The sequence below is a fragment of the Acinetobacter sp. ANC_7655 genome, assembly GCF_056784015.1.
On record NZ_JBWYJB010000001.1, the window covers coordinates 227,963 to 343,305 of the forward strand.

General features: G+C 39.0%; 101 protein-coding genes, 3 pseudogenes and 2 riboswitches (2 of these 106 running past the window's edge). Of the genes and pseudogenes, 30 read left to right on the forward strand and 74 right to left on the reverse strand.

Translation table 11 applies throughout. From position 1 onward, the window contains the following. Both AC1M9N_RS01250 and nfsB read left to right on the forward strand, forming a co-directional pair. A protein-coding gene (locus AC1M9N_RS01250) for a hypothetical protein (RefSeq protein ID WP_035263715.1) crosses the window boundary here: on the forward strand, positions 1-58 show its final stretch. Its footprint begins 362 nt before the window's first position; the window shows 58 of its 420 coding nt (coding positions 363-420); its start codon lies beyond the left edge, outside the window; it ends in the stop codon at positions 56-58. A gap of 113 nt (positions 59-171) precedes the next feature. Beyond that, positions 172-825: an oxygen-insensitive NAD(P)H nitroreductase gene (nfsB, locus tag AC1M9N_RS01255; RefSeq protein WP_035263717.1), complete on the forward strand. Its 654-nt coding sequence runs from the start codon at positions 172-174 to the stop codon at positions 823-825. Positions 826-867: 42 nt separating this feature from the next. Here nfsB and AC1M9N_RS01260 read toward each other — a convergent pair whose 3' ends face one another. The 7 genes from AC1M9N_RS01260 to AC1M9N_RS01290 form a co-directional block, all read right to left on the reverse strand. Further along, the gene (locus tag AC1M9N_RS01260; protein WP_481607419.1) at positions 868-2,112 is read right to left on the reverse strand and encodes a D-amino acid dehydrogenase; all 1,245 of its coding nucleotides are present in this window, start codon (positions 2,110-2,112) and stop codon (positions 868-870) included. A gap of 139 nt (positions 2,113-2,251) precedes the next feature. Beyond that, positions 2,252-2,340: riboswitch (glycine riboswitch) on the reverse strand. Between the two features lie 396 nt (positions 2,341-2,736). Next, positions 2,737-3,873, reverse strand: coding sequence for a rod shape-determining protein RodA (rodA, locus tag AC1M9N_RS01265; protein WP_092766373.1), 1,137 nt, complete (start codon positions 3,871-3,873; stop codon positions 2,737-2,739). Positions 3,874-3,955: 82 nt separating this feature from the next. Next, positions 3,956-4,681, reverse strand: coding sequence for a 2-C-methyl-D-erythritol 4-phosphate cytidylyltransferase (gene ispD / locus AC1M9N_RS01270; RefSeq protein WP_481607421.1), 726 nt, complete (start codon positions 4,679-4,681; stop codon positions 3,956-3,958). Further along, positions 4,647-5,036: a cell division protein FtsB gene (gene ftsB / locus AC1M9N_RS01275; protein ID WP_035263725.1), complete on the reverse strand. Its 390-nt coding sequence runs from the start codon at positions 5,034-5,036 to the stop codon at positions 4,647-4,649. The genes ispD and ftsB overlap by 35 nt, the downstream gene beginning before the upstream one ends. Before the next feature lie 266 nt (positions 5,037-5,302). Beyond that, positions 5,303-6,592: a phosphopyruvate hydratase gene (gene eno, locus AC1M9N_RS01280; protein WP_180027787.1), complete on the reverse strand. Its 1,290-nt coding sequence runs from the start codon at positions 6,590-6,592 to the stop codon at positions 5,303-5,305. Between the two features lie 46 nt (positions 6,593-6,638). After that, positions 6,639-7,496 carry a 3-deoxy-8-phosphooctulonate synthase gene (gene kdsA / locus AC1M9N_RS01285; protein WP_035263729.1) on the reverse strand — a complete coding sequence of 286 codons (858 nt, stop codon included), beginning with the start codon at positions 7,494-7,496 and terminating at the stop codon, positions 6,639-6,641. 32 nt (positions 7,497-7,528) lie between these two features. Further along, entirely contained in the window at positions 7,529-9,169 is a 1,641-nt protein-coding gene (locus AC1M9N_RS01290; RefSeq protein ID WP_035263731.1) for a CTP synthase, read from the reverse strand. A gap of 227 nt (positions 9,170-9,396) precedes the next feature. On the opposite strand from AC1M9N_RS01290, the gene AC1M9N_RS01295 reads away from it, so the two are divergent. Next, positions 9,397-9,795 carry an internalin gene (locus AC1M9N_RS01295; RefSeq protein ID WP_481608477.1) on the forward strand — a complete coding sequence of 133 codons (399 nt, stop codon included), beginning with the start codon at positions 9,397-9,399 and terminating at the stop codon, positions 9,793-9,795. A 97-nt stretch (positions 9,796-9,892) separates the two neighbouring features. Here AC1M9N_RS01295 and AC1M9N_RS01300 read toward each other — a convergent pair whose 3' ends face one another. The 3 genes from AC1M9N_RS01300 to AC1M9N_RS01310 form a co-directional block, all read right to left on the reverse strand. Continuing rightward, positions 9,893-10,993: a YheT family hydrolase gene (locus AC1M9N_RS01300; RefSeq protein ID WP_481612582.1), complete on the reverse strand. Its 1,101-nt coding sequence runs from the start codon at positions 10,991-10,993 to the stop codon at positions 9,893-9,895. Between the two features lie 51 nt (positions 10,994-11,044). After that, positions 11,045-11,452 carry a nuclear transport factor 2 family protein gene (locus AC1M9N_RS01305; RefSeq protein WP_481587526.1) on the reverse strand — a complete coding sequence of 136 codons (408 nt, stop codon included), beginning with the start codon at positions 11,450-11,452 and terminating at the stop codon, positions 11,045-11,047. Between the two features lie 146 nt (positions 11,453-11,598). After that, positions 11,599-13,623, reverse strand: coding sequence for a 2,4-dienoyl-CoA reductase FMN-binding domain-containing protein (locus tag AC1M9N_RS01310; protein WP_481608474.1), 2,025 nt, complete (start codon positions 13,621-13,623; stop codon positions 11,599-11,601). A gap of 138 nt (positions 13,624-13,761) precedes the next feature. Between AC1M9N_RS01310 and AC1M9N_RS01315 the strand changes: the two genes are divergently transcribed. The 3 genes from AC1M9N_RS01315 to AC1M9N_RS01325 all read left to right on the forward strand — a co-directional run bounded on the left by AC1M9N_RS01315 (position 13,762) and on the right by AC1M9N_RS01325 (position 16,022). Beyond that, positions 13,762-14,304 (forward strand): PadR family transcriptional regulator, encoded by a 543-nt coding sequence (locus AC1M9N_RS01315; protein WP_092766380.1) that lies wholly within the window; start codon positions 13,762-13,764, stop codon positions 14,302-14,304. 11 nt (positions 14,305-14,315) lie between these two features. Next, a complete protein-coding gene (locus tag AC1M9N_RS01320) occupies positions 14,316-15,224 on the forward strand; it encodes an alpha/beta fold hydrolase (RefSeq protein ID WP_481954129.1) in 909 nt (302 codons plus the stop codon). A gap of 75 nt (positions 15,225-15,299) precedes the next feature. Then, on the forward strand, positions 15,300-16,022 hold the full coding sequence (locus AC1M9N_RS01325) for an SIR2 family NAD-dependent protein deacylase (protein ID WP_481951824.1): 723 nt from the start codon (positions 15,300-15,302) through the stop codon (positions 16,020-16,022). Positions 16,023-16,031: 9 nt separating this feature from the next. Here AC1M9N_RS01325 and AC1M9N_RS01330 read toward each other — a convergent pair whose 3' ends face one another. Together AC1M9N_RS01330 and AC1M9N_RS01335 are read right to left on the reverse strand one after the other, a co-directional pair. Further along, positions 16,032-16,799, reverse strand: a complete 768-nt coding sequence (locus tag AC1M9N_RS01330; protein ID WP_481954130.1) for a DUF4349 domain-containing protein — start codon at positions 16,797-16,799, stop codon at positions 16,032-16,034. A gap of 288 nt (positions 16,800-17,087) precedes the next feature. Then, on the reverse strand, positions 17,088-18,545 hold the full coding sequence (locus AC1M9N_RS01335) for an aspartate ammonia-lyase (protein ID WP_481954131.1): 1,458 nt from the start codon (positions 18,543-18,545) through the stop codon (positions 17,088-17,090). 369 nt (positions 18,546-18,914) lie between these two features. On the opposite strand from AC1M9N_RS01335, the gene putP reads away from it, so the two are divergent. Further along, positions 18,915-20,429 (forward strand): sodium/proline symporter PutP, encoded by a 1,515-nt coding sequence (gene putP / locus AC1M9N_RS01340; RefSeq protein WP_180027777.1) that lies wholly within the window; start codon positions 18,915-18,917, stop codon positions 20,427-20,429. A gap of 45 nt (positions 20,430-20,474) precedes the next feature. On the opposite strand, the gene AC1M9N_RS01345 is transcribed toward putP, so the two are convergent. After that, positions 20,475-20,966: an Lrp/AsnC ligand binding domain-containing protein gene (locus AC1M9N_RS01345; RefSeq protein WP_035263751.1), complete on the reverse strand. Its 492-nt coding sequence runs from the start codon at positions 20,964-20,966 to the stop codon at positions 20,475-20,477. A gap of 125 nt (positions 20,967-21,091) precedes the next feature. On the opposite strand from AC1M9N_RS01345, the gene putA reads away from it, so the two are divergent. Beyond that, positions 21,092-24,841, forward strand: coding sequence for a trifunctional transcriptional regulator/proline dehydrogenase/L-glutamate gamma-semialdehyde dehydrogenase (gene putA / locus AC1M9N_RS01350; protein WP_481954132.1), 3,750 nt, complete (start codon positions 21,092-21,094; stop codon positions 24,839-24,841). Between the two features lie 51 nt (positions 24,842-24,892). Here the strand turns inward: putA and pepN are convergent, their stop codons facing one another. Further along, positions 24,893-27,502: an aminopeptidase N gene (gene pepN, locus AC1M9N_RS01355; RefSeq protein WP_481954133.1), complete on the reverse strand. Its 2,610-nt coding sequence runs from the start codon at positions 27,500-27,502 to the stop codon at positions 24,893-24,895. 304 nt (positions 27,503-27,806) lie between these two features. Here pepN and AC1M9N_RS01360 point away from each other — a divergent pair, with 304 nt between their 5' ends. From AC1M9N_RS01360 to thiM, 3 genes are all read left to right on the forward strand, one after another. Beyond that, the gene (locus tag AC1M9N_RS01360; protein WP_035263756.1) at positions 27,807-28,070 is read left to right on the forward strand and encodes a hypothetical protein; all 264 of its coding nucleotides are present in this window, start codon (positions 27,807-27,809) and stop codon (positions 28,068-28,070) included. A 199-nt stretch (positions 28,071-28,269) separates the two neighbouring features. Further along, positions 28,270-29,430: a hypothetical protein gene (locus AC1M9N_RS01365; RefSeq protein WP_481954134.1), complete on the forward strand. Its 1,161-nt coding sequence runs from the start codon at positions 28,270-28,272 to the stop codon at positions 29,428-29,430. Positions 29,431-29,439: 9 nt separating this feature from the next. Beyond that, positions 29,440-30,312 carry a hydroxyethylthiazole kinase gene (thiM, locus tag AC1M9N_RS01370; RefSeq protein ID WP_481954135.1) on the forward strand — a complete coding sequence of 291 codons (873 nt, stop codon included), beginning with the start codon at positions 29,440-29,442 and terminating at the stop codon, positions 30,310-30,312. Between the two features lie 34 nt (positions 30,313-30,346). Here the strand turns inward: thiM and AC1M9N_RS01375 are convergent, their stop codons facing one another. The 3 genes from AC1M9N_RS01375 to AC1M9N_RS01385 form a co-directional block, all read right to left on the reverse strand. Beyond that, the gene (locus AC1M9N_RS01375) at positions 30,347-30,715 is read right to left on the reverse strand and encodes a 5-carboxymethyl-2-hydroxymuconate Delta-isomerase (protein ID WP_035263762.1); all 369 of its coding nucleotides are present in this window, start codon (positions 30,713-30,715) and stop codon (positions 30,347-30,349) included. Between the two features lie 52 nt (positions 30,716-30,767). Continuing rightward, a complete protein-coding gene (locus tag AC1M9N_RS01380; protein WP_481954136.1) occupies positions 30,768-32,483 on the reverse strand; it encodes an AAA family ATPase in 1,716 nt (571 codons plus the stop codon). Positions 32,484-32,596: 113 nt separating this feature from the next. Beyond that, positions 32,597-34,621 (reverse strand): hypothetical protein, encoded by a 2,025-nt coding sequence (locus AC1M9N_RS01385; RefSeq protein WP_481954137.1) that lies wholly within the window; start codon positions 34,619-34,621, stop codon positions 32,597-32,599. A gap of 229 nt (positions 34,622-34,850) precedes the next feature. On the opposite strand from AC1M9N_RS01385, the gene AC1M9N_RS01390 reads away from it, so the two are divergent. The 3 genes from AC1M9N_RS01390 to mdh all read left to right on the forward strand — a co-directional run bounded on the left by AC1M9N_RS01390 (position 34,851) and on the right by mdh (position 38,177). Then, entirely contained in the window at positions 34,851-35,681 is an 831-nt protein-coding gene (locus AC1M9N_RS01390; RefSeq protein ID WP_092766390.1) for an SDR family oxidoreductase, read from the forward strand. A 51-nt stretch (positions 35,682-35,732) separates the two neighbouring features. Next, a complete protein-coding gene (locus tag AC1M9N_RS01395) occupies positions 35,733-36,698 on the forward strand; it encodes an alpha/beta hydrolase (RefSeq protein WP_481612698.1) in 966 nt (321 codons plus the stop codon). 306 nt (positions 36,699-37,004) lie between these two features. After that, entirely contained in the window at positions 37,005-38,177 is a 1,173-nt protein-coding gene (mdh, locus tag AC1M9N_RS01400; protein ID WP_481954138.1) for an iron-dependent methanol dehydrogenase, read from the forward strand. A 202-nt stretch (positions 38,178-38,379) separates the two neighbouring features. Here the strand turns inward: mdh and AC1M9N_RS01405 are convergent, their stop codons facing one another. Continuing rightward, a complete protein-coding gene (locus tag AC1M9N_RS01405; RefSeq protein ID WP_481595370.1) occupies positions 38,380-39,555 on the reverse strand; it encodes a sigma-54-dependent transcriptional regulator family protein in 1,176 nt (391 codons plus the stop codon). A gap of 204 nt (positions 39,556-39,759) precedes the next feature. Between AC1M9N_RS01405 and exaC the strand changes: the two genes are divergently transcribed. Beyond that, on the forward strand, positions 39,760-41,271 hold the full coding sequence (gene exaC / locus AC1M9N_RS01410) for an acetaldehyde dehydrogenase ExaC (protein ID WP_180027767.1): 1,512 nt from the start codon (positions 39,760-39,762) through the stop codon (positions 41,269-41,271). Between the two features lie 59 nt (positions 41,272-41,330). On the opposite strand, the gene AC1M9N_RS01415 is transcribed toward exaC, so the two are convergent. The 3 genes from AC1M9N_RS01415 to AC1M9N_RS01425 all read right to left on the reverse strand — a co-directional run bounded on the left by AC1M9N_RS01415 (position 41,331) and on the right by AC1M9N_RS01425 (position 43,880). Further along, positions 41,331-42,383 carry an NAD(P)-dependent alcohol dehydrogenase gene (locus AC1M9N_RS01415; protein ID WP_481954139.1) on the reverse strand — a complete coding sequence of 351 codons (1,053 nt, stop codon included), beginning with the start codon at positions 42,381-42,383 and terminating at the stop codon, positions 41,331-41,333. 101 nt (positions 42,384-42,484) lie between these two features. Further along, on the reverse strand, positions 42,485-43,087 hold the full coding sequence (locus tag AC1M9N_RS01420) for a 2-hydroxychromene-2-carboxylate isomerase (protein WP_481589915.1): 603 nt from the start codon (positions 43,085-43,087) through the stop codon (positions 42,485-42,487). A gap of 22 nt (positions 43,088-43,109) precedes the next feature. Next, positions 43,110-43,880 carry an SDR family oxidoreductase gene (locus AC1M9N_RS01425; protein ID WP_481954140.1) on the reverse strand — a complete coding sequence of 257 codons (771 nt, stop codon included), beginning with the start codon at positions 43,878-43,880 and terminating at the stop codon, positions 43,110-43,112. 86 nt (positions 43,881-43,966) lie between these two features. On the opposite strand from AC1M9N_RS01425, the gene AC1M9N_RS01430 reads away from it, so the two are divergent. From AC1M9N_RS01430 to AC1M9N_RS01440, 3 genes are all read left to right on the forward strand, one after another. Continuing rightward, on the forward strand, positions 43,967-44,539 hold the full coding sequence (locus AC1M9N_RS01430; protein ID WP_481954141.1) for a TetR/AcrR family transcriptional regulator: 573 nt from the start codon (positions 43,967-43,969) through the stop codon (positions 44,537-44,539). An 83-nt stretch (positions 44,540-44,622) separates the two neighbouring features. Next, positions 44,623-45,324 (forward strand): glutamine amidotransferase, encoded by a 702-nt coding sequence (locus tag AC1M9N_RS01435; protein ID WP_481954142.1) that lies wholly within the window; start codon positions 44,623-44,625, stop codon positions 45,322-45,324. Positions 45,325-45,418: 94 nt separating this feature from the next. Further along, on the forward strand, positions 45,419-46,045 hold the full coding sequence (locus AC1M9N_RS01440; RefSeq protein ID WP_481587113.1) for a LysE family transporter: 627 nt from the start codon (positions 45,419-45,421) through the stop codon (positions 46,043-46,045). A 47-nt stretch (positions 46,046-46,092) separates the two neighbouring features. Here the strand turns inward: AC1M9N_RS01440 and AC1M9N_RS01445 are convergent, their stop codons facing one another. Continuing rightward, the gene (locus AC1M9N_RS01445) at positions 46,093-46,680 is read right to left on the reverse strand and encodes a YceI family protein (protein ID WP_092766398.1); all 588 of its coding nucleotides are present in this window, start codon (positions 46,678-46,680) and stop codon (positions 46,093-46,095) included. Between the two features lie 330 nt (positions 46,681-47,010). Between AC1M9N_RS01445 and AC1M9N_RS01450 the strand changes: the two genes are divergently transcribed. Continuing rightward, positions 47,011-47,538: a nuclear transport factor 2 family protein gene (locus tag AC1M9N_RS01450; RefSeq protein WP_481596990.1), complete on the forward strand. Its 528-nt coding sequence runs from the start codon at positions 47,011-47,013 to the stop codon at positions 47,536-47,538. A gap of 59 nt (positions 47,539-47,597) precedes the next feature. On the opposite strand, the gene AC1M9N_RS01455 is transcribed toward AC1M9N_RS01450, so the two are convergent. Both AC1M9N_RS01455 and tkt read right to left on the reverse strand, forming a co-directional pair. After that, the gene (locus AC1M9N_RS01455) at positions 47,598-47,813 is read right to left on the reverse strand and encodes a hypothetical protein (protein ID WP_035263790.1); all 216 of its coding nucleotides are present in this window, start codon (positions 47,811-47,813) and stop codon (positions 47,598-47,600) included. Between the two features lie 114 nt (positions 47,814-47,927). After that, positions 47,928-49,916 (reverse strand): transketolase, encoded by a 1,989-nt coding sequence (gene tkt, locus AC1M9N_RS01460; protein WP_481589912.1) that lies wholly within the window; start codon positions 49,914-49,916, stop codon positions 47,928-47,930. A gap of 443 nt (positions 49,917-50,359) precedes the next feature. On the opposite strand from tkt, the gene metK reads away from it, so the two are divergent. Further along, on the forward strand, positions 50,360-51,526 hold the full coding sequence (gene metK, locus AC1M9N_RS01465; RefSeq protein ID WP_035263794.1) for a methionine adenosyltransferase: 1,167 nt from the start codon (positions 50,360-50,362) through the stop codon (positions 51,524-51,526). A 45-nt stretch (positions 51,527-51,571) separates the two neighbouring features. Here the strand turns inward: metK and AC1M9N_RS01470 are convergent, their stop codons facing one another. Further along, a complete protein-coding gene (locus AC1M9N_RS01470; protein ID WP_035263796.1) occupies positions 51,572-51,814 on the reverse strand; it encodes a hypothetical protein in 243 nt (80 codons plus the stop codon). Positions 51,815-52,121: 307 nt separating this feature from the next. On the opposite strand from AC1M9N_RS01470, the gene AC1M9N_RS01475 reads away from it, so the two are divergent. Further along, positions 52,122-52,331 carry a hypothetical protein gene (locus tag AC1M9N_RS01475; protein ID WP_035263798.1) on the forward strand — a complete coding sequence of 70 codons (210 nt, stop codon included), beginning with the start codon at positions 52,122-52,124 and terminating at the stop codon, positions 52,329-52,331. On the opposite strand, the gene AC1M9N_RS01480 is transcribed toward AC1M9N_RS01475, so the two are convergent. Both AC1M9N_RS01480 and AC1M9N_RS01485 read right to left on the reverse strand, forming a co-directional pair. Continuing rightward, positions 52,275-52,916 (reverse strand): LysE family transporter, encoded by a 642-nt coding sequence (locus AC1M9N_RS01480; RefSeq protein ID WP_481954143.1) that lies wholly within the window; start codon positions 52,914-52,916, stop codon positions 52,275-52,277. The genes AC1M9N_RS01475 and AC1M9N_RS01480 overlap by 57 nt on opposite strands. Positions 52,917-53,022: 106 nt before the next feature. Then, positions 53,023-53,607, reverse strand: a complete 585-nt coding sequence (locus AC1M9N_RS01485) for an FxsA family protein (RefSeq protein ID WP_035263802.1) — start codon at positions 53,605-53,607, stop codon at positions 53,023-53,025. A 122-nt stretch (positions 53,608-53,729) separates the two neighbouring features. On the opposite strand from AC1M9N_RS01485, the gene ruvC reads away from it, so the two are divergent. Then, positions 53,730-54,275, forward strand: coding sequence for a crossover junction endodeoxyribonuclease RuvC (ruvC, locus tag AC1M9N_RS01490; protein WP_481954144.1), 546 nt, complete (start codon positions 53,730-53,732; stop codon positions 54,273-54,275). 23 nt (positions 54,276-54,298) lie between these two features. Here ruvC and AC1M9N_RS01495 read toward each other — a convergent pair whose 3' ends face one another. Further along, a complete protein-coding gene (locus AC1M9N_RS01495; RefSeq protein WP_092766403.1) occupies positions 54,299-54,577 on the reverse strand; it encodes an acylphosphatase in 279 nt (92 codons plus the stop codon). A gap of 15 nt (positions 54,578-54,592) precedes the next feature. After that, positions 54,593-56,104: an NAD(P)H-hydrate dehydratase gene (locus AC1M9N_RS01500; protein WP_481954145.1), complete on the reverse strand. Its 1,512-nt coding sequence runs from the start codon at positions 56,102-56,104 to the stop codon at positions 54,593-54,595. Between the two features lie 20 nt (positions 56,105-56,124). Here AC1M9N_RS01500 and queG point away from each other — a divergent pair, with 20 nt between their 5' ends. Both queG and bioB read left to right on the forward strand, forming a co-directional pair. Beyond that, entirely contained in the window at positions 56,125-57,228 is a 1,104-nt protein-coding gene (gene queG / locus AC1M9N_RS01505; protein ID WP_481954146.1) for a tRNA epoxyqueuosine(34) reductase QueG, read from the forward strand. 290 nt (positions 57,229-57,518) lie between these two features. Then, entirely contained in the window at positions 57,519-58,508 is a 990-nt protein-coding gene (gene bioB, locus AC1M9N_RS01510) for a biotin synthase BioB (protein ID WP_180027754.1), read from the forward strand. A 46-nt stretch (positions 58,509-58,554) separates the two neighbouring features. Here bioB and AC1M9N_RS01515 read toward each other — a convergent pair whose 3' ends face one another. Beyond that, a complete protein-coding gene (locus tag AC1M9N_RS01515; protein ID WP_092766405.1) occupies positions 58,555-58,764 on the reverse strand; it encodes a hypothetical protein in 210 nt (69 codons plus the stop codon). 196 nt (positions 58,765-58,960) lie between these two features. On the opposite strand from AC1M9N_RS01515, the gene AC1M9N_RS01520 reads away from it, so the two are divergent. Beyond that, the gene (locus tag AC1M9N_RS01520; RefSeq protein WP_481954147.1) at positions 58,961-60,280 is read left to right on the forward strand and encodes an acyl-CoA dehydrogenase family protein; all 1,320 of its coding nucleotides are present in this window, start codon (positions 58,961-58,963) and stop codon (positions 60,278-60,280) included. A gap of 174 nt (positions 60,281-60,454) precedes the next feature. Here the strand turns inward: AC1M9N_RS01520 and AC1M9N_RS01525 are convergent, their stop codons facing one another. After that, positions 60,455-61,717, reverse strand: coding sequence for an acyl-CoA dehydrogenase family protein (locus AC1M9N_RS01525; protein ID WP_092766407.1), 1,263 nt, complete (start codon positions 61,715-61,717; stop codon positions 60,455-60,457). 13 nt (positions 61,718-61,730) lie between these two features. After that, entirely contained in the window at positions 61,731-62,981 is a 1,251-nt protein-coding gene (locus AC1M9N_RS01530; RefSeq protein WP_481951813.1) for an SfnB family sulfur acquisition oxidoreductase, read from the reverse strand. Positions 62,982-63,189: 208 nt separating this feature from the next. Here AC1M9N_RS01530 and AC1M9N_RS01535 point away from each other — a divergent pair, with 208 nt between their 5' ends. Next, on the forward strand, positions 63,190-64,605 hold the full coding sequence (locus AC1M9N_RS01535; protein WP_481954148.1) for an LLM class flavin-dependent oxidoreductase: 1,416 nt from the start codon (positions 63,190-63,192) through the stop codon (positions 64,603-64,605). A 49-nt stretch (positions 64,606-64,654) separates the two neighbouring features. Here the strand turns inward: AC1M9N_RS01535 and AC1M9N_RS01540 are convergent, their stop codons facing one another. The 5 genes from AC1M9N_RS01540 to AC1M9N_RS01560 form a co-directional block, all read right to left on the reverse strand. Beyond that, positions 64,655-65,560: a cation diffusion facilitator family transporter gene (locus AC1M9N_RS01540; RefSeq protein WP_481954149.1), complete on the reverse strand. Its 906-nt coding sequence runs from the start codon at positions 65,558-65,560 to the stop codon at positions 64,655-64,657. 75 nt (positions 65,561-65,635) lie between these two features. Next, entirely contained in the window at positions 65,636-68,779 is a 3,144-nt protein-coding gene (locus AC1M9N_RS01545; RefSeq protein ID WP_481954150.1) for an efflux RND transporter permease subunit, read from the reverse strand. Then, positions 68,769-69,986: an efflux RND transporter periplasmic adaptor subunit gene (locus AC1M9N_RS01550; RefSeq protein ID WP_481954151.1), complete on the reverse strand. Its 1,218-nt coding sequence runs from the start codon at positions 69,984-69,986 to the stop codon at positions 68,769-68,771. The genes AC1M9N_RS01545 and AC1M9N_RS01550 overlap by 11 nt, the downstream gene beginning before the upstream one ends. Position 69,987: 1 nt before the next feature. Then, entirely contained in the window at positions 69,988-71,307 is a 1,320-nt protein-coding gene (locus tag AC1M9N_RS01555; RefSeq protein ID WP_481954152.1) for a TolC family protein, read from the reverse strand. Positions 71,308-71,353: 46 nt separating this feature from the next. Continuing rightward, on the reverse strand, positions 71,354-71,791 hold the full coding sequence (locus tag AC1M9N_RS01560) for a cation efflux protein, CzcI-like (RefSeq protein ID WP_481954153.1): 438 nt from the start codon (positions 71,789-71,791) through the stop codon (positions 71,354-71,356). A gap of 240 nt (positions 71,792-72,031) precedes the next feature. On the opposite strand from AC1M9N_RS01560, the gene AC1M9N_RS01565 reads away from it, so the two are divergent. Next, on the forward strand, positions 72,032-72,976 hold the full coding sequence (locus AC1M9N_RS01565; RefSeq protein ID WP_481954154.1) for an ABC transporter permease: 945 nt from the start codon (positions 72,032-72,034) through the stop codon (positions 72,974-72,976). After that, on the forward strand, positions 72,976-73,869 hold the full coding sequence (locus AC1M9N_RS01570) for an ABC transporter ATP-binding protein (RefSeq protein ID WP_481954155.1): 894 nt from the start codon (positions 72,976-72,978) through the stop codon (positions 73,867-73,869). Before AC1M9N_RS01565 ends, AC1M9N_RS01570 begins: the two co-directional genes overlap by 1 nt. Positions 73,870-73,960: 91 nt before the next feature. Here the strand turns inward: AC1M9N_RS01570 and AC1M9N_RS01575 are convergent, their stop codons facing one another. The 10 genes from AC1M9N_RS01575 to AC1M9N_RS01620 all read right to left on the reverse strand — a co-directional run bounded on the left by AC1M9N_RS01575 (position 73,961) and on the right by AC1M9N_RS01620 (position 82,762). Continuing rightward, a complete protein-coding gene (locus AC1M9N_RS01575; RefSeq protein WP_481953087.1) occupies positions 73,961-74,665 on the reverse strand; it encodes an ABC transporter ATP-binding protein in 705 nt (234 codons plus the stop codon). Next, positions 74,658-75,869 (reverse strand): ABC transporter permease, encoded by a 1,212-nt coding sequence (locus AC1M9N_RS01580; protein ID WP_481954156.1) that lies wholly within the window; start codon positions 75,867-75,869, stop codon positions 74,658-74,660. The genes AC1M9N_RS01575 and AC1M9N_RS01580 overlap by 8 nt, the downstream gene beginning before the upstream one ends. A 2-nt stretch (positions 75,870-75,871) precedes the next feature. Continuing rightward, the gene (locus AC1M9N_RS01585; protein ID WP_481951806.1) at positions 75,872-77,041 is read right to left on the reverse strand and encodes an efflux RND transporter periplasmic adaptor subunit; all 1,170 of its coding nucleotides are present in this window, start codon (positions 77,039-77,041) and stop codon (positions 75,872-75,874) included. 20 nt (positions 77,042-77,061) lie between these two features. Continuing rightward, a complete protein-coding gene (locus tag AC1M9N_RS01590; RefSeq protein WP_481587095.1) occupies positions 77,062-77,310 on the reverse strand; it encodes a TIGR03643 family protein in 249 nt (82 codons plus the stop codon). 271 nt (positions 77,311-77,581) lie between these two features. Beyond that, entirely contained in the window at positions 77,582-78,598 is a 1,017-nt protein-coding gene (locus AC1M9N_RS01595) for an ABC transporter substrate-binding protein (protein ID WP_481954157.1), read from the reverse strand. After that, positions 78,595-80,403: an allophanate hydrolase gene (atzF, locus tag AC1M9N_RS01600; protein ID WP_481954158.1), complete on the reverse strand. Its 1,809-nt coding sequence runs from the start codon at positions 80,401-80,403 to the stop codon at positions 78,595-78,597. Before atzF ends, AC1M9N_RS01595 begins: the two co-directional genes overlap by 4 nt. Before the next feature lie 11 nt (positions 80,404-80,414). After that, a complete protein-coding gene (locus AC1M9N_RS01605; RefSeq protein WP_481954159.1) occupies positions 80,415-80,858 on the reverse strand; it encodes a CopG family ribbon-helix-helix protein in 444 nt (147 codons plus the stop codon). Beyond that, positions 80,851-80,976, reverse strand: a complete 126-nt coding sequence (locus AC1M9N_RS01610) for a hypothetical protein (protein WP_257219874.1) — start codon at positions 80,974-80,976, stop codon at positions 80,851-80,853. The genes AC1M9N_RS01605 and AC1M9N_RS01610 overlap by 8 nt, the downstream gene beginning before the upstream one ends. Positions 80,977-81,230: 254 nt before the next feature. Beyond that, complete coding sequence (locus AC1M9N_RS01615; RefSeq protein ID WP_035263843.1) at positions 81,231-81,863, reverse strand: NAD(P)H-dependent oxidoreductase; 633 nt, start codon at positions 81,861-81,863, stop codon at positions 81,231-81,233. Positions 81,864-81,904: 41 nt separating this feature from the next. Further along, positions 81,905-82,762: an SDR family oxidoreductase gene (locus tag AC1M9N_RS01620; protein ID WP_481954160.1), complete on the reverse strand. Its 858-nt coding sequence runs from the start codon at positions 82,760-82,762 to the stop codon at positions 81,905-81,907. Positions 82,763-82,890: 128 nt separating this feature from the next. Here AC1M9N_RS01620 and AC1M9N_RS01625 point away from each other — a divergent pair, with 128 nt between their 5' ends. Then, entirely contained in the window at positions 82,891-83,268 is a 378-nt protein-coding gene (locus tag AC1M9N_RS01625) for a winged helix-turn-helix transcriptional regulator (RefSeq protein ID WP_481592738.1), read from the forward strand. 5 nt (positions 83,269-83,273) lie between these two features. Here the strand turns inward: AC1M9N_RS01625 and AC1M9N_RS01630 are convergent. From AC1M9N_RS01630 to AC1M9N_RS01680, 11 genes and pseudogenes are all read right to left on the reverse strand, one after another. Then, positions 83,274-83,520 (reverse strand): annotated as a pseudogene (locus AC1M9N_RS01630) (type II toxin-antitoxin system RelE family toxin); the annotation flags it as partial. A gap of 232 nt (positions 83,521-83,752) precedes the next feature. Then, positions 83,753-84,847 carry an HNH endonuclease gene (locus AC1M9N_RS01635; RefSeq protein ID WP_481954161.1) on the reverse strand — a complete coding sequence of 365 codons (1,095 nt, stop codon included), beginning with the start codon at positions 84,845-84,847 and terminating at the stop codon, positions 83,753-83,755. 76 nt (positions 84,848-84,923) lie between these two features. After that, on the reverse strand, positions 84,924-88,544 hold the full coding sequence (uca, locus tag AC1M9N_RS01640; protein WP_481954162.1) for an urea carboxylase: 3,621 nt from the start codon (positions 88,542-88,544) through the stop codon (positions 84,924-84,926). A 2-nt stretch (positions 88,545-88,546) separates the two neighbouring features. Next, the gene (locus AC1M9N_RS01645; RefSeq protein ID WP_481954163.1) at positions 88,547-89,200 is read right to left on the reverse strand and encodes an urea amidolyase associated protein UAAP2; all 654 of its coding nucleotides are present in this window, start codon (positions 89,198-89,200) and stop codon (positions 88,547-88,549) included. 15 nt (positions 89,201-89,215) lie between these two features. After that, entirely contained in the window at positions 89,216-89,953 is a 738-nt protein-coding gene (locus AC1M9N_RS01650) for an urea amidolyase associated protein UAAP1 (RefSeq protein ID WP_481954164.1), read from the reverse strand. A gap of 28 nt (positions 89,954-89,981) precedes the next feature. Continuing rightward, a riboswitch (guanidine-I (ykkC/yxkD leader) is annotated at positions 89,982-90,093 on the reverse strand. Positions 90,094-90,313: 220 nt separating this feature from the next. Continuing rightward, positions 90,314-90,988 carry a hypothetical protein gene (locus tag AC1M9N_RS01655; RefSeq protein WP_481589887.1) on the reverse strand — a complete coding sequence of 225 codons (675 nt, stop codon included), beginning with the start codon at positions 90,986-90,988 and terminating at the stop codon, positions 90,314-90,316. Between the two features lie 299 nt (positions 90,989-91,287). Continuing rightward, the gene (locus tag AC1M9N_RS01660) at positions 91,288-92,205 is read right to left on the reverse strand and encodes a LysR family transcriptional regulator (protein ID WP_180027730.1); all 918 of its coding nucleotides are present in this window, start codon (positions 92,203-92,205) and stop codon (positions 91,288-91,290) included. Between the two features lie 103 nt (positions 92,206-92,308). Beyond that, positions 92,309-93,109: a sulfite exporter TauE/SafE family protein gene (locus AC1M9N_RS01665; RefSeq protein WP_481951799.1), complete on the reverse strand. Its 801-nt coding sequence runs from the start codon at positions 93,107-93,109 to the stop codon at positions 92,309-92,311. Between the two features lie 43 nt (positions 93,110-93,152). Further along, a complete protein-coding gene (locus AC1M9N_RS01670) occupies positions 93,153-93,647 on the reverse strand; it encodes a flavin reductase (RefSeq protein WP_481954302.1) in 495 nt (164 codons plus the stop codon). A 96-nt stretch (positions 93,648-93,743) separates the two neighbouring features. After that, the gene (locus tag AC1M9N_RS01675) at positions 93,744-94,787 is read right to left on the reverse strand and encodes a methionine synthase (RefSeq protein ID WP_481954165.1); all 1,044 of its coding nucleotides are present in this window, start codon (positions 94,785-94,787) and stop codon (positions 93,744-93,746) included. Positions 94,788-94,837: 50 nt separating this feature from the next. Then, a complete protein-coding gene (locus tag AC1M9N_RS01680) occupies positions 94,838-95,821 on the reverse strand; it encodes a putative oxygenase MesX (protein ID WP_481954166.1) in 984 nt (327 codons plus the stop codon). Positions 95,822-96,157: 336 nt separating this feature from the next. Here AC1M9N_RS01680 and AC1M9N_RS01685 point away from each other — a divergent pair, with 336 nt between their 5' ends. Further along, positions 96,158-96,826, forward strand: a complete 669-nt coding sequence (locus AC1M9N_RS01685) for an epoxyqueuosine reductase QueH (protein ID WP_092766431.1) — start codon at positions 96,158-96,160, stop codon at positions 96,824-96,826. A gap of 54 nt (positions 96,827-96,880) precedes the next feature. Here AC1M9N_RS01685 and AC1M9N_RS01690 read toward each other — a convergent pair whose 3' ends face one another. From AC1M9N_RS01690 to AC1M9N_RS01765, 16 genes and pseudogenes are all read right to left on the reverse strand, one after another. After that, on the reverse strand, positions 96,881-97,384 hold the full coding sequence (locus AC1M9N_RS01690; RefSeq protein WP_481587082.1) for a GNAT family N-acetyltransferase: 504 nt from the start codon (positions 97,382-97,384) through the stop codon (positions 96,881-96,883). 1 nt (position 97,385) lies between these two features. Further along, on the reverse strand, positions 97,386-98,150 hold the full coding sequence (locus AC1M9N_RS01695; RefSeq protein ID WP_481954167.1) for an ABC transporter ATP-binding protein: 765 nt from the start codon (positions 98,148-98,150) through the stop codon (positions 97,386-97,388). After that, a complete protein-coding gene (locus AC1M9N_RS01700; protein WP_481954168.1) occupies positions 98,147-99,163 on the reverse strand; it encodes a FecCD family ABC transporter permease in 1,017 nt (338 codons plus the stop codon). Before AC1M9N_RS01700 ends, AC1M9N_RS01695 begins: the two co-directional genes overlap by 4 nt. Further along, positions 99,160-100,176 (reverse strand): ABC transporter substrate-binding protein, encoded by a 1,017-nt coding sequence (locus AC1M9N_RS01705; RefSeq protein ID WP_481954169.1) that lies wholly within the window; start codon positions 100,174-100,176, stop codon positions 99,160-99,162. The genes AC1M9N_RS01700 and AC1M9N_RS01705 overlap by 4 nt, the downstream gene beginning before the upstream one ends. Then, positions 100,176-102,269, reverse strand: coding sequence for a TonB-dependent receptor (locus AC1M9N_RS01710; RefSeq protein WP_481954170.1), 2,094 nt, complete (start codon positions 102,267-102,269; stop codon positions 100,176-100,178). The genes AC1M9N_RS01705 and AC1M9N_RS01710 overlap by 1 nt, the downstream gene beginning before the upstream one ends. Positions 102,270-102,484: 215 nt before the next feature. Next, the gene (locus AC1M9N_RS01715) at positions 102,485-103,165 is read right to left on the reverse strand and encodes a GntR family transcriptional regulator (protein WP_481589877.1); all 681 of its coding nucleotides are present in this window, start codon (positions 103,163-103,165) and stop codon (positions 102,485-102,487) included. A 207-nt stretch (positions 103,166-103,372) separates the two neighbouring features. Continuing rightward, a pseudogene (locus AC1M9N_RS01720) lies at positions 103,373-104,756 on the reverse strand (methylenetetrahydrofolate reductase C-terminal domain-containing protein). A gap of 114 nt (positions 104,757-104,870) precedes the next feature. Then, positions 104,871-105,203: pseudogene (locus AC1M9N_RS01725) on the reverse strand (hypothetical protein); the annotation flags it as partial. Between the two features lie 116 nt (positions 105,204-105,319). Continuing rightward, on the reverse strand, positions 105,320-105,571 hold the full coding sequence (locus tag AC1M9N_RS01730) for a hypothetical protein (RefSeq protein ID WP_092766438.1): 252 nt from the start codon (positions 105,569-105,571) through the stop codon (positions 105,320-105,322). Position 105,572: 1 nt separating this feature from the next. Next, on the reverse strand, positions 105,573-106,061 hold the full coding sequence (locus AC1M9N_RS01735; protein ID WP_481954171.1) for a hypothetical protein: 489 nt from the start codon (positions 106,059-106,061) through the stop codon (positions 105,573-105,575). Between the two features lie 27 nt (positions 106,062-106,088). Continuing rightward, entirely contained in the window at positions 106,089-106,418 is a 330-nt protein-coding gene (locus AC1M9N_RS01740; protein ID WP_481954303.1) for a VENN motif pre-toxin domain-containing protein, read from the reverse strand. Positions 106,419-106,430: 12 nt separating this feature from the next. Beyond that, entirely contained in the window at positions 106,431-106,577 is a 147-nt protein-coding gene (locus AC1M9N_RS01745) for a hypothetical protein (protein ID WP_481609527.1), read from the reverse strand. Positions 106,578-106,872: 295 nt separating this feature from the next. Continuing rightward, positions 106,873-107,145, reverse strand: coding sequence for a DUF6966 domain-containing protein (locus AC1M9N_RS01750; protein WP_481609526.1), 273 nt, complete (start codon positions 107,143-107,145; stop codon positions 106,873-106,875). Between the two features lie 125 nt (positions 107,146-107,270). Beyond that, on the reverse strand, positions 107,271-108,467 hold the full coding sequence (locus tag AC1M9N_RS01755) for a VENN motif pre-toxin domain-containing protein (protein WP_481954172.1): 1,197 nt from the start codon (positions 108,465-108,467) through the stop codon (positions 107,271-107,273). A gap of 137 nt (positions 108,468-108,604) precedes the next feature. Beyond that, positions 108,605-108,991 carry a hypothetical protein gene (locus tag AC1M9N_RS01760; protein ID WP_481609524.1) on the reverse strand — a complete coding sequence of 129 codons (387 nt, stop codon included), beginning with the start codon at positions 108,989-108,991 and terminating at the stop codon, positions 108,605-108,607. After that, positions 108,988-115,343 carry the 3' portion of a two-partner secretion domain-containing protein gene (locus AC1M9N_RS01765; protein ID WP_481954173.1) on the reverse strand. Its footprint extends 1,516 nt past the window's final position, so the window shows 6,356 of its 7,872 coding nt (coding positions 1,517-7,872); the start codon falls outside the window, past its right edge — the gene reads right to left on this strand; it ends in the stop codon at positions 108,988-108,990. The genes AC1M9N_RS01760 and AC1M9N_RS01765 overlap by 4 nt, the downstream gene beginning before the upstream one ends.

A 115,343-nucleotide genomic window follows, 5' to 3' on the forward strand; every position in this document is an offset into this window, starting at 1 on the left:
CAACCAACAAATTGCAATGTCATTAGAAAAATATACTGATTTAAAATATGCCTATTGATTTAAAGACAAGTCAGATTTTTCATATCATTTAGCATCAACTATAGAAAATATTTAAGTTCAGAGTCATTTAAAATTATTAGATGAATATATTGTGAATAATCGGAGGATAATATGGATTTGTTAAACATCTCCCAATCTCGCTACACCACCAAAGCATACGATTCTTCAAAAAAGATCCCTCAAGAAAAGTTTGAAAAATTATTGGAATCTTTAAGGCTCGCACCTTCATCTATCAATATTCAACCGTGGCATTTCTTTGTCATCGAAACTGATGAAGCCAAACAGCGCATTGCTAAAGCACTGGTTGGTAAGTATGTTTATAATGCACCCAAAGTCCTTGAATCTTCACACACAATTCTGTTTTGTACGCATAAAGACATTACAGACTCTCATCTAGATCGATTATTAAATCAAGATGAAATCAGTGGTCGTTTTAAAGATGACCAAGCAAAACAAGCTCAAAAAGATACGCGCTTAGGCTATGTTGATTATTATCGCAACGAAAAAGGCGATATCCAGCGCTGGTCTGAAAATCAAACTTTTATTGCACTTGGGCAAACCTTATTTGCTGCAGGTTTAGAAGGTATCGATGCCACTCCAATTGGAGGATTCGATGAAAAAATTATCGCTGAAGAGTTAAATCTTGACGCAAAAGGCCTGATTCCATCAGTGCTATTGGCACTTGGTTATCGAAGTGAAAAAGATTTTAATGCCAAATTACCTAAATCTCGTTTGAATGCAGATCAAGTTTTCACTCGACTATAAATGTATTTGCCACAATAGTTTTCACGCTATTGTGGCTTTTCATTAAGCCGCTATTTTCTGTGAAATTTCTAAACTGATCATTGCAGCAGTTGCAGCTGACAGCGTCCAACCCAGATGCCCATGACCGGTATTATAAAAGACTCTCGGATGCTTCCCTTGTCTTACCACTGGCATCATATTCGGCATCATCGGTCTTAATCCAGCCCAAGGGACACAATGCTCAGTTGAAATATCAAAATTACGATTCACCCAATGAACCAAAGGTTGTATGCGATCCATACGGATGTCTCGGTTATAGCCATTAAATTCTGCAGTACCAGCAATTCTTAAACGATCTCGACCTAATCTCGACGTCACAATTTTTGCACTTTCATCCAATAAACTTACCCATGGTGCATGTTGTTGGCTATGTTCATCATTCAACTGAACTGTAATCGAGTACCCTTTCACTGGATAAACATTGACACGATCTCCAGCCTGTTGTGCTAAATGATAGCTTCCAACCCCACCACAAATGACCATTGCATCAGCTTGAATAAATCCATCGGGTATATCTCTACTTTTAGGATCACAAGCGCGATATTTAGCTGAAACTTGTTCTGTTGAATGATCCAGATTTAAATCTTCAACTTCTACACCGTATAAAAATTTCCCACCTTTATTCGCCACCACTTGGGCTAAATGCGTGGTGTATTTGTGTATATCTCCTGTGGCATCGTCAGGACAATAAAAACCACCGTAATATTCTCCCTTCAAACTTGGTTCAATACTGTGAATTTCTCCATTTGTAACAGCGTGACGCTCTAATCCACCTTTGCATAACAAATCATTCACTCTTATTGCGACATCATAATCCTGCTGATTATGATAAAAGTGCAAAATTCCACGCTTTTCCAAATCGAATTGAATATTTTCTTTCTGTGCAATTTCGAATAGCCGTTTTCTTGCCAATAATGCCAGCCTTACCGTTTCTTGTGTGTTGGCTTCGTAATGCTTGATATTACCCATAAATTCAATCAGCCAAGCGTATTTATGCAAATCAAAAGATGGGTTGAGTAATAATGGTGCATCTTTTTGGGTCATCCACTTGATACCCTTCAGTACCGTTGCTTTCTGATTCCACACCTCTGCATTACATGCAGAGAGTTGACCTCCATTCGCAAATGAAGTCTCCATTGCTGGGTATAAGTTTTTATCCAAAATCGTGACTTGATAACCAAGTTCTAACAATTCGTAGGCAGTGGTTATTCCTGTAATGCCAGCACCAATCACCATAATATGTGACATAAAAGCTCCTTGAAAATTTTATATTTTCAATGCCCCATCTGTCACGGTACCTGAGAGCTTCGGAAATCTTCATAACATATGATTATTTCCATCCCCTTCGGTGAGTCTAAACATCATTAGACTTCTCTCCAGATGATTGAGAATAATTACAGTCCTTTTGCCTGAGAGATTCCGGGGTCGTTGCTCCTTCGGCGGATCTACAGAAGACCTCTCTCCTGCAATATTCGTTTAATTCTTATTCAGCAATTAATATGCCATAGTTAATTTTTTTATACATCTACGAAAATCAATTTTAAAAAATATTTTTATACAAATGGATCACCAAGTTTAAGACAACAGCTAAGACAGGAATTTTTAGCTTGGGAAACGTTACAAAGATCATTGTTTAGCTCAAATTTTCTCTACCATCGATAAAAATTTAGTTATTACAAAAAAATGAGGAAATAAGTTAATTATTTTAGAGTTACTCTCTCAAATAGCATAGATCAACTTCCATCTACACTTTCATCTTCTTCAGCATAAAAGTGTAATGACTGATTAGAGCAATCATTGAAGCTCAAAGTTTCAATAGATGTGAGAGTAAGCAGAATGTGAGTTGAAAATTTGCTGTCAACCCTAGATGTTTTAGCGATGAGTATGTATAGACATTACAATGCCCATACCTGCAAGCGTTGCAATGACTGCCGTACCACCATAACTCATGAGTGGCAATGGATCACCCGTTACTGGAAGTATTCCACTCACCATTCCACTGTTCAAAAACACAAAGAAAAAGAAAGTTAAACCTGCCGCACCGGCATAAAGACGTCCAAAATTATGGAAGCTGTTCATGGAAATAATCAAACAACGAATAATGATCGCAGCAAAAATAACAAATAATACGAACACACCAAAAAAGCCAAATTCCTCTGCATAAGCAGACATAATAAAGTCTGTATGATGTTCGGGGAGATAACCTAAATGAGACTGTGTTCCTTCATTAAAACCTTTACCAAATAGTCCACCAGAACCAATCGCAATTTTAGACTGAATGATATTCCACCCTGCACCTAGCGGATCTGATTCAGGATCAAATAAAGTTAAAATTCGCTTTTTTTGGTATTCCTGTAGAAAGAAATTCCATAATAATGGTGCAACCACTGCAAACCCAGCGACCACAGCCCCAATCAAACGCCAAGAAATACCACTTAAAAAAATGACAAAAATTCCGGGAATAATTAATCCAATGTTTAAGTCAGGCTGTAATGCGACTAAAACAAAAGGAATCATCATCAGAAATAATGCAAAGAGAATATGCATAAATTTGGGTGGTAAAGTCCGCAGACTGAAAAACCAAGCCATCATGAGTGGCATCGTAAATTTCATAAATTCACTGGGCTGCACACTCCCTAATCCAGGAATAGAAATCCAGCGTTTTGCGCCTAAGCGGACATCACCAATTAGCAATACCAAAAGCAGAAGCACAATCGAAAATGCATACAGATAAGGACTGACAATTTGATAAACTTTTGGAGGAATTTGTGCACAAATAAACAGCAAAATAAAACCGATACCAAAACTGGTCGCCTGACGAATCACCATGCTTGAATCATGATTGGTTGCACTATAAACAACCATGAGTCCAAAAGCTGCGTTTAATATCAAAAAACCAAGTAACCATGGATCTAAATGTAATTTAGTCCAACGTGACGAATCATGTTTGATTGTTCGTCCATCTCTCAAGGCATGACGCAAAAAACGGTACTGTTGTGAAGGTATCATTGGCTGAATTGCATATTCTAAGTGGCGTTATTATAAGACAATGTTTTGGCTATTTAAGCAAAGTCCCAAACATAAAACTAAATTATTTCGAGTCAGACTGTGACTGAAGAATCAGACGAGCAAGTTCTAAATCTTCAGGATAAGTAATTTTAATATTATCAGATCGTCCAATCACCACATCTACTGGATGATGAGCATATTCAAGCGCACTCGCTTCATCCGTGATTGTGATCTTGTAAGTTAATGCATGTTCAATCGAGGTTTTTAGCAATTTAATGGTCGACAATTGTGGAGTTTGTGCTTGCCACAATGCACTTCGATCAACAGTTTTTTCAATGGCACTCGACTGATCTACTCTTTTTAAAGTATCACGTACAGGCGTTGCTAAAATTGCGCTATGCTTAGATTCGATAACATGGCGAATCAAAGATTCTAAATTACTCAAGCTCACACAAGGTCGAGCAGCATCATGCACAAACACCAGATCATTTTCATCTGCAATATTGGTTAAATAATTTAAACCATTAAGTACAGAATCAACCCTCTCCTGACCACCTAAGCAGAAATGAAGGATTTCTGATTTAGCAAATTGAAGTGTCTGAGCAAATTGGTCATGCTCTGAGATTGCCAACACATAGCCAGCAATAGGCAATTGAGCAATACGTTCTACAGTATGCTCAAGTACAGTTTTATTCTGGATAATTTGATATTGCTTTAACGCTGATTTGGAAAATCGACTACCAGAACCTGCTGCCGGAATAATAGCCCATAATTTACGGTTGTTCAGATTCAGGTTGTCTAGACTCATTGGTTCTTAAATCTACGTTAGCATTTGGGTCGATGTAAATCGGCTTGTAATTCGTACTGATTGTACTCATTTGAATAAACGTTTCATGAGGCTTAATTAAGCCAAGATCTAAACGTGCATGTTCTTCAATCGCCTCTACACCATTTTTTAGATCATATACTTCAGCAGCCAGAATACGATTACGCTCTTTTAACTCTTCATTTGTTTCAGCTTGTTGATTCATTTGCTGAAGTAGCGCCTGATGAGGGAAATATCCTCCTTCACCGAGCCAAAAGCGATATTGAAAGATGGCAATTAAAATTATTGCCACCAGCAAAATCACTTTACTTGAAGTAGTTTTAAAGACGTCTAACATTATATTTGAGGCTTAGTTAACATCATGAAATTAGAGCACTAATATACCCTAAAACAAAGAAAGGTAGTATGTGTAACTGTGTTAAATATGCAAATGTTAAACAAATTCACATTGATTGATTTCTTTTAAAAATATGTACTGTTAAATATCAAAAGTTATTGAATATTCTAGAGTCATTATATTTACACTTTTTATTTCATAGCTTAATAACAAAAAAAACCACTCTTTACAGAGTGGTTTTTTGAAATTCAAAATAATCTAAACGATTAATTTAAACCTTTAAACTCAGCTTTACCGCGGTAAATAGCATTCGTTAATTCTTCAATACGAAGTAATTGGTTGTATTTCGCTACACGGTCAGAACGGCAAAGTGAACCAGTTTTGATTTGACCAGCACCAGTACCTACTGCAAGATCCGCAATTGTAGAATCTTCAGTTTCGCCAGAACGGTGAGAAATCACTGTAGAGTAACCATTTGCTTTAGCAAGATAGATCGCATCTAAAGTTTCAGTCAACGTACCGATTTGGTTATACTTAATCAGGATAGAGTTACCAACTTTTTCGTTGATACCACGTTGAAGGATTTTAGGATTTGTAACAAACAAATCATCACCAACCAATTGAATCTTGTCACCAAGAATCGAAGTTAGGTAAGACCAACCTTCCCAATCAGATTCATCTAAACCATCTTCAATAGAGATAATTGGATATTGGTTTACAAGACCAGCAAGGTAGTCAGAGAATTGGTTGTTTGTGAATGCTTTATTGCCTTCACCAGCAAGGATGTACTGACCATCTTTGTAGAATTCTGAAGATGCACAGTCAAGCGCAAGCATAATGTCAGAACCCGCTTTGTAGCCAGTTTTTTCAATCGCTTCAAGGATAACTGTGATTGCTTCTTCGTTTGAACGTAAGTTCGGCGCGAAACCACCTTCATCTCCAACAGCAGTATTTAAACCTTGTTTCTTTAAAACTGATTTTAAAGAATGGAAAATTTCTGCGCCTGCGCGAAGTGCTTCAGAGAATGAAGTGAAGCCAACTGGTTCAATCATGAACTCTTGGATATCAACGTTGTTGTCCGCATGTGAACCACCGTTTAAGATGTTCATCATTGGAACAGGCATTGTTAAAATGCTGTTGTTACGAAGGTCTGCGATGTATTGGAAAAGAGGAATTTTCTTTTCGTCAGCAGCAGCACGCGCAGCAGCCAAAGACACTGCCAAAGTTGCGTTCGCACCTAATTTTTCTTTGTTTTCAGTTCCGTCTAAAGCGATCATCGTATTATCGATGTCTTTTTGTTCGAATACTGATTTACCCACTAACGCGTCACGGATTAACGTGTTTACGTTGTTCACAGCAGTTTTAACACCTTTACCTAAGTAACGTGCTTTATCGCCATCACGAAGTTCTAAAGCTTCACGAGAACCAGTTGAAGCACCAGATGGTGCACATGCACGGCCAACTACGCCAGATGCTAAGATAACGTCTGCTTCGATGGTTGGGTTACCACGAGAGTCCAAAATTTCACGTGCACGAATGTCAACGATTTGGCTCATGAACAATTCCTCAGTTGATTAATAAAACGATGCGTCTAACGCTGCATCAGTGTGTATCTAATTTTTTGAAACCTTTAACCAAGGTATCCAATTCTTTAAGCTGAGCTAAGAATGGCTCAAGTTGAGACATTCGAAGAGCGCAAGGTCCATCACATTTTGCTTTTTCTGGATCAGGATGTCCTTCCAGAAAAAGACCTGCTAGACCTGTAGCCATACCCGCACGCGCTAATGTCGTAATTTGTGCGCGACGACCACCTGCTGAATCTGCACGACCACCTGGGGTTTGAAGTGCATGTGTCACATCAAAGAAGACTGGCACATTCATTTCTTTCATGATGTCGAAACCAAGCATATCGACAACTAAGTTGTTGTAACCAAATGCTGAGCCACGCTCACATAAAATCAGCTTGTCATTCCCGGCTTCCAAACATTTATGCAGGATATGACGCATTTCATGCGGTGCTAAGAATTGCGCTTTTTTGATATTGATAATGGCTTGAGTTTTTGCCATTGCCTCAACAAGATCTGTTTGACGGCTGAGGAAAGCAGGTAATTGAATGATGTCAGCCACTTCAGCCACAGGTGCTGCTTGATATGGTTCATGAACATCTGTAATGATGGGTACATTAAAATGTTTTTTAATGTCAGCTAACCACTCAATTCCTTTTTCAAGACCAGGTCCGCGGAAAGAATTTAAGCTCGAACGATTTGCTTTATCAAAGCTTGCTTTGAAAACATATGGAATATCCAAACGTTTGCAAATATCAACATAAGTTTCTGCAATTTCAAAAGCTAAATCTTTTGATTCAAGTACATTCATTCCGCCGAATAATACAAATGGCAAATGATTTGCCATTTGTATATCGCCTAAACGTACAATTTCTTGTGCTTTTAATTGTGACATTTAAACTTCCTAGTTATGTCCTAAGACATTCATTATTTCGATTTTTGATACTGTTTTTTAGCAGCATCAATAAAACCAGCAAATAATGGATGACCATCACGTGGAGAACTTGTAAATTCCGGGTGGAATTGTACAGCAATAAACCAAGGATGTTGAGGAATTTCAACAGTTTCAACTAAACGTTGGATTGGTGAATAACCAGAAATTTTCATACCTTTTTCTTCTAAAGTAGGAATATAACGATTATTCATTTCGTAACGATGGCGATGACGTTCAATAATTTCTACTGAACCATACACTTCTGCAGTTTTAGTGCCTTCAACCAATTCTGATTTTTGAGCGCCAAGACGCATTGTTCCACCAAGATCAGAATCTACAGAACGTTGTTGTACTTCACCACGTTCGTCTAACCATTCCGTAATCAAACCAATTAAAGGCGATTTAGTTGAACGGTTAAATTCAGTTGAAGTTGCATCTACAATACCAGCAACATTACGTGCGTATTCAATGACCGCAAGTTGCATACCCAAGCAAATACCAAGGAATGGAATTCCATTCTCACGTGCGAATTTAATCGCTTGCATCTTACCTTCAGTACCGCGCTCGCCAAAACCACCAGGAACTAAGATTGCGTCAGCATCTTTCAACACTTCTGCTACATCTTGGCTTTCAAGTTCTTCGGCATTGACATAATCAATTTGAACTTTAACGCGGTTTTGGATACCCGCATGTAAAAGTGCTTCGTTCACAGATTTATAAGCATCTGGAAGTTCAACATATTTACCCACCATCGCAACACGAACAGTGTACTCAGGGTTTAATAATGCTTCTACGACATTATCCCAATCTGAAAGATCGGCTTCTGGTAAATCGTTATAACCAAAACGCTCGCAAATTAAATCATCAACGTCTTGTTCATAGAACGTACGTGGAATTTCGTAAATTGTGCGTGCATCTTTACACACCACAACTGCACGAGCTTCTACGTTCGTGAACAACGCAATTTTACGCTTTGTATCAGCATCAACATCGTGTTCAGTACGACAGATCAAAATATCTGGTTGAATACCGATTGAAAGTAATTCTTTCACCGAGTGCTGAGTTGGTTTTGTTTTCAACTCTGCAGCTGACTTGATATATGGCAACAACGTTAAATGCATCAGCATTGTGCGTTTGTGACCAAGTTCAACCATTAACTGACGAACAGATTCCATGAATGGGAGAGATTCAATGTCACCTACTGTACCGCCAATCTCAACAATAGCAACGTCATAGCCTTCGCCAGCGCGAAGAACACGTTCTTTAATATTGTCTGTAATGTGTGGAATAACTTGAACTGTTCCACCAAGGTAATCACCGCGACGCTCTTTATTTAAAACGTCTTGGTACACGCGACCAGATGTAAAGTTATTAAGCTTGGTCATTTTCGCACGACGCAAGAAACGTTCGTAATAACCCAAGTCTAAGTCAGTTTCCGCACCATCCTCTGTGACAAAAACTTCACCATGTTGGAACGGGCTCATCGTCCCTGGATCGACATTAATGTATGGATCCATTTTCACCATGGTCACTTTTAATCCACGGGCTTCTAAAAGTGCAGCAACTGAAGCAGCTGAAATACCTTTACCTAGTGATGAAACAACACCACCAGTAACGAAAATAAAATGGGTCATTGGGTTTCTCGTACAATCGAGCCTAAATCGGCCTGCAATGTTGCGCAATTTTACTTTACTCTGTACCTATAAAGCAAAGTCAATCCGCATCAATTCAAAGAACAATAAACAATTGGTTATTCTATCATCATTTCCAATAAAGATTCACGCACACTTTCAGTGATTTTCATCTGTTAATTTGCTGTTATACTACGTTAGTCGATCTAGCTAGTTTGTTTTGAGCAACTATGAATAAAAAACTTTTAATCGCTGGTGCAATCTTATCTGCACTCCTCGTTACTGCATGTGTAAAAAAAGAAGCGCCTAAGGAAGAAGAACAGGAACAAACTGTTGAAACAACTGAACAGGCAGAACAAATTGAGAACATTGAGATTTCTGAACCAGAAATCGAACCTGAGCCACCAACTCAAGTTGAAATTGAGCATCAGGAAACAAACAATACGTCAGCGACTATTCGTCGTGAATACCGCGATGCTCCTGCACAAACGAATCCTGCCCCAGCACCAGCTGTTGAAAATGTAGAACGCCCTACACCTTCTCCAAGTGCATCAACAGGTGGTTCTCAATCTGAAGATGATGCTGTTGCCGCTGCTATTGCTGCTGCTACCCCTGCTTTAGAAAACTAATTTTCGAATTTAAAAAAACCGAGTGACAAGACTCGGTTTTTTTATGTCAACATGAATGAAAGTCAAATTGTTATTCATTTATAAAAAACAAAAATTGTCAGGCTTTCTCTAATTCTAAAAAAAATTCTGCAATTAATTTGTGTGCCCAAGATTCTGGATTTTTATTACCTTCATAGAAACAGCAATGGCTTCCTTTTTTTGTGGTCACTACTGCCATGTTCGGCATATGTTGAATCACTTCTTTATAAGGCTCTAAATTGCGGATATGGCATACTGGATCGTCTTCCGAATTTAAAATCATCAACGGCACTCTAATCTTCTCAAAGACATAGATGGGATTTGTCGCTTTACAATATGCGTCATAATTTTCAAATCCAGCGAACTGATAATATTTTTTTTCAAAATCAAATAAATCTTTAGCAACACTCAGTTGCTTAAAACTTTCTAAATTTCGCCAATGTTGCTCATATGGTTTTAAAAAATGTGCATTTAACTTTTTTGCCATCAAACGGCTATAAAAAGGATGAACATTTGAAAAACCAGTTTCCGTATTGTATCCAGGACAAAGTGCGAAAGCCGCTTGAATCGGTGTGGAACTTTCTTCCTCCCCTAAATATCTGACCAATAATCCAGTTCCTGCTGAAGACCCAACTGCATACAATTTAGAATATGGCAAGCGCTGTTGAATATGTTCAATCTGCTCTCTTAGATCTTGCGTGTTTCCAAAAAGATTAATTTTAGGAACTGAAAGTGGTAGACCTGCATGCCCTCGTCTTAAACACAATGCGATACGCCAACCAGTTACTTGATGTAAGTCTCTGACCAATTCTCTCATACTGGCTGGACTTCCAGTAATGGTATGTAGCACTAAAATAGTAGGTGTTTCCGCAGGCAGATGCATACCATACCAAGCAATACCCGTCGTTCCCCCATCAGACATTGTTAACTGTTCAATGAAGTCATATTCTAATTTTACGGTTTTCTTTCGAATTTTATCAAAATACACCAAGTGAGCATGCGTATTCGAGAGCCACGGCGTTGGTGTATATTTATAATGCAAACGTTTCAAGTTTGAAATCACATGCGCTAACTCACCTTGCGGATTAAAATAGATTGAAGGTATAGCTGCACCAGTAAAATAATCAAATTGGGTTTGAGTGAATTCCTGCACCCACTTGAAACGCTGATTAAGATTCATACAGACTGCGAATTTACTTACTCCAATTCATAAGCCAAAAACATGCCTAATTTATTTTGGTAGAAATTGAGCCATACGTTGGCCCATTTGCAACGCCAAAGCTTCTAAACCACTTTTAGGCCGAATCATCACCTCAAAGTCAATAATTTGACCTTGCTCATTAAACTGGATCATATCAATCCCTTTTAATGTTTTTTCACCCACATTTGCGGAAAATTCAAGCACAACACTGAGCCCATCTGCTGTGTAGAACTCACGGTGATAACGAAAATTTTCAAAGATCTCAATCACATTGGTCAAAATAAAAGTAACAACTTGTTTGCCTGGATAAGGCTTAAATGCGACGGGTGATTTAAATACGACTTCTTCAGACAAAAGCTCATTCAATAGACTTAAATCATGCGTTTCAAGCATGTGGTGCCAACGTTGAATAGATTTTTGTGTGGTTTCGAGTGTCATTTTTATGTCCTTTTTGTTGTATCAGTTCAACCTTTTAGAAGAAAAGGGAGAATACTGCGTCAAGGAGAGGTCTCATTTAATTAAGTACCCTCTCCAAATCCTCTTCTTGCACTTTCATCTAGAATACAAGAGAGAAATTTTCTGGCTTAAATCTTGGCAGCCAATTCAGCGCCTTGACGAATCGCACGTTTTGCATCCAGCTCACCCGCTTCTTTCGCCCCACCAATTAAATGAACTTTTTTACCTGCCTGCTCAAGTTGATCAAACATAGCCGTATATGATTCTTGACCTGCACAAATCACCACATGATCCACGTCTAAGACGGTTGTTTGTTCGTTGATTGTGATATGTAAACCTTGGTCATCAATCTTGTTATACGTTGCACCTGGAACCATTTTTACATCGCGATTTTTTAATCCAGTACGATGAATCCAACCCGTCGTTTTACCCAAGCCTGCACCAACTGAAGTCGCTTTACGTTGTAATAAGTAGATTTCACGTGATGGCTGTTCAACTTGAGCCGGTTTTAAACCTCCTACATTAGAATATGATGTATCAATTCCCCATTCATCATAAAATTTTTGAGGATTCAAGCTTCCACTTTCCCCCTCATGGGTTAGATACTCAGCAGTATCAAAACCAATACCACCAGCACCAATAATCGCAACACGCTGTCCGACTGGTTTTTTCTCTCTTAAAACTTCGATATAAGACAACACTTTTGGATGATCAATTCCTTCAATATCTAAATGTCGAGGTGTCACACCTGTAGCGACGACAATTTCATCAAACTGATCTGTATTGAGCTCTTCAAAAGTTACAGTATGATTAAGTTTTAATTGAATTAAAGGTTGCAGCTCAATTTTTCGCTTAAAGTAACGCAATGTCTCATAAAACTCCTCCTTTCCTGGAATCGTTTTTGCAATATTAAATTGCCCCCCAATTTGATCGGCTGCTTCAAAGATGGTGACTTGATGACCACGGTCAGCTGCATAAGTAGCAAAACTCAATCCTGCAGGACCTGCACCAATGACAGCAATTTTTTTAGGCGTATGGGTTTCTTTAAAAATGAGTTCAGTTTCATGGCATGCACGTGGGTTAACCAAGCACGACGCAATTCTGAGTGAAAAAATATGATCCAAACACGCTTGGTTACAGCCAATACACGTGTTGATTTCGTCACTTCTACCCTGTTCAGCTTTTAGTACAAATTCTGCATCTGCAAGCATTGGGCGAGCCATAGAAATCATATCTGCATGACCTGAAGCTAACACGTGTTCAGCCATTTCAGGGGTATTGATACGATTTGAGGTAATCAATGGAATATTAACTTCACCTTTTAGCTTTTCTGTCACCCATGTAAATGCTGCTCGAGGTACTTTCGTTGCAATCGTGGGTATACGCGCTTCATGCCAACCAATCCCTGTATTAATGATAGTCGCTCCGGCTTTCTCAATTTCTTTTGCAAGATGGATGACCTCCTCAAGCGTTGAACCGCCCTCAACCAAGTCGAGCATCGAAAGTCTATAAATGATAATAAAGTTTTCACCCACCTCTGCACGGGTACGTTTTACAATTTCAATCGGCAAACGAATGCGGTTTTCATAACTCCCACCCCATTCGTCATCACGGTGATTGGTACGTGCTGCGATAAATTCATTGATGAGGTAACCTTCAGACCCCATAATCTCAACACCATCATAACCTGCATATTGAGCCAGCTTTGCACAGTTAGCAAAATCATCAATGGTTTGATGAACTTCAGCCGAGCTTAAAGCATGAGGTTTAACTGGATTAATTGGTGCCTGAATTGCTGATGGTGCAACGTTTTCAGGCTGATATGAATATCGACCAGTATGCAAAATCTGCATTGCAATCTTACCGCCAGCATCATGTACTGCTTGTGTAATGATTTTATGTTTCTCAGCTTCAGCAATCGAGTCTAATTTTGACCCTCCCGCAAAAGTCACACCAGCATCGTTGGGTGAAATTCCCCCCGTCACGATAAGACCGACCTGTCCTTGAGCACGCTCAGCATAAAATGCGGCCATACGTTCATAGCCACCTTCAACCTCTTCTAAACCTACGTGCATTGAACCCATCAATACACGATTTTTTAAAGTGGTAAAACCTAAATCTAGTGGTGCAAGTAAGTTTGGATAATTTGACATTCTGACCTCATGGCTCGCGTTTGCTTGCTATTATTGTGTGTTTCATGCAACTTGTTGCATAAATATATATTCTAATTTTGCTTTTTATGCAACATGTTGCATAATTAAGTTGATTCAACATTTTACGATATATGATTTATGTCTTTAGCACATGTTTTGTTGACCAGTCTCATTGAAAAACCAAGTACAGGTATTGAACTTGCACGTCGCTTTGACCGTTCTATGGGATTCTTTTGGAATGCAACTCACCAACAAATCTATCGTGAACTCAATGCTATGCAAAAAAAAGGTTGGATTTCGACTATTGATGAAGGTGATCCCAACTCGAGAAAGAAAAAATATAAAGTTGATGCTCTAGGTCGAACTGAACTTGCCAATTGGATGGTACAGCATAGTGAGCCTGCCCAACTCAGAGAAGAATTGATGGTGCGTTTAAGAGCTGAAGCACAACTAGGTGGTAATAATGTGCTGACAGAATTGGAGTCTCATTTAGAAATTCATAAAAATAAGTTAAAAATATACCAAGCGATTTACGACAAAGATTTTGCCAATAAAAATAATGATGATCGTACACTCTATATTCATAAAATGATTCTTCAATTAGGCATTGAATTAGAGCAAGGTTGGATCAGTTGGTTAGAACGTGTAATTCCACAATTGAAAATAATGAATACAAAATAAAGGATATATCTATGCCATTTTATACCATGCAAGATGACGAAAAATTATATGTTCGTGAAATAGGTCAAGGTGAACCTGTTTTGGTGCTATCTGGTTTAGGAATGCAAAGTTGGCAATGGATTCCTTTTTTTGCATATAATTTAAAGAAATATAAATTTATTATTCCTGACTGGCGTGGTTTTGGTGGGTCTAAGCATTGTAAAATTCCAGATGCTGATGCTATTTCAAGTCACTGGAACGATATTCAGGCATTGATTAGTCAACGCCCTAGACAACAATATAAAGTGATTGCTTATTCTATGGGGGCAACTACTGCCATGCATGGTATGCAATATGGTCAATTTGCTGATCAAATCCAAGCATACTTGCATATTGATCAAACCCCTAAAATACCTTCTGATGAAACTTGGAGTTTCGGGCTATTGGGCGATCGCTATCCAGAGTTCAAAAAGCTACTCATCGAACTTTCTTCTTTTTTACATCAACATGAAAATTATCAAAACCTGAGTGAATTACCTACTCACTTAAGCCGCGAATTAGTCGAGCTTTGGGTTAAATTTTTATCTTTACAAGATAATCATCAATTGAGCGCTAAAATTTTTAAAACAACACTCAATCAACCGAAAATTCAAAAGTTAATCCTCCCTATGCAACGTCTCGACTATATGCGTTGGTACATTGACAACTATCTAAACCATAAAGAAGATTACAGAGCCGCGATCTCAAAGTTAGAATGTCCAGCAACTTTTTTTATCGGCGCTAAATCCGCACTCTATCCAGCGCAAGGGCAAAAGCTCATTGCTGAATCGGTTAAAAATCATCTTATCGTACTGTTTGAGCGCTCAGGGCATACGCCTTTGATCAATGAACCCATTAAATTCGCACAAGAAATTTCTAAATTTCTGAATCAAACTATATAAGCTCTAATGAATATTTGAATATTAAGTTGATCCAGACGTCATACGTGGGCATAAAATCAATAGGATGGAGATTGGATGAATCAGTCTAAAAAAAAGCTTGTGATTTTTTCGGGTGCTGGTATGAGTGCTGAAAGTGGTATCAATACATTTCGAGATAGCGATGGACTTTGGGAAAACCATCGCATAGAGGATGTCGCAACGCCCGAAGCTTGGCGTAACAATCCTGTTTTAGTACAGCGCTTTTACAATGAACGGCGAAAAAAAATTTTAGCATCTGAACCTAATGCAGCACATCTTGCGATTGCAGCACTTGAACAACATTATGATGTACATGTGATCACGCAGAATATTGATGACTTACATGAACGCGCTAGAAGCAAAAAAGTACTACATCTTCATGGAAATATAAGACTGGCCAAAACCTCAGGGCCAGATGCTCAATTCACAGACAAATTTTACACAATTGAAGGTACTGAACTGGATATTTCTCGTGACTTCTGTGACGCTGGATATCCGCTTCGTCCACATGTCGTATGGTTTGGTGAATCCGTTCCCGCTTTTGAAGAAGCAGAAGTGATTTGCCAGCAAGCTGAAATCTTTGTTGTGATTGGAACAAGCTTAGCTGTTTATCCTGTTGCAAGCTTAGTACACAGTATTTCACCAAGCTGTGATGCGTATTATATCGACCCTAAAGCCGATCTCGGCCGTGTGCCACAACACTATACATGTATCTCAAAATCAGCAACCGAAGGAATGCAAGATTTGGCTAAACTTCTTTCTTCAGTTCAGCCAAATTGAGGCATGGGCTTATTTGAGTTTATCAAAATAAGGTTTTAACCATCGATATAACCAGAAGCCAATTAAGACAATCAAATAAAAAGGCCAAATCATTAATAAAAACACCAAAAGATCGAGCACAAATTGCCAGCCATATTTGATGCTATTCCAAGCACGCTGAATAAAGTGATCACCATTTAATCGCGCCACTGCATCAATATCAATATCAACCCTTTCTCGGACCAGTGTTGGTTGATTCAGTTGTAAACTGATCGTACTGAATTTAACACGGTCTTGAACTTCGAGTTGAGTGAGCCGTGTGATTTCATTCAAATGAGCTGGTCGTGCTTGACTTGAAATAGTCTGTGCTTGATTCATTTTTTCTTGAAGAAGCTTCAATTCAAAAGGTTGTGCACTATAGCGTTGCTGATTCAGAAAAAACATTAAAGGTAAAAGTTGATTAACAACATGTGGGGCACGCTCACTCGGTACACGTAGCACCATAAAAGATATAGGTTCAACTTTTTCAAATACTTTTACTTTACCTTCTGAAATATTCTGACGTTTAAGATCAACCACATTGAAATCAATATCTTTTCTTTCAATAAATCCGCCTGCTTCAAGGGTTATTTTTTCAATCTCTAAACTGCTTTTCACCACATCTTTAACGGTAAAGTTAACTTGCGCCTCTCGAACCATACGACGAGTAAGTTCAACCGGATTAACCTCTTGATTTAATATGACCTCAGGTTTTTGCTCCTGGACGGGCAAAGTATTTGGTTCAGCCGCTTCTTGCATATCAACTTACGTATCAGCAGTGTTTTCTTGAACTGCTTCAGCAGAGTGTTCCTCTATTTTTTTTGAACAGGATGCCAGCAACATCGAACACAGCAGCGTGCTTATTACTATTCTTTTCATTTATTTTCTCTAAATTATAATGTTTGTATTGATGGCTCAAAATTTTAATTATTATAAACATTCAATTAAGAAATTATACTTAAAAGTTTCAATGAAAATGGCATACCTCATTGAATGAAATATGCCATCAATTCATATTCAATTGATTTTCAGATTCTATCTAGTCTATTAGCTTACTTTGTCCATGTTCATATCATCGACAACATGACCCGCGATCTCAGACACTAAATTTTCAAAAGAGAAAATTTGATTTAACTGCTCTTGCGTCAAAAGATTCTGCTCAATGACAACTTGCTGAATGGTTTTATTTTCTGCAAGACAAACCTTCCCAATTTCATCACATTTGGCATGGCCTAGAATCGGATCTAATAATGTGACGATGCCAACACTTCGCATCACTGCATCGTAACAAGTCTGTTCATTTGCAGTAATACCTTGGATACATTTGTTTTCTAGTGTTTGCATTGCTTGAATTAATAAATTGGTTGATTCATTCATGGTTAGTGCAATTACAGGTTCCATGACATTTAATTGTAATTGCCCTGCTTCAGCTGCCATGGTCACTGTCAAATCATTACCAATGACTTTAAAAGCAATTTGGTTCACTACTTCAGGAATAACTGGATTGATTTTCGCAGGCATAATGGATGAGCCGGCTTGTAATTCAGGTAATCTAATTTCAGCTAATCCCGTACGAGGCCCTGAACTTAATAAGCGCAGGTCATTACAAATTTTTGAGAGCTTGACTGCTAAACGCTTTAAAGTGCTTGATAGAATAATAAATACGCCACAATCACTGGTGGCTTCAACATAGTCTTCAGCACCTTGTAATTTCAATCCAGTAATTTGCGAAAGCGTTTGAACCACTTCTAGTGCATATCCATGAGGTGTGTTCACACCCGTTCCAATGGCAGTCGCACCCAAATTTATTTCTAGCAGTAAATGACGCATCTTTTGGATGAGGCGATAGTCTTCTTTTAATAGCGTCGCAAATGCACGAAACTCTTGTCCGAGTGTCATGGGTACAGCATCTTGGAGTTGAGTTCGCCCCATTTTAATTACGTGTTGAAATTCAGATGCTTTGATCTCAATAGCAGCGATTAATGAGCGAACTTGAGACAATAAATCTTCTAAACTGTAATATGTTGCTAGTCTCAATGCAGTTGGATAAACATCATTGGTCGATTGCGATTTATTCACATGGTCGTTTGGATGAATTACATCATATTGACCTTTAGGCAAGCCGAGATGCTCGAGTGCAAGGTTAGCCACCACTTCATTACTATTCATATTAATAGAAGTTCCAGCCCCACCCTGATAAATATCAATTGGAAATGATGATTTCCAACTTTCAGGCTGCTCAATCAGTTGATCACAAGCCCATTGAATCGCTTGGCTGACATCTTGACTCAATTTGGAAAATTTTAAATTTGTCTGTGCTGATGCTTTTTTTACCTGTGCCAATGCACGAATAAAATGTATGTTTTCACCTATCTGTTGATGCGAAATCTGAAAATTCTCTATCGCACGCAGGGTATGAATCCCATAGTAACGATCGAAAGGAACCGCTTTTTCACCGAGCAGATCATGCTCTATTCTTGTTTTATCAAATTGAACCGTAGACACTTTTAATACTCAACAATAATGCACCATTATCGTGCAATATCGATCATAGGCTTCATGCTTATTTTCACTATTGCTTTAATACTTCTTTATGCAATAAAAAATTACAACTTCGCTGTTTAAGTGACAAATGTAACTTTATGTTAAAAAAAACCATTTATAGAATTGTATTAATCCTCATAGTAAACTTTTTTTGAAAAAATAGTCATTGTAACTAAAATTACATTCAGTTTCACTAAACGACTATAAATCTCACTCAAATGTAACAGAGCGTAATTTTCAAAACGTGCTTGAATCAGCTCCTCGAATAATTCGATTAAAAATTCATCTCGGAAAGATGGTCATTTAGGACAGACAAAGGATGGCATAGCAATGAGCCAATTAAATCCTACGCTAATCACATTTATTTTTTATATTGTGGCGATGCTTGGCATTGGGCTTTATGCCTACAAAGCCACGAATAATTTTGATGATTATATTTTAGGTGGTCGGAGTTTAGGCAGTGTCGTCACTGCATTATCCGCAGGTGCATCAGATATGAGTGGCTGGTTACTCATGGGCCTACCTGGTGCAATTTATCTCTCAGGTTTATCCGAAGCTTGGATTGCCATTGGTTTAATTATCGGTGCTTGGTTGAACTGGCTGTTGGTCGCGGGTCGTCTACGTGTTCACACCGAAATACAACATAACGCATTGACTCTCCCCGACTATTTCACCAGCCGCTTTGGTGATCGGAAAAAAGTTCTTCGTATCATCTCAGCTTTTGTAATTTTGATTTTCTTTGCAATTTATTGTGCCTCTGGCATGGTCGCAGGTGCACGTTTATTTGAAAGCCTATTTGGTTGGGATTACAACACAGCCCTATGGATTGGAGCAGTGGCAACGATTAGTTATGTCTGTATTGGCGGTTTCTTAGCCATCAGTTGGACAGATACATTCCAAGCAGGCTTGATGATCTTTGCGCTTTTACTTGCTCCAGTAATGACCTATTTAGCCATTGGTGAAAATGCTCAGCAAGTTAGTGTCATTGTGGAATCCGCACGCCCATTAGCGAATAATTTACTTTCAGATCTCAGCACTGTAGCAATTTTATCTTCAATGGCATGGGGACTTGGCTACTTTGGTCAACCACATATTCTTGTGCGCTTTATGGCAGCAGATTCCGTGAAGTCTATTCCAGCAGCACGTCGAATTGGAATGACATGGATGATTCTATGTCTTGGTGGTGCAGTCGCTGTCGGTTATTTCGGAATCGCTTACTTTGATACGTTTCCTCAACTCGGTGCTGCAGTCAATGCAAATCCTGAAACTGTTTTTATGGAATTAACTAAAATTTTATTTAATCCATGGGTTGCAGGAGTGATTCTTGCAGCGATTCTTGCTGCAGTAATGAGTACCCTAAGCTGCCAACTATTGGTATGCTCTACCACGCTTACAGAAGACTTATACAAAGCATTTATTCGTAAATCTGCCTCACAAACCGAGCTGGTTTGGGTAGGTCGTTTGATGGTATTAATCGTTGCGATTATGGCTATCTTCCTTGCAATGAATCCGAACAGCAAGGTACTCGGTTTAGTTGCTTATGCGTGGGCTGGCTTTGGTGCAGCATTTGGACCACTGATTATCCTTTCTCTCTTCTGGAAGCGAATGACCATCAATGGTGCATTGGCAGGTATGATTGTTGGCGCTGTTACAGTCATTGTATGGAAAAACACCATGGCTGATACTGGCGTCTACGAAATCATTCCTGGCTTTATTTTATCTTGGGTGAGTATTATGGTGGTGAGTTTATTAGGCCGCCCGCCAGCGCAAGATGTGACTGACCGTTTTGATGAAGCTCAACAGAAATATGAAATTGAAATGCAAGAAATCAAAAATGGAAGGTAATGAGAAATAAAAAATTAAGGGGCTTATAGCCCCTTTCTTATACATTTACTTTTTAAATGTTTGCTTAAGTTGCACTTGCGAAGATTCCTTAATAACTTCCATCACTGGATAGCTACGGGTTTCTTTGATGCCAGGCAGTTGCCATAAAACCTGTCCAGAGATCTTACGAAACTCTTCCATGTTGGCGCAACGAATTTTAACTACAAAATCAAACCCACCGCTTATCATGTGACATTCAACAATTTCAGGGTAACTTCTGACTGCATCAGAAAATTCTTCTAATACATTTGGAGTTGTTTTATCTAATAAAATTTCGACAAATACCACAAAACTTCGATTCAGCAGATCTGGATTTAACTTGGCTTCATAACCTGTAATATATCCATCCTTGGTTAGTTTTTGTACTCGAGCAAGCGCTGCTGTGGGAGAAAGATTGACCATTTCAGCAAGTTTTATATTTGATAGACGCCCATCTTTTTGCAAGATATCTAAAATTTTTAAATCTGTACGATCCAAGGTCATCATTTGAGTCTGCATGCGAATTATTCTCTAAATTTAACTCTAATTATAGTGAGTTATGCACCATATTTTCTGTAATTATAAATTAAATAAACCTTAAAGATAAATCTATTTCATTGTCACAGGACGCTGGCGTATATCTCATGGAACAACTTAGCTCACCCCTTTCTCGCCCAATAGACATTCAAGACATTACTGAATTTAAAGATAAATCAGATCTAGAATTAGAAATAAATCGTGCATGGCGCCGTGATGAATCTGAATGTGTCGAAACACTTCTCGAACAGACCGAGATTGATCAAGAAATTTCAGACAAAATTTATCAATTAGCCTTCAATTTAGCGCATTCATTACGTGAACGTAAAGGGTCAGCGGGCAAAGCAGGCATTGTACAGGGTTTATTACAAGAATTTTCATTATCTTCACAAGAAGGTATTGCGCTCATGTGTTTAGCTGAAGCGCTGTTACGTATCCCTGATAAAGCAACACGTGACTTATTGATCAAAGACAAAATCAACCAAGGCAATTGGAAAGATCATTTAGGTCAAAGCAGCCTAATGTTTGTAAACGCGGCAGCATGGGGCTTAATGTTGACCGGTAAATTAATGGAAACACCTAAAGCAAATAGTTTATCTGGTCTACTCACAGGCATCTTGGCACGAAGTGGCCGTGGCATTATTCGCAAAGCCGTTGATGTTGCTATGCGTATGATGGGTGAACAGTTTGTTACAGGTGAAACCATTGATGAGGCGTTAAATAATGCCGAACGATTAGAAGAACAAGGCTTCCGTTACTCATATGATATGTTAGGTGAAGCAGCACTTACAGATCATGATGCGGAGCGCTATTATCAAGATTATACAAATGCGATTCATGCGATTGGTAAGGCATCGTCTGACAAAGATGTTTACGAAGGCCCCGGTATCTCAATCAAACTTTCGGCGCTTCATTCACGTTATCAACGCTCGCAAATTGACCGTGTACACGATGAGCTTTATCACAAAGTCTTTAATTTAGCTGTTCTAGCGAAACAATATGATATTGGTCTAAATATCGATGCTGAAGAAACTGATCGGCTGGAAATTTCATTGGAACTTCTTGAACGCTTATGTTTCGAACCAAAATTGAATGGCTGGAAAGGCATTGGATTTGTGATTCAAGCTTATCAAAAAAGATGTTTTTACGTGGTCGATTACATCATTGATTTAGCTAAGCGTAGTCAAAAACGTTTAATGATTCGTTTAGTCAAAGGCGCCTATTGGGACAGTGAAATTAAGAAAGCACAAGTTGAAGGCATGACCGATTATCCTGTCTTTACTCGAAAAGTGCACACAGATTTATCTTACATTGCATGTGCTCGCAAACTTTTAGCTGAACCAGACTTTATTTATCCACAATTCGCAACACATAATGCACAAACCTTAGCCACTATTTATCATTTGGCAAATCCTGAACAATATTATAAGGGACAATACGAATTCCAATGTTTACATGGCATGGGTGAACCACTTTATGAACAAGTCGTCGGTTCTAAAGCAGATGATAAACTTGGCGTACCTTGCCGAATTTATGCACCTGTCGGAAATCATGAAACCCTTTTGGCTTATTTGGTTAGACGATTGCTTGAAAATGGGGCAAACACGTCTTTTGTAAATCGTATTGCTGATAAAACACTCAAAATTGATGACTTGATTGAAAATCCACATCAAACCATTGATGTCACAAGTCGAATCGAAGGCAAAGTTGGATTAAAGCACCCTGCTATTCCATACCCGAAACATTTATATGCTGATCATCGCCCTAACTCTCTTGGAATTGATCTTGCAAATGACCAAGACCTTGAACATTTGAATCATACTTATCAACAATGGTCTAAAGTTCAAATTAAAGCCCCCCCAATGGGTCTGAGATTAGATGAATCCGTACACGATACAGAGTCAATTGCAATTCTCAATCCTGCAAACCATCAAGATATTGTCGGTGAAGTGACGGAAACTCATGCCATGCAAGTGGAAATGGCGTTAGTTAATGCGACTGAAGCACAGCAGGATTGGCAAAATTTAGATAAAGATCAACGTGCAGAATATTTAATTACCGCATCCAATGTGATGGAGTCTCGACTTGAAGAGCTGATGGTTCTGCTCAGTCGTGAAAGCGGTAAAACATTTGCCAATGCGATTGCTGAAGTACGCGAAGCAGTAGATTTCTTACGCTACTACGCAGCACAAGTGAAAGATCTAGAACACAAAGCCGTTATTCAACCCTTAGGTACAGTACTGTGTATTAGTCCTTGGAACTTCCCATTGGCAATTTTTACAGGTCAAATCGCGGCGGCACTTGTAACAGGGAATACTGTAATCGCCAAACCAGCGGAGCAGACTCCTTTAATTGCCTCAATTGCAGTTCAGATCCTTTGGGAATCTGGCGTACCACAATCTGTCTTACAGCTCTTGCCAGGACGTGGTGAAACAGTGGGTGCACAACTCAGTAGTGATCATCGTATTCAAGGTATTATGTTTACAGGGTCAACTGAGGTTGCGAAAATTTTGCAGAAAACCGTTGCAAAACGACTGAATCAATTTGGTCAATCAATACCTCTCATTGCAGAAACTGGCGGTCAAAATGCCATGATCGTAGATTCTTCTGCCCTGACTGAACAAGTGGTATTAGATGTTGTCAGCTCAGCATTTGATAGTGCTGGTCAGCGTTGTTCAGCACTACGAATTTTATGTGTTCAAGAAGATAATGCGCATACCGTGATCAAAATGCTCAAAGGTGCAATGAAGCAATTGCGTGTCGGTATTCCAAGTTTGTTAAAAACTGATATCGGACCTGTAATTGATCGAGAAGCAAAACAAACCATTGATCGACATATCAATAAAATGAAATCTTTGGGCTATCCCGTTCAACAACTCATGTTGGATGAAGATGACTCTCATCTCAAGCAAGGGACATTTGTTAAACCGACTTTGGTTGAGTTACCACATTTAGATGATCTTGAACGTGAAGTTTTTGGTCCAGTACTGCATGTCATTACTTATAAATATGGCGAACTTGATCGACTTATTGATCAAATCAATGCCAAAGGCTATGGTTTGACTATGGGCTTACACACGCGTATCGATGAAACCATACAAACCGTAATTTCAAAAGCAGAAGTTGGAAATCTCTATATTAACCGCAACATTGTAGGTGCTGTTGTCGGTGTACAACCCTTCGGTGGAGAAGGTTTATCTGGTACAGGTCCCAAAGCTGGTGGACCGATGTATATTTATCGGTTAATGCATGAATGTACACATAAAAAAATTGAACAACCTTATGCAACGAGCAAAGGCGTTGAATTGACTGAACATCAAAACTTATTGAATCAATATAAAGATTGGGTCAATAAGTCATTTCCTCATTATCAAATGAAGGTGTTGCAACCAAGTTGTGTCGGACATAGCTATGAATTACAAGGACCAACAGGTGAAAGCAATCAATATGTTGTGTTACCGAGACATCGTGTTTTAAGCTTGGCAGATCAAGAAATAGATCAGATTCATCAACTTCATGCCATTCTCGCGGTTGGCTCTCAGCCAACTGTTCTAGGTGAGAATACGTTTGTTTTAAAATACTTACAGTCTATGCCTAAAGAGGTCGCTCAACGTATCGCCATTATTGCTGATATTGAGACAGGTAGTTTTGATGCAATTCTACATCATGGCACCAAAAATCAACTGTTAAAATTGCAAGATAAAGTGGCTCAGCGACAAGGTCCGATCATCGGAATAACACATCTAGAGCCTGGTAATTATGACATTCCTTTAGAACGCTTCTTTATTGAACGTGCAATTAGTATTAATACCGCAGCTGCAGGTGGTAATGCGAGTCTAATGACCATGCAAGCTTGATTCTGTTGAGTCAAAAAAACCAGTGCATTGCACTGGTTTTTTATTTGTGATTTAAACAGCAAGCATACTATTTAAAGTTTCAGATACATTTTTAGATTTCACGATAGGTTTCAATGCTTCGAGTTTCGCTTTGACTTCGGCTTGTTGAGGATGGGCTAACGTGTACCAACGTGATAAAAGTTGTAACAAACGTGAGCCTACAATCGGATTCTTTTCATCCAAATATTGAGCCAACTGAATAATATGATCTACCCCAAAACTCCAAGTATTGACAGGGTTTGAATTTAAACCACCAGTTACAGCACGGATTCGATTAGGTACTTTAAGATCGTAATCAGCATGTGATGTCAGTTTTTGAATCGTTTCTGCTGTCGCTTTCGGATAAGCTGCTTGGATCATAAACCACTGATCCATTGATAGAGCCTCATCTTTAAAACGCGTATAGAAATCTTCTAAAATCTCAACAGCTTGCGGTGCATCATTCCACACCAACACTTTTAAAGCACCTAAACGTTCAGACATATTACGTGTTTGACGATACTGTTGCTCAGCTAAATCAAATGCAGCCTCATCTCCTTGACGCGCAATAAATGAAAGCATGATGTTCTTTAAAGCACGTGTACCCATAGCTTGGGAAAAATCTGACTGTATTGCTGGATCTAATGATAAATAAGTCTCTTTAGCAAAATCACCTAAACGGCGAGACAAAGTATCTAATAGAGCGTTACGCTTTTCATAGATCGCTGTCGGTTGATAATCGTAGTCAATACGGCTACCCAAATAACCTTCACTCGGAACATCAAATAAACGTGAAGCTAACAGCGGATCTTGCTGAATTACTCTAGGTAGCGTTTTTAACATCGCTTCAATATATATGTCAGCAGGTTGGTCATTTAATAAGATGCGCTCAAGCAATGTTTGCGTCGCTTGCCACTGATTAAAGCCATTGGTTTCGTACTGTAATAAGAACGCAAGCTGTTCATCAGTATAATTAAACTCTAAATTCACGGGTGCAGAGAAATTTCGTAATAGTGAAATTACAGGCACCTTCTCCACATTTTTAAACTCGATCGTTGCTTCATCATTCGTGAATAAGTAAACACCATCTTTGACTTTATCTTCAACCAAAGCCGAGCATTCAAGTTGAAGTTGCTCACCAGTGTGTTCATCAAACAAAGCCAAAGCGACAGGAATTGGAACCGCTTTTAAGTTTGGATATTTTGGATGTGGTTTTAAACTTTGCTTAAATTTTAAACGATAAGTTTTTTGCTCAGCATCATACTCACCTTTAGCTTCAAGCTTAGGTGTGCCCGGTTGGTTATACCAACTTAAAAATCCTGATAAATCCACACCAGAACCTGCTGATAATGCAGCAACCCAATCTTCCACAGTCACAGCTTGACCATCATGGCGACGGAAATACTCATCCGTTCCTTTACGGAATTTTTCTTTACCTAATAAAGTCGCCATCATTCGGTTAATTTCTGCACCTTTTTCATACACAGTCGCTGTATAGAAGTTATTAATTTCTACGAAATGATCTGGACGTGGAGGATGAGACAATGGGCCTGAATCCTCAGGGAATTGGTGCGCTTTAAGCACTGCTACATCATCAATTCGTTGAACAGCAGCAGACTGCAAATCCTCAGAAAAAGATTGATCACGGAAAACGGTTAAACCTTCTTTCAAACAAAGTTGGAACCAGTCTCGGCAAGTGATTCGATTACCCGTCCAGTTATGGAAATATTCATGAGCGATAACAGATTGAACACGCATAATCGCAGCATCAGTCGTGTATTCTTCATCAGCTAAAACACATGATGTGTTAAAAATATTAAGCCCTTTGTTTTCCATTGCACCCATATTGAATGCACTGGTCGCGACAATCATATAATTGTCTAAATCATAAGGTAATCCATAGTGCTCTTCATCCCAACGCATAGAATGTTTAAGTGCTTCCATGGCAATATGGCACTTAGGAATATCTTTTTCTTCAGCATAAATTTCTAGAGCTACATCACGACCTTCAGAAGTGACGTAACGATCTTTTAAAACCGCTAAGTCTCCAATGACACATGCAAAGAGATAGGCTGGTTTCTTGGTTGGATCTTGCCAAATGGTATAATGACGTCCTTCGCCTACTTCACCCGCTTCAGTTAAATTACCATTCGCCAGTAGGACTGGAAATTTCTTATCCGCTTCGACACGTGTTGTGAAAACAGACAGCACATCTGGACGGTCTGGATAGAACGTAATTTTACGAAAGCCTTCTGGTTCGTTCTGTGTAACAAACAGATCAGATGCTGCTTGGTATAAACCTTCAAGTTGTGTGTTTGATTCAGGATGAATTTCAACGACTGTAACGATGCATGCATCATCAGGTGCATCTTTAATCACTAACTGTTCATCATCTAGATGATATTGCGAAGAATCTAACTCTTGACCATTCAGTGTAATTGACTTCAACTCAAGCTCACGACCAAGCAACACCAAATCACCTTCAGTCTGACGTTGCATTTTTAGTGTGCCTGTCACCATCGTATGATCGTCATAGACTTGGATATTTAAATCAATCGAATCCACGACAAATGCTGGCTTCTGATAATCTTTCAAAAAAATCGTTTGATCTGCTTCGATCACTGGATTTGCCGCGATATTCATAACTCGTCCTATAAGCTGTTCTTTACAGCGATTATGCTTTTATGTGAAGTCAATTGATCATAGGTCAAAATTGACGAATTGTCTGTGTTTGACGCTCTATTTAATATGGGTCTATTCATGTTTTTTTCAATTTAATTTATTTGTAGTAACAACAGTTTGCTTCTTTATTACCCGTTTCAAATATCTTGTCTAAGTACGATAGAAATGTAACAAAAATTCACTTCTTTATTTTCAAGCATAATTATTGCTTCAGTTTAAGAGCGGTAATCATCAAAAAACTTATAAATCATAAATGAGGTGAAATATGCTCATCAGGGACCACATAGTCAGAGTAGAAAACATCAAAACCATGCAGATGATGGATGCTGCTAAAATTGATCATCGCGTGATTGCAGCATTTTTAACCAGCGAGGGAATGCCTATTGAAACATCAGAAGTCACAGCTGTATTGAAAAACTATGATGCACTCGGAATCAAGAGATTATCTCAAAAGAAATCTCAGGTACTGATCCAAGCTAAAATGCAACATTTTTCCGATTCAGAGCTCCCTTGCCCTTTAACCTATTAAATCCTCCATCTAGGTCGATCTAACATTTGAGGAAATGATTTTCCGGTTCGATCTATTCATATATTTCACATAAGCAGGCATTCACCTGCTTATTTTATTGATCGCAACACCAGTCAGATTTGTTTTCAATACTGACTCAATCAAGCGATGTTGAACAATCGTGTGTATAATTCTTTCATCTTGAAATTAAAGTGCTACCATGTTGCAAATTCTCCAAAAAAATGCTGATGAAAGTAGTTTCTGTCCACTTTGTCAGGCCAGTATGTACTTTATTGAAGCAGAAGAATTTGATAAAGAAATCCTATTCCATCAATGCTCTCACTGCCACCATCAAGTCTTTCAAGATGAAAACCGCAACTGTCATTGTGAGCGTTGCACAGCAAAACGAAAGAAAATGATGCAGGAAACTCGCATTCAAGAACAACGTAAAATTGCATCGAAGAATAAAGACATACAAGAACTCGATTTGCATCAACTGAGCTTTATGCACAAGTTGTTTTTACTCTCAATATTAGATCAACAAGTCCATGAGCATACCCAACATCAAGAATTCATTGATTGGGAAAATATTAAATATCACACCATTACCCCAAGTTATTTATTTCAAAATTATTTGATGAAACAACTTTTGAAAGACAATATTCTTGTCCCACGTGACTTTTCGAGTGAACTCAGTCAATACTATATTAATGTCCGTCTTGACGGCTATTCTGAGCCGAGCTTGTTTAGTATTACTCAAGCATTACGTCAGCTCTTTTATGAAAATCTGAGCCAAGGTGTACCATTTAAAAATAGTGATGAAGTCAAAAGTGCACTCTATACTCTGTTGTACCAAGAAATTATTCAATTTGCGCAATACTACTGTCGTACTTGGGGCGTTCAAATTGCTGGAAATCAGAGTTTTCAAACCTTTTGTTTTAGATTATTAGACTCACTCGCTGTGGGTCAAATCTATTATTTAGTTCAAACTGCGCTTGAATATTTGCACCATCAGAAAGCACTCCAAGCCCGTAATGAAAATTTTATCAATACCAACCTTTTAAAAAAGACCTTACAGCAATATCGTGAACGTTCTTTAGCTGAAAAATGGGAAACCTCAACACTGCCAAGGCTACCTAACTTACCTTTAAGTAAAATGAGCGAAATCTTATTTTTTCATTTTATGGGCTATGATGAATCAATCTTTTTTCAACCCGTTTGGCGATCGTGGAGTAAAATTGAGCCACGTTTAAATTTCTACTCACAAAAACGTTGTATGAATTGTGGCTCAAATGAACTTTCTGTGGATTATGATGCAGATGACTATGTCAGTTTAATTTGTCGTAATTGTAATCACCAAGACCACTATTTTACACGCTAGCGAACGACTATGAATCATCCAGAAAACTTGATAGCAAATGCTCCAAAAGATATTGTGGTTCAAACCCAAGAGATTCTTAAACAGGTCATTGAAGCATGGCATCTGTTAAAAACCACTCAACCTTTAGTGCATTGTATGACCAATCAGGTTGCTGCCAACTATGTCGCAAATGTACTGTTAGCTGCTGGTGCCTCACCTGCCATGATTGATAATCCTTTTGAAGCTGAAAGTTTCGTGAGTATTAGTCAAGCTTTAAGTATCAATTTAGGGACTCCTCATAAAGAACAAGTTGCCGCAATGAAAATTGCCACAGAAACTGCTCACAAAAAAAATATACCTTGGGTATTAGATCCTGTTGGCTATAGTGCTGTTTTGCCATGGCGTACTGAAATTACAAATGATTTATTGCGGTTTAAACCCACCATTATCCGAGGTAATGCTTCAGAAATTGGGAGCTTAGCAGGACAACAAAATCAATCTAAGGGTGTAGACAGTACCCTCGATAGCGCTGCCGTAGTAGAACAGGCAAAAACTTTATTAGATTACTCTGAATGTATCGCAATTTCTGGCGAATCTGATTTTATTCTTTCTAAGTCTTATGGATGTATGGTTAAGATTAATGGAGGTTCACATTTACAGCCAAAAGTTACCGCTACAGGATGCGCCTTAGGTGCATTAATTGCTGCTTATGCTGGCGTAACAAACCCAACCATTGCATGTATTGCTGCCCATGTACACTTTGCCATCGCAGGTAAGCTCGCTTATACGCAGGCTCAAACTGTCGGAAGTTTTAATGTCGCTTTCATCGATGAACTCTATAGCTATTCGGCTGAAAAAATTCAAAACAGTGCAGATATCGAAATACTGACTTTTGCTGCATAACGATAGGCTGAAGATCACTTCAGCCTTTTTAGTCTTACTTCTGAACTCTACCTTTACGATAATGCTCTTTTGGCATTTCCGCTAACTCAATGATCAATTGAACCGTTAAGCCTTGAGCATGATAACCATTAAAGCTATGAAGATACTCATTTAAGCGATCTGAAATAAGATTCTTTTGCTCTTCATTACGCCCCGTCATGATCCCTAAACGAACATGAATATAGGCTTGAGGCTCTTCGCCAAAACCAATCAGGAAATCACTATTAGCACGAATACGTGATTTGATATCAGAAGGATGTCCCACTAGACCTGTATCAAATAAAGCGTGGTTTAAGCCTAAAAGTAACGCTTGCGCATCTAAATTTTGGATATTATCCGAATACTCAACGATCATCTGTGGCATCTTAATTCCCTTTGCTTGTGTGTTAAAAAATCAATTTCAAATGCGTAACTCATTATTCAATGAATAATAAGGCTAATCTCACTTGGTCATAGCCCATACGCGGATTGGTATTTTCCACGATCGGACGCAACTTGATCGCACCATCTTCACCGAAATGTTCAGGACTCTGTCTTTTAAGTAATTTTTTATAGATTTTACGTACTTGTTCAACGACTTCATCCCCAGGATGAGCAACCGAGATATCTAACCCCTGCTCACGATGGAGTTTGCCTAAGTGGTTAATAATGGTTGCTGGCGTTAAACCACGCTCAACCGCAATATCCTGAATTTCATAACCATTTTCAAAGAGTTCGCGAGTTTCATCGAGAGTCGCGGTGGCATAATTGGCTTTGCCTGCATTTTTGGCAATTTTTTTCTCATTACGACTAATCTCAAGCTCATTGAGTGTGCCACCACAGTGCCGAATAAATGCCTTATGTTGCGCTTCTAAATCAGCATCACCAAAATGCGCTTCTGCTTCATCAGAGAGTTCTTGAAATCTTCGGTCGGCTTTAATTGCTAAACTGTCTAATTCTAATGCTTGCTCATTGAAGCCGAGCAACCTCAGACCATCAATAGATTTCAAACGAGATATGGCGACATAGCCCTGACCCTTTTCAAAGGTATTCGCCAAATTGATTTCCGCCGCCGATAAAGTCATCCCTTGAGACTTATGAATAGTAATCGCCCAAGCTAACCGCAAAGGAACTTGGGAAAAACTCGCGATTGTCTTTCCTGCATCATTATCAACAGACCAGGTTTCAGGTTCGACCACCAGAACAGTGCCGTCTGTTAATTTCACTTTAGGTAATACCCCGTGATCATCTACTTCTTCAAAGCCAATGACTTCACCAAGGCTGCCATTGATATAACCCACATCAAAATTGTTTTTTACAAACATGACTTTGGCATGTTTCTTTAAGGTCAATTCTTCTGGTGCACGAACGGAAGATTTTAATGTCTCGATTAATTTTTCATTACCATCCATTTGTGCACAAAATTGATGACCATCCCCATCAATCTCATTTAAATGACGATAATTAATGGCATCAACATCCATATTATGGGTATACAAACGTGTAAATGTTTCACCAATATCTTGCTCACGCGTTTGTTGTAAAGCTTGAATATGCTCAGCTTGAATATTTTGCGCACGGATTGCATTCAAAATATCATTCAAGACTGAGTCATCTTGTCGATGTTGTTCGGTTAAATAACAAACACGAAATTTCGCCTCTACCCAAGCTTGGGACATAAAACAGAATTTATCTCGATTTTTTTCGTCATTGCGTCCGACTGGTGGTAACTGGAAGAAATCTCCAGCGGCAATCACCTGTATGCCACCAAATGCTTCATCAGACTCTTTAAAAAACTTGAGCACTTGATTAACTAAATTAAGCTGCTTCGCATGTAGCATCGAAATTTCATCAATGATCAACACCTGCGCATTTTCTAAATGCTCTTTGAGATATTTACGCTCTTTCATGCGCTTTAGATCATCATCTGATAAAAAATCTTTGATCCCGATCCCCGCCCACGTATGAATGGTCATCCCATTCATGTGTGTGGCTGCAATGCCTGTAGATGCGGTAATGGCGACTGAAACTTTTCGTGCCTTAAGATAATTAATATATTGATTAAGCGTATACGTTTTTCCTGCACCTGCAGAACCTGTCAAAAAGACATTTTCTCCTGCTTTCATTAACTTCAGTGCAGTTTCTTGTTTCATATGTGCTTAACCTAATTTGAACGCTCATAGCCTAACGACATTTCATAAAAAAGTTAAGCCAAAAATCAGCCTTGTGATCATGTTAACGCGTGAATACGTCAATTTAAGGCGCATCAGTTGTTGATTTGTTCCGGATCTCCAAAATTCCAAATCAACATTTCATTGACTTGATGTACAAACTCTTTGGCCTCCCTCACAACCTTTAGATCAGCAACTTCATTATTGGGCAAACGCAGTTGGTCAAAATGAAGCTGATCGAATTTAAAAAAACAACCGAGTGTCAAATGCTGTGAGGGATCATGTAAATTTGACATATGGAACGCCACATATTCACCATCAATAATTCTTTGGGTATAAGATAAAGCCAGGCAATGTTTATAATTTACAGACTCTTGAATAATTTGCTCTAATTCATTCAACTCCACAAATTTCCAATTCTCTGTATACATGACTGCTTGAGGTGATACTCGTTTCCAATGACTTTCAGCATGTCTCAATTTCAAAGTCGTCAATGTATCCACATAATGTAAATGCTGATGCCAACGTATTGCTTGCTGATACCATGCGGGCCATGTCATATTTTTCGAAATAGTTCTATCTTGTTGGAAAAAATCAATGAGATAATCTGCGACATAAGAGTCAAAAATACTATTGCTTCGGTTATATTGAGAGTTTGGATGTTTAAAGCGCTGCCTAAACTCATCTAGATTGATATGATACTGCTGCATCAAGAAATGAAAATGCGTTTGATGTTGTGTTGAGGGCTCAATAAATTTGATGATTTCATCAGGTAGATATTTAACTAAGTCATTTAAAAACAACATATAAGACTGCATCACTTGAGAAATACGTTTAAAGACATATTTCACTGAACTCAATCCTTGCTGATCCAATGACCATAACAAGTCCAACCATTCATTAAGATATAAAATAGAAGCCGTGAGAGGTTGTGATTTTTTAGAATATTGAACATTTAGCGGCTCATGCTCAGCAGATAGTTCAAACCATGATTGTTGCTGTGAAATACGTAAACACTCAGAAATAAATAAACGACCGATAACCTGTTCAAAATATTGAATCGAGAGTTGTATGACATGCGGATGTACTTTACAGCAATCCACAAAACTTAAAGCGGTGACGGCCAATCGAATATTGGGATCTTTTAAATTTTCACTTACCCAGTCGATGACAAGATAATCTTGTTTAAATAACCAATTCACTGCTCTTTTGTGTATAAACAGTGGCGACTGTTGCGCTATATCTTCTACCCAATACTGCACATCTTTATTTAAAAAATTTTGTTTATTGAAAATATCTTGATACTGCCAATACCCTCGTTTGATCCAACGTGTAAAACCTAATAAATGCGGTGTTTGCTCGTTATGCTGTTTGAGTAAATTGAAATCAGGCTCTAAGTCTACCAATTGAGATAAGCTAAATTGTTCTTCGAAAGAAATTTGTGCCATACGATATAACCGTTTTGGCAACATTAATTCTGCTGAAGTGCTTAACCGATCGTATACTGGAATCAATTTTTGCACTGCAAGAAAATTATCTCCCATAACTGAATTGACCAAACACAGATGTTTAAAATTTAGTTCAACTTCCAGAGGTATTTCAGCACCAAATCGACTGAAATTCAGCAAATGAGGTTCATCATAATACTCACTTTGCATCATGATTCGATCTAACTGCATCGCTTGCTGATCGGTCAAATTATAGAGGCACTGTTCAACACGATTTTCTCCATCGACCCATTTAAAGACTTCTTCAACCAGCATTTGACGAAATAACTGCACTTTCGTTTTTAAATATAAAGAATGATGTGAGGCCTTATGATTAAAGATAAAACTAAAATCATTGAACATAAAATCCGCAATTTTTTGAATCTCGACATTTGAGTGGGATGTATAAAATTGAATTTTATAATCATCGATACACTCAACTGTGAGCAGTCCATCTGCGATCACTAAGCTATTATTTTCCTGATCAATTACGAATAAATTTTCAGGCGTAATCGTCCATAGATATAACCACTGATCCTGAAATACGGCTTTGAGTGTATCGCAATGATCAATTAATGCCTGTGCAGTATATTGATGACGTTGCTTTGGATTTTGCGGAGGACACGCCAGCATACAGTTTGCCTAAATAAGAAAGACTGGAAGAATTTTAAAAATAACAACGATATAACTATATTATTCTATCTTAAAATGAGTTGTGCTATTCAGATTCTGTAACTTTTGTATGAGTCACATTAGCAGTTCGTATCATGCAACAATTATATGAAAATTTCTTGAAAGTACGTTTGACTCACTGCTCTGACTGTATTAAAACAATCTCATACTAAGAACTTTAGAGACAATAATGAAAACAGTGGTGATTACAGGTGCAAATACAGGAATTGGATTAGCGACAGCAAAAAAATTTGTTGAAGATGGTCATCATGTCGTACTTGCCTGTCGTAATTTGGATAAAGCTCAGAAAGCTAAAGCAGAAATCAGCACCAAAGGTCATGGTCAAATTGATATTGTAGAATTAGATTTAAATGATTTAAATCAAGTCAAATCTGCAGCACAAACTTTAAAAGAAAAATATTCACAGATTGATATTTTGGTCAACAATGCAGGTCTAATGACGCCTAAATTAGAAGAAACGGCTAATGGTTTTGAAAAACAAATAGGTGTCAATTATCTAGGACATTTTGTGTGGACAATACAATTGTTACCTTTACTTCAAAACGCGCCTTCAGGCCGTATCATTCATCTTGCATCCATGATGCATGTTCTGGGTAAAATTGACACACATCAATTTAAATTTCATTCTGTTAAAAAATATAACGGTGTACTCAGCTATGGAAATAGTAAATTAGCAAATTTACTATTTAGTCATGCCTTAGCTGAAAAGCTCAAAGGCACATCTATCACCAGTAATGCAATTCATCCAGGTGGTGTGGATTCCGAAATTTATCGCGAGCTTCCTAACTATCAATATCGCGCTTTAAAATTGTTCTTAATCTCACCCAACAAACCAGCAAATCTTATTCATCAAATTGCGTTATCACCTGAATGGTCTAAGAAAACAGGTCAATACAAAAGTTTGCAAACACCAGCTTTTCAATCTGCACATGCGAAAAATCGTAGTTTAGCTCAGCGATTGTTTGACGAGACAGAACAACTTTTAAAAGAATATTTATAGTCAATATAAACAATTTTGAATCAGGGAATGAATCAATAGATGATCGAAAAAATGAGTGCTGAGACCACGCTACAATACCAACCCGACATTTTAGGTGAAAAATTTGAGCAACATATTTTCAAATTTTCGCCTGATTATGATGGTGAGGTTATTGCAACATTAGTACGTCGTCCATCAGATATTCCATCAACTAAAGCTGTGCTGTATATCCATGGCTTTATTGATTATTTCTTTCAACAAGAAATGGCGAAAAAATTTAATGCCCAAGGTTTTCAGTTTTACGCCATTGACCTTAGAAAATACGGTAGATCACTACTTCCGCATCAAAAACCTTATTTTGTGAAAGACCTAACCGAATATGATGAAGATATTCATGCCGCATTGAATACAATTCAAAGTGACGGAAATGAATCGGTATTATTATGCGGTCATTCTACAGGCGGTTTAACTGCCACTTATTTTTCAATTCGACACCCTGATCATCCATTGATTAAAGCAATCTGGGCCAACAGCCCATTTTATGATTTCAATATGAATGTATTAAAAAAGAAATATGCGCTTCCAATGATTGCAAAATTAGCTCAGCAATTTCCGTTGATGCAATTACCAAGTGAATTAAATAAGTTTTACGTGAAGAGTTTGCACGAAAATTTGAACGGTGAATGGAGTTTTGATCTCAAGCTTAAACCTAAAACCTACACCAAAGTGTATTTGAGTTTTATTGGTGCTGTTGTGAAAGCACAACAGAAAATTCAATCTGGTCCTAAAATTTCAGTTCCGCTCCTTGTTATGCACTCAAGTCGCACGACCAATCCGAAGAAATACAATATTGATGTTCAGACCTCTGATGTGATTTTAGATGTAAAAACCATCGAAAAATATGCAAAAGGATTACAAGGTGATGTCACTGTAATGACAATTAAAGATGGCCTGCATGATTTGGTTCTTTCAAAAAAACTGGTTCGTCAGCAAGTGTATGACCAACTCTTTGCTTGGCTTTCTTCAAAAAATCTGTAAATTCAGTTCATCTAAGACCTCATTTTACTGGTCTTGATTGTTAATGTGTATTGATCAAGCTGAATGGACTTTCTCTTGGTCATACAATATTTCTATTCTTCAACGTTCCCATGTCTTCACAGACCTTTGCGACCAATCTCCTTTTCACCCATTTGAAATATTATTTCTTGCTTTCTGTTTCTTGTTTTGAGCCATGGAGAAATTGGGTTGGTATTTGGTAGGTACACATCTTCTCAAGCGTGTCCAATACTGCAAACACGGTAAATATCGCCGAACACAACAATAAATGGTAAAAGGAATCTCACCATGGCTTTTAAAAATATTGCAGACCAAACAAACGGTTTTTATATCCCTTGTGTTTCACTTTTCGGACCAGGTAGTGCTAAAGAAGTTGGAACCAAAGCTCAAAATTTAGGGGCTAAAAAAGCACTGATTGTGACTGATGCAGGTTTATACAAATTTGGTGTTGCAGATATCATCGCTGGCTATTTAAAAGAAGCGCAAGTGGAGAGCTACATATTTGCTGGTGCCGAGCCTAATCCGACTGATATTAATGTCCACGATGGTGTGGAAGCCTACAATAATAATGCTTGTGATTTTATTATTTCTTTAGGTGGTGGCTCTTCACATGATTGTGCTAAAGGTATTGGTTTAGTGACTGCAGGTGGTGGGCACATTCGCGACTATGAAGGAATCGATAAAAGTACCGTTCCGATGACACCTCTTATTGCAATCAACACAACTGCAGGAACTGCTTCGGAAATGACGCGTTTCTGTATTATTACCAATACAGAAACTCATGTAAAAATGGCAATCGTCGATTGGCGTTGCACTCCACTCATTGCCATAGATGATCCTAAACTGATGATCGCAAAACCTGCAGCATTGACAGCTGCAACAGGTATGGATGCGCTTACTCATGCCGTCGAAGCCTATGTTTCAACAGCAGCAAACCCAATTACAGATGCCTGTGCTGAAAAAGCCATCAGCATGATCAGTCAATGGCTGAGTCCTGCGGTTGCTAATGGTGAGAATATTGAAGCACGTGATGCAATGAGTTATGCACAATATTTGGCAGGCATGGCATTTAATAACGCCTCTCTAGGTTATGTACATGCCATGGCTCACCAATTAGGCGGTTTTTATAATCTTCCGCATGGTGTGTGTAACGCGATTTTACTCCCACATGTCTGTGAGTTCAACTTAATTGCCTGCCCTGATCGTTATGCCAAAATAGCTGAATTAATGGGTGTAAATATTGAAGGATTAACCATTAATGAAGCTGCATATGCAGCAATTGATGCGATAAAAATCCTCTCTCAATCTATTGGCATTCCAACAGGATTAAAAGAGCTTTCGGTTAAAGAGGAAGATTTAGAAGTGATGGCTCAAAATGCACAAAAAGATGCCTGCATGCTCACTAACCCACGTAAAGCAGATCTCCAACAAGTCATCAACATTTTTAAAGCTGCAATGTAAACTTTTGAGTTGCTAGATCTAAAAGAGAATCTGGATACACTTCAGATTCTCTTTTTTACTCTTTGATTCTCAATCGAATCTGATAGTGCATTACATCAGGAACGGCGGCGTTAAATTTTTGTAGGTATAAATAAATGAGGATAAAATACGTTAACAATACGAAGAATATGCTTTAGGCCGTTGTGTTTTACTTTAATTCGGCTCAATTACGATAGTGCTGTAAAAGTTGTTGCGTTGAATAATCTTGCGGTGACAACTCCATTAAACGCTCCATTGCATCAACTGCATCAGGATTTCGTGCAATGTATTTTAAAAGCACTTCAACATCACAATAGTTAAAAATTGCTTCACTCAAACGCGAATCTAAACAATTTCGCCAAGAACATAAGAATGGGCTTTCTGTTTTTGCGAGCATTACACCATTGACCTGCTGTAAAGCTTTATCAATAAATCCAACGTCTAAAGCATTTTCGATTCGGAGGAAATCAGCCTCAATATGAGCCAGTAATTTATAGGGTCTTGAGCCTAACATTCCACCCAATAAATCTCGAAGCTGCGACATTTCAGCTTTTAAAGTTCCCATGCTTACCTTTCGCTCCCCATACAAAGCTTGATGAAGCGAATCTAAGCTAAGCCCTTGAGGACATAATGCCAATATTGTCAAAATTTCAATCTGTCTAGGTGTAACCACCAAGGTACGTCCGTTAAATATGACTTGAGGAATTCCAAAGGTACGAATAAATAAATGTTGGCGTTGATAATTCAGTAATGCTGATTGTATTAAAGATGCACAACGTTCTGCTGCGAGTAGTCCAAAACTATTGTGATGATCCCATGTCGTTGATAAATCTAATACACCAATGAGTTGCTTCGAAAATGGATCAACAATTGGTGCTGCATAGCACACCCAATCATGAATAGACTCCATATAGTGTTCATTTGAAAACACACAACTTGATTTTTCAGTTTTCAAGGTTAATGCTAAAGCATTGGTTCCAACCACTTCCTCCCGCCATTGACCGCCTTCAATAAAGTGAACACGTTCTGCAGCCTTACGCATTTGTTGACTAGCTTCCGTCCAAATAATGGTGCTGTTGATATCGCCTACCGCAAGTACCATAGATGATTGTTGTGCAACATGTTTTAACTCTTGTTCACATATTTTCAATGCTTGATTTAGGCTGTTACTTTCAACAGTACTCGTTGTGATCAACGGCGCTACCATTCGCTCTTTCGGAATTTCTGCCAACTTCGATCTTTGCCAAGACTTTAAAATATGCTGACCAAGTTGTTTCGCCTGTACAGTTGAAAGACTGATTTTCTCTCTAAGTGTTTCTATTTGTTGTCTTTGCTTGATAAGAGTCTGCATTGAGTTCATTCCTTATTATCTCAACATTTCCCAATATGCATATGTTGTACTTATTATAGTTATAGTATTTGTTGATCAGTTGTAAACCTTCATCATTCCAACCTTTTTCCAACCTTATTGTGGTTATGTTAACTCATCAATAATAGAAGATATCTAATACCAAAGACGAAGATATTTTCCATAACTTTACAGCACAACCAAAGGATGGACACTATGCGCTACGCTGATCCCAATCAACCAGATTCTAAAGTTCAATTTAAAGCACAATACGAAAATTTCATTGGTGGGAAATGGGTTCCTCCAGTAAAAGGTGAGTATTTTGATAATCTTTCTCCCGTAGATGGGAAAGTTTTTACTCGAGTTCCCCGTTCTTCAGTCGAGGATATTGAACTCGCTTTGGACGCAGCTCATGCCGCTAAAACTGAATGGAACAAAACGTCTGCAACAACTCGCTCTAACATTTTATTAAAAATAGCAGATCGCTTAGAAGAGAATCTAGAATTACTTGCTGTGGCAGAAACATGGGACAATGGTAAACCTATCCGTGAAACCTTAGCTGCAGATATTCCACTGTGTATTGACCATTTCCGCTATTTTGCTGGCTGTATCCGCGCACAAGAAGGTGGTATTTCAGAAATCGATGAAGATACTATCGCTTACCATTTTCATGAGCCGTTGGGGGTCGTTGGACAGATTATTCCATGGAACTTTCCGATTTTAATGGCGGCGTGGAAACTTGCGCCTGCATTAGCAGCGGGGAACTGTATTGTCTTAAAACCAGCTGAGCAAACTCCTGTCAGTATTCTAGTTTTAGTTGAACTGATACAAGATATTTTACCACCAGGTGTGCTGAATATCGTCAATGGTTATGGTGTTGAAGTAGGACGCCCTCTTGCCACAAATCCACGTATTTCAAAAATTGCATTTACTGGCTCAACTGCGGTTGGTCAATTAATTATGCAATATGCCACCGAAAATATTATTCCAGTGACATTAGAACTGGGTGGCAAATCTCCAAATATTTTCTTCGAAGACATCATGGATAAGGATGATGAATATCTAGATAAAGCGCTTGAAGGTTTTGCCATGTTTGCCCTGAATCAGGGAGAAATTTGTACTTGTCCATCACGCGCTTTAGTCCAGGAAAGTATTGCAGATAAATTCTTAGAGATGGCTGTAGAGCGCGTGAAGCGAATTAAAACGGGACATCCACTTGATACAGAAACCATGATTGGTGCTCAAGCCTCGCAAGAGCAACAAGATAAAATTTTAGGTTGTATTGCGACAGGTCGTGAAGAAGGTGCTCAAATTCTTACGGGTGGTCAAGCTCGTGAAGAAATTGGACAAGGTTTTTATATTGAGCCGACGATTTTCAAAGGCAATAACAGCATGAAAACATTCCAAGAAGAAATTTTTGGACCAGTTTTGGCTGTGACAACATTTAAAGATTTCGACGATGCCATCAAAATTGCCAATGACACCATTTATGGATTAGGTGCTGGTGTTTGGTCTCGATCAGCGCATACTTCATATCGTGCAGGACGTGCAATTCAATCAGGTCGAGTCTGGACAAATTGCTACCATATCTACCCTGCTCATGCTGCTTTTGGCGGTTATAAAAAATCAGGGATTGGTCGTGAAAATCATAAAATGATGCTGGATCATTACCAACAAACTAAAAATTTATTGGTGAGTTACTCTACTAAACCAATGGGTTTCTTCTAAAACAAAAGCTAAAGAAGCGGCAGATTGCCGCTTCTTTTCTGCTACAGGAGTTTAATGGATTAGCTGGCTTGTAGACTTTTCATATCAATCACAAAACGATATTTCACATCACTTTGAAGCATTCGCTCAAATGCCTCATTAATATTTTGCATATCAATGACTTCTACATCCGACACGATATTGTGCTCACCACAAAAATCAAGTAGTTCTTGAGTTTCTTGAATCCCACCAATCACCGATCCAGCGATTGATTTTCTTCCCATAATCATGGGTACGGAATTGCTGCTAAATTCTCCGAGATAGCCTACCAATACTAGTGTCCCACTCAATGCAAGTGTCGGAATATAAGGCTTTAGATCATGATCATATGGCACAGTATCAATAATTAAATCGAACTGATTTTTCACTGATTTCATTTGTGTTGGATCTGTTGATAACACGACATGATCTGCACCTAAATCACGTGCATCCTGTTCTTTATTTGCTGATCGTGTAAATAAAGTCACTTCTGCACCAAGTGCATGAGCAAGTTTAATCGCCATATGACCTAAACCACCGAGTCCAACAACAGCCACTTTAGAGCCTTTACCGACATTCCAATGTTTTAACGGCGACCATGTCGTGATCCCTGCACATAAGATGGGTGCAATGGATTGAGTATCTAAATTTTCAGGTACTTTCAATACAAAATCTTGGCTCGCAATGATCGTTTGTGCGTAGCCACCATAAGTAGGTGTTTGATCATGGCGATCTAAACTACCATACGTTTGTGTATTGCCAGCTTCACAATATTGCTCCAAACCTTGGTGACAAGCTGAACAAGTACGACATGAATCTACCATACACCCGATTCCGACCAGATCTCCAACCTTAAACTTCGTTACCGATGCTCCGATGCTTTTTACGCGACCAATTACTTCATGACCAGGTACAATTGGGTAACGACTAAAACCCCAATCATTACGCGCTTGGTGTAAGTCAGAATGACATACACCGCAGTATTCAATATCAATAATGACATCATCGGGGCGAGCTTGACGTTGCTGAAACGTATATGGAACCAATGGACTTTTAGAATCAAGCGCTGCGTAAGCTAAAACATTATGGATCATCGTGACTCCCTCAAGCTGTTAATTTCGTACTCTCTTATTCGTTATATCACATCAATATTTTTAATAAATTTAGCTGAGTCTCAATTTAATTTCTTTTTCACTTATTTTTGTAATTCGCGCTCTACAAAATGCAAGCGATCTTGCCCCCAGTACATATTTTCCCGCAAAAAAAATGTAGGTGCTCCGAACACCCCTCGTTGTACGGCATTGTTTGTTTCATCAATCAATTTTTGTTTTACCACCGGATCTTGGCTTAAATCCAAAAGTTGCTGACCGTCGATTGCATCACCTTGAAATAAATTTATCAGAACTTCTGGATCGGCTAAATTCAAGGGCTTTCTAAACATCGCATCAAAAAGCTTGGTCAAAATCACTTCAAAATATTCATCATGATAGATTTTCACTGCCGTTAATATACGCATTAAAGTCAATGTATTCATTGGAAAATATGGATTCATCTGCATCGGGATCTGATAATAATCTGACCAACGACTTAAGTCTTGCATTGAATAGATCCCTTTAACAGGCACCTCAATTGGACTCTTGTTACCAGTCGACTTAAAAATTCCACCCAATAAAATTGGTGTGTAATCAATCACTGCATTATATTTTTGGGTGATTTCTTGTAGCTTATAAAAAGCCAAATAACTAAATGGACTGCCAAGATCGAAATAAAATTCAACTTTTTGTTGTTGTGTAGTCATGTCTTATCCTTATTAAATATGATTACCACTGTTCAGACCATGGTCGCAAATCCAATTCATGTGTCCAAGCATCTCGTGGTTGATGAGCAATATGCCAATAGTTATCAGCTATATGTTGAGGATTCAAAATACCGTCATGCTGTTTTTTTTCATACAAATGAGGGAAAGTATCTTTAATAAAATCAGTATCAATCGCCCCATCAATAATGATGTGCGCAACATGAATATGATGAGGCCCTAACTCTTTTGCCATACTTTGGGCTAAGGCTCTTAACGCATGTTTAGCGCCAGCAAAAGCGCTGAAATATGCTGAACCACGGATGCTTGCTGTTGCACCAGTGAAAATGATAGTGCCGCGCTGCCTTGCGACCATCCGTTTAGCTACTTCACGACCATTTAAAAAAGCACTAAAACAAGCCATTTCCCAGATTTTAAAATATTTACGTGCTGTTTCTTCTAGAATGCTACACGGCACATTTGCTCCAATATTAAAAACCAATACTTCAATCTGACCAATGTCACGTTCAATTGTGTCAATCAGTTGAATCACTTGATCTTCTTTTCTTGCATCTGAAGCAAATCCATAAGCTTTACCACCGTGTGCTTCAATCTCTCGGATGACAAGTGCAAGCTTGTCTGCATTGCGTCGAGTCATACAAGCAGTATATCCACCTCGTGCAAAGCGTTTTGCGATCTCACTGCCTGTGGCATCTCCTGCACCAATGATCAGTGCGACCTTATTATATGTTGATTTTTCTTCTGAATGATTAATTTCTGACTGCTGATCGTTCATCATCTCTCCATTAAATAACGATCGTTATTATAACGATCACTATGTTATAGTTTTGAGGCACAGTCAATGGTTATTGAATATTCAATATGAGATATAAAGCAGGATATAAAGAAGAAAAACGTCGTGATATTTTAAAAACCAGTGGTGAACTTGCAAAAAAACAAGGTTTTAACAATACTGGGGTTGATGGTTTTATGCACGCTGCAAATATGACCAGCGGTGCTTTCTATTCTCACTTTTCTTCAAAAAACGACTTATTTAAAGCCTTAATCGAATCTGAAATCGGAGCAAGTATTCAACAGTGGGAAATGAATCCTCATCAAGATCCAGAATCTTGGTTAGATTTTGAAATGAACCGATATCTTTCTCTATTACACGTTCAACACCCAGAAAAAGGCTGTGTTTTACCCTCACTTGCTGCTGAAGTTTCACGCGCTGATGTTGACATTAAACAATGTTTTGAAAAAGAACTTCAGCGTGGTTACAAACTATTTGCGCAGCATGCTCCAGAACCTGATTTCGCTTGGGCAATACTCTGTCAAATGGTGGGCTCCGTACTATTAGCGCGTGGAGTTCAAGATGAACGCTTAAAAAAAGATATTCTCAATTCTAGTCTAGCTATGCTCAAGACATTATTAAAAAATGGGATTGCGAAATAAATCGTTTTATATTGTTTTATGGAAGAAACCTTAGTTCCAAAAGCTCTATAATTTCCTCATCATTCTTTTAAGAACGTCACATCATGAGAAAGCTTCCTGAAACAGTATATGCAATACAGCATTTAGCCTTTGAAGATCTAGGTTCTTTTGAGGAGACACTATATCAACTGGGTTATCGGGTCAGATATTTTGATGCAGGTGTGGATGATCTTTCAGTAGCATTAAACTACGAAGGTCTGACCATTATTTTGGGTGGACCGATTGGTGTTTATGAAACAGAAGATTACCCTTTCCTACAAACAGAAATAGACTTACTTAAAGAAAGATTAAAACTTCAACGCCCTACGCTTGGCATCTGTCTAGGTGCTCAACTCATTTCAAAAGCCTTGGGTAGTGCAGTATATGCCGGCCACACCAAAGAAATTGGCTGGAGTACGGTAGATATTATAAATGAGCAAGACAACGTTCTAAATTCTTTAAATAGTGTGCCAGTTTTGCATTGGCATGGTGATACCTTTGATCTTCCCGCGCAATCGAAACTTCTGGCGAGCACTCAAATTTATAAAAATCAGGCTTTTCAAGTTGGATCTAATATTTTAGCACTCCAGTTCCATCCTGAAGTGACCTCAGATAGTTTAGAGAAATGGTTGATTGGTCATACTTGCGAATTGCGTAAAGCGGGTATCGATATTACTCAATTACGTGCAGATAACCACCGTTATGCTGAAAAGCTAGAATCTGTGGCAGGTTCAATCTTAAGCCGTTTTATTGAACAGATTAAATGATTTTGATTTGAATGCCTTCAACCCAACTGTAGATCAGGATATTGGATTATGCTATACCTAAATTCAATATCCAAAAATTATAATGAAGATATAAATGTCACCACTGTTCAGTTTAGCCATCGTTCATTTCTTTGCACTTATTAGTCCTGGACCAGATTTTTTATTTGTCACGCAAAGTGCCGTTCGACAGTCTCGCATACATGCACTTTTTGCAGCATTAGGAATTTCTCTTAGTATTTTAGTTTGGGCAATTTGTGCTATGAGTGGATTACACTATCTATTCCAAAAAATGGCTTGGCTCCAAACAATTATGATGATTTTAGGAGGGGTTTATCTCATTTATTTAGGCATTCAACTCTTTAAATCAGGGCTAACGAAATTAGAACCTGCTTCAGCTTACGTTACAAAAGGCATAGTCAAGAAAAAATACAGTTCTTTACTCATTCAAGGCTTTCTCACCAATATGGCAAATCCTAAAGCATTAGTTTACTTCAGTAGTGTTTTTGCGCTTGCGATGAATAGTGATGCAACTCTGATACAGCAGAGTTCACTGTTAATGTTAATTTTTATTGAAAGCTTGATTTGGTTTGCGATAGTTGCTTTTATTTTTTCTGCTAAACAAGTAAACACAATATATCAAAAAATCAGTAAGAAGATTGATCTTATAACAGGTAGTATTTTTATCAGTTTTGGATGTTTCTTAATTTTTAATCGCGATTAAAAAAGCACCCGTAGGTGCTTTCTTAAATGTACTGTTTTTGAAGAATATTATTTCTTATCAGTTGCGACTGAAGCTTCAGTCGTAATATTCACCGTGATTTTGTCGCCTACATTAGGCACATATGCTCCAACACCGAATGCAGAACGGTCAAATGAAGTCGTTGCATTGAAACCAATAGACTGAGCTTTCGTCATAGGATGTTCAGCTTGTTTATTCAAAACAGCATCTAGTACGACAGGCTTAGTAACATTTTTAATCGTTAGATCACCTGTGATCTTATACTTGTTCTTACCATTTGGTTGAACTTTAGTACTTTTAAAAGTGATATTCGGATATTTTTCAGCATCAAAGAAATCTGGTTTCAATAAATGTTCATCTAATGCTTTAACATTTGTATTGATACTTGAAAGTGGAATTGTAACATTCACTGCTGAATTCGCAGGCTTTTCATTGTCTACTTTGATCGTCCCTTGGATATCGCTAAAATTACCTGAGGGTGTAGAAAAACCAAAATGATCCCAAGTAAATACTGTCGCTGTATGAGTTGGATCAATTTTATACTCAACTGGTTTAGCAACTGAAACTGTTGCTACAGAAAGCACTACGGCACTTAACGCTATTGTTTTAAAGTTCATCAATTTTTCCTCGAATTTTTTAAAACATTTATGAAATGGATAGTGAATAATGTATAGCATTCTGAAATTCTTGCATCAGTACAGATAGAACAGTTTGTTGCAAGATTAGAACGCACCTTAAGAAGGTGTCACTTTTATCAAATCAATTTGATCAGATTATGACTATCACTTGTGTATAGATCATGTTTTTCATCTTTAAGCTTTCTCCTAATAAGCAGTTAACATCAACACATATCTTAAATATGAGATTAAATTAAACATTTATACAATATACTAATATTTTGTCTCATTTATAATACTAAAATTACCACTTTGAACTGGAGAATAATGATGAGTGAACAACAACAAGCGATTGATAAAGCGCTTAAAACTAAAGCACCTAAAGATGTCGTATTGGCTTTTTTATATAATACTGATAAATCAAGAGTAGCGATTGCTTCAGAAAAGTTAGTGGCTGAAGATGCCATTTATACTTCGCTAAATTTCAACAATCCTGAACTTAAACAAATTGAACCTTGGGCTGGTACTTCTACAGGTCGTGATGTCTATATATATACTTTTTCTAATGTCGGAACTTATTGGACGATCGATGATTTTCAAATCACAGATATTTTAGCTGAAGATGAAACAGTGGCTGTATTCGGACAATTTACCTATACATCTGTTCACGCTAAGCGCACTTTTACTTCACCTTTTTCAATTAAAGCAATAGTTAAAGATGGCTTAATCACGTATTTCCAGTTTATGGAAGATACTTATGCTTCAGCAGCATCTTTCAGAGTAAGTGGTGAATGGACAATTCAACAAAATGCTGATCCAAAATTAAATTTTACCGTGTCAGAAACTACGGCTAATTAACTGTAAAATAATAAAAATAGGATAATAAAAAAGCCTCATAAGAGGCTTTTTTATGACTGTTAAAGCTTTTCAATCAGAATACGATCAATCTGTTTTAATCCTGAAGTTTTTTCACGATTTTTTCGACGTACTTTAATGATTTTCTCTTCAGCCATATCTTGTAGCAATAATTCTACTGCTACCATCGCTTCAAGTGGTAAGTCTTCACCAATCCACTTTTGCTCACCCGCATCCATTAAAGTAATTTCATCACTAATTTGCTCATACAAACTCATTGCGCTACTCACTTCCAATCTGAAATCTAGGGAATGAATGTATCTATATAGATACATAAAAATAAAAAGACGCCCCACAGTTGGGACGCCTTTTAAAACACTTAATTCTAAGAATTAAGCAGTAATTTCTTTCACTGCTGCGACAACTGCTTCAGTCGTAATACCAAAGTGTTGGAACAAATCTTTCGCTGGTGCAGATTCGCCATACGTAGTCATACCAATCACACGACCATCAAGACCTACGAATTTCCACCAGTAGTCAACATGAGCCGCTTCAACAGCAACACGTGCACGAATGTTAGATGGAAGAACTGCCTCACGGTAAGCAGCATCTTGCTTAACAAATTCTTCAGCACATGGCATAGACACAACACGCACACCTTCAAGCTGTGCATAAGCTTCCATTGCCAATGCAACTTCCGAACCTGTTGCAATGATAATCGCTTTCAATTCGCCTTTTTCTTCAGCCAATACATAACCACCTTTCGCAACATCAGCAATTTGTGCTTCTGTGCGTGTTTGGAATGCTAAGTTTTGACGAGAGAAGATCAACGCAGTTGGACCTTCAGAACGTGTTAACGCAGATTTCCAAGAAATTGCTGCTTCAACTGTGTCACATGGGCGCCATGTGTTGAGGTTTGGTGTACCACGTAAAGATGCGATTTGTTCAATTGGTTGGTGTGTTGGACCATCTTCACCCAAACCAATAGAATCGTGTGTGTAAACATGAATCACACGTTGTTTCATCAATGCAGACATACGTACTGCGTTACGTGCATATTCCATAAACATGAGGAATGTTGCTACGTAAGGAATGAACCCACCGTGAAGTGCAACACCGTTTGCGATTGCAGTCATACCGAACTCACGTACGCCATAGTGTACGTAGTTACCTGCAGCATTGTCTTGAACGCCTTGTGCGCCTTTCCAAAGTGTTAAGTTAGAACCTGCTAAGTCAGCAGAACCACCTAAGATTTCAGACAGCATTGGGGCAAATGCTTGGATTGCATTTTGGCTTGCTTTACGTGTTGCGATGGTTTCAGCTTTTGCGTTTACTTCAGCAATATACGCATCCGCTTTTGCAACGAAGTCAGCAGGTAATTCACCGCTTAAACGACGTTTAAGATCAGCCGCTTCAGTTGGATATTTTGCTTCATATTGTGCAAATACTTCGTTCCAAGCTGCTTCTGCTTGTTGACCTTTTTCTTTCGCGTCCCATGCAGCATAAACGTCAGCAGGAATTTCGAATGGACCTTCAGTCCAACCCAACGCTTCACGTGTTAATGCGATTTCGTCGTTACCCAGTGGTGCACCATGGCAATCTTCTTTACCTTGTTTGTTTGGTGAACCTAAACCAATAATCGTTTTACAGATAATGATTGTTGGTTTCTTCGTTTCAGCTTTAGCTTCTAAAGTTGCCGCACGTAATGCATCTGCATCGTGACCATCAACTTTCAATACTTGCCAGCCATAAGCTAAGAAGCGTTGTTCTGTATCGTCAGAGAACCAACCTTCTACTTCACCATCAATTGAAATACCATTGTCGTCATAGTAAGCAATTAATTTACCTAGCCCCAAAGTACCTGCCAATGAACATGCTTCATGAGAAACACCTTCCATTAAACAGCCGTCACCTAAGAAACAGTAAGTGAAATGATCAACGACTTTAATGTCTTCTTTGTTGAATTGCGCTGCTAAGGTTTTTTCAGCCAAAGCAAAACCAACAGCATTCGCGATACCCTGACCCAATGGACCAGTGGTTGTTTCGATACCAGGTGCATAACCTAATTCTGGGTGACCCGGTGTTTTTGAGTGCAATTGACGGAATGCTTTTAAATCTTCAATTGAAAGATCATAGCCAGTCAAATGTAATAATGCATATTGAAGCATTGAGCCATGACCATTTGATAATACAAAACGGTCGCGGTTAGCCCACTGAGGGTTTGTCGGATTGTGATTTAAGAATTCACGCCATACAACATCAGCAATATCAGCCATCCCCATTGGTGCACCTGGATGTCCAGAATTTGCTTTTTGCACAGCATCCATTGCAAGTACACGAATTGCGTTAGCAATGCGACGTTCATTCAGCGGGGTTGTCATAGATCAGTGTCCGATAAATTAAAGATGGGAAATGAATAAAATTCAAAAACTGGGTGTATTGTCTTAAAAAAATCAAACAGCGTAAAGCCCAGAAACGTATATTTCAGCCCTAAAGCGAAAAAATTCATACAATGCGAGTCGGTTTTACCAATATTCAATTCAATCCAATATTTTTTAGTCGCTTGGCCTTTTTTTAAAGTACTGATGTTGAATCATATATTCATATTCTTTCGTACCCACTTAAGCTGTTTTTTATTTCAGCTCAGTCTTAAAAAGAATAAGTCTTATACAAAAGTTTTCACTTATCAATTTAACAGATGATGATATCAATTAAAAAAACACAAAAATGACATAAATTCATGCTTTTTAGTCAGGTTAAGCTAGTCCTTAACGTTAAGTCGATGTACCATATTGCGTCTTTAGAAATAACTGTGATAGGACTTATGCGCGAGTACGCTGTATTTACTTCAGAATCTGTAAGCGAAGGCCATCCAGATAAAATGGCTGACCAAATCAGTGATGCTATTTTGGATGCAATCTTAAAAGAAGACCCATATGCACGGGTTGCTTGTGAAACGCTTGTAAAAACAGGTGCTGTTGTTCTTGCAGGTGAAATCACAACAACTGCAAATGTAGACTTTGAAGCAATTGTACGCCAAACCGTAAACGGCATTGGATACCATCATTCTGATTTAGGTTTCGATGGTTCAACTTGTGCTGTTATCAACATGATTGGCAAACAATCTCCTGAAATTGCTCAAGGTGTAGATCGTCAAAAACCTGAAGATCAAGGTGCTGGCGATCAGGGTTTAATGTTTGGCTACGCAAGTCGCGAAACAGATGTTTTAATGCCTGCTCCTATTTCGTATGCGCACCGTCTTATGGAAAAACAAGCAGAACTTCGTCGTAACGGAAGTCTGCCATGGTTACGTCCAGATGCGAAAAGCCAAGTGACTTTTGCATATGAAAATGGCGTACCTGTTCGTTTAGATGCGGTCGTATTATCGACTCAACACGATCCTGAGATTTCACAGACTGATTTAAAAGAAGCTGTCATTGAAGAAATCGTGAAAAAAGTGATTCCAGCAGATATGTTCCATGCGGATACCAAATTCCATATCAACCCTACTGGTATGTTTGTGATTGGTGGTCCAGTCGGTGACTGTGGTTTAACAGGTCGTAAAATCATTGTAGATACATATGGTGGTATGGCTCGTCACGGTGGTGGTGCTTTCTCTGGTAAAGATCCATCTAAAGTAGACCGCTCTGCTGCTTATGCTGGTCGATATGTTGCAAAAAATATTGTTGCCGCTGGTTTAGCCGATAAATGTGAAATTCAAGTGTCTTATGCGATTGGTGTTGCTGAACCAACATCTATCTCAATCAATACATTCAATACTGCTAAGGTTTCTGAAGAATTGATTATTGCATTGGTACGAGAGCATTTCGATTTACGTCCGTATGGTATTACACGTATGTTGAATCTCATTCAACCGATGTATAAGCAAACTGCTGCATATGGTCACTTTGGTCGTGAAGGTTCTGATACTGCATTCACTTGGGAAAAGACAGACAAGGTTGAAGCGCTTAAAGCATCAGCTGGTTTGTAATTTCCAAATAAAAAAGCCCACATTGATGTGGGCTTTTTTATAGATTCAATTTGCTTTATCACTTTGATGAAGCGTGTCCAAAAACGACTGCTTCACAGGGACATTTTGGTTATCTTGTAAATATAAATGGGCCACTTTAAACACAATGGCTGCGGCTAAACACGCAATGATACAAAATATCCAAAAACCATAAGGTGTTCTGATATTTTGTGATCCGCATTCAGAACACACTTTGTCTGTCGAAGCAACCACCTTGTCGCAACACGCACAATGATACTGATACAGCATACTCATCCTCCCGATTTGACTGTCTTTTTATTTTTATCTACATCACCTTAGAGGCTAATATTTATACTATATAAGCCTTCACCAATAATCAACCTCATGATGTAGCTATAAAACAGCAACCATCTATGTCTTCATTCAATATCTTGTATTATCAGATATCTATATGAATTTTTTTTGACAACCTGCTCTATCATTCTTTTTTCTTCTAGAGATTATCCATATTTTATTCACGCACTCGCCCATCATATCCGCATGGAAATCATAAATTGAAGTAAAATAAACGTAGTGAAAAAATGATGATATGACGATGGTTCAATTAATTAAGAAAGGCGGCTTGAGAGAAAGAGCAAACAGAAGTCGCTCTTATCAAGGTTCTGAAAATACTGAAGCAACTTTGCGACCAAGACGTTATCAGCAAGACACGCTCGTTCTGACTCAAACAGAAGAGTTAGATCAGGATTCAGTTAAGCAAAATAAGCGCATCTATCCACAACCAGACTGCAAAGATCAAAAATAGACCACCCGATGCCATATCTATGTAATGCCCTGAACGCTGGTAGAGCTGTTTAATTTTAGGTCGTGCTAAAACGACCATCAAAAACGTAAAGGTTAAAAACGTTTGAATCGGAATAATGACTGCCAGTTGTATTTTCAACATCTCTGGTGCTGAAGCAGTTAAGGCAAGTGAAAATACACTACTAAAATAAATCAGTGTTTTAGGATTGGATAGGTTTGTAAACAACCCCATCAGAAAGTATTTTTCAGCTTTTAAAGGTAACTGATTTTCATCAATTGCATCAAGTTTGAAAGACTTATAGGTTTGCCAACCACCCCTTAGCATCGCCCAGCCCATTTTTGCCAAAAATAAACCACCGACTAACATTAAGACTTGTTGAATCCATGGGAATTGGGCAATCAAAAGTGCAAAACCTGATAAAGTTAAAATCACCCAAAATAAAATTCCAATAGAAATACCTAAAATAACTTTCAACGTGTTTGCGATTGTGGTTGACGCTGCGCATTTGGCAATCAACAAAATATCAGGTCCAGGACTCAATTGAGCAACAAGATGTAGGACACAGATGGTAAGTAATAGAGACATAAATCAAAAATGAATAAAAATTGTTTGAATTATACTGTTTTTTAGGAAAATCGAGATACAAAAATAAAAAAACCAGACATTACATCTGGTTTTGAACATGCGCAATTTACTTTTGATTAACGTCTTTCATTTCAATTTTCTTTGCTTCAGGTGTAATTTCTCTTGCTTCACCATCAATGATAGTAGAGTCATTTGAACCACGACCGTGCTGCTGGCTTTGCATTTCTTGCATTTGGCGCATTAAATCTGCAAATGGATTCTGACCATTTGCTTGACCACCCATGCCGCCCATATCTCCCATCATACCACCCATCATTTTTTCCATCATGGCTTGCTGACGCTTCATCATGGTTTTCATCATCACCGCTTTAAATGCTGTTTGAACAGGTGGAATTAGAATAAGTAAGGCGAATAGATCGGAAATTAACCCCGGAATCAAAAGGAAAATACCCGCAATAATTTTAGGTAAGTTATTGGTCAAATTCGGATCAGCACTCATATGACCTTGTTGCATTTGCTGCATCTGTGGCATTAAACCTGATGCATGAGAACGAACCATATTTAAACCAATAAAGAATGCAGCAATAAACCAGAAGAATACATACCACATACTTCCGACTAGATCACCCACACCGACCCATACGAAGATTTCAAGGACTATACCGATTAAAACAATAAGAGCTAATTTCATGAAATGTAATCTAATCTCAAAAATTTAAATATAGGGTCGTAATCATCTGCTCAATCTGTATCAAGCTTTTTTCATACGCTTATGTAACAATATGGGCATTATTTTATTTTTAAAGTCATGGAATGTCATTAATTATCGGAATTGATCCTGGTTCACGTCTAACAGGTTACGGTATTATTCAAAAACAGGGGCAAAAACTCACTTTTGTTGATGCTGGAACAATTCGCACTGAAACACCTGACATGCCTGAGCGTCTAAAACGAATTTTTTCAGGCATTGAAAGAATCGTTAAATTTCATGGTCCTACCGAAGCTGCTGTGGAACAGGTATTTATGGCGGTCAATCCTGACTCTGCCTTAAAACTTGGTCAAGCACGCGGTGCAGCTATAGCGGCATTGGTCAATTTAGATCTACAAGTGGCTGAATATACTGCGCGTCAAATTAAACAATCTGTTGTTGGCTATGGCGCTGCTGATAAAGAACAGGTTCAAATGATGGTTATGCGCATACTTAATTTAAGTATTAAACCACAAGCCGATGCTGCAGATGCACTTGCCGCAGCAATTTGCCATGCACATGCCTCTGGCAGTATGAGTAAATTGGCTGTCTTAAATGCTTTAGGTGGAATGGCACGTGGACGAAGCCGCAGCAGTAGTCGTCGACGTTAAAAGTCTCTCGACACTCAATGCACTTATTGGCGAATTTGAAAGTTATCGAAATCACGCTCTTTGATGTCAATTAAGTCTTCATAGAAGATTTGCTTAACTTTACTATTATGAGGCCCTGCCATGGCCAGTTTGATCATGTCATTTACATCTTTATATGTGCCAACAATGATAGCTTCCACATCCCCATTATCCATATTTTTAACGTAACCAGTTAAATGCAACTTTAAGGCTTGTTCCATAAACCAGCGACGAAATCCGACCCCTTGAACAAGACCTTGTATCGTTAATTTTAAATATCGCATATCTATCCCTGAATTTTATTTTAGATTTACTATTTGATAAATCGCTTGAGCCATATTCTGAGCTAACAAACCACGTTCACCCTGTTGAGCCAATACATCACCTGCCATGGCATGTAAGTTAACAATTTCATGAAGTTGAATGGAATTAGACAATTGTCCTTTAAGACTAGCAATCATTCCTGCAAGGATATCCCCCATTCCACCTGTACCCATTCCTGGATTACCTTGGGTGCAAATCCAAATGGTTTGCTGCGCGTCAATCGTTAAACTTCCTGCACCTTTTAATACCCATTCACCAGCATACAGTGTTTGTAATCGTTTAATTGCTTTGATGCGGTCATGCTCAACTTCCGCCACGCTAGAGTGTAAAAGTTTTGCAGCCTCACCAGGATGTGGCGTTGCGTAAGTTCTCTCATTGAGTCGAATGGGCTTTTCAGATAAGAACCACAATGCATCAGCATCGAGTATAGTCGGTTTGTTCGTAGAGGACAGAATACTCATCCATTGATCATATTGCTCAGCTGCCCAATCATCACGTCCCAACCCCATTCCAAAACAAATCGAATCGACTTGCTGTAGCAAATTTTTTCGTTGTGATGGATCGAAACGATTAATATCCTGCACCATTACATTGGGAGATCGTGACAAAATTGCTGAATGATGTTTAGCATCACACACGATCGTGACTTTACCCGCCCCAGCGGCAAATGCAGCTTCAGCCGCCATAATCACCGCACCTCCCATTTGTGCATGACCGCCAATCACGAGCACATGCCCATACGTTCCTTTATGTCCTGTAGAGTGTCGTCGCGGCAAAATTGTTTTGACTGGGCTTAATCGGGCCACAGGTTTTAAATCTGAGTCACATGGTAAAATGGGAATGAGTTTTAGATGTCCTATAAAATCCTGTGCACGCCCTACAAATTGCCCTACCTTATATGCGAGTGCGGTAAGCGTATGCTGAGCATGAATAGCCATTGGTAATGGTTGACCTGTATTTGCATCTAAACCGCTCGGCATATCAATCGCAATTTTGACGCCGTCTTGCTCATTAATATGATGGATAATTCTCTGCCAGTCTTCACTTAAAGTACGATTAATTCCAATTCCAAACAATGCATCAATATAGACATCATAACCCTTACAATGGTTCAGATCGGTGAACTGCTTAAGTGGTATGGATTGACTCATTTTATAAGCACTCTGCAAGGAGTCAGCCGAGTGATGATCGACTTGTGAAAAAGAAAAAATATCGATTTCTAGATTTTGGTTGAATGAACAATGTCGTGATAAAGAGTGCTGTGCTAAATAGTACGTAACAAGATAACCATCCCCTGCATTATTTCCTTTGCCGCAGCAGACTGCGATACGGATTTTCTTTTTTTCAATACCTTGAAGAATTGTGATGATTTCTTGTGCCATCATCCAAGCAACTTGCTGCATAAGACCAAAAGCACTATTTTGATCGTCAAACCAGCGCTGTTCCCAAGCTTGTATCTCACTGCTGTGATAAACTTGTTGATGCATTATCGTTCCTTTTTTTATTTATGACTCAATCTCTCTCATCTATACCAGCTCGTATTCCAACACAGCAATTTGATCCTCATGCGCTTAAAGCTTGGATTAAATCTCAAGCATTGGAACTGGGCTTCGCTGATTGTGTCATTGCCCGACCTGATGCTCAAGATGAATTACCTCGATTAAAAGCATATTTAGAACAAGGATTTCATGGTGACATGAAGTTCCTCGAAGAAAATTTGGAAAAACGTGCTAATCCAACACTGTTGGTTCCCCATACAAAAAGTATTATCTGCGTCAGAATGAATTATTTGGTTGAACGACCTCAACCTCGAACAGTACCTGATTTCCCTAATTCTGCCGTTATTGCGCGATATGCACGCGGACGGGATTACCATAAAACCATGCGCGGTAAATTAAAAACACTTTCAAACCTTATTCGTGAAAAAGTCGGCCCATTTGAATCAAGACCTTTCGCCGATTCAGCCCCTATTTTTGAAAAATCACTCGCTGAATCTGCAGGTATGGGTTGGACAGGTAAACATACCCTGCTCATCCACAAAAAATCGGGCTCCTTTTTTGTACTCGGTGAACTGTTTAGTTCCCTTGAATTACCCTTTGACGAGCCTGCCAGTTCACATTGCGGCACATGTACAGCATGTATTGATATTTGTCCAACGCAGGCGATTGTAGCGCCATATCAATTAGATGCCCGTAAATGTATTGCCTATCTGACCATTGAATACCAAGGGGTGATTCCTGAAGAACTACGCCGTGGCATAGGTAATCGCGTATTTGGATGTGATGATTGCCAGCTGATTTGTCCTTGGAATAGTTTCGCACAAACTACAACGGTTGCTGATTTCCATCCCCGTCATGGGCTGGATCGTCTTTCTTTAATTGAATTATGGCAATGGGACGAAGCAACATTCTTAGCCAACACAGAAGGCAGTCCACTGCGTAGAACAGGCTATGAAAGCTTTATGCGGAATATTGCGATTGGAATCGGGAATGCACCGTATCATCCAAACAATATTGAGCAATTGATACTAAAAAGAAATCAGTCTAGTGAGATTGTGCAAATCCATATTGACTGGGCAGTACAAGAACAACAATCAAAAAGAAATAATTAATTGTACTTTTCCAAGATGACTTGACATCGCAAAAACACCGTTTTAAGCATGATCTGAAATTTTAAGCACACGTTAGCAACAAGTTCTCAGCATCAAGTTCCCAAAAAATAATTTTGCGGCGAAAAATGCATAAAAATAGTCAAGTTTGTAACTAAATCAACAATGATTAATTTCTATTGAGTTGGCGAATTTGATAATTTTTTTGAGTCATTATTGTCATATTTTACGATTTTGCATTGTTAAAATTACAGTATGATCAAATAAGTAGCTTTTTAATTGATGGATAAATTATGCAAGTACGCAATGATTGGACGCGTGAAGAAATACAAAAACTCTATGAACAACCCTTCATGGACTTAGTTTTCGAAGCACAACGCGTGCATCGTCAATACTTTGATGCAAATACCATTCAGGTCAGCACATTACTATCGATCAAAACGGGTAAATGTCCTGAAGATTGTAAATACTGTTCTCAATCTGCACGTTATGATTCCAAACTTGAAGCCGAAAAAAGAATTGCTGTTGAAAAAGTAATTCATGAAGCCAAAGAAGCTCTCGCTTCTGGATCATCTCGTTTTTGTATGGGTGCTGCATGGCGAAATCCTCATGAACGCGATATGCCCTATGTACTTGAAATGGTACGTGAGGTAAAAGCCCTAGGACTTGAAACCTGTATGACCTTAGGGATGCTTAATCAATCACAAGCGGAACGTTTAAAAGAAGCGGGGTTAGATTATTACAACCACAATTTAGATACCTCTCGTGAGTACTATCCAAATGTGATTACCACACGCACTTATGATGATCGTTTAAATACTTTAGACTTTGTGCGCCAAGCAGGCATGAAAGTGTGTAGCGGTGGAATTGTTGGCTTAGGTGAAGATACTCAAGATCGTATTGGTCTATTACATGAACTTGCGACCTTAGCTATTCATCCAGAATCGGTACCAATCAACATGCTTGTGCCGATCGAAGGCACACCCTTAGCAGATGTTGAAAAACTCGATGTGACTGAATGGATTCGCACCATTGCCGTAGCGCGTATTATCATGCCAAAAAGTTATATAAGACTTTCAGCGGGTCGTGAATCTCTTTCTGATTCGGATCAAGCATTAGCGTTTATGGCGGGTGCTAACTCTTTGTTCTCAGGTGAAAAGCTTTTAACGACACCCAATGCTGGTGAAGGCAAAGATAAACAGTTGTTCGATAAGTTAGGTCTAAAAGCCGAAAAAGCGAAGCCGACTGTATCAGAGCTGACTATAGATGCAATGGCAAGTTAATTTATAAGATTCGCTCAATCAAAAACCGAAGCTTTGCTTCGGTTTTTTATGATGTGATCAATATGCCATAACTGGCATTAAGATACTGTCCTGGCTTAATTTCATCTGTTCCATTGGCATGGTGTACCGTTATTTTTTGACTAAATGCATCAAACTCAAAGCGATCATAACTATCTTGGTGGTGCATCAACCAATAAATCGTATCTATGACATGATCATCACAAATATAAGTATTCGATTTAAAATCTTTAATCATTTAATTTAAATCCTTTTTTCAATCACAACATTATTATATCTCAATTCATTTTATTGAATATCATTTTCTTTATTTAAGATAATTTCTAATTTTTTATTAATCCAATATATTATATTTACATATCACAATAAATCGATTTTCACCCATTTTATAAGCGCTATTATTTTATTTTAATTTAAAATAAAGACTGAGTATTATGAATATCGGTAATTTAAAAACTCAAACTGCATTACAACACCGTCCCAGCGCACTGACCACACAAATTAATGCTGTATGGGGACAAGGACCATCTTCACGTTATGAAAGCCTCGCCTCGTTATTTAGACCAACATTTGAAAAAATCAAAGCTTCGCGATCAGAACGCGAAGAAAAGCGAATTTTAGCTTTTGAACAGATTCAATGGTTAAAAGACATCGGTTTTACGAGACTTCGCTTACCCACTTCGCAAGGTGGATTTGATGCAACTATTCCAGAATTATTTAATCTATTAATCGAACTTTCCGAAGCTGATGCAAATTTACCGCAGGCACTTCGCGTACATTTTGGCTTTGTGGAAGATTTACTGCTCAGCCGCGACCCACAGTTTAAATCTATATGGCTTCCTAGAGTGGCTCAAGGTCAAATTATTGGAAGCGCATGGTCTGAAGGTGGAAATGAGTCCATTCATGAATTTAAAACGAGACTTTCCAAAGATGCTGAGGGACGCACGATATTGAATGGACAAAAATTTTATACCACAGGAAGCTTGTATGCAGACTGGATTGATGTGGGTATTACTGATTTGTATGGAGAATCAGCCAGTATTCTAATCCCTCGACATGCTGAAGGTGTTGAGATTGTGGATGACTGGAATGGTTTTGGTCAAATTCTTACAGCAAGTGGTACTACTAAGTTCACTGATGTTGTTGTGAATCAACAAGATGTCATCGGAGACCAACAGCGCTTTAAATATTCAGCAGCATTCTATCAACTGATTCAATTGGCAATTATTTCAGGGCTTACAAGAGCAGCAAGCTATGAAGTATCAGCTGAGGTTTATAAACGTGAAAGAAATTATACGCATGCCAATGCTTCCTTCGTCCGTAATGATGCTCAAATCCTACAAGTGGTGGGTCAAATTCGTGGTGTCGCGTACACCACTGCAGCAATTATTGAAAAAAATGCACAGGCTATACAACGTGCTTTTGAAGCTGGGTTGAATGAAAATGAACAACTCGAAGCAGATCAAAATGCCATAGCAGAATTAGAGATTGCTCAATCTCAAACCATTATCACCACACTTGCATTAAATGCTTCGACCATCATTTTTGATGCTCTAGGAGCATCAGCCACTGATAAAAACTTAGCTTTAGATCGTTTCTGGCGAAATATTCGTACGCTCGCATCACACAACCCAAGAATTTATAAAGATCGAATTGTCGGAGACTTTAGCGTAAATGGTGCATTGCCCCCTTATCAATGGCGTATCGGTAAAGTTGATGTATCAGGGCTTCGGCAAACAGATAAGGCTTCTTGAGCTCGCTTTAAATCGTTAAGACACTATTCTTTAGTGTTTTTTTTTAGTGTCTTTTTTTAGTGTTTTTTAAAGTGATCTATCTAAATCGCTTAGGCTATTAGAGCTCTTATTTACGAACCTAGTAAAAAGGTCCTTAACAGGACCTTCTTAGCAGCATCATCGAAATTACATCAATTAAGCCACTTGAGCTTTCAAGTGTTTCGCCAAAGGACTATTACCAATTTGCCATACAAATGGCAATTCAGTTTGATTCACGACAAAAGCCCCCACCACTTTCTCCTTATAAATAATCGGATTATGTGAGGATACGACTCGTGCATTACGCCAGAAACGATCTAACTGCTTCGATGAAGCGCTGGCTGAAGCACCCAAACTATTGAATAGTTTAGTTGTTAAATCAAGTACAAGATCTGAAATGACTACCTGCCCTTGAGCAGATTCTAGTTCCGCAATTTGATTAATCTCATGATCTTTTTCAGATGACGCATTAAAGTGACTTAAATATGCATCATCCAGTGCTGCAGCTGTTTTTAAAGTAATGGCTTGACTGGCAAATGCTTGGGAAGATGCCTTACCAATCACTTGTAGAATCTGAGCATCATCACGGACCAGATCAGCATTCCCGTGGCTAAAGATTCGAGTACGCTTACGCACTTCCTCACTAAAGGTTTCCACCGCAGAAAATGCAATGCCGGTCAGTGTTGCTAGATGTACAACTTGATAAAAAGCTGTTTGATATTTAAAACGCTGATCAAACGGGTAAATATGATCTCGTTCAATCGACACTTGGTTGATTTTTAGCGTCCCACTTCCCGTTGTTTTTTGACCAAATCCATCCCAATCATCATGTACTTTAATTCCATTAGCTTTAGTTGAGACCGCTGCAATCACATGCTGATCAGTGGTTTCATCATAGGCAAAAAGATCAATCCAATCGGCAAAAATAGTACCTGTAGAATAGAACTTTTCTCCTGAAACTTCATATTCGCCTTGTTGATTTTGTTTCACTCGGGTAATGACGTCGCCTATCTCAACATTACCGACCTCTGTCCAAGCGTTTCCTGCGATTTCACCATTTACAAATCGCTTAAACCAAAACGCTTGTGATTGATCTTTATGCGCCACTAAACGGTCTTCGACAAATGCAAAATGTCCACGTAAAGCTTGCACAATATTTGAATCCGCTGTCGCCAACTCGATTAAGATTTGGAAAAGTTGCTGTTGGGTAAAACCTGCACCGCCATATTTTTTTGGTACACGTAATGCACCAAAACCTACATCGTTTAACCATTTAATTTGTTCATGAGGCAAATCACGATCGGTTTCTCGTTGAACGGCCCCTTCTGCAATCCGCTTAAAAATCGGTCGAAACTTTGCTGCAACCTCTTCATAGTTGGCACCAAGTGAAAGTTCTTCATTCTGATTTAATATAGTCATAATAAATTTCTCCTTAGCTCCATGGATGACGTGGTGGTGGGACATCATTTAGAAAATAATTTCCTACAATGTTGTATTTCCAACGCACGGGATCATGCAAAGTGTGTGTTCTGGCATTGCGCCAATAACGATCTAAATTTAATTCTGATAAGGTCGAACGCGTGCCAGAAAGCTCAAATAATTTATTCGCTGCTAAAATCGCAATGTCAGTCGTTAAGACTTTTGCTTCAGCCACGAGCAATGTTGCTTCATTAATATGATCTTCGGTCGGTTCAGCAAGTGCTAAATCAATCGCTAATCCTGCCAAATCCAGAACGGCTTCAGCAGCACGCAGCTTAATTTTCAATTCACCAATATTGGCAATGGTATATGGATCTGAACTTGCTTTATCTAAACCTGAATCAATCCATGGACGTGCAAAGTTACGAACGTAATGAATCGTTTCTTGAATCGCACCACGTGCAATCCCAGCATCTACAGCAGCTTGAATAAATTGAGAAATTGCTCCAGCTGCTGTCGGTCTTGCAAAAGCTTGATAAATTGGAACGATATATTTTGCATCTACTTTAACGTTGTTTAATTCGACTGATCCACTGACCGTTGTACGCTGACCAAACCCACTCCAATCATTGGTAATTTTTACACCTTCTGTCCCTTGTGGCACGATTGCAGCAAATGGTTTTCCTTCAGCATCAATCGCAACAACTGGAATGCGGTGTGCCAGTAAAGCTCCAGTCGCAAAGAATTTTTGTCCATTCACAATCCCATTGCCAGAAGCATCAAATTCTATTTTTGTGGTGAGATCGGCAACCGTCTTAGACCCTTTTTCTGAGAAAGCATTCCCCAAACGCTCTCCACCCAGTACTGCTTTAAAAAAGAATTGTTTTTGTTCTTCGGTGGCATCTAAACGGATATGCTCTAGAAACACCCAATGATTTTGTGCGATTTGACCTAGTGATGGATCAGCGCTAGAAATGGTTTTAACAACTTCAGCGAGAGTCTTGTAGCTCGCTCCTGCACCGCCATATTGCTTTGGAATGTTAATTGCCCAAAGCCCTGATTGAGAGTACTTGTTAATTTCACTCAAAGGTAAACGGCGTTCATGATCACGAATGGAGGCTTCCTTTGCAAAATCTTCAGCGAGCTGTTGTGCGATTTGAATCGCTTCTTGATCTGTCTTAATCACATGCGCTGGCTGATGAATTTGGTAGAATTCTTTTGAAATTTCAGCTTCATGCAATTTTATATCTATTTGTGCGGTCATTTTATTCTCTTCAAAAAAATTGAATAAAATTAAATTAGCACTAATTATTTTAATTTTTTATACGATTATTTTATTTACTAATCTGATTTCAAACATAATCAATTCATTTATTTTTTTATTATGTATATTGCAGTTTTTCTCATTAAATAATAAGTATGATATTTCATATAATGAGAATATAAACATTTAATTATTTTATATTTTCATTATGACTAAACATATACGATTTAATGCTTTTGAAATGAATTGCATTGCACATCAGTCCCCAGGCTTATGGCGTCATCCGCTCGATCGCTCTACAGAATATAAAGATTTGGAATATTGGACTGATTTAGCAAAAATATTAGAAAAAGGTATTTTTGACGGTATTTTTCTTGCAGATGTTTTGGGTATTTATGATGTGTATCATCAATCGGCTCAACATGCTTTAAATGGTGCTGTTCAAGTTCCTGTGAATGATCCAATTCAGATTGTTCCAGCAATGGCAGCAGTCACCCAACATTTAGGCTTTGGTGTAACCACCTCTATTTCATTCGAACATCCTTATCCCTTCGCACGACGTATGAGCACATTGGATCATCTCACCAAAGGTCGCGCGGGTTGGAATATTGTGACTTCATATTTAGAAAGCGGATCTAAAAACTTAGGTTTAAAAACCCAAGTGAGTCACGACAATCGTTATGATATTGCAGATGAGTATCTGGAAGTTTTATATAAACTTTGGGAAGGTTCTTGGGAAAATGATGCGGTACGTCGCGACAAAGCCGCTGGTATTTTTGCGGATCACACCAAAGTTCATCCAATCCAACATGAAGGTAAATATTTTAGCGTGCCAGGTATTCATATCTGTGAACCTTCTCCGCAACGCACACCTGTTTTATACCAAGCAGGTGCATCAAAGCGTGGACAAAAATTTGCCAGTCAAAATGCAGAATGCGTATTTATATCTGCACCAACGAAAGTTGCTGTAAAAAAGTTAGCACAAGGAATTCGCCATAATCTTATTGAAGAAGGTAAAGATCCAAACACTGTTTTAATCTATACGATGCTTGCGATTGTGGTCGATGAAACTGATGAAAAAGCACAGGCTAAATTTACAGAGTATCAATCTTACGGTAGTTATGATGGTGGATTAACACTCGCTTCAGGGTGGTCTGGTGTAGATTTTTCACAATTCAAAGCTACAGACCAGGTTGAATATATTCATACCAATGCCATTCAGTCTATGTTGCAATCTTACGTAGAAGCAGATCCAGATAAAGTTTGGACCATTGAAGAAATTGCAAAATGGACCAGTGTAGGTGGAAACGGCCCCGTGATTGTCGGCTCACCAAGCACAGTAGCCGATCGTCTTCAAGAATGGGTGGATGAAACTGGCATTGATGGATTCAATTTGGCTTATATTTTGGCACATCAATCTTTTGAAGACGTGGTCGAATACGTCGTTCCTGAGTTACAACGTCGCGGTGTTTACCCTACTGAATATACCAAGGGGACGCTTAGAGAAAAGTTGTTTGGTCATGGACCATTACTTCCAGATGATCATCGTGGTGCTCAATACCGTAAGTCATCAACGAATGGGCTGCACACCACAACCAAAAACGCCTCACTTGAATCTGTGTAGATCCATTTAAATTCTCTAAATCTAAAAAAAGCCCCTTTCGGGGGCTTTTTTAATGCTGATGTTCTAGTTCATGGTGATATGCATCATCTTCTATCTGCAAGGTCATTTCAGTAATATGATGATCATGACTTAACATTTCAAAAGCTTGTTGATGCAAACGTTTAGGATCGACATTCGGTGCAACCAAATGAACTGTAAGCATGACTTTTTTGGATGTGATCGCCCAAACTTTGAGTTGGTGAATATCCGTGACTCCTTCAAGCGATAATAAATCTGCACGGAGCTTTTCAATATCAATCTCATCAGGCACACCTTCGAGCAGGATGTTGACACTTTGCTTGGCGAGAATCCAAGCACGTGGTAAGACCCAAAATCCGATCAGGACTGCGATAATCGTGTCAATAAGTACCCAGCCTGTAAAATAAATAATCACAGCACCGATGATCACACCTACAGAACCAAGTGCATCACTTAATACTTCTAGATATGCCCCTTTGACATTGAGGCTATCTTTACTACTCGAAAAAAGAATCTTCATCGAAATTAAATTAATGATTAAGCCAATGACGGCGACTATCATCATTCCAACACTCTGAATTTCAGGAGGATTACTTAATCGATGAATCGCTTCTATCAAAATATAAATTGCAACGATAAATAACATCACCGCATTAAATAGAGCTGCCAAAATTTCAAATCGCTGGTAACCAAAAGTTCGCTTATTGTCTGCAGGCTTTTGACCAATCTTAATTGCAACCAACGCGATGGCTAGAGCAGCAGCATCAGTAAACATATGTGCAGCATCTGACAGCAAAGCTAAACTTTGAGTAATAAATGCAGCAACAACTTCAATAATTAAAAATGTCGTGGTTAAGGCTAAAGCAAAAGTTAGTTTCTTTGCGTTGTCTTTACTGACCTCCACATGACTGTGATCATGATTATGCGAACTACCCATTTTATACTCCTCATCAGATCCCCTACGTAAAACAACGAGAGAATCTGATTCATATACGTAATGCTATTGTTTAATTTATTGTTCTGCTTTTGCTTGATTCATCCACCTATACAATACAGGTAAAAGTAGTAGCGTCAGTATGGTGGATGAAATAATTCCACCGATAACCACTGTCGCAAGCGGTCGCTGTACTTCGGCACCCGTACCTGTAGCGAGCGCCATTGGAACAAATCCTAAAGACGCCACAAAAGCAGTCATCAGCACAGGACGTAATCGCAACATTGCACCTTGCCAAATGGCATCTTTTAAACTGTATTCACTTCTTAGCTCCTTAATAAAGGTCAACATAACCAGTCCATTCAGAACAGCGACACCTGATAAAGCGATAAAACCAATACCGGCAGACATTGAGATGGGAATATCACGTAACCATAAAAATAAGACTCCCCCCGTGAGAGCAAAGGGTACGCCCGTAAATACCAATAAACTTTCTCTTATATTTTTGAATACAGCCATCAGCAGGATAAAAATCGTAATCAAAGCCAATGGAATCACGATAGTCATTCTAGCTTTGGCAGATGCCAAATTCTCAAACTGTCCACCATATTCAATCCAATAGCCACTCGGTAATGCATATGTCGTGAGGCTAGATTGCAACTCTTGGACAAATGAACCCAGATCTCGCCCTTCAACATTTGCCGTCACAATAATCCTACGCTTGCCATTTTCACGACTCACCTGATTCATACCATCAATATTTGAAACTGTAGCCACATCTGCCAGTCTTACTGTCCCACCATTGGGGAGTTGTATGGGTAATTGTGCAATCCCCATGACTGTCCGATCTTGATCAGTAAGTCGAATAACAAAATCAAAACGGCGGTCGCCTTGTAGAATTTCACCGACTTGTCGACCACCGATACTTGAAGCGACTAAATTTTGTATTTCACGAACCGAAAGACCATATTGCGCTGCTAAAGAACGATTTACGTCTATATTTAATAAGGGTAAACCTGAAGTCTGTTCTACTTTGACTGCGGTACTGCCACTGATTTTTTGCACAATCTTGGCAATTTTGGCAGCTTCATCGTTTAACACCTGCATATCATCGCCAAAAATTTTTATACCTATGTCACTGCGGACTCCAGAAATGAGCTCATTAAAACGCAATTCAATGGGTTGAGAAAATTCACTATTGTTGCCAGGCAAAGTCTCCAAAAAAGTTTCAATACGTGACCTTAAATCATCTAAGCTTTCTTTGGGATTCGGCCACTCTTGGCGAGGTTTCAACATGATGAATCCATCTGAGATATTGGGTGGCATCACATCTGTAGCCACTTCAGCAGTACCCGTTCGTGCGAAAACATTTTCAATTTCTGGAAAATTTTGAAGCAAAAGTTTCTCAGTCATTTCCTGCATTCTTAATGATTCTTCTAAGCTTGTACTGGGTGAACGCATTTGTTGAATAGCAAAATCACCTTCGCTTAATTGCGGTGCGAATTCACTTCCTAGACGTGTCGCCAACAACCCTGTTAAAACCAAAATACTAACTGCGAGTGTTAACATGACCATTCGATATAAATAAGTCATATCTAATGCTTTTAGATATTTTTTCTTTAACCATAACATCCATCTACTTTCAGTTTCTTTTACTTCACCTGTTACAAATAAAGCCACTGCAGCAGGAACAAAAGTAATGGATAAAATGATCGCAGCAATAAGAGCTAATACTACGGTGAGTGCCATAGGGTGAAACATTTTTGCTTCAACACCACTTAAAGCAAATATGGGCAAGTACACCACTAAAATAATCGTTTGACCAAAAATTAAAGGACGGCGCGCTTGACGAGCAGCAAGGAATACTTCTTTAAATCGCTCTGATCGTGTTAACGGTCGTCTAAACTGTTCTTGGGCATGAGCTAATCGGCGAATACAGTTTTCGACAATTACCACTGCGCCATCTACAATAATTCCGAAATCTAGCGCACCTAAACTCATAAGGTTGGCACTAATTTTCTGCTGTGCCATACCTGATAATGTAAATAACATCGAAAGTGGAATCACGCATGCTGTAATTAAAGCTGCTCGAATATTTCCCAAGAAAATGAATAAAATCACAATCACCAAAATCGCCCCTTCGACTAAGTTCTTTTGAACTGTCTTAATGGCTTTCTCGACTAAGGTAGTACGATCGTAAACAGTTTCTATTTTTACGCCTTCGGGCAGTGTGGTTTGGATTTCTTGAATTTTTTGATCAACCGCTTGTGCAACGCTACGGCTGTTTTCACCCATCATCATCATGGCGATGCCGAGTACGGTTTCTTCTCCATTATTGGTCGCACCACCTGTTCTAAGATCATGTCCGATCGACACTGAAGCAATATCTGAAACACGGACAGGATTCCCATTCAAGGTAACCACCGTTGTATTTTCAATATCCTGTATCGTATTCAGTGTTCCAGGAACTCGTACTGTCAGTTGTTGACCTCCATCTTCAATAAATCCTGCTCCACGATTTTCATTGTTCTCAGTGAGGACCTGTTGAAGTTGCGTCAAACTGACTTGTAATTGCTGCATACGATTCAAGTCTGGCGAAACAACATAAGTTTTATTGAATCCTCCAATAGTATTCACCTCTGCAACACCTTTTACGCGTTGCAATTGTGGACGCACAATCCAATCTTGAATTTCGCGTAAATCGATTGCTGTGTATGAAGCACCATCAGGCTTTTTAGCCTTTGGGTCTGCTTTTAATACCCATTGATAAATTTCACCCAGCCCCGTAGATACTGGAGACATGGTAGGTGCGATATCATCAGGTAATTCGGATTGAACCTCTTGCACACGCTGATTGATTTGTTGACGTGCCCAGTAAATATCTGTGCCATCTTTGAAGACAATAGTGACCTGAGATAAACCATACCTAGAGATCGAACGTGTTAATTCAAGATCTGGTATCCCCGCCATGGCATTTTCAATTGGATAAGTAATGCGTTGCTCAACTTCTAGCGCAGTAAATCCATTAGCTTGGGTATTAATTTGAACCTGTGTATTGGTAATGTCTGGAACTGCATCAATTGGCAATTTTTGATAGCTATAAACTCCAACAGCAATCCAAGCACAAGCAAACAGCATGATCCAAATCGCATGTTGAATTGAAAACTGAATAATTCGCTCAAATAGCCCTTCAGCCTTCGGCATGTCATGATTAGTGCCCATGGTCAGCTTCTCCTTTTTCTAACTCCGATTTCAGTAAGAAGCTGCCTTGATTGACATATTTTTGCCCCGTCTGAAGACCAGACTTAATTTCTGCCCATTGACCATCTGAAGACATTTCACCTACTTCAATGGGTTGCGCTTTAAAGTGGAGTTTTCCATTTTTTTGTTCTGTAACAATAAATACTGCTGATTTACCTTCGATTTGTTGCACTGCATTTTTTGCAACGCGTAATACATTCGATGCATCGGGACTTTGAAGTTCAACATTTACCATCAAATTTGGTCTTAACTCATTTGCCTTTCCTTGAACTTTAGCGCGAACAATCAAGCGACCAGTCTGCGCATCTGCTTGCGGCGTTAACGATTGCACAAGTGCTGTATAGGTCTGACCTGACTGTAAAGATTTAAATTGAATATTTTGTTGTGCACGAATTTGATTATTCGCATCTGCAGGCAATACAAATTCCAGCCATAAATCTTTTAACTGTTCGATGATGAAAATCTGATCTGCAAGCTGCACATTTTCACCCACCACAATGTCTTTTTGGCTGATCACGCCCGAGATAGGCGAACGAATGGTAAAACGACCATTAGAACCTGCTGAAGCTCCCAAAGCTTGTAAACGTGCATTGGCACTTTGCACTGTGATTTGTGCTTGACGATATGCATTTTCAGCACGTTGCAAATCCTGTTTTGCGGAGATCCCCTGCGACCACATCCGTTGTTCACGTTGCAAATCTTGGCGTGCCAAATCTAAATTGGATTGCGCCATTCTCAAATTCGCTTGTTGGTCAATGAGCTCTGGGACACTTAATACTGCAAGTACTTGACCTTTAGTTACTTCTTGTCCCAGTGCTACATTCACTTGTTCAACATGACCAGCAAAATTAGGGGAAATATGCGCTTGTTGATCTGTATTTACCATCAATTTTGCAGGCAAGTTTATGTATCGCGGAATTGCACCTAATTGAGCTGATTCTATCTTGATACCATGTTCTACCAACTGTTTAGATGTGAGTTCAATCTCACCTTCTTCTGCATGATCAGCTTCTGCACCATTCGACGTTTCAGCTTGCTCTTCACTCTCAACAATTGCTGTTTTCTTATTATCTTTGAAAAAAATCCAAATCCCGATAACTACCGTCACCGCAATAATCAGGGCGATGAGGAATGCTTGGTTTATTTTACCTTGTTGTATAGATCTCATTTTATTCTGCCCCTATATTGATGAAATTTTCTGACTGTGACACAGCCTCTTTGAGTAATTGGGTATAGGCATCCGAACGACTAATTTGTTCATAACTGGTACCAATACTTAATGCCTCAGCAGCAAGTGCGGTTTGCCATGCCTCTCTTAAGAGCTGAATTTGACTGAGCCGAATATTTTGTAATTGTGTCGTTGCTTGTTGCACCTCAGTGATTGAAAGTTTTCCATTTTTAAAACCGAGCAAAGAGCGCATCTGTACTTTTTCAGACAAGTCTTTTTGTCTCAGTACAGCGTCAAATTGAAGCTTTAAGCCACGCACCTGATGAAATGAGTTTGCAATCTCTAAAATTTGTTGTTTGAGTTCTCTTTGTTGTTGACGCTCAAGTAGAGATTGCTGACGTTGGGCAAGCGGAATTTGGTATTGCTGACGATTAAAAATATTGAGCGGAATATCGACACCCACAGATAAGCTTGTATCGTTTGTCTCATTGGGCGCTTTTGTTCGCGTCATCCCTACATTCAAGTTTGGATTTGGTTTTGCTCTTACTTTAAGCTGCTCAATTCGTTGATTAGCCTGCACAACATTGAGTGCATAAAGCTTTTCTAAATAACCTGCAGAAATATAATTTTGAACATTCTGTTCAACTTGGTCAGGCCAATAAATCCGATTTGAATCAACCTTCACCTCTGCTTCAGTTTCTCCCCAGAGATTAGAAAGATTACGTTTTGCAATTTCTTTATTTAAAATGGCTTGCTGATAATTGCGTTCATTTTCTGCCGCTTCAATCTGCGCTCGTTCATACTCAACCAAGGCTATGCTTCCTGCCTGATATCGTTTTTTAGCGCTGTCTAAAGTTTCACGACTGACTTGCAGTTGAGACTTTTGAATTTGTGCTTCAGATTGCGAAATTAAAAACTGTGACCAAGCATATTTCACGATTAATTGGCTTTGTGCTTCCCACAGCTTTTCTTGCAATTCATTTTGTTGTCCCGCCAAACGCGCTATATTTTTTTGAATCCGTCTTTGACCAAAAATGTCGATCGGCTGACTAATACCTAGACTTAACTCTTGATCTTGATTCGAGCCAAAGCCATCTCGAGACAGATTGATGGTCGGGTTTTGCCAAAGTCCACTTTGCTTGACTGCAAGTTCTGACATTTGTTGTCGTTGCTGCCAAATCTGTTCTGATTGTTGATATCGAGACACTTGAACGAGAGCTTGTTCAAGCGAATTGACTGTCATCGCTTGAGCATTTGCACCCAAACTAAGCGAACCTAAAACCAGCCATAATCGAATGGAATGTTTTAATTTAAAAGACATGTGAATTTCCCACTAATTTAAAAATAAGTGGTGGGAAATTTTTAGGCTACCCCACCAATAGCGGGGTTAATTCAGGAGGCGGAGGGATTTTACCTAAATGAGGCGATTGATAGGCATTAATCCAAAGAAAGTGATTTTGGTAAATCTTTTCGATGTGTTGTGATGAAGGCAAATTCTCGCTTACAGCAAGAATAAACTGAGACATCGACGGCAGATGATCTTGATGATCCAAAACATCGATTTGCGCTTTTTCTTCAAGCGTCACGCTTTGATCATCGCCAAGCACTAAGCCGTTTTCAATTTGGGACTTCGGACTTTGATTTGAAAGATCGGCTTGGCAAAGTACAGGTTGATGATGACCAAAGTGAAAACTTTGTGTCGATGTTGAGTCGCTTTCATGAACACAAAAAGCCGCCGCCACATTCCAAAGGCTTTGGAACATGAACATACATGCTAAGAATGTCACAAATTTAGCCGATCTCATTTAAGCAGGCTCTCATCTTTTCTATCTGAATTTAAAACGTGATAGTTATCACAATCAAGTGAAGAGTTGTAATTCTCCATCATATTTTCATGATCGAAACCTTGATATTGAAAGAATGTACATAAGAAAAATGAATGAAAACTTAAAAATTTAGCGCTTTTAAAGCACGCTTCGAAAATGGCATCGATTTTGCAACCTAATCATACGAATTTTATTTTTTGTATTACTGAGGTGGCAACGATGAGCTATGTTGCACGAGAATTGAGTCAAAAGCATAAATTTTTGCTTGGTTTTGGATCGTTTTTAATTCCAATTTTAATCTGGTGTACAGTAAGTTATTTGCCTTTTATTTGGCATCCCCAAGTTCAAATCACAGATTCTGGTAGCACATCGTTTTTACAAGTCGATAGCCGTGTCAGTAGAGAAGTTTATTATGCTGAAGCGCAATTGGCAGTCGATCAAGGACTGCCACCACCTCGGGGAATTTTGGTCAATCCCATTTATCTACCCGCACCAGATGAAGTCGCTACAGCCTTAGTGACTGCATTTACAACGCCACCCGCTCAAGCGAATGCACCATGGTTTCATGAAAGTCTATGGCACAGCATCAAACTGGTGTTTACCGCATTTTTTATTTCTTCTTTGATTGGTATTCCTTTGGGTATTCTTTGCGGTTTTTCTCATAAAATTTCTCAATTAACTGAACCTTTTGTAGAGTTCTTTCGCTATCTGCCTGCACCAGCCTTTGGCGCTCTTGCTGTTGCGATTTTGGGCATTAATGACGCACCTAAAATTGCCATTATTGTGATTGGGACCTTATTCCAACAAATTCTGATTATTGCCAATACCACCCGTCTGGTCGACCGCAGTCTTATTGAAGCTGGATTCACCCTAGGAACCAACAAAATCAAAAGTTTATTTTATGTGGTCATCCCCGCTGCACTCCCAGAAATTTATCGAAACCTTCGTGTACTTTTAGGTTGGGCTTGGACCTATTTAATCGTTGCAGAACTCATAGGAAGTACATCCGGTATCACGTGGTTCATCACTCAACAAGCTCGCTATCAAAACTTTGACAATGTTTTCGCCGCAATTTTGATTATCGGTTTGATTGGTCTGATTTGCGACGTGATTTTAATGAAACTTGGACAGCACTTATTTAAATGGAAAACGGGAGCTCGCTAATGTCTTCACTAATTCAACCCTCAGATTTTGATGCCCGCGCTTACTTCGACAAAATTTATGCTCGTCCCGTCATTTTAGAAGCGAAAAATCTCACCCAAAAGTTTAGCCATGGAAAAACTGAGCGCACCATTTTAAATGCTTTAGATTTGAAAATTCATAAACGTGAATTTATCTGTGTTATTGGTCCTTCAGGATGCGGTAAGTCTACCTTTAGCCGTATTGTGGCAGGTCTTGATCCATATACCAGTGGTGAATTACTGGTAGACGGTGAAACCATCACAGGACCGAGTCCAGAGCGTGGCATGGTTTTCCAAGGCTACACACTGTTTCCATGGAAAACGGTAAAAGAAAATGTCATGTTTGGTCCACTCATGCGAGGTGCCAGCAATGCTACAGCTGAGGCGCAAGCCCGTGAATGGATCAACATTATCGGACTTGAAAAATTTGAGCAGCAATACCCTCATGAACTTTCTGGAGGGATGAAACAACGCGTTGCCATCGCTCGCGCGCTCGTGAATCAGCCGAAAATTCTCTTAATGGATGAACCCTTTGGGGCTTTAGATCCTCATACGCGTCAAAAAATGCAAAAGCATCTGATCGATCTTTGGGCCAATATTGATATCACGATTATTTTTGTGACACACGATATGGACGAGGCAATTTTAATGGCCGATCGGATTGTGGCATTGAAGGCCAATCCTGGCGAAATTAAGGAAATCATTGAGGTTGATCTACCAAGACCACGTCAGCATGAATTGATGCTCACTGAAAAATTTAAATCTTTAAGACAACGTGTAGATGCTTTGGTACATGCTGAAGAAGATGAACTTGATCCAGCACTCGCCGACTTACCTAAAATTCCAAGAATGACCAAGGTCAGTCATTCTAAATAAGTCGCTATATCCTGATCACACAAATGGTCAGGATAAAGCATGCCACAGCAATCCTTTTGACCACACCATTTTAAATGCAGCCTTGGATTAATCACGACTTCATTTCATCACGTTCAATTCGCCCATCTACCAATTGAATGGTTCGATCACATGTAGCGGATAATCGTGGATCATGGGTCACTAACAATACCGCACAATTTTGTTGCTCATTTACTTCACGAAACAGCTCAAAGACTTCGCTCGCTGTTTGACTGTCTAGATTACCTGTAGGTTCATCAGCGAGGAGTAAAGCAGGCTGAGTGATTAAAGCTCTGGCGATTGCGACACGTTGTTGCTGCCCACCAGAAAGTTGACTGGCTTTTCGTTGTGCAAATTGACTCAATCCTACCGCTTTTAACAAATCATGTGCCCGATCCAAAGCTTGTTGATTGGGTTTGCCATGCACCAACATTAGAGGCATCAAAACATTCTCAATAACGGTGAACGCTTGAATCAAATGATGAAACTGAAACACAAATCCTATGCTCTTCCCACGCAATTCCGTTCTTTGTTGATCTTCCATTTGACTGGTTGGTTGACCAAGTAAATAAATTTCACCACTGGTGGGTTGATCGAGTAAACCTAAAATATTTAATAACGTACTTTTACCTGAACCTGAAGGTCCAATTAACGCAGCAAAATCTTGACGATGTATCGCAAAATCAATCCCATGCAGCACTTCAATTTCATTGGGTTGTCCAATGTTATAAGACTTTTTCAAAGCCTCTAAACGTAGTACTTCATCATGATTAGACATGACGGATTGCCTCCACAGGATCTAAACGCGCTGCACGACGGGCAGGAATCGCCGCTGCAATTAAACCGCTCAATGTTGCAAGTAATAAAGCGGATCCAATCAAATAAGGTGAAATTGGAATGTAGAATAACCCTGGGCCAAATTCATTAAATGACCAAACCAATACATAACTGGTCAGGATTCCAACAATAGAACCAAGTAAGCCGAAAATCGCACCTTGAATGAGAAAGATCATCAAAATTTGTTCTCGGCTCGCACCTGTCGCACGCAAGATTCCGATCTCACGTGTACGCTGTACCACTGTAATGGAGAGTACGCTGGCGATCGCAAATGCAACAGATATTCCAACAAATATAATAATCATATTGGTTGAAAGACTTTGCGCTGAAATCGCATTCATCAATTGCGCATTACTTTCAATCCAACTTTCAGCTTTTAATCCAGTGAGACGATGAATTTGCGTTGCGACCTGATCTGCGGAGAAAATATCAGAAATACGAAGATCAATAATGGTAACCCCACCCGGCAAACCCAATAAAGACTGTGCCCGCTTTAGATCGATATACATATAGCGTGAGTCTAGTTCTTTGACCCCGAGTTCAAAAATACCCGTTACATTCATGACGGCGTTAATATCTTGACCGTTATCAACGCGAATTTTACTGCCTACGCGCACACCAAGGTCTTTGGCCAACTCACTTCCGATGAGTACATCATCTGCTTTTAAACGAAGCTGACCAGTTTTTAGATACTCTTGCAAAGGTACAATACGTTGATACCGTGGTAAATCAATCCCCATAATCGCAACTGACTGAATCGCTTCCCCCCGTTTTACCAGTGCAGGCCCTGAAACCATGGGAGAAACGGCATTGAGCGTCTTGATATTGTCTAGATTTTCAAGAACTTCTTGCCAGTTATTGATCGACTTGAGTCTTTGAGCCCTTTGATCTTCATGGATGATGTGTGCTACGCCCTCAGGCACTTTAACGACGCGATTGACCTCATCTGGTGCATGTAAACTAATATGTGCCTGAGTACCCAACGTACGCTCAATCAAATTGGACTGAAGCCCCTGAATTAATGCACTAATAAAGACAATAACGGCAACACCAATAGCAACACCACCAATAATCATCAGTGTTTGACTGCGACCCTCGCGTAAAAACCCAACAGCGATGAGCCAATTGGTCCATAAACGCTTCATCTTCAAAGTGCTTGTACCTGCTTAGTTCTGACACGCTGATCCGCTTTTACTTGATCAGGCTTTATAACGACCTGATCATTGTGATCCAACCCTGATAAGATTTCAGACATGGCAGTCCCACGCAACCCTAATTTTACAGATTGACGTTGGACCTTGCCCTCTCTTACCACCATAACTTCAGCTTGCGTGGTTGAAGGGTCAATAAGCGCGTCATTGGCTATTACTTTGGTTTTATTTCGACGTGCTGTTTCGACATTCACTGAGACTGTCATATCTTGCTTCAAAAAATTGGGTACAGAGTTCACCGCCAATTTGACTTCAACCGTACCACGTTGAGGATCAATATTAGGTGCAATAAAGTTAACTTCAGCTGGAAATGCTTGCTCTGGATAAGCATCTGCAATCACTTCCGCTTTTTGACCCAATTTAAGATAAGGTAAATTTTGCTCATCCACCGCCACTTTAATTTGCGTTGGACTATCAACTGCGACTGTAAAGAGCACCTTTCCAGGTTGAATCGCATCCCCTTTTTCGACTTCACGCGTCAAGATCGTACCCGATACTTGTGCCCGAATTTCACTTTTTGCCAATTGGGCACGTAGCGCATTTAATCTTTCGCTTAAGGTTTTTTCTTCTACTTGACCTGGAGCAAGGCTTTGCGCCTTCAGTTTTGCCGCAGATAATTGATTTCTGGCTAAGCGTTCAGCTTCTAAGGCTTGTTCTTTTTCTTCAACAGAAAGGACTCCCGGTTCCGTTTGCTGACGACGTCTTGCTTCGCGACTGGCTTGTTGTAATTGGAATTCTGCCGTTTTCAATTCAACCTGCGCTTGTGGATAGCGAATTTTCCGCAATTCCTCTAGCGCAACTTCTGCTTCACGGACTTGTGCTTTTAAATCATCAGATTGAATAATTAACAGTACATCTCCTGCTGCTATTCGTTGACCTTCTTGCACGCGTCGCTCAATCACCACACCCGAAATTTCACTCCCAATTTCACTACGTGCTACATTTTCAGCACGACCTGAAGCAACCACTGTTTGAATCAGTGGTTTTTCTTCGATTAGGTAAGTTTCGACTACAGGACCTTGCCACCAACGGAAAATGAAATATATCCCACCAATCGAAATGAGCAGAATGAGAATCCACCATTTTCGTTGTTTTAAAATACGCAAAGCTTTATCTCCCAATAGGCCTACTTCAGTTTGTATTGTCGAGTACAGTAAGCTCTTAAAATATCTGGTGAGCGCTTGTGAAGATGCTTAGTATTCCGTCCCGCAACACGTTTACGCCACATTTCAAAACTACTTTTTTTTAATTGTTGTCGCATCAATCGAATAACTGCACTTTCGTTTAATCCGTATTCCAGCAGAATGGCTTCAAAGGGTGTCCGATCTTCCCAGGCCATTTCAATAATTCTAGAAATATCAGCTGTTGTATACAACGCACATGATCCTTTTTTATACGTATCAAACTTTTATGTTAATTATTGATTCGTGAAAAATATGTGATTTTTTGTTGATTTATAGACACTTCTTACACGCTAACGCATTCATCGTATAAAACGATTGATTTTATAATTTTAATCCGTTTCCTAGTTTTTCCATTTTTATCTATTCTTAATCCATACAAGGTAGGCAACTCTGTTGCTCTACCGACCAATCATTCAGTCCAACTTTGTGCCCAGTGCAAGCCCCTCTACACTGGGCTTTTTTTTATTTAAATGATTCAACCAATTTTGGATAAATCAGCCCATCAATATCTAGTTTTACCGTATAAACTCCATTTTCAAGATTAAACTTATTAACGTGATAAGTTGATCCATAAATAGAATCTAAAGTGGAAGAACGTTTAAATACCTTTTGATTTGCCTCAAGATCTAACAAATGTGTGCCTTGAATGAATTGTTCATATTGCTCAGGATCTACACCAACACGTTTGGACATAATCATCAAAGCATCGTTTCTCGTCACAGGATCTTGAATATATTTGACGGTTCGATCCCATACTTGTAGCACTTTTTTCCACTCTGCTTGATGCCTAGATAAATGCGTCATATTTACCGTCAACGTATCATAGATTAATCCTGGTTTATCTTGAGAACTATAAATGATTTTGGACCCAGCTACGCTTTTTACAGCTTGATTTGCTACAGGTTGCCATACAGCGATGGCATCCACATCTGGGCTGCTAAACACTTGGGGTAATTCGTTGGTTGCTGCATTAATCAGTTTGATTTCATTGGCTGATATATTTTGATCTGAAAGGGCGGTATTCAATAAATTATGATCGACTAGCCCTTTTTCGACTGCAATCGTTTTACCCTTAAGATCTGCCACACTATGAATGCCCTCTTTTGCAAGAATGACATCATTCCCTGATGAATAATCAGTTGCTAAAATCATAATGCCCCGCGTTCCACCTGAGGCAATGACCAAATTATCCCCATGAGAAACAGAAACCGCATCCAATTGGTTTGCTGCGAAAGCATTCATAGAGGCTGAATAATCAAACCATTTAAACTCTACGTTTAATCCAGCTTCTTTAAACCACCCTTTCTCAATAGCAACTTGCCATGCCACCCATCCCGGCCAATCACTGTAACCAATCCGAATCGGTTGCATTGATTTTTCGGCTTGAGCATGTTGACTTGGTTCTGGAATTTTTGCGGTTTTATCACAACCCACGAATAACAGTGCAGTTCCAATGACTCCCCATACCATCGTTTTCATTGCACCACCTCACCAATGCTCGTGCACTTAAATTTAGTATTGGTAAAATTTGAGGCTTGAATATAATCACGCCATCCACCAAAGTGACTGATATCAAGTGCATCTGCTAAAGCATGGTTTTCACATATAAAGCCTTTCACCCATGTTCCATCAATGAGTTGGACATTGCCAATACCAAGTGGTGCTGGGACTTCAGCAACAATGTCACCGAACAATGCTCTTGGTACATCCCACACTTCCACTTCAATAGAATGACCTGATGTATCTCGTTGTAGCCCCGGCTTAGGTGGCTGAGTATTTTTTAAAGCAAATAGTTTGTAATACGGCGCAGTACGCGTTTTTTTAACCAAGTTGGCTTGTCTGCTCGTTAACTGAAAATTCAGCGGCATGCCTGTGAGATGTGCTCCCACCACTGCCAATTTAACGGTGTGCTCAGATCCTATTGATTTATGAATTTGATAACCTTTCTCTGACGTTGCTAAATTTAATCCTGAAGTCGCTTGCCATTGCTGACCGAAGTGTGCCAAAGCTTGATCCATCCAAGCGCCAGCAATTAAGGTGATACCACTTGGCAAACCATCATCACGGATGACATTCGGAAGTGCCAATGCAGATAAATCAGCAAAATTAACAAAATTCGTATAAGCCCCCATATGCGAATTCTTTTGGATCGGATCTGCTTCAACATCTGCAATGCGATAAATCGTAGGAGCTGTTGGCACCATCAACGCATCATAATTTTCGAGTTGAAGATTGATCTGCCTAGCCCATTCTGCACGCTGATACTCATCTTGCATCACATCTACAGCATTGAAGTGATCAGCTTGATCAATAATTTGCTTAATTACCGGATGACATTGCTCACGTCGAACTTTGTGTTCGACGGCATGCGTACGCTCCGCAACCCATGAGCGGTTATACAATGCAGCAGCCAATTGATTAAATACTGTGAAATCAATCTCTTCAACTTGAAATCCGAGCGATTTCATTCGAGCAATGGCTGTTTGAAATGCTTGCTCACTTTGAGTATCACCATAAAATTCTAAGTGATCTGGGATTGCAATCTTGCCCTTCGAAAATTGTGTCGGGACTGTTCTCGGATGCTGTCTTGAATAAGCATCGGTCGCATCATAACCTTGCATCAATTGCGCTACCGTCCAAGCATCATCTACTTGAGTTGCAAAAATTGAGATCACATCAATACTTCGACATGCAGGGATTAAACCTGTGGCTGAAAACCAGCCTTTGGTTGGTTTGAGTCCGACAATATTATTGAAACCCGCGGGAACTCTGCCAGAACCTGCTGTATCAGTACCGAGGGCGAATGGTACACACCCATTTGCTACTGCAACCGCTGAGCCAGAGCTTGATCCACCGCTAATATAATCCGGATTGAAACTGTTTTTTACAGCCCCAAAGGGTGAACGCACGCCAACCAATCCCGTGGCAAATTGATCTAGATTGGTCTTGCCCACCACGATTGCACCAGCAGATTTAAGCTTAGCCACGACGGTTGCATCTTGCATTGCTAAATAAGCAGCATCTGGACACGCCGCAGTGGTATAAAATCCAGCAACATCAATATTGTCTTTGACAGCAAATGGCACACCATATAACGGAAGATCAGCGATATCCTGATGGGCTAATGCATCAATCTGCGCCTGTATTTGCTCGGCACTGGCTATTGAAATCCAAGCGTGATCATCATTGGAGAATTCAGCAACATAACGCTTCAAATCATTCAGTTGAATAGTTTGATTTGCATAAGCCTGTTGCCAATCTTGTATAGTCCATAATGTCTGCACGACGGTGCTCCTTATACGTGTTCCGAATTTTGAGGAATAGGTGGCATGACTGCATCCATCAGCTCTAAATGCCCCTTAATTACCCCTTTTAATGCTTTAAATTGCTCACTGATGGCTTTTAGGTCACTGCTGACCCCTTGCAACAACATCACCTGCATGACTTTGTCATCATCTAATTGGATATGTAGTGAACTAATCACCTGAGTCAAAAACTGTTGCTGTAAATCAATAAGTTGTGTTCTTAATGGCTTTAAACTGACGTCATACAATAAGGTTAAAGTACCGACCATGACTTCATTTCGGCTAACAAGGTCATTGATCAAATGGTGGTTAATCATGTCAACAATGGCTTGAGATCGGCTTTCATAATGTTGATCTACAATTTTTTGATCCATAGCCTGCAATGTATTTTCAGGTAAAGTGATGCTGATCCGCGCCAGCTTCTGTTTAGGCACGTTTGAGCTCCTTAGGTTTTTGAGATTGTTGTAGGTGTAAACCCGCACGGACACTCATCAGTTCAATGAAGAATTGAAGGATGGGATGCTTCGATTGTTTGGATTGATTTGTCGTCATCTGCAGCACCTCTAGGTATTACAAAAAAAAGAATTGGTAATACTTGGTAAATGCAGAAAGCGTGCCAAAACTTTTCTTGAGATATATAAAAGAGAGCTAGAAAAAAAGTCGTCGGAAAGATTCAAAAATGTGCATGAATCAAAATTGTGCACTTGATTTGTTCAATGTTCAGAAATGCAAAAAGACCGCCTTTCTGGAGATAGACGGTCAACTCGAATGGTTATTATTTTGTCTTCTTGTTCTAATGAAATACTTTACTGGATATCAGTGACGAACTCCTCACGCGGAATACGGAATTTCTTCAATCCAATTAACCAATCTTTTTCTGGATTACGTCGACCTAGTGCCAATAGCACCACAGACTTTAAGCCTTTTTCTTTTAAACCTAATAATTCATCCAGACCATCTTTATCAAAACCTTCCATTGGTGTTGCATCTACACCTAACTCAGCTGCTGCCGCAATTGCCATACCAAAACCAATATGAGCTTGTTTTGCAGTATGGTGGTATTGCTGCTCTTCAGTAAACGTCGAGAACAGGTTCTTTAAGTTTTGCACCACATCCATGGTCGTATCTAAAGGTAAATGACGCTCACGATTCATTGCGTTATAGCGTTCATCGATACGCTCGTCTGGAATCGTATCCCAAGCCGTAAATACCAAAAGATGCGATGACTGGGTAATTTGCGGTTGATTCAATGCAACTGGTGAAATTTTCTCTTTAAGTTCTTGGTTGCTGATCGAGATAATATGGAACGGTTGTAAGCCCGCTGAGGTCGGTGCTAAACGCGCAGCTTCAAGAATTTGATCGACTAATTCTTGCGGTAGTTTTTCACCAGTCATTTGTTTGGTTGCATAACGCCACTGTAAAGCTTCTAATAATTTCATGTATTTACCTATAATATTTAAATGTGAATATTTTTAATTCTTTAAGCGTATAAACTCGCCAACATTGATTTGAGTGATTGGCTTGGACGACCTAAAAGTTGTTCTAAATCTTGGCTTTGAACTTCATACTGTCGATGTTTAATATCTACGACTGTGCCATGTGTGAGATAGATCAGAAATTCGGGCAAACCGATTCTTTTTAACAACTGTTGATAGGCTTCTTCAGTGAGATCGTGATATTCCACTGGTATTGTTTTGAGTTGACTTAGCTCATCAGCAATATCTTGATAGCTATAAGTTTGGCTGCCGACTAACTCATAGACCTTATTCTCATGATCATTTTGAATTAAGGCATTTGCTATTGCTTCTCCTAACTCTGCTCTTAGCACATAAGGCACTTTTCCCGCTCCTCCAGAGAGCTGGATGCCTGTATCGATGACTCCTTCACCGATAATTTGTGGAATCGCTTCTGCATACATGGTGTTGCGTAGGAGTGTATATTTCAGTCCGCTTGCTTTGAGGTAATCTTCAGTTTGAAAATGACTGATCATCAAATCTTTCACCGCTGAATTTTCGATATTTTGAATGGACAAACCTGTGTAATACACATGTTGAACACCTGCTTCACGCGCAGCATCGATGACATTCTTATGTTGTTCAAAGCGATTCATTTCCATCGTTGAAATGAGAAGTAACTTGTCGATACCATGAAAGGCTTTGATCAAACTTTCAGGTTGATTGAAATCTCCTTCACGGACTTCAATATGTTCATTGACATAAGGTTTGGCTTTTTCTAAGTTTCTCGCCAATACAGCAAACTCATTGTTTTGTAGCTGTTGCTTTAATTGTTGCACTACACTTCGCCCTAAATGGCCAGTAGCACCAGTAACTAAAATCATTCAATAACCTTGGATTATTTTTGCAATGATGTAATTTATAGGCGAGTTAAAAAACGAGATCACTATACTGTTGTATAGTGAATTTAGGATTTTATTTGATTAAATTTTATGACGAGATGGGAGGATAGATGGCTGATTTTATGAAAGAGAATGCAGAAACATTAAGTGAAGATGACCAATGTAATTTGATGTTTATTGTGGCGCTTAAAAATGCCATGAATGTCATTAATGGCAAATGGAAACTTGCGATTGTTGCAACCATGATTAAACAGCCACGCCGTTTTAATGAGATTGAACGTCTGCTGCAAGGCATTACACCGCGGATGATTTCTAAAGAGCTCAAAGAACTTGAATTGAACAATGTTGTTGAAAAAATTGAGTCTCTTGATGAAACCACGGGTAAAACGACCTCAATGTATGATCTTACGCCATCAGGTCGTGGCCTAGAAAAGTTAATGGTGCAAATGGCGGTTTGGGGACAAGAGCATAAAGAGAGTTTGAAATAATTATTTTTTTTATTGATCGAATCAAGGCGGTCTAAGTCTAAGACCAGTACCACAATTTTTGCATCAATAACTTGATAAACCAAACAATAATCTTCTGATCATAGTTTTACTTTATACAAATCGACTGATTCACTGAATTTTTCTTGGGATTTTGGGACTGTCTAAAATTGTCTCGAGCTTACGAATAAGCTGTTCTGCAATTTGTGGATTGAGTTTATCGAACTTATTAAGCGCGGTTTTTATGAACTCCAGCTCGTAGCTCGTCTAAAGTGAGCTTTATCGTTTTTGCCCTTTAGCTTTTTTTGCTAATTCTATTAAATGCACATCTTCCGAAAGACAATCGTTCAAAATTATTTTTGCATTTCTCATAATTCGATTATGACTCTCAGGACTACGTTCCCTGATGAGGTCTTCAAGTTTTTTTTTATACTTGATAACTCTCTAGGTTTGTTTAAGGTTTGGAATACTTATGGAAAGCGTAAAATTAAGCAAATAATCTATAAGATGTATCATATATAGGTTTAATCAAAAATTTGTTAAGAATAGCATTTTCCTTACTGAACCAAATTGGTTCTTGATCATCATACTCATCTTTATCCATGGTGATCATTATGCCTAAATTATTCTGCATAATATTTCCAATAAACTCATCAACTAAGTTGTATATTTTATTATTCTTACAATAACCGACCAAATTTTTATGCTTATCATAAATTTCTCCACCTACAAAATGCCCTTGGATCTGTCCAAAAATATCAATGATATTAATAAGACCATTCCTGGCATAAAAAACCAATTTATCAAGTTTAGTTGGTATACGTCGTATCCCATTTATAGATATACCAACTCTACAATGAGATGCGCTAATAGAACCAAAACGATTATTAGCACCTCTAGGATCTAAAACGATATCCCCATTTTTCTCTATTACTATGTGAGTGTTGAGATAACTCATATTGATTCTATTAATGCGTATTGATTTATAACCTTCTAAATCAATATCTAATGTAATTTCTTTAGGTCTAGATCTAACCTCTACTCTACTAGCAATGCTTTTAATATCAGCTGTTTTTACTAAACCTATAAAATGATTTTTATTCAAATAGCCAATTTTATTTCCATCAGAATCATAAAAAATCGCATTATAGAATAGCGGACTGAATTCATTATAGTCATCGCGACTCACCCAAATTAAAGGTTTACCATTAATTTGAAAAATAATTTGTGTATCCCTAAAGAAAGATGAACCACAAAAAATTTCCATCTTGGTCGGGTCTGGATAAAATTGACCTTTTACAATACCTTTCTTTTTACAATAAGGATTAGCTTTAAGTCTTTTAATTAATTCTTTAGGTAATCTTTTTCCTGTGCTGTCCCCATGACATCCTTTACACAATAAAGTTATTTTTTCGGGATCATGAACTTTTGCATCACAATAAAGTGGATCAATATGCTCATATTCAATAAATAGATTCCCGCATTTCACACAACCATAACCATCAGCACGTCTAATTTGATTTTTTATCTCTGCAGGAATAGTTCTACTTAATCCATGTTTATTAATATTTTCTTTAGACATATCTAATAAGCCATTATTTTTTAAGAATTATATATTAAAAACCGCCCTTACGGACGGTCTTTTTAGTTCTATCTCATCAAGCAACTGGCGCCAACGTAAACAACACCTGTCCCGTTTTCACCGTTTGCCCTTTTTCAATGGTAATCGCTTCAACCTTCATGCGTTCAGGCGCAATAATCGGAATCTCAATCTTCATCGCTTCAATCACCGCAAGCGTTGCACCTTCTTCCACGATATCACCTGACTGACATTCAATTTTCCAAATTGAACCCGGCATATGCGATTCCACCGCACAGCCACCTTCAGGTACTTCAACCCCTTCACCATCATCCACAGCATCTAAACTTTCAGACACATATTCTGCAAGACCTGCTTCATGCCAGCGACGACGTTCAGCATCAAAGTTGGCTTGTTGCACCGACTTAAATGCCGAAATGGACTCTTGGTTTTCAGTTAAGAAGTCGTAGTACTCTTTTAAGTTCAATACACCTTCTTCAATACGAAGTTTTAATCGACCGGCTTTAAAGTCCTCACGCATCTGCATAAGTTCTTCTTCAGACACTTCATAAAACTTAATTTGGTCAAAGAAGCGCAGTAACCACGGTTTGCCTTGCTCAAAGTCGGCATTTTTACGGTAACGAGACCACATTTGCGTGGTACGACCGACAAACTGATAGCCCCCCGGACCTTCCATGCCATAGACACACATATAGGCACCGCCAATGCCTACAGCATTTTCAGGGGTCCATGTCCGTGCTGGGTTATATTTGGTGGTGACTAAACGCTGACGTGGATCAAGTGGTGTTGCTACAGGTGCTCCCAAATACACATCGCCTAAGCCCATCACCAAATAACTTGCGTCATATACCACGTCTTTCACGGCTTGTTTATCTTTCAAGCCATTAATACGACGGATAAATTCGATATTGTCCGGACACCACGGTGCATCTGGACGAACGGTTTGCATATAGCGTTCGGTGGCAAGTTGCGTTTGTGAATCTTCCCAAGCCAGTGGTAAATATACAGTCCGTGATGGGACTTGCATCTCGGTCACATCAGGCAATTCAGCTTCTGCCACTTGCAACAATCGCAGTAAATCCAATTGATCGAGCTTGATCGAATCAAAGTGAATTTGTAACGAACGAATACCCGGTGTCAGGTCGATAATGCCGGCAATATTTTGCTTTTGAACCCATTGCATCAGCGCATGAATACGGAAACGTAAGTTCAGATCCAGTACCAACTCGCCATATTCCACCAACATGTAGTTGTTACCCGCAGGACGATACACCACATCAGGTGAACCATTTTCGCCTTTTAATACATCTAACACGGCATTTTTTAAGGTTGCGAGTTCAGGATAGAATGACTCATCAAATGCCACAGCTTGCGTATCTGAAGCTTTTAATTGCGCATGATATTTTTCATTTAAGAGTTTAGCTTGGTGATAGCTCACAGGGACAAATTTTACTTTATCACCGGCTTTAAGCTGACCGAGTTTCCATAGTTCGGAATGAATCACCACTGCAGGACAGACGAAACCACCGAGACTTGGACCATCTGGACCGAGAATAATTGGCATATCACCGGTGAAGTCGATGGCACCAATGGCATAGGCGTTGTCATGAATGTTAGATGGATGCAGACCTGCTTCACCACCATCCTCACGTGCCCATTCAGGTTTTGGACCAATGAGACGAATACCGGTACGGCTCGAGTTAAAGTGAATTTCAAAGATATTGGCAAAGAAAGTATCAATATCATTTTTGGAGAAGAAATCAGGCGCACCATGTGGGCCGTACATCACCGCAATTTCCCATTCATGACTAAATGACGGTACTTGTTCAGGTGCAAGGGCTTTCACTTCATTGCTTGTAAATGCCGTAATTGGAAGCATATCGCCAACCAGTAAGTTACGCCCTGCATGACCACCAAACTGACCTAAAGTAAAGGTTGCTTGTGAACCGAGATATTCAGGTACATTCAAACCGCCTTTGATGCCGATATAGGTGCGGCAACCTGTTGTAATTTTGCCACATTTTAAAATCTGACCTTTACGCACATTGATGGTTTGCCACATTGGCACAGCTTCGCCATCTAGTGTTGATGGCATATCGCCACCGGCAAGCACAATTTGACTGTCACAATGGAATTTTAACGTTGGACCTTGTAGCGTACATTCTAAGCCTGCAATGTTATACGCATTACCCAGCAATTGGTTTGCGACATTCAGTGACAATGGATCAATCGCGCCGGATGGTGGCACACCAACATCCCAGTAGCCCAAACGTCCTGTAACATCTTGCACAGCAGTTTGAATGCCAGCTTGCAACACTTCAATCTTTTGGGTTTTCCATTCAAAAGTATTTAAGAAACGTGTGGTTTGTGTCCCTGCTTTAAACACATCACAGTCGATAATGTTTTGTAAATATTCAAGATTGGTTTCAATCCCTGCAACTGAAGTTTTCGCCAAAGTATCCGTCATGGCTTGAATCGCAGAAGCACGATCGCCTGCTGTGACAATGATTTTAGCAATCATCGGGTCATAGAATGACGATACATTCGAGCCTGTTTCGACCCATGTTTCATTTCGGGCATTAGCATCAAACTCAACATGTGTCAGTAAACCGGCACTTGGTTGGAAGTTTTTAATTGGATCTTCAGCGTATAAACGCACTTGAATCGAATGACCTTTGGATTCGAGTTTTTCAGTTGGCGCAGTCCAGTCACCGCTGGCCAATGTCACCATCCATTCCACCAAGTCCACACCAAAGACTTGCTCCGTCACACCATGTTCGACTTGTAGACGGGTATTCACTTCCAAGAAATAGAATTCTTGGGTGTCGGTATCCATCACGAATTCAACCGTACCGGCAGAACGGTAGTTGACCGATTGCATCAGTTGAATGGCAACATTTTGGATGTAGGCACGTTGTTCATCATTGATATGCGGTGCAGGCGTTTCCTCAATTACTTTTTGGTTACGACGCTGTACTGAACAATCACGCTCACCGAGTGCGATCACCTGACCTTGACCATCGCCAAAAATTTGCACTTCAATATGACGGGCATTTTGTACAAATTTTTCAAGATACAAACCGGCATCTTTAAAGTTGGCTTGGGCTAAATAAGACACGGTTGCATAAGCATCTTTCAGTTCAGCTTCATTCCATACCAAGCGCATGCCGATCCCACCGCCACCTGCAGTACTTTTCAGCATCACAGGATAACCAATACGATTCGCTTCCGTTAAGGCTTCAGCTTCATCTGCAAGTAATTGACTACCCGGTAATAATGGCACATTGGCTTGAATCGCAAGCTCACGCGCCGTGTGTTTCAGACCAAAGGCACGCATCTGCGCAGAATTTGGTCCAATAAAAGCAATACCCTGTGATTCACATAGGTCGCAGAATTCAGCATTTTCAGACAAGAAGCCATAACCCGGATGAATGGCTTGTGCTCCGGTTTGTTTAGCAACCTCTAAGATTTTTTCAACGTTTAAGTAGCTTTGGCTGGCCGGTGCTTCACCGATATACACCGCTTCATCCGCTAAAGTCACATGCAGTGAATCACGATCGGCCTCTGAATAGACTGCAACTGATTGGATACCGAGTTTTTTAAGGGTACGAATGACACGACACGCAATTGCACCACGGTTGGCGATTAGAACTTTATTCAATCCATATTTTTTAGTCATGGTTATGCGTCCTCGCCGTCACGGATGATCAATTGAATTTTGGTTGGGTTATAGGCATTACAAGGATTATTCAGTTGTGGGCAGTTAGAGATCAGCACAATCAAATCCATTTCCGCTTTAATTTCCACATATTTACCCGGTGCAGAAATACCATCATCAAACTTTAGATGCCCCTCAGAGGTCACAGGCACATTCATAAAGAAGTTAATATTTGGACCGATGTGACGCACGTTTAAGCCGTGTTTTTTCGCAATTGGATGCTGAGACAGCGCAATCATGAAATTGTTACGGCAACTGTGCATTGGGTATTTGTCATGAGCATAACGAACCGTGTTACTTTCACATGAACAAGCACCGCCTAAAGTGTCATGGCGACCGCAGTTATCATCATGAATGGTGGCAATTTTGTTGCCAAAGTTGGTGTATAAAGCTGTACCTTTTTCTAAATAGATTTGTTTATTAATCGCTAAGGTATCAGTTGCGCTATAACGCTCTTCAGGGTTTGAAGCCGAGATAAACAGCGTATCCACCGCTTGGTTGCCTTCTAAATCCACAATACGGAAATATTGCCCTTTTTTGACTTCGCACATCCATACTTCACCAGCAGGACAAACTTCGCTTAAAACTGATTTTTCTAATTTTACGAGTGCAGTCATGTTGTATCCCCCTAATTAAGCGCTGAGTGCGTAGTAACGATTATTGTTTTGAAATGCACGCTGATTTTGCGGGCATGAATTACGACATACATCGCTGTCGCTTAAAGGAAGTGCTTTGTATAAAGACAATTGAACATCGGCAGGCGCATATTCGGTGCTGTTATCTAAAGCATGCGGTGCGGATGATATGAACACCAAGCAATCCATTTCAAAGCGGAGTTCAATCACTTGATTCGTATTGTCAGATGCTACATAGTTAAGATTGCCATGGTCATCCGGTTGCACTTTAGAAAACAGATTTAATGTACTGCTCAGGTCTGTTGCAGATAAACCAAACTTGGTCATTTCAAGCAGTAACGAATCTTTACCGTTACGGTACATGTCGTTGCGTGCATCTTGAAACGTTTTTGAACCAAATTGTTGTTCAATTTGCTGTGCATTGCATGGTGCACAAAATGCATCATTCCAACCGTGGTCATCTTTGACAATGGAAATCATCGCGCGACCAAGGTCCGATGCAAGGATATGCCCCGTGCTTAAAAATGCCGTATGTTGCCCTTTTAAGCTGTCTGGCATGTTATACCGTTCGAGCTTGTCTTCGCTATTGACGCAATACAGTGCCACATTGGCATTTTTACCTAAGGCTTTGAGTTGTAATACTGCGCCACGCTGAATGCGTGCTGACCAGTGGTGTCCACCCGGTAAACGTTCTGTCCAAAGGACTTGATCTTCGTGATAGTTTATTGTGCTCATATGCATCCATCCCAATCTTTTACGGTTTACCTCCCGGGCTTTTATCCCTCCGTGTAGCTTGAGCTTACAACTTAAGCCGTGAACTCTCGGTCGCAGACCTACATGAAATTTCATGTATCGGAACCCTAGATCACTTTATGATGATGTAGATAGATGCAAAGGCTGTGCCAAAGTAATACTTTTTTTTATTTTAGTATTACTATCGCTTGATATATAACATTTCTCTTAGAGCTGATTGTATTGAACGGAACTTTATTGAAGTAAACCTGTTGAATCAGTCGGAGTAAAGAATACTCGGTAAGCACCGAAATTAACCTGCGTGCAATTTTCTTGTGCAAAGAAAAAAGCTAACACATGATTCTATTTTGTTTGTTTTGAGCGGTTATTTTCTGATTGCTTAAGTAGGTTTAGACTCTGATTGATATCACGCACAGTGATTAACTTAAAAATCATAACTAAGCTTCCAAGTGCTACGAACAAAAGAAATACAAGTAAAATGATTAAAGTCATCCCTGTGTTTAATGCGCTATCTGAGGTATAACGAGCTAAAAACCAAGTAAAATTTGAAAATATAAAAAAAGCTAAGGAACCGGTGACGGTATATAGAGCACCATACGCTAACCCTTTAAAGACTAATTCCCGTTCTGAATAAATACATTGAATTTCTCCATTTTCAACTTTAAAAAATTTCCATGTAGTGCGAAGGGACTTCACTAAGTAAAAATAGTAATCTGCATATTTGCGTATAAGTATATCGGTTAAAAATGAAGGAATCTCGACACCGCCATTAAGTTGATCACTGGCAATTTTCTTCAAAAAAGGATCTATTGTTTTATTCGGGCTTACAGAGATAAATTCTCGAATGTAAAAAGATGCAGCCTCATATAAATTTTTATTTTCATTAAAACTTTTTAGACTCACAAAATACGTTTTTCGACCGTAAAAGACAGCGACGATTCCTATAAGCGTCGTACAAATAATCGAAAATAAGCTGAGATAGTCTGAGACTGAAAATGAAGGTATGAGTTGTATCATGGATATAATCTTAAATTTATAATGTATTGAGTTTTATAATTAAAAAACCACTTAGATAAATGACCAAAATAATGGACAATGGACTGAGATCAAATCGTTTACTTTCTACAAACAGATGATGAGTCCAATGTCTCGATGTCAGACATCAATCTTAGTTAAAAAAGTATAATCAAAAGCAAAAAATTCGTCTTCATACAAATAATAGCGACTATCTAATTTTCATCTTAACTTCGCTCATTATTGATATGAAGATTCATTCGAGGTTCAATCTTCACTTTATTCAGAATGATTAAACTTTCTTACATGTAATAAAGTTTTCTTGATTCTGAAAATTTAGCTAATTTTTTTATAAATGAATCGAAATAATCTTTTTCCTTATCTTCAGTTCGAAAACCTGCATATAAAGTACGCCTTAACCCCTCTGGTGCAACGCAATCTAGGCGACGTGAAGTGACCCATCCTTTGGTTTCATATTCGTTTACCACCCAATCTGGTAAAGCAGCAATTCCACGCCCACTTGCGACTAACTGAATCAGCATCTGGGTCAGATCTGTGGTTCGAATATTTTTTGGAAGAATATTTGCAGGAATGAATAACTTCGACATGATATCTAAACGATGTTTGTCTACTGGAAATGTAATCAGCGTTTCTTCAGCTAAATCTTGAACAGTAATGTTTTTTGCACGTACCAAAGGATGTGTTGTAGATAAAACAAGTCGTGATTCATATTCAAATACTGGGAAATATTCAACTCCCTTTAATGCAATTGGGTCTGCAGTAATCAACAAATCAAATTCGCCATTTTGTAGCAATTCATGAGGATTTGCTTCAAACCCTGATGCGAAATCTAAATCAACATCAGGATATTGGTTTCGATACTGATTTAATATCGGCATGAGCCAATCAAAACAACTATGGCATTCTGAAGAAAATGTAATTCTACCAGTTTGCCCATGGATAATACGCGTGATATCGCTTTGAGCAATCTGAACTTGCGGTAAAATTTCATCCGCTAACTGCAACAGTCTTAAGCCAACATTAGAAAAAGTAATTGGTCTCGTCTTGCGGTTGACGACTTCAACCCCCATCCACTGATCAAGCTCACGTAACTGATGAGATACGGCTGAAGGTGTAATGCAGAGATCACTCGCTGCAGCGACTAAAGAGCCATGCTCTCTCAAAGCCAATAGCATTTTCAAATGTTTTAGTTCGATCATATGGGAAAAAACTCAAATCATGATCCCTCTAGGGACATATTAAAATCTTCGCTTTAGCCCACATTAAGTGAGCTATCTAGGCTGATAAGACATTTGGGTGAAATTAAATCAATCCTTTTACAAGGAAGATACTTCCTATGATAACCAACAAGACAGCGAAACATTTCTTTAACATTGCTGGCGATAAGGCATGTGCAGTTTTGGCACCAAATTTTGCTGTTATAAAACTCATCACACTAATGCCAATGAAAGCATAAATATGAACATACCCGATGGTATTCGGCACATTGATCTCAGCAGTCATACCAAAAACCATAAACCCTATAGCACCAGCTAGAGCTATTGGTAATCCACAAGCAGCAGATGTACCGACAGACTTTTGCATCACCACCCCATAACGATTCAGATATGGAACGGTCAGACTACCACCACCTATCCCAAAGAGTGCAGATGCAATCCCAATGACACTACCTGCTGCAACTTGCTGACTTGATGAAGGAAGAGTCATTGTTGAATTAATTGCTTTGTTCGCGCCTGTAAACATAGTATACGCCACCCAAATCAAAAATAAGCCGACCATGATTTGAAGATGTAATCCCGATAACAAACCAGCAATTCCAGCACCTGCAAAACAGCCGATGGCCATGGGTGGAGCTAGATTTTTAAATACAGGCCATAGCACAGCACCATTTTTATGGTGTGCCATTAATGAGCTAATCGAAGTGACAACGATTGTTGCTAAAGATGTACCTAGTGCCAGATGCATAATGACATCAGGATCATAACCCATTTGGGTAAAGACAATAAAAAGTAGTGGCACAATAATCGTACCACCGCCTACACCAAACAGCCCAGCCGCAAAACCAGCAAATGCACCGATGATTAAAAAGGTTATAAGTTCCACAATAGACTAACTTTTAAAAAGATGAAGGGATTAAGGGGTTGAGTTAAGCGTGTTCCAACTGACCCACTTGATGATAAGCACGGTTAAAGTACACCAAACTTTCTTCTTGATTACTTTGCTTTACTGCAGTCACACGGCATAAAAAAATACTATGTGTCCCGACTTGTTGAATATTCTCAATCTCGCAATCAAAACTGACTAAAGCATCTTCTAAAATCGGCGACCCAGTTTTTAAATCACTCCAATCACCTAGTCTGAAACGATCTTCTGAGCTGAGCTTGCTTGAAGCAAAAGCATTCGAAAGCTGTTCATGCTGAGTACTCAGTACGTTTACAGCTAAGACTTTATTTTCAACAAAATGTGCATGTGAACGAGAGGACTGATTCATACAGACTAATAGTGTTGGCGGAGTATCTGTGACACTACATACCGCAGATGCAGTAAAGCCATGCATCCCTGCTTCGCCTGAGGTTGTAATCACATTTACCGCAGTTGTAAGTAAAGACATTGCATTTCTAAAGTCTGTGGCTTCAATCATCTCTTTCATCTCAAATATACATATGACGTGTCGTACATTAGACAGAACAAATGATCTTGCGACGATTTGCCCTGATTAATGCAAGACTACGTTTGATTAAGCTTCTAGCTCTTTACGGACAATGGTAGCTCCAGCACTTAAAGCCTCAAGCTTGCCACGTGCCACTTGACGAGAGAGCGGCGTCATACCACAGTTCGTTGATGGATAAAGCTTATCCGCGTCCACAAATTGCAAAGCTTTACGCAGGGTATTCGCGACTTCTTCTGCGGTTTCAACTTGATTAGTTGCCACATCAATTGCACCTACCATGACTTTCTTACCACGAATCAATTCAATCAAATCCATTGGCACACGTGAGTTTTGGCATTCAAGCGAAATAATATCGAGCTTAGATTGTTGTAGCTTCGGAAATGACTCTTCGTATTGACGCCATTCATTACCCAAAGTTTGTTTCCAATCGGTATTGGCTTTAATACCGTAACCGTAGCAAATATGAACCGCAGTTTCACATTTTAAACCTTCAAGTGCACGCTCTAGGGTTGGTACCCCCCAATCATTTACTTCATCGAAGAATACGTTAAACGCCGGTTCATCGAATTGGATAATATCCACGCCTGCTGCTTCAAGCTCTAAAGCTTCTTGGTTTAAAATTTTGGCAAATTCCCAAGCCAATTTTTCACGGCTCTTGTAGTGACCATCAAATAAAGTATCAATCATGGTCATTGGACCAGGCAACGCCCATTTAATTGGCTGATTGGTTTGGCTACGCAAGAATTTCGCATCTTCAACAAATACCGCTTGTTTACGAGAAACTTCGCCCACAACAGAAGGTACACTTGCATCATAACGATTACGAATACGCATGGTTTCACGCTTTTCGAAATCCACACCTTCAAGATGCTCAATAAATGTAGTGACGAAGTGCTGACGGGTTTGTTCACCATCACTCACGATATCAATACCAGCAGTGACTTGCTCATGTAATGATAATTTCAATGCATCACGTTTTGCCTCAAGAAGCTCTTCCCCTTCGAGTTTCCATGCAGACCATAGTTTTTCAGGCTCAGCTAGCCAAGATGGTTTCGGTAAACTACCCGCAGTTGAAGTTGGGAGTAATAATTTCGGTGGTGTAAGTGCCATGTCTAATCTTCTTTCTCTAAATTCGTGAATCTGCATATCAATTGGATGTTTTAAGCAGCTGTTTCGACTTCGAAATTTTCAGCCCATTCATTTAAAATGTCATGATAAGGCTTAATGAAATTTTCTTCTGTCCATTTACCTTGTTTGACTGCTAACTCAGCACGTTCTACACGGTCATACACCACACGTGTAAGTGAATAATCGCCATAGCTTAGACTTGGTTGATACACCACACCTGCAGGAGAGTTGGTGTTGTAGATTTCAGGTCGATAGATGCGTTGGAAACTTTCCATAGTTGCAATCGCACTGATCAATTCAAAATCAGTGTAGTCTCGGACTAAATCGCCAGCAAAATAGAATGCGAGTGGTGCGTTACCACCTTCAGGTTTGAAATAACGTACACGTAAGCCCATTTTGGCAAAATATTCATCGGTACGTGAATATTCATCATTTTTGTATTCCACACCCAAAATAGGATGTACGTTGGTGGTACGGTAATAGGTTTTAGAGGTTGAAACACTTAAGCAAATTACTGGTTCTTTATTGAATTCTGCTTTAAATACTGCTGAATTCACCAAATGTTTATACAATTTGCCATGTAGATCACCAAAATCTTCAGGTTTTTCACCCACGCCACAACCCAACTGAGGCAATACCACACTGAAGTCGTAATCACGCACATAAGATGAGAAGCTATTGCCAATCATACCTTCAATACGTTCACCTGTTTGGTGGTCAATCACCACACTTTTCAGCGTTTCAATAAATGGGAAAGTTTGTCCATTGCCTTCGATATCAAGTTCTGCAGAAATGATGTCGATCTCAAGTGAATAGCGATCACCTTTAGGATTATCGACAGTCGCCAAGCTATTAAAACGGTTGTTGATCATCGCAAGTGTACGGCGCAGATTTTCCTGACGACTTTCACCACGAGCCAAATTAGCAAAGTTTGTAGTCAAACGTGTACTTTCTGCTGGCGTATAGTTTTCATCAAAACGGATACGTTTAATTGAACACTCAAATGCTGTACTCATGGAGATTGCCACCTAAAATTTTATAAAAAGCTAATTTTCTGAATGGCTGTATTTAAACGTGAATAATAAAGTGAGTAAAACGATATAAATTCAGCTTAAGATGAGAATCCCTCATGTTAAAGCATATTCGCTATTTCAAAGCGATTTAGAATAGATGAGCTAACTTATCCATGCAGTTAATGAGTAGATCACTGGTATACGGATGCGATTCCGTTCACTCAAATGGTGCTCAAGTGAATTTATCTCAACCTAACCTTAGAAAATATCAGCTTATTAGAGGTTTAATTATCTACTCAATCTTTAAAATATAGGGTTTAAATTTAAACCTATATAACCATGTCAAACAAACTTGAACGTCAAAAACTGTCTCTCCCAGCAGGTCACGACAAACTTCTACTTCATTCCTGCTGTGCACCATGCTCGGGTGAAGTGATGGAAACCCTGATTGAATCAGGCATCAACTTTTCGATCTTTTTTTATAACCCCAATATTCATCCTGTCAAAGAATATGAAATTCGTAAAGAAGAAAATATTCGCTTTGCCGAAAAACATAACATTCCTTTTATCGACTGTGATTACGATACAGACAATTGGTTTGCACGCGCCAAAGGTATGGAAAATGAACCTGAAAAAGGCATTCGTTGTACTATGTGTTTTGACATGCGTTTTGAACGTACAGCTTTATATGCAGCTGAAAATGGCTTCAGTCTAATAAGTAGTTCGCTTGGTATTTCCCGTTGGAAAGATATGAAGCAAATCAACGACTGTGGTCATCGTTCAGCTTCACATTATGAAGGGATAACTTATTGGGATTACAACTGGCGTAAGAATGGTGGTGCTGTGCGTATGCTCGAAATCAGCAAAAAAGAGGAGTTTTACCAACAGGAATATTGTGGTTGCGTCTATTCCTTACGTGATACTAATCGTTGGCGTATGAGCCAAGGGCGTGATCGCATCAAAATAGGTGTGAAATTCTATTCAAATGCTCTGGATGATCTAGACTGATTACTTCAGTATTTAGCTATAATCTATATAAATAATTAAGCTTATGGCTAAATTTCAAAATTGTTGATCAGATTTTATAGTTTTTAACATATGAATGGTATTGTAAGTTTTTAACCACTCACGTTTAATCACTTCGAAACCTTGTAAACGCCAAAATTGCTCCGCTGCAGGTAAAAAGGGATGTGTATGCAAATACAAGGTTTCTATGCCGTGTTGCTCGGCATGTGTAAATAATAACTGACACAGTTGCGTGGCAATGCCTTGTCGACGATATTCAGGCAGTACAAAAAGTTTGACCACCTCAACAGCACCTTCAGCAATATCCAAATCAAAACGTCCGTCATAGGCACGGTAAGCAAGCGTTGCAATAATTTTGGCTTGATTTTTGACCACGATAAAACAGCCTAAAGGACTGTCCACATAGTACTGCTCAAACTGGGCAATATCTTTTGGAATACAAGCACCATACAGTTCTGGAAATAAAAGCTGCCGTGAATCTAAAGCAAATTGAATGACAGATTGATCAGCGGATTGCAGTGTTTCATAGGATAAATTCATTTTACAACCAAGAATGATCAGGGATAACAATGGTCTTGTCTTGAATCATGGCTTCATGAAACTCCACATCGTAGACGCTTTTTAAAAATTTCGGATCGGTGAGACGCGCTTTTGAATCAGGGCGAATCACTTCATGTTCACGCATAAAGAACAAATGATCGGCAAATAAAAATGCCAAATTCGGGTCATGCATAATGGCGATCACAGTAAAATTCTGCCGTGACAATTGACGCAGTTTTTTCATCAAATAAGATTGATAATAAACATCCAAATGATTGGTCGGCTCATCTAATAAAATCACTTTCGGTGCTTGCACTAAAATACGGGCAATCATCACCAATTGACGTTCCCCGCCTGATAGCTCGGTATAAGGACGCTCTTTTAAATGCTCGATATCGAGATCAACTAAAGCCTGATCGACCATGTCCCAATCTTGTTTAGATGGACGAAATCGACTAAATGCAGCCCGACCTGTAATCACCACATCTTTAACTAAAAATGGGAAAACCGTTTTATGGAACTGCGGTAAAAATCCAAGTAGCGCGGCTCTTTCTTTGCCTTTTATCTGTTCTAACGCCCGCCCCGCATAAAGTACTCGCCCATCTGTGGTCTGTTCTAAACCTGCCATCAGTTTAAATAGGGTCGATTTGCCACAACCATTGCGACCTAAAATCACCGAGAACTGATGGGCTGGAAATTCAAGCTGAATATTTTTTAACACGTGTTTATGCCCATAGGCATAGTTCAACTGTTCAATATGAATCATGCCCAAGCCGTCCTTTGTGTTTTGATTAATAATAAGAAAAATGGTGCACCGAGGAGCATGGTGAAAATGCCAATTGGAATTTCAAAGCTCAGTAAAACTCGTGAAAAATTATCAATCAGCAGTAAAAAACTACCGCCTAGAATCATGTTGGCAGGAATACTGTAGCGGTGGTCAGGGCCGACCAGCATGCGCACAATATGCGGCATAAATAGTCCGTATAGACTAATGATGCCTGCAGCAGCCACTGAAGTAGAGGTGCATAGCGTGACCAATATAATCAGTATAAGCTGCTCCCACTTCGGATTCACCCCCACGGCTTGTGCTTCATCAGCACCCAATGCCATCAGATTCAAGCGCCAACGCATGGCGTATAAGCCCATTAAAGCCACCGTGATCGGCACAACCGCATATTGGACTTTTTGCCACGATGCTTGATGTAAATTCCCCATGGTCCATTGCACAATCGCTTGTAATTTAAAAGGATCGCTTAAATATTGAATAATGGTCAGTCCTGCTAGAAACAGACCTGAAACAATCATGCCGGATAAAATCACCATCACCAACGAAGTTTGGCTTTCATGTTTTTGTCGGGCAAATATATAGGTTAATGCCACTGCACATACGCCAAAAATAAATGCTGATAAATTGGGCGATAACCAACTCAAAGATAATGCTAAAGCCGCACCAAAGGCGGCACCTGAAGAAATCCCCAGCACATAGGAATCCACTAAGGGGTTGCGGAATAAAGCTTGCAAGCCATTGCCGGCTGTTGCCAAAGCCGCCCCGACCATAAAGGTCAATAAGATGCGTGGTAGGCGAATATTGAAGACAATATTTTGCATCAAGCTAAATTGTTGCGCATCAAAATACGCTGTACCCAACATCCACTGGATAAACCACAGTGCATAATCCCCTGCGCTTAATGTTTGACTCGGTCCTAGTAACAGCGACATAAAAATCAGTAGAATCGGCAATGGATAAAACCAGGTGTATTTCAATTTTGCCTTATTCATGACATCAACTCCTTGGCAATTTTCTGACCATAGAGTTTCTCTAAAATTTTGAGTTGCAAGGCTTCAACTGCTAAGTCTGAGGTGTCAGGGTAAATGTGATGATGCAGATAAATCGCAGTCACAAGAATTTTGATGGTATGTGGGTTATAGATAAATGCAGGGCTGAGATTAAACACTTTCTGTTGTTGTACTGCTTTTAGACCTTGCAATTCTTTACGCTGATAAATCAGGTTTGGGTCGGTATTCCACAGTACAATATTGTCAGGATTCCACTCAATCAACGTTTCTGGATTGACATTCGGTTGATTGGTCTCCGTTTTAACCACGTTGTAAGCCCCTGCCAATTCAATAAAATCATTGGTAATCGATTTACGGCCTGAGGATGAATAAATTCGTCCACCTGACCATGCGTAATATATTGATTGCTTATATTTTTGCTTTGAGGTTTTGAGTGCCACTTCAGCCAGAAGCACATCTGAAAAATCCAGAATTTCTTTAGCCCGTTGCTCAGCACCTGTAAGCTGTGCAATTTCATACAGCTCTTCTTTCACCTGATCGTAAGTGCCTGATTCCATCACATAGACTGCAATACCAAATTGTCGAAGCAATTGAATGGTTTGTGTTTGCCCACTACCTAAAATCACCAAATCTGGCTTTAATAGCATTAAGCTTTCAATGTTGGTGGCATTTGAGCCTTGTGAAGGTGTAGCGAGTTGCTTATTGGCAATACGTGGATCCATTTTGGAATAAGCATTAAATAACAAGGTCTGTAAATAGACCTCAGCAGGAATCCCCACGACCTTTGCACCCTGCCCCAACATATATAGCCCGTCTAAACCTGATTCAAACAAGGACACAATACGCTGTGCTGGCTGAGCTAGGCAGACTTCGGTCTCTGAGCTATCAACCACACAGTGCGATGTTGGGCTTTGTATTTTTGCTGATATCGGTTGCTCTGTTGCCGTACAACCCAACAGTACACAGCTCAGTAAAAGGACAATAAATCTTTGCATTAGTATTGCCACTGTACCGATAACGCTGCTTTGATCGGCTCACCGGGTTGAATCCATACATGGCTATAACTGGATAGATAATATTCCTCGTTTAACAGATTATGAATATTCAGTTGATAGCGTAAATTTGGATTTGCTTGGTAATAAGCCCCAAGGTTCAATACGGTATAGGCAGGTAAGCTGAAACCATTAGCCGTATTGGTTGGGCTGTCTCCACTCCGTTGCCCGACATAATTGAGGTTGAAATTTAGACCTGCTGCATGTTGCGTATTTTGCCAAAGGTCATAACTTGCCATGACATGTGCACTATGTTTGGGTACGTTGCTCAGTGCTGAGCCTGCAGGTAACACATCATCTTTGCTGACTTTGGCATCCATATAGGCGTAGCCTGCTGACACCATCATCTGGTCATTGATACGATGGTTGAAGTCAATTTCGAGCCCTTTGCTTTTCACTTCACCAACCGCAGCTTCATAGTTTGGATCAATGGCATCCGTCATCAGGACATTTTTTTTGCTCATATCAAACAAGGCGATGCTAAGCATACTGTGATCTTGCCATTGGTATTTCGCGCCGATTTCATAGCTTTTCGCTGTTTCAGGTGCAAACGTCTCCCCTGTACGACCCATGCCATTATTCATGGAAAATGCTTCACCATAATTGCTATATACAGACAGTGCTGGTGTAGGACGGTAATTAAGGCCTATGCGTGGGCTAAACTTTTGTGCTGTACTCTGATCCTTGAACTGCGTGCGATAGTTGATGAAGCGCTGTTCGACACGATCGAATCGACCTCCGAATAACACATTCCATTGGTCATTAAAAAAGACCTGATCTTGTACATTCACAGCCATGTACTGCTGACGTTCATCGGAATCGGTATGTAAAGGTAGTTCAGAGCTAAATTGCCCATAAGTGGGATTGTAAATGTTGATCCAATTTGGCTGAGCAGCCGAGTGATTAAGACGCAATTGACGTTGCATAAAGTCCAAACGCCCTGTTTCTGCACCGAGTACCAATTCATGCTGAACATGACCGAGTTGCAGTTGACCAAGTAATTCACTTTGGAGCAGCATATCCTCGGTCTGATAATCACGATGACGACGCTGACGCTCTAATGTTTCAAGGTCGACCTGTAATTTGCGTGGTTCTGTTGAATAGCCGACCATTTGCGCATCTTTATAACTGATCGCAGCATTCATCTGCCATGCGTCATTGAGCTGATGCTTTAATCGTACTTGATAGAGATTGTCTTTGACGCGCATATCACCATCAGAAGGCTCACCCGTAAAGGTCTTTGGATCCATCAATAACTGGTTGTTGACAGCCGTGATACCACGGTCAAATGTGCCTAGATGCTGGGTAAATTCAGTATCTAAATCCACTTGGGTATTTTCAGATAATTTCCATGAGAATTGTGGCGCGACAAATAAACGTTGGCTACTGACATGATCACGGAAAGACTGGTTATCTTCCATTGCAGCGGCTATTCGATACGCCAACGCATCGCTGATTGGCGCGGTCTGTTCAAGACTTAAACGATATTCATCTTGTGTTGTCCCACGAAGATTAAGCGTTGTTTCAGACGTCCATTTTGGTTTTTTTGTGGTGACATTCAATGCCCCACCGACCTCACCACGTCCATACAGTGCGGCACTGGGACCTTTTAAAAAATCCAGTGATTCAATATTGACCATATCTTTAGGTGCAGAAATGCCACGATTGACACTCAGCCCATTACGAATGGCATCCACCCCCATATTGGGATTGCCTTGGAATCCTCGGAATGAATAGTTATCCCAAAAGCCCCCACCATAATTATTTTGATGCAATACCCCACTCACGATGCTGAGGGCTTGATCCATGCGCTGAATATCTTGCTGTTGGATAACGTCTTGCGACAAATGGCTTTTATTAAACGGGATATCCAATAGATCATGCTGAAATTTGGTAAGCGCTTGAGCGTGCTGTGTAGATTCTGAGGCTAAAGCTGTGCTGAGATAAATCGTATCTAGGGTTTTGACCTGATCTGTTGCAAACACCCCTTGATTGATGCCAGTTAAACCTATTAATAAAGTTACACGAGATCTCAAAAAAACTATCCTCATTTATACGCACAATATTGATGCGTTTACAAATATTGAATTCAAATTGGTGCACTATTCATTAAATCTAGGCACTAAAACTAAGCAAATGTTGTTCTGGCATCGCTGGATTAGTTTTGTGTACATTCTTGTATACAAGATATGAATTAGAGGCAAAAAAAATGCCAATTTTTTTAAAATTGGCATTTTTTTAATAATTTATCCTAAACAGTCGAAAATATTTTAAGAGTAATTTTCTTCACGTCCTCAATACTATGTAAGACATGATGTTCTGCTAAATGGATCGCCCCATCAGCATCACGAGCTAAAATACATCTAAGTATTGCAGCATGATCTTGATAAGCATGCTGGATATCGAATTCACGCATGGCGCCTAGACTGAGCACAATTCGGATTTTTTCACTGATTTCATGATGAATCTTGGCGATTTGACGATTTCCTGCAGCTCTAACCAAGGCACAATGAAAATCTTCACTTTGCAGCACCAATGCTTTGGTGTTCTGGTTATAGTCCTGTTCATCTACAAGCCATAATCGCTTTAAATTCTGTAATTCTTCAGATTGCTCATGATCCATTACGCATAAACGTTTAACAGCCTCTTTTTCCAAGATCATACGTAAATCAAAGAGCTCCTGATAAAAGGTAAAATCTAAAGGCTTAATTTCCCAACCACTGCGGAAATGCACATTCACATAGCCTTCCTGTTCAAGACGATACAGTGCTTGCCGTGTTGGGGTACGGCTGACCTCATACTTTTCAGAAAGGTCCGTTTCAGTAAAACGTTGTCCAGGTTTGAGCTTAAAGCTAAAAATATCATCCTTTATTTGTTGATAAATCACATTAGCTAAATTGCCAGTGCCTGACTTAATGGGCGTTATGCTCATCCTTAATTCTCGTTTTACATCTATGTAATAAATAAATTATAGAGTCATCATGAGAATTTAAGAATCAGTAAATATTGATATATAGGAAAATAGATTAAATTTTGGCTTTTAGATTTATAGGATAATTTAATTTAAGCCCCTATATAACGCTAATTAATAATTGCATTTCAATACTATAAATCAACCCATACAAGAAATTGAAAAGACTTAAACTTTTCCCAAAAACCAATTTTTCCAAGAACTGGTTCCACGAACTTCAACGGGTACGGTTGCAATCAGGGTATCTTTTAAAACGTCAGTATGTCCTACGGCTTTGGCTAATCGGGCTTTATCAGAGTGAATGCATTCACGATCTCCAAACTCACATCGATCTAATGTGGTGCCACCGCAAGGACCATTTGCAAGTCCTTTAGGACATGTTTCAGGGCAAATATATAAAGTATCAGCCAATCTACATTGACCACAATTTTCGCAGCCCACAACCATATGTTTTGACTTAAATTCGGTTTTTAACAAAGTTTTTGATGCCAACTCATTATCCCAAAAGGACGCTTTAAAAATAAACCTACCTACACCTTTAGAGATTTTGGACTCAAAAAGGGCTTTATGCATGACATGCAAATGATGATATTTAATCAGCTGACCTAATGTCGGTTGACGCGCATCATAAGTTAATTCTGGAACAAACTCATCTCCAGTCTTAATCTGCCAAAGAGATTTCCAGCGTGCTTCAAGTTCCTCTAAATCATCATGTTGATATTGCTAATATAATTTTGCAGAACCTTCTGTTCTTCTGAATTTTCGCATGCTGAAAGATGAACACCATTAAAACCTAAAAGCTTACACATCAATATTTGTATGGCACACCGCTTATACGCATTTTCAGCCAATCCATTCTGTTTTTCCTCAGCCAACTCAACATATAAGGTGTAATCACAATACCAGCGACTTTATTTTTGACTATAAAATTGGCCCGTGCCAAGCTCAGTGGCATAACGCAAGCCAGTATTTTTTGTTTGTAATGGTAATGATTTAGAAAAGACTTTATCTCTTTTGAGGCATCCATGTCATACCCTAATTGAGTAATAATAAAATCTGCGCCGGCACTAAATTTTTTATGTAATTTTAAATATTGAGCATAATGCTCAGCCTCAGTATATTTAAAGGGACTAAATGCTACACCTATATTAAAGCCACCATAATTCTTTGCGGACATCACTGCATTAATCGATTCTAGATATCGGGTACGTTCAAATTGATCATTCCCATCACTATGCTCTTTAAGCTTATCACCAGTGATCAAAAGTAAATTTCTAATCTGAGCTGAACTAGCCTGATGAAGAAATAACTCAAAATCCTTAATATCACGACCTTACCCTGAAAAATGCCAAACTTTATCGATTGATTTTGGATAATCCTGACTTGCTTCAAGGGGTGCCATATCGTCATCCGATTGGACACGATCGGCAATGGCTACAAAGGCTGGAAAGCCCGCTATATTACGTGTGATCTGTTGGCTTTTGGTTGAGGTTAAATACTCTACTAAAATACAGAATTTTTGAAGTTCTAAGTTTTGAAAAAAATTAAGCATGTGTCTTGATTGACCGGATTTTTTAGACTGCAATCATTGTCTAAATCCAAATTAATAGAATTCATGCACTTATTCAAGGATTAACAGAATTTATCAAATTAGATGTAACCCATAACTTTGAGCAGCTGTCTTACTTTGTGTATGGCTTGTTTCTACACTCTTTTGTTCACCATACGTTAGCCTCCCCCCAACCTCTACCGATTGGTTCAAAGTAGCAGAGCCATTAAGAACATCTTTTAATTTGCCTATGGACTGTACTGCTTTGTAGGTATCGAAGCCTGCATTGGCTGCTGCCATCGCATTAACACGATCATTTTTACTTTGACCCACTTGATTTGATGAATCTAAAACAGATTCAACTTGTTGCACGATTGGCACGTTTACAGCAAGCGTTAAGCCTTTCTGTTCCATCTCACGCTTATAATCATTGGTATTTTGCTCGAAAGCTTCTTTGAATCGATGTATTTCATCTGCAAATTATGCATTAATCTTGAAAATTCTTCGGTATAAATAATCAGCAAAAAAGTAGATCGATTTTTGATTTATGAAAGAGCTCTAGTTTTTTAAGTTAAATCAATTTCCATTTCTTTATGTAGCCCTTTGTCGCACTCTAAAATAAATGGATAAATTTTTTCGGGTTCAGAGTAAATATATTCTAAATAGCTTGCTGGTAACCAATAATATATTTCATAATCACTTTGCCTATTATGAGTCGGAACTAGAAAAGATACATAATATTGTTTCATTCCTTCTTCAATCCCAACACTAAATTTTAATTCTTTTGATACATATATATCTCTAAAATTAAATTTCATTTTAATTTCCTATTTTTCTGACCTTTAACATGTCTTTCTTGACCTTTGTTGCATCAATAACAGCCTCTAAACTACCATTAGGTAATTTACCCCCAGGAATCCACTGACTATTTGCACCAGCCTCATTACCAGATGGTACTCTTAAACCTGCAGATCTTGGATTAGATATATCAATCCTTACTAAACTGCCATTTTTAAGTTGACTTTGTGGTATGCCTATTGAAGCGATTGCAAGTTGTCTTTCATTCTCTGTAATTTCCTGACCTGTTAGGAAATCATTCTTCAAACCAACTGTAGCCCAAATTTGTTTCAAAGTAAGCTCATTAGCCCAAGCAAGAGTTCGCTTACCTAAAGTTTTTTCAGGTGTGGGCCCAATAAAATTTGTAGTAGCACCACTGACGGAACCTACATCCTGACCTGAACGGACGGCTTCTATATCTTTTATTGCTTGACTTGTGTAACCAATGGTGTCATTTAATAAGCCTGTCACCTGTCCTGATATTTTTAATCGTTATAATTATTTCACCATTTCTTTCATTTCTGGTGAAGCATCACTTGCCAAAATATTTTTTAGATGTTGTTCTACACAAGCAGAATTACCCGTTTGCACACAATCATTGAAGGCTTTATCAAGCATTTTATCGGTCTTTCTTAATATTGAAATTCCTTGCTCAATACATGCTCTATCATTCGAACTACATTTTTGAAGGTGTTTATTTACAGCTTTAAGAGTAGCTTTGGTTTGATAATTATTCTCCACCGCATTTTGAGCACTTTGACCACTCTGTACAGTCGAAGCCACATCACCAGTACTTGCACCCACGCCAGATGCAACCAAACCAGTAATCGCACTTACCGTTCATTTTTCATCCACTGTTAAATCTTTTGATTCTTGACCATATAGGTATTTAGCTAGTAGAGGTGCTGATGCTTCTGCTCCACCTGCTGCTGCAACTGCCGTTAAAGCATCATTGCCACCTGCTGCTGCAACCGCCGCGCCCAACACAGTGTGCGCTAAAATATGCGCTGCACTTCCTTCACTATCATTTGATTTGAAATATTGTCCAATCTCATAGCTGAGTTTAGAACTTGCTGTTGCGGCTGCTATTCCTAAGCCACTGTTAGTCGGAGCTGATAATTCTGCTGAAATGCTATCGACTAATATGCCTAATGTTTGAAGTTGTTGTTGTTTCTTGTCGAACTCAGCTTGACTCAGTGTTCCTGCTTCCTTAGCTTTTTTTGCTTCATCTAACTTTTTATTAATTTAGCTCTAACTGCCAATAGATTTACGCTCAATTGAGTCATACTAAGCACAAATCATAAAGATCATTCCGTAATTTGGAAAATTTGTCATTTTCATAAAGTGGATATTCTCCATTTTTTTCTAAAACGATGTCATTAAATGAGCCCATTCCAGCATAATTCCTTAAAATATCGTGCTTAACTTGAGAAAAATTTGAATCAATTTCCGTCAAAAAACGTTTAAATGCTGTTGACCAATATGTTAAGTCAAATTCTTCAAGCAAATTACTTATTTCACTTATGATTAATTTTATAGATTGAACTTCATTCATTTTAGAGACTTCTCACTGATTACTTTTACTCCAGGAATTTTCCAAGGTTCAACTACAACTATCTGCTGAGTTCCACCAAGATAAAAACCATTTTGTGTACATACTTCCCCTGAATAAACTTTCGTTCATTTGAGAATTAATATACCGTATGTTGTATCTAATGGTGATTTAGCACCTCCCGGCCAAACAGGTAAAACAGCTTTATCAATACGAGTTTGAATTACACTTTCAGGTATTTCTCTAGTGAAAAATTGACCTAAACTGGTACCCTTAACACCGGCTCTATACAGAATAGTGTTGTGCTGCAACTCAAATTCAGTGTACTTACCACCTGCGAATATTCCAGCTAAATTGTTGGATAACGGACCCGTATTTACTGCATTATAGGTACCTAAATTTTTCCCTAAGGGACTTTTTATTTCAACGGAATTGTAAGCAGGTTTATTAACTTTCGTTGACAGTCTCCCTCCAACCTTAGCTAATAACACAGATTCTGCGACTGATACTGCCCAGTCTAAAGCATCTTGAGTTAATGGACTTAGTTGATCTTTACGATTCGGACTAAATGAGTTAAGTACATTTTGCCCTACTTTAGATTGATATGATCCAAATAAAGCATCCTTACCCTCACTTGCAGTGCTAACTCCACCGTATGTACTTAATCCAGCTAAAGGTGCGCCGATAGCACAACCAACACCTGTTGTACACAAACCCACTCCTGCAGCTCCACCACCAATTGCAGTTAAGCCTCCTCCTACTATTTTTCCAGCTCCACCCGCTCTTGTGACAATCTCATCATTTCTTGTTCTAAGATCATTTGCTTTATCCCAGTTAGTGTAGGTATATAACCCTGTCGCTTCAAGTGCTTCGATTTCTTTTTCATTCTTCGCTCCTAAATCTTGTAATTTTAATAATGTAGAATAATTTGGATCATCTTCTGGCACACCTTCTGCACACTTTACAAGATAACAAGCAGCCTGATAAAGTTTATTCTTTTCAGTTTGAGTCTTGTTTTTAATTAATGCTTGTAGAACTTGTGCTTCGCGTACATTAAGCATTCGATTATTTTCCACGGCATTGTGCGCAACCTGCCCACTTTGCACAGTCGAAGCCACCTCACCAGTGCTTGCACCTACACCAGATGCAACCAAACCAGTGATTGCACTAATCGTTCCTTTCTCATCAGCTGTTAAATCTTTGGCTTCTTTGCCATACAAATATTTTGAAAGTAACGGTGCTGAAGCTTCTGCTCCACCTGCTGCTGCAACTGCCGCACCTAAAATTGTATGTACTGAGAATATGGCCTGAATAGCCTTCCTCATCTCTACATTTTAAATATTGACCAATTTCATAACTAACTTTTGAACTTGAGGTAGCTCTCGCAGTAGCTCAACCTAATTGCGTTGGGACACATATCAGCTAAGAGGCATCGACGATTAAACTTTTTCATATAAACTGTTTAAAATGTACCCGACCTAGGAATACATCCAACCGATGTGCTTTCTCGTGCTGGGTGAGCCACAATGCTCCATAAATAAAAATTTGCTGCATCATATGGAGAAGTAAACAAAGATAATCTTGACTTTCGGTAACGTTCGCTATGATAAACCAACCAATATTCACCATCTCTATTAATACACAAGCCTCCATCTAAATAATTTGCATGTTCTGCACCAATATTTACTGTTAAATCTTTATAGCCGAATTTTATCAATTCATCAGTTAACTGTTGATAAGCAATTTTTTCTGCTTTGTTTAATCGCTCAACTCTTTCCTCTTCACTTTTGTAAAAAGAATTACGATTAACATTGATACCATCAAAATCACTATTGAGATTAATGATCATTTTTTGTCTCCTAAATAACCGAATTTTTTCAGCTGCTCAACTGTAGCATATTGTTCAAGCTCTGGTATTTTCACACGAATTTGCGTTCCTCCACCTGGTTGCCCAAATGCTGGTGCAATTTTTTCTTCGGTAATCTTAAAGGGCTTAAGCACTTCATATTGATGATATGATTGAGGTCGGTTTGTCCCAGGGGGTAATGCTCTTTGCTCCAATGAATCTATTGGGCTTGCTAAATACCTCCCATTTTCAGGACCATAACGATCTAAAATTTGACCAACCTGTACATTTTTCTCAATACTACTACCTGGCACTGCCCCCCCATTTGGAGCCACTTTATCCCAATTCCAGTTTCCTCCTATTTCTGCTTCTCCAGTTCTCCAATTTTTTGCATTATCCAATCTATAATGATCATATTGTTGAAAATCTTCAACATTATGATTATTATTAATTTTTTGTCGCTGAATTAAATCATCTGCTACTTTTGCCTCCTTATTGGCTAGACTGACTCCTTTAGCTGTTCCACCACCTACTGCCATTAAAGCTAGATCTGTTGCACTTTCAGGGAAAAATATTTCTGTCGCAACATAACCAAAACCAGCAATATAGTAACTTGCTCCTGTTCTTGGTTTTTCCCCTACCATATAATCTAAAACAGCTGATTTTGCTGGAATCAATATTTTTTCTGCTGCGCTTTGCTTTAAACCATTATATTTTGTACTGCAAGCACCATACGTCATGTTTTGGCAACTTCTTTGTGCATATCTCAAGAAATCTAATTGCTTCGTTGCTTGTATTGAAAATCCACTAGTTTCATTGAGAAGCCCTTTTGCTTCAATTGAAACTTTTAGTCTTCTTAGCTGTTGTTCAATCTCTTTCATTTCCGGTGAAACATCACTTGCCAAAATATTTTTTAAATGTTGTTCTACACAAGCAGCATCAGCTGTTTGCACACACTTATTGAAAGCTTTATCAAGCATTTGGTCGGTCTTTCTTAATATTGAAATTCCTTGCTCAATACAAGCTCTATCATTCGAACTACATTTTTGCAGATGTTTATTCACAGCTTTAAGAGTAGCTCTGGTTTGGTAATTATTATCCACTGCATTTTGCGCCACTTGCCCACTTTGCACAGTCGAAGCCACCTCACCAGTGCTTGCACCTACACCAGATGCAACCAAACCAGTGATTGCACTAATCGTTCCTTTCTCATCAGCTGTTAAATCTTTGGCTTCTTTGCCATACAAATATTTTGAAAGTAACGGTGCTGAAGCTTCTGCTCCACCTTCAGAAATACCCGCAGCCAGTGCATTATTGCCTCCTGCTGCTGCAACTGCCGCACCCAACACAGTGTGCGCTAAAATATGCGCTGCACTTCCTTCACTATTATTGGATTTGAAATATTGCCCAATCTCATAGCTAAGCTTAGGACTCACTGTTGCGGCTGCTATACCTAAGCCACTGCTCGTTGGGGCTGACAAGCCTGCTGAAATGCTATCGACTAATATTCCTAAGGTTTGAAGTTGTTGCTGTTTCTTGTCGAACTCAGCTTGACTCAGTGTTCCTGCTTCCTTGGCTTTTTTAGCTTCATCTAACTTTTTATTAATTTCAGTACGTACTTCTTGGCGGTTCGCATCAAACTTCTTCGTCACATCCATTTGTAAATTAATTTCGCTTTTAACTTGATCTCGATCAAAGTTATTTTGCAATGCGCCACTGTTTTCACGTGCTGTATCTGTTGTGACATGTGTGAGGATTTCTGACTTCATCTGCCCAGCAGAGTTTCCTGTCAGCTCTTCTTGACGAACTGTTTCTCTTATCGTGATATTAGACGTATTAATTCCACTTTGCGTCACACTGCTGTCTTTATCACTGTCCAAACCAAAACCGATCGACTTGCTTACACCTTGGATAGTGGAAGCATGTTGATCAATTTTTTCAGGCGCTGATATTACAGTACCGGGTCTACCCTGATCAGATTTAGTCGTATTTAATCCAGCACTCAGTGAAATCCCTTTAGCATCATATTCACTGATATTTTGAATATCTGATTTAGTCAGAGTCCCAGTATTTAGACTATTATTTTTTAAGTTTTCAGCTTGTTGAGATGAGGTGATTAAAGCACCTTTTAAATCAGTATTAGTCTTCACATTGATTTGGTAACCATCATCTCCAGCAAAGATCCCTGATTGCTCATTAACTGAGGCATAATTTGCATCAACATTCGACTTACTAAAGCTACCCGATGCATTACCGCCATTGGTACCGACACTGAATTGCCCTGAAATATCTTGTTGTTTGCTCTTATAGGTCGCTTTATCTTGTAAGCTTTCAACATTCAGTTCATTGGCATCAATTTGTACACCTTTGCCTTGTACCTGACCACCAATAATATTGGTTGCATTACCGCTGCTAATTGTCGTTAAACTGTCTTTTGAACCGACATGACTATTGACATAGCTTGTATTAGTGCCATCACCTTTGCCTTTTCCAAGATTCCCTCCTGCTGTCACACCCAAACCTGTTTGGTTACTGATAGTTACACCGGCATTCCAACCTGAACTCTTGTTATTTGATTGTTCAATACTACTTTGTTCAGCGGCTTTGATGTTGACATCGTTATCTGCTACCAAGTGGGTACCTTTCAATCCAACAACATCAGAACCAAGGATATTAATGTTGGAATCTCCCCCTGCACCACTTGCTACAATGTTTGTTGTTCCTCCAGCGCTCACTTTACTTTGAACAGCTGTATTACTTTGTGTATGGCTTGTTTCTACACTCTTTTGTTCGCCATACGTTAGACTCACCCCAACCTCTACCGATTGGTTCAAAGTAGCAGAGCCAGTAAGAACATCATTTAATTTGCCTATGGACTGTCCTGCTTTGTAGGTATCGAAGCCTGCATTGGCTGCTGCCATTGCATTAACACGATCATTTTTACTTTGACCCACTTGTTTTGATGAATCTAAAACAGATTCAACTTGTTGCACGATTGGCACGTTTACAGCAAGCGTTAAGCCTTTCTGTTCCATTTCACGCTTATAATCATTGGTATTTTGCTCGTTGGCTGCTTCTATATTGACACGTTGTGCCAAGATATTTACATCACCTTCTTGTGCTAATACTGTGCTCCCCGTTTGTTGATAGGTGTTGCCAGCGATAATATTTGTATGACCAGCTAAACTTCCAACTGATGAAGCATTGCTTGTGAATTGTTGATTGTTGTTATCTGTACTTTCTTTCATCTGACCTACAGTAACACCTATACCACCACTGCTAAATAGTCCTGATTTTTTCTTACTATAAAAGCTCTCTTCAGTAGACTGAGTAAGTGCCGACTCCACTTTTATGTTATTTTTTGCGCTTAAATTAGTGTCTTGATCTGCAATAACATGACTACCTTTTACAGAGATATCTTTTTCAGCATTTAAGTAAATATTCTCACCACCAATGACACTAGCTACAGCTTGTGTTTGTTCAGAGCTGTCCTTGAATATTCGAGTCGTTGTACTCGCAAAGCCTTTACTCTTCGTTTTTAAAGCATCATCAGCAACTTTTGTATATTCACCAGATTCAATATTGATATTTTGTGCTTGAGCAACAACATTCCCTGTTGCACTATTGACTTCAGATGCACGTAAATTAATATCATTTCCTGCATTAAGCTGAATATCGTTATTTGCCTGAATCTGACTACCAATTTCTCCAGACTCACTACGTTTAATATAATTATTTGAATCTTTAATATTTTGTTGTTTCTGACTGACTTGTGTCGTTCCCAAGTTAATATTATTTTTGGCATTAAGTTGTGTAATACCCTCTTCACTGGCATTTGTAATAACACCAGCATTGAGTTGTATATCTTTTCCTGCATTTAATGCAAGTATGCCTTGTCCACCTTTAGCTGTTACATAAACACCAGCTTGACGGTTTAAATGCGTGTTTGAACCCTGATCATTTTCTGTTGTATTGGTTTCAGTGACAATATTGATATTTTCACCAGCATCTAAGAATAACTTTTGCTTAGCATCAATGGTCCCACTTAAATTATTAATATCTTTCTTAGCTTTAGCCGAAAGCTGATCTGCTGTTAATCGTCCACCGAGGTTTTGGATACCATCTGCTTGAATCACTAGTGCATTTCGACCTGCTATTGTACCGCTATTAACAAGACTATTTTCAACATTCAGGGCGGTATTACTGCCTGCTAGTAATGCGCCATTGCCATTAATATCTCCATTCTGCAACCTTACATAAACCTGTGGAGCCAGTACAGTTTCAACACGTCCATCATTCAAAGTGACCTGCTTTTCAACTAACCAAACAATATCACTAGTTAAGTTAGCAATTTGTTCTGCACTTAAAGCTATACCGACTTTAAGTTGCATCTGTTGTGCAGTTGTTACGCCATTCAGCATCAGTTGCTGAAATTGTTCTTCACTGCTATTGAAACCATCTAAAAAGCGTCGACCAGTTAACTGACTCACTTGTTCAGTCGTGATTTTTTGTTCATAGTAACCATCGCCTAAACGTTTATGCAGATTTTGAGGTTCTAAACTCAATAATTTGAGCATATAATCACTGCCTAGCCATTTTTTATAATTTGTGAAAGCTGGATCAGTTTCTATTAAATATTCAGGATTAGCTGGATTAGTATTAAATAAACTACTACTTGGTAAAGACGTATTTACATCAATTGTGCGAACCGTAATATCATTTTCAAGTGTTGAATTTGTATTAAGTTGGGTATTAGGATTCGTCGTTGATAATCCCTGAACATGTTCTTGATAACTCAACACACCTAAATTTAACTCTGTAATCATTGGTGCAGGTCTATATGCAGAAGTATTTGACCCTGTTACATCCGTGCCTTTTTTATGATCTCTCCAAAAATTTGTTAAAGTTCCCTCATCACGTATAATTGTTTGACCTAATGTTTCATGATTGTCTAAATCACCAACCTTAACATCTAGTAATCCCCCAGCCAGTATTTGACTGTCCGAATTCAATAATACGTCACCCGTAATTTTAATATTTCCTCCAGCGAGGATTTGACCAGGGGCAGAATTTACAACTTGTGTTTGGTCTTTAATTTTTTCGTAATTATAGCGATGCCAATTTTCATGCCATTGACCATCTGGTGTCACAAGATGATCCGACTCATCATTGCCAATCTTCCAACCTAGTTCAGCTTGGCTACCTTCTAGATAGCGTTGATTCTGCCCCTGTGCTTCATATTCAACTATATATTGACGATCAACTTCTTTTATTTGAGTTTGCAAATGCTCATTGGTATTTCTCAACAATCGACTTGAAATCGTTAAGTCGGCACCTGCTTCAATTTTAGCACTGTTATTATTGATACTTTGTGCTTGTCCAACCGCATGTTTGTTTTCATCTAAAGTGCCAGCAATCACCATATTGCCTTCACTTGAGATCAATGCTTTTTCTTTATTGACAATATCTTGCGCTGCCAAATCTAATCGATCTCGTGCTGCAATCACAGCAGCTATTGTTTCATCAACAGTTTCTTCTTGGTTGAGCACTTTATTTGCAGCTACTGCAACATGGTCACCATAAATACGACCTGTGCCAATATTATTTAAAGTACTCGTCAGCTCAACTAATGTTTGACCATTACTGTTAATTTCACCACGGTTGGTTAAGTTTTCACTTTGAATAAGGGTACCGTTATTGGCAATGATTCTACCTGTATCTTTATTATCAATATCACTGGCTTTAAGTTCTAATTTTGATCCTGCTTGTAATTCTGTTGTATTTACCAAATTACCCACAGTCTCAATTTTTAAATTGTTTCCTGCTTCAATTTTATTTTTCGTCGTGAAGCTCTCTTTTAACTTCAGCTTTAAATCATTGCCTGCACTGAGTTGCCCATCAGCTGTAATTGATGTTGCATCAATCGCTACATTTTGATTCGCTAAAATTTTACCTGCTGTATTCTGAACATCATTTGCTTGAATGTCTGAATCTTGTGATGAAAGAAGCTCACCTTCGTTATTATTTAGGTCACCTGTACGAATACTTAATGTTTTACCCGTAAGGATTTGTCCTTGTGTATTTTTAAGTTGTTCACTCTCAATACTCAGGTGCTGAACGACTTGAATTTTACCTGTAGTGTTATCAACATCTTTTGTTTTAGCTCTGGCATCTTGTGCTGTAATCACACCGTGATTATTCTTAAAATGCTGTCCCTGAACATTCAAAGTATTTAAGTTTAATGTCGCATCACTGTTATCCAAACCTTGATTGAGCGTTAAACTTACCCCACCATTTGCCGTGATTTTCCCTGCATCATTTTCAATGCTGTCCGCCTTAATTTTACCTTGGGCAA

Coding starts and splice junctions, on each gene's coding strand:
- nfsB (WP_035263717.1), top strand. CDS start 172: ATGGATTTGTTAAACATCTCCCAATCTCGCTACACCACCAAAGCATAC.
- AC1M9N_RS01260 (WP_481607419.1), bottom strand. CDS start 2,112: ATGTCACATATTATGGTGATTGGTGCTGGCATTACAGGAATAACCACT.
- rodA (WP_092766373.1), bottom strand. CDS start 3,873: ATGATACCTTCACAACAGTACCGTTTTTTGCGTCATGCCTTGAGAGAT.
- ispD (WP_481607421.1), bottom strand. CDS start 4,681: ATGAGTCTAGACAACCTGAATCTGAACAACCGTAAATTATGGGCTATT.
- ftsB (WP_035263725.1), bottom strand. CDS start 5,036: ATGTTAGACGTCTTTAAAACTACTTCAAGTAAAGTGATTTTGCTGGTG.
- eno (WP_180027787.1), bottom strand. CDS start 6,592: ATGAGCCAAATCGTTGACATTCGTGCACGTGAAATTTTGGACTCTCGT.
- kdsA (WP_035263729.1), bottom strand. CDS start 7,496: ATGTCACAATTAAAAGCACAAGAAATTGTACGTTTAGGCGATATACAA.
- AC1M9N_RS01290 (WP_035263731.1), bottom strand. CDS start 9,169: ATGACCCATTTTATTTTCGTTACTGGTGGTGTTGTTTCATCACTAGGT.
- AC1M9N_RS01295 (WP_481608477.1), top strand. CDS start 9,397: ATGAATAAAAAACTTTTAATCGCTGGTGCAATCTTATCTGCACTCCTC.
- AC1M9N_RS01300 (WP_481612582.1), bottom strand. CDS start 10,993: ATGAATCTTAATCAGCGTTTCAAGTGGGTGCAGGAATTCACTCAAACC.
- AC1M9N_RS01305 (WP_481587526.1), bottom strand. CDS start 11,452: ATGACACTCGAAACCACACAAAAATCTATTCAACGTTGGCACCACATG.
- AC1M9N_RS01310 (WP_481608474.1), bottom strand. CDS start 13,623: ATGTCAAATTATCCAAACTTACTTGCACCACTAGATTTAGGTTTTACC.
- AC1M9N_RS01315 (WP_092766380.1), top strand. CDS start 13,762: ATGTCTTTAGCACATGTTTTGTTGACCAGTCTCATTGAAAAACCAAGT.
- AC1M9N_RS01320 (WP_481954129.1), top strand. CDS start 14,316: ATGCCATTTTATACCATGCAAGATGACGAAAAATTATATGTTCGTGAA.
- AC1M9N_RS01325 (WP_481951824.1), top strand. CDS start 15,300: ATGAATCAGTCTAAAAAAAAGCTTGTGATTTTTTCGGGTGCTGGTATG.
- AC1M9N_RS01330 (WP_481954130.1), bottom strand. CDS start 16,799: ATGCAAGAAGCGGCTGAACCAAATACTTTGCCCGTCCAGGAGCAAAAA.
- putP (WP_180027777.1), top strand. CDS start 18,915: ATGAGCCAATTAAATCCTACGCTAATCACATTTATTTTTTATATTGTG.
- AC1M9N_RS01345 (WP_035263751.1), bottom strand. CDS start 20,966: ATGCAGACTCAAATGATGACCTTGGATCGTACAGATTTAAAAATTTTA.
- putA (WP_481954132.1), top strand. CDS start 21,092: ATGGAACAACTTAGCTCACCCCTTTCTCGCCCAATAGACATTCAAGAC.
- pepN (WP_481954133.1), bottom strand. CDS start 27,502: ATGAATATCGCGGCAAATCCAGTGATCGAAGCAGATCAAACGATTTTT.
- AC1M9N_RS01360 (WP_035263756.1), top strand. CDS start 27,807: ATGCTCATCAGGGACCACATAGTCAGAGTAGAAAACATCAAAACCATG.
- AC1M9N_RS01365 (WP_481954134.1), top strand. CDS start 28,270: ATGTTGCAAATTCTCCAAAAAAATGCTGATGAAAGTAGTTTCTGTCCA.
- thiM (WP_481954135.1), top strand. CDS start 29,440: ATGAATCATCCAGAAAACTTGATAGCAAATGCTCCAAAAGATATTGTG.
- AC1M9N_RS01375 (WP_035263762.1), bottom strand. CDS start 30,715: ATGCCACAGATGATCGTTGAGTATTCGGATAATATCCAAAATTTAGAT.
- AC1M9N_RS01380 (WP_481954136.1), bottom strand. CDS start 32,483: ATGAAACAAGAAACTGCACTGAAGTTAATGAAAGCAGGAGAAAATGTC.
- AC1M9N_RS01385 (WP_481954137.1), bottom strand. CDS start 34,621: ATGCTGGCGTGTCCTCCGCAAAATCCAAAGCAACGTCATCAATATACT.
- AC1M9N_RS01390 (WP_092766390.1), top strand. CDS start 34,851: ATGAAAACAGTGGTGATTACAGGTGCAAATACAGGAATTGGATTAGCG.
- AC1M9N_RS01395 (WP_481612698.1), top strand. CDS start 35,733: ATGAGTGCTGAGACCACGCTACAATACCAACCCGACATTTTAGGTGAA.
- mdh (WP_481954138.1), top strand. CDS start 37,005: ATGGCTTTTAAAAATATTGCAGACCAAACAAACGGTTTTTATATCCCT.
- AC1M9N_RS01405 (WP_481595370.1), bottom strand. CDS start 39,555: ATGAACTCAATGCAGACTCTTATCAAGCAAAGACAACAAATAGAAACA.
- exaC (WP_180027767.1), top strand. CDS start 39,760: ATGCGCTACGCTGATCCCAATCAACCAGATTCTAAAGTTCAATTTAAA.
- AC1M9N_RS01415 (WP_481954139.1), bottom strand. CDS start 42,383: ATGATCCATAATGTTTTAGCTTACGCAGCGCTTGATTCTAAAAGTCCA.
- AC1M9N_RS01420 (WP_481589915.1), bottom strand. CDS start 43,087: ATGACTACACAACAACAAAAAGTTGAATTTTATTTCGATCTTGGCAGT.
- AC1M9N_RS01425 (WP_481954140.1), bottom strand. CDS start 43,880: ATGAACGATCAGCAGTCAGAAATTAATCATTCAGAAGAAAAATCAACA.
- AC1M9N_RS01430 (WP_481954141.1), top strand. CDS start 43,967: ATGAGATATAAAGCAGGATATAAAGAAGAAAAACGTCGTGATATTTTA.
- AC1M9N_RS01435 (WP_481954142.1), top strand. CDS start 44,623: ATGAGAAAGCTTCCTGAAACAGTATATGCAATACAGCATTTAGCCTTT.
- AC1M9N_RS01440 (WP_481587113.1), top strand. CDS start 45,419: ATGTCACCACTGTTCAGTTTAGCCATCGTTCATTTCTTTGCACTTATT.
- AC1M9N_RS01445 (WP_092766398.1), bottom strand. CDS start 46,680: ATGAACTTTAAAACAATAGCGTTAAGTGCCGTAGTGCTTTCTGTAGCA.
- AC1M9N_RS01450 (WP_481596990.1), top strand. CDS start 47,011: ATGAGTGAACAACAACAAGCGATTGATAAAGCGCTTAAAACTAAAGCA.
- AC1M9N_RS01455 (WP_035263790.1), bottom strand. CDS start 47,813: ATGAGTTTGTATGAGCAAATTAGTGATGAAATTACTTTAATGGATGCG.
- tkt (WP_481589912.1), bottom strand. CDS start 49,916: ATGACAACCCCGCTGAATGAACGTCGCATTGCTAACGCAATTCGTGTA.
- metK (WP_035263794.1), top strand. CDS start 50,360: ATGCGCGAGTACGCTGTATTTACTTCAGAATCTGTAAGCGAAGGCCAT.
- AC1M9N_RS01470 (WP_035263796.1), bottom strand. CDS start 51,814: ATGCTGTATCAGTATCATTGTGCGTGTTGCGACAAGGTGGTTGCTTCG.
- AC1M9N_RS01475 (WP_035263798.1), top strand. CDS start 52,122: ATGGTTCAATTAATTAAGAAAGGCGGCTTGAGAGAAAGAGCAAACAGA.
- AC1M9N_RS01480 (WP_481954143.1), bottom strand. CDS start 52,916: ATGTCTCTATTACTTACCATCTGTGTCCTACATCTTGTTGCTCAATTG.
- AC1M9N_RS01485 (WP_035263802.1), bottom strand. CDS start 53,607: ATGAAATTAGCTCTTATTGTTTTAATCGGTATAGTCCTTGAAATCTTC.
- ruvC (WP_481954144.1), top strand. CDS start 53,730: ATGTCATTAATTATCGGAATTGATCCTGGTTCACGTCTAACAGGTTAC.
- AC1M9N_RS01495 (WP_092766403.1), bottom strand. CDS start 54,577: ATGCGATATTTAAAATTAACGATACAAGGTCTTGTTCAAGGGGTCGGA.
- AC1M9N_RS01500 (WP_481954145.1), bottom strand. CDS start 56,104: ATGCATCAACAAGTTTATCACAGCAGTGAGATACAAGCTTGGGAACAG.
- queG (WP_481954146.1), top strand. CDS start 56,125: ATGACTCAATCTCTCTCATCTATACCAGCTCGTATTCCAACACAGCAA.
- bioB (WP_180027754.1), top strand. CDS start 57,519: ATGCAAGTACGCAATGATTGGACGCGTGAAGAAATACAAAAACTCTAT.
- AC1M9N_RS01515 (WP_092766405.1), bottom strand. CDS start 58,764: ATGATTAAAGATTTTAAATCGAATACTTATATTTGTGATGATCATGTC.
- AC1M9N_RS01520 (WP_481954147.1), top strand. CDS start 58,961: ATGAATATCGGTAATTTAAAAACTCAAACTGCATTACAACACCGTCCC.
- AC1M9N_RS01525 (WP_092766407.1), bottom strand. CDS start 61,717: ATGACTATATTAAATCAGAATGAAGAACTTTCACTTGGTGCCAACTAT.
- AC1M9N_RS01530 (WP_481951813.1), bottom strand. CDS start 62,981: ATGACCGCACAAATAGATATAAAATTGCATGAAGCTGAAATTTCAAAA.
- AC1M9N_RS01535 (WP_481954148.1), top strand. CDS start 63,190: ATGACTAAACATATACGATTTAATGCTTTTGAAATGAATTGCATTGCA.
- AC1M9N_RS01540 (WP_481954149.1), bottom strand. CDS start 65,560: ATGGGTAGTTCGCATAATCATGATCACAGTCATGTGGAGGTCAGTAAA.
- AC1M9N_RS01545 (WP_481954150.1), bottom strand. CDS start 68,779: ATGGGCACTAATCATGACATGCCGAAGGCTGAAGGGCTATTTGAGCGA.
- AC1M9N_RS01550 (WP_481954151.1), bottom strand. CDS start 69,986: ATGAGATCTATACAACAAGGTAAAATAAACCAAGCATTCCTCATCGCC.
- AC1M9N_RS01555 (WP_481954152.1), bottom strand. CDS start 71,307: ATGTCTTTTAAATTAAAACATTCCATTCGATTATGGCTGGTTTTAGGT.
- AC1M9N_RS01560 (WP_481954153.1), bottom strand. CDS start 71,791: ATGAGATCGGCTAAATTTGTGACATTCTTAGCATGTATGTTCATGTTC.
- AC1M9N_RS01565 (WP_481954154.1), top strand. CDS start 72,032: ATGAGCTATGTTGCACGAGAATTGAGTCAAAAGCATAAATTTTTGCTT.
- AC1M9N_RS01570 (WP_481954155.1), top strand. CDS start 72,976: ATGTCTTCACTAATTCAACCCTCAGATTTTGATGCCCGCGCTTACTTC.
- AC1M9N_RS01575 (WP_481953087.1), bottom strand. CDS start 74,665: ATGTCTAATCATGATGAAGTACTACGTTTAGAGGCTTTGAAAAAGTCT.
- AC1M9N_RS01580 (WP_481954156.1), bottom strand. CDS start 75,869: ATGAAGCGTTTATGGACCAATTGGCTCATCGCTGTTGGGTTTTTACGC.
- AC1M9N_RS01595 (WP_481954157.1), bottom strand. CDS start 78,598: ATGAAAACGATGGTATGGGGAGTCATTGGAACTGCACTGTTATTCGTG.
- AC1M9N_RS01610 (WP_257219874.1), bottom strand. CDS start 80,976: ATGACGACAAATCAATCCAAACAATCGAAGCATCCCATCCTTCAATTC.
- AC1M9N_RS01615 (WP_035263843.1), bottom strand. CDS start 81,863: ATGAAATTATTAGAAGCTTTACAGTGGCGTTATGCAACCAAACAAATG.
- AC1M9N_RS01620 (WP_481954160.1), bottom strand. CDS start 82,762: ATGATTTTAGTTACTGGTGCTACTGGCCATTTAGGGCGAAGTGTAGTG.
- AC1M9N_RS01625 (WP_481592738.1), top strand. CDS start 82,891: ATGGCTGATTTTATGAAAGAGAATGCAGAAACATTAAGTGAAGATGAC.
- AC1M9N_RS01635 (WP_481954161.1), bottom strand. CDS start 84,847: ATGTCTAAAGAAAATATTAATAAACATGGATTAAGTAGAACTATTCCT.
- uca (WP_481954162.1), bottom strand. CDS start 88,544: ATGACTAAAAAATATGGATTGAATAAAGTTCTAATCGCCAACCGTGGT.
- AC1M9N_RS01645 (WP_481954163.1), bottom strand. CDS start 89,200: ATGACTGCACTCGTAAAATTAGAAAAATCAGTTTTAAGCGAAGTTTGT.
- AC1M9N_RS01650 (WP_481954164.1), bottom strand. CDS start 89,953: ATGAGCACAATAAACTATCACGAAGATCAAGTCCTTTGGACAGAACGT.
- AC1M9N_RS01655 (WP_481589887.1), bottom strand. CDS start 90,988: ATGATACAACTCATACCTTCATTTTCAGTCTCAGACTATCTCAGCTTA.
- AC1M9N_RS01660 (WP_180027730.1), bottom strand. CDS start 92,205: ATGATCGAACTAAAACATTTGAAAATGCTATTGGCTTTGAGAGAGCAT.
- AC1M9N_RS01670 (WP_481954302.1), bottom strand. CDS start 93,647: ATGATTGAAGCCACAGACTTTAGAAATGCAATGTCTTTACTTACAACT.
- AC1M9N_RS01675 (WP_481954165.1), bottom strand. CDS start 94,787: ATGGCACTTACACCACCGAAATTATTACTCCCAACTTCAACTGCGGGT.
- AC1M9N_RS01680 (WP_481954166.1), bottom strand. CDS start 95,821: ATGAGTACAGCATTTGAGTGTTCAATTAAACGTATCCGTTTTGATGAA.
- AC1M9N_RS01685 (WP_092766431.1), top strand. CDS start 96,158: ATGTCAAACAAACTTGAACGTCAAAAACTGTCTCTCCCAGCAGGTCAC.
- AC1M9N_RS01690 (WP_481587082.1), bottom strand. CDS start 97,384: ATGAATTTATCCTATGAAACACTGCAATCCGCTGATCAATCTGTCATT.
- AC1M9N_RS01695 (WP_481954167.1), bottom strand. CDS start 98,150: ATGATTCATATTGAACAGTTGAACTATGCCTATGGGCATAAACACGTG.
- AC1M9N_RS01700 (WP_481954168.1), bottom strand. CDS start 99,163: ATGAATAAGGCAAAATTGAAATACACCTGGTTTTATCCATTGCCGATT.
- AC1M9N_RS01705 (WP_481954169.1), bottom strand. CDS start 100,176: ATGCAAAGATTTATTGTCCTTTTACTGAGCTGTGTACTGTTGGGTTGT.
- AC1M9N_RS01715 (WP_481589877.1), bottom strand. CDS start 103,165: ATGAGCATAACGCCCATTAAGTCAGGCACTGGCAATTTAGCTAATGTG.
- AC1M9N_RS01730 (WP_092766438.1), bottom strand. CDS start 105,571: ATGAAATTTAATTTTAGAGATATATATGTATCAAAAGAATTAAAATTT.
- AC1M9N_RS01750 (WP_481609526.1), bottom strand. CDS start 107,145: ATGAATGAAGTTCAATCTATAAAATTAATCATAAGTGAAATAAGTAAT.
- AC1M9N_RS01755 (WP_481954172.1), bottom strand. CDS start 108,467: ATGAGGAAGGCTATTCAGGCCATATTCTCAGTACATACAATTTTAGGT.
- AC1M9N_RS01760 (WP_481609524.1), bottom strand. CDS start 108,991: ATGATCATTAATCTCAATAGTGATTTTGATGGTATCAATGTTAATCGT.